This is a genomic window from Amycolatopsis pithecellobii (assembly GCF_009707865.1).
Lineage (GTDB): Bacteria > Actinomycetota > Actinomycetes > Mycobacteriales > Pseudonocardiaceae > Amycolatopsis_E > Amycolatopsis_E pithecellobii.
Genome location: NZ_WMBA01000022.1, coordinates 1 through 104,195, shown reverse-complemented (window position 1 = coordinate 104,195; position 104,195 = coordinate 1). Strand labels below are relative to the sequence as shown.

At 66.0% G+C, this 104,195-nt stretch carries 104 protein-coding genes and 5 pseudogenes; 73 read left to right on the top strand and 36 right to left on the bottom strand.

Annotated features, from left to right (window positions below):
• The 4 genes and pseudogenes from GKO32_RS38020 to GKO32_RS16215 form a co-directional block, all read left to right on the top strand.
• Positions 1-249, top strand: a pseudogene (locus GKO32_RS38020) (IS982 family transposase); the annotation flags it as partial.
• 57 nt (positions 250-306) lie between these two features.
• A complete protein-coding gene (locus tag GKO32_RS16225) occupies positions 307-471 on the top strand; it encodes a hypothetical protein (RefSeq protein ID WP_154757695.1) in 165 nt (54 codons plus the stop codon).
• Positions 472-670: 199 nt separating this feature from the next.
• Positions 671-838, top strand: a complete 168-nt coding sequence (locus GKO32_RS16220) for a hypothetical protein (protein WP_154757694.1) — start codon at positions 671-673, stop codon at positions 836-838.
• 71 nt (positions 839-909) lie between these two features.
• On the top strand, positions 910-1,902 hold the full coding sequence (locus GKO32_RS16215) for an IS481 family transposase (protein ID WP_312867995.1): 993 nt from the start codon (positions 910-912) through the stop codon (positions 1,900-1,902).
• A gap of 75 nt (positions 1,903-1,977) precedes the next feature.
• On the opposite strand, the gene GKO32_RS16210 is transcribed toward GKO32_RS16215, so the two are convergent.
• Complete coding sequence (locus tag GKO32_RS16210; RefSeq protein ID WP_312867993.1) at positions 1,978-2,508, bottom strand: Lrp/AsnC family transcriptional regulator; 531 nt, start codon at positions 2,506-2,508, stop codon at positions 1,978-1,980.
• A gap of 128 nt (positions 2,509-2,636) precedes the next feature.
• Between GKO32_RS16210 and GKO32_RS16205 the strand changes: the two genes are divergently transcribed.
• Positions 2,637-3,185, top strand: a complete 549-nt coding sequence (locus GKO32_RS16205; protein WP_154757693.1) for a hypothetical protein — start codon at positions 2,637-2,639, stop codon at positions 3,183-3,185.
• On the opposite strand, the gene GKO32_RS38420 is transcribed toward GKO32_RS16205, so the two are convergent.
• The 5 genes from GKO32_RS38420 to GKO32_RS16180 form a co-directional block, all read right to left on the bottom strand.
• Positions 3,182-3,349, bottom strand: a complete 168-nt coding sequence (locus GKO32_RS38420; protein ID WP_208024425.1) for a hypothetical protein — start codon at positions 3,347-3,349, stop codon at positions 3,182-3,184. The two genes, GKO32_RS16205 and GKO32_RS38420, sit on opposite strands and share 4 nt — an antisense overlap.
• A 420-nt stretch (positions 3,350-3,769) precedes the next feature.
• Positions 3,770-5,122, bottom strand: coding sequence for a cytochrome P450 (locus GKO32_RS16195; RefSeq protein WP_166459591.1), 1,353 nt, complete (start codon positions 5,120-5,122; stop codon positions 3,770-3,772).
• Positions 5,119-6,204: a terpene synthase family protein gene (locus GKO32_RS38015; RefSeq protein ID WP_166459590.1), complete on the bottom strand. Its 1,086-nt coding sequence runs from the start codon at positions 6,202-6,204 to the stop codon at positions 5,119-5,121. The genes GKO32_RS16195 and GKO32_RS38015 overlap by 4 nt, the downstream gene beginning before the upstream one ends.
• 781 nt (positions 6,205-6,985) lie before the next feature.
• Complete coding sequence (locus GKO32_RS16185) at positions 6,986-7,837, bottom strand: PaaX family transcriptional regulator (protein ID WP_166459589.1); 852 nt, start codon at positions 7,835-7,837, stop codon at positions 6,986-6,988.
• Between the two features lie 77 nt (positions 7,838-7,914).
• On the bottom strand, positions 7,915-9,606 hold the full coding sequence (locus GKO32_RS16180) for a class I adenylate-forming enzyme family protein (protein ID WP_154757690.1): 1,692 nt from the start codon (positions 9,604-9,606) through the stop codon (positions 7,915-7,917).
• Positions 9,607-9,826: 220 nt separating this feature from the next.
• Here GKO32_RS16180 and GKO32_RS16175 point away from each other — a divergent pair, with 220 nt between their 5' ends.
• The 10 genes from GKO32_RS16175 to GKO32_RS16130 all read left to right on the top strand — a co-directional run bounded on the left by GKO32_RS16175 (position 9,827) and on the right by GKO32_RS16130 (position 17,436).
• Complete coding sequence (locus GKO32_RS16175; protein ID WP_154757689.1) at positions 9,827-10,069, top strand: Rieske 2Fe-2S domain-containing protein; 243 nt, start codon at positions 9,827-9,829, stop codon at positions 10,067-10,069.
• On the top strand, positions 10,063-10,866 hold the full coding sequence (locus GKO32_RS16170; RefSeq protein ID WP_154757688.1) for an aromatic ring-hydroxylating oxygenase subunit alpha: 804 nt from the start codon (positions 10,063-10,065) through the stop codon (positions 10,864-10,866). Before GKO32_RS16175 ends, GKO32_RS16170 begins: the two co-directional genes overlap by 7 nt.
• A gap of 58 nt (positions 10,867-10,924) precedes the next feature.
• Positions 10,925-11,905: a DODA-type extradiol aromatic ring-opening family dioxygenase gene (locus tag GKO32_RS16165; RefSeq protein WP_154757687.1), complete on the top strand. Its 981-nt coding sequence runs from the start codon at positions 10,925-10,927 to the stop codon at positions 11,903-11,905.
• Positions 11,896-12,582: an RraA family protein gene (locus GKO32_RS16160; protein WP_154757686.1), complete on the top strand. Its 687-nt coding sequence runs from the start codon at positions 11,896-11,898 to the stop codon at positions 12,580-12,582. Before GKO32_RS16165 ends, GKO32_RS16160 begins: the two co-directional genes overlap by 10 nt.
• Positions 12,563-13,234, top strand: a complete 672-nt coding sequence (locus GKO32_RS16155; protein WP_154757685.1) for an RraA family protein — start codon at positions 12,563-12,565, stop codon at positions 13,232-13,234. Before GKO32_RS16160 ends, GKO32_RS16155 begins: the two co-directional genes overlap by 20 nt.
• Positions 13,231-13,830, top strand: a complete 600-nt coding sequence (locus tag GKO32_RS16150; protein WP_208024424.1) for an RraA family protein — start codon at positions 13,231-13,233, stop codon at positions 13,828-13,830. The genes GKO32_RS16155 and GKO32_RS16150 overlap by 4 nt, the downstream gene beginning before the upstream one ends.
• 154 nt (positions 13,831-13,984) lie before the next feature.
• Positions 13,985-14,278 (top strand): Rieske (2Fe-2S) protein, encoded by a 294-nt coding sequence (locus GKO32_RS16145; RefSeq protein ID WP_154757684.1) that lies wholly within the window; start codon positions 13,985-13,987, stop codon positions 14,276-14,278.
• Positions 14,279-14,281: 3 nt separating this feature from the next.
• Positions 14,282-15,271 (top strand): PDR/VanB family oxidoreductase, encoded by a 990-nt coding sequence (locus GKO32_RS16140; protein ID WP_154757683.1) that lies wholly within the window; start codon positions 14,282-14,284, stop codon positions 15,269-15,271.
• Positions 15,272-15,323: 52 nt separating this feature from the next.
• Positions 15,324-16,115 carry an IclR family transcriptional regulator gene (locus tag GKO32_RS16135; RefSeq protein ID WP_154757682.1) on the top strand — a complete coding sequence of 264 codons (792 nt, stop codon included), beginning with the start codon at positions 15,324-15,326 and terminating at the stop codon, positions 16,113-16,115.
• A 178-nt stretch (positions 16,116-16,293) separates the two neighbouring features.
• Positions 16,294-17,436, top strand: coding sequence for an alpha/beta hydrolase (locus tag GKO32_RS16130; protein WP_166459588.1), 1,143 nt, complete (start codon positions 16,294-16,296; stop codon positions 17,434-17,436).
• Between the two features lie 24 nt (positions 17,437-17,460).
• On the opposite strand, the gene GKO32_RS16125 is transcribed toward GKO32_RS16130, so the two are convergent.
• Positions 17,461-18,030: a hypothetical protein gene (locus tag GKO32_RS16125; protein WP_154757680.1), complete on the bottom strand. Its 570-nt coding sequence runs from the start codon at positions 18,028-18,030 to the stop codon at positions 17,461-17,463.
• A gap of 454 nt (positions 18,031-18,484) precedes the next feature.
• On the opposite strand from GKO32_RS16125, the gene GKO32_RS16120 reads away from it, so the two are divergent.
• The 9 genes from GKO32_RS16120 to GKO32_RS39835 all read left to right on the top strand — a co-directional run bounded on the left by GKO32_RS16120 (position 18,485) and on the right by GKO32_RS39835 (position 27,753).
• A complete protein-coding gene (locus GKO32_RS16120; protein WP_154757679.1) occupies positions 18,485-19,546 on the top strand; it encodes a Rieske 2Fe-2S domain-containing protein in 1,062 nt (353 codons plus the stop codon).
• 894 nt (positions 19,547-20,440) lie between these two features.
• Complete coding sequence (locus tag GKO32_RS16115) at positions 20,441-21,748, top strand: Rieske 2Fe-2S domain-containing protein (protein WP_166459587.1); 1,308 nt, start codon at positions 20,441-20,443, stop codon at positions 21,746-21,748.
• Positions 21,749-21,793: 45 nt separating this feature from the next.
• Positions 21,794-22,756 (top strand): PDR/VanB family oxidoreductase, encoded by a 963-nt coding sequence (locus GKO32_RS16110; RefSeq protein WP_246243856.1) that lies wholly within the window; start codon positions 21,794-21,796, stop codon positions 22,754-22,756.
• A gap of 40 nt (positions 22,757-22,796) precedes the next feature.
• Positions 22,797-23,828, top strand: coding sequence for an amidohydrolase family protein (locus GKO32_RS16105; protein WP_154757677.1), 1,032 nt, complete (start codon positions 22,797-22,799; stop codon positions 23,826-23,828).
• Between the two features lie 4 nt (positions 23,829-23,832).
• The gene (locus GKO32_RS16100) at positions 23,833-24,195 is read left to right on the top strand and encodes a hypothetical protein (protein WP_154757676.1); all 363 of its coding nucleotides are present in this window, start codon (positions 23,833-23,835) and stop codon (positions 24,193-24,195) included.
• Positions 24,189-25,436: a Gfo/Idh/MocA family protein gene (locus tag GKO32_RS16095; protein ID WP_154757675.1), complete on the top strand. Its 1,248-nt coding sequence runs from the start codon at positions 24,189-24,191 to the stop codon at positions 25,434-25,436. The genes GKO32_RS16100 and GKO32_RS16095 overlap by 7 nt, the downstream gene beginning before the upstream one ends.
• Positions 25,436-26,263: an SDR family NAD(P)-dependent oxidoreductase gene (locus GKO32_RS16090; protein ID WP_154757706.1), complete on the top strand. Its 828-nt coding sequence runs from the start codon at positions 25,436-25,438 to the stop codon at positions 26,261-26,263. The genes GKO32_RS16095 and GKO32_RS16090 overlap by 1 nt, the downstream gene beginning before the upstream one ends.
• A 120-nt stretch (positions 26,264-26,383) precedes the next feature.
• The gene (locus GKO32_RS39840; protein ID WP_208024422.1) at positions 26,384-26,872 is read left to right on the top strand and encodes an AMP-binding protein; all 489 of its coding nucleotides are present in this window, start codon (positions 26,384-26,386) and stop codon (positions 26,870-26,872) included.
• Positions 26,869-27,753, top strand: coding sequence for a class I adenylate-forming enzyme family protein (locus GKO32_RS39835; RefSeq protein WP_208024421.1), 885 nt, complete (start codon positions 26,869-26,871; stop codon positions 27,751-27,753). The genes GKO32_RS39840 and GKO32_RS39835 overlap by 4 nt, the downstream gene beginning before the upstream one ends.
• A gap of 294 nt (positions 27,754-28,047) precedes the next feature.
• Here the strand turns inward: GKO32_RS39835 and GKO32_RS39110 are convergent.
• A pseudogene (locus tag GKO32_RS39110) lies at positions 28,048-28,266 on the bottom strand (IS21 family transposase); the annotation flags it as partial.
• Positions 28,267-28,374: 108 nt separating this feature from the next.
• A complete protein-coding gene (locus tag GKO32_RS16075; RefSeq protein ID WP_154757673.1) occupies positions 28,375-29,121 on the bottom strand; it encodes an SDR family NAD(P)-dependent oxidoreductase in 747 nt (248 codons plus the stop codon).
• A gap of 245 nt (positions 29,122-29,366) precedes the next feature.
• On the opposite strand from GKO32_RS16075, the gene GKO32_RS16070 reads away from it, so the two are divergent.
• Entirely contained in the window at positions 29,367-30,644 is a 1,278-nt protein-coding gene (locus GKO32_RS16070; protein WP_154757672.1) for an acyl-CoA dehydrogenase family protein, read from the top strand.
• Positions 30,645-30,865: 221 nt separating this feature from the next.
• A pseudogene (locus GKO32_RS16065) lies at positions 30,866-31,894 on the top strand (ABC transporter substrate-binding protein); the annotation flags it as partial.
• A gap of 52 nt (positions 31,895-31,946) precedes the next feature.
• On the opposite strand, the gene GKO32_RS16060 reads toward GKO32_RS16065, so the two are convergent.
• Positions 31,947-32,393: a pyridoxamine 5'-phosphate oxidase family protein gene (locus tag GKO32_RS16060; RefSeq protein WP_154757670.1), complete on the bottom strand. Its 447-nt coding sequence runs from the start codon at positions 32,391-32,393 to the stop codon at positions 31,947-31,949.
• A 148-nt stretch (positions 32,394-32,541) separates the two neighbouring features.
• Here GKO32_RS16060 and GKO32_RS16055 point away from each other — a divergent pair, with 148 nt between their 5' ends.
• Positions 32,542-33,051, top strand: a complete 510-nt coding sequence (locus GKO32_RS16055; RefSeq protein ID WP_154757669.1) for a flavin reductase family protein — start codon at positions 32,542-32,544, stop codon at positions 33,049-33,051.
• Between the two features lie 17 nt (positions 33,052-33,068).
• Here the strand turns inward: GKO32_RS16055 and GKO32_RS16050 are convergent, their stop codons facing one another.
• From GKO32_RS16050 to GKO32_RS16035, 4 genes and pseudogenes are all read right to left on the bottom strand, one after another.
• On the bottom strand, positions 33,069-33,842 hold the full coding sequence (locus GKO32_RS16050) for a GntR family transcriptional regulator (protein WP_154757668.1): 774 nt from the start codon (positions 33,840-33,842) through the stop codon (positions 33,069-33,071).
• A 237-nt stretch (positions 33,843-34,079) separates the two neighbouring features.
• A complete protein-coding gene (locus GKO32_RS16045) occupies positions 34,080-34,364 on the bottom strand; it encodes an MmyB family transcriptional regulator (RefSeq protein WP_312867998.1) in 285 nt (94 codons plus the stop codon).
• Positions 34,365-34,486: 122 nt separating this feature from the next.
• Positions 34,487-34,828, bottom strand: a complete 342-nt coding sequence (locus tag GKO32_RS40180) for a transposase (RefSeq protein ID WP_208024420.1) — start codon at positions 34,826-34,828, stop codon at positions 34,487-34,489.
• Positions 34,829-34,867: 39 nt separating this feature from the next.
• Positions 34,868-35,359, bottom strand: a pseudogene (locus GKO32_RS16035) (NAD(P)-dependent oxidoreductase); the annotation flags it as partial.
• Between the two features lie 249 nt (positions 35,360-35,608).
• Here GKO32_RS16035 and GKO32_RS16030 point away from each other — a divergent pair.
• Positions 35,609-35,983: a winged helix-turn-helix transcriptional regulator gene (locus GKO32_RS16030; protein ID WP_154757666.1), complete on the top strand. Its 375-nt coding sequence runs from the start codon at positions 35,609-35,611 to the stop codon at positions 35,981-35,983.
• Positions 35,984-36,544: 561 nt separating this feature from the next.
• On the opposite strand, the gene GKO32_RS16025 is transcribed toward GKO32_RS16030, so the two are convergent.
• A complete protein-coding gene (locus GKO32_RS16025; protein WP_154757665.1) occupies positions 36,545-37,198 on the bottom strand; it encodes a TetR/AcrR family transcriptional regulator in 654 nt (217 codons plus the stop codon).
• A gap of 267 nt (positions 37,199-37,465) precedes the next feature.
• Here GKO32_RS16025 and GKO32_RS16020 point away from each other — a divergent pair, with 267 nt between their 5' ends.
• From GKO32_RS16020 to GKO32_RS15975, 10 genes are read left to right on the top strand one after another with little or no spacing between them, the layout of a single operon-like run.
• Positions 37,466-38,659 (top strand): thiolase family protein, encoded by a 1,194-nt coding sequence (locus GKO32_RS16020; RefSeq protein ID WP_154757664.1) that lies wholly within the window; start codon positions 37,466-37,468, stop codon positions 38,657-38,659.
• Positions 38,656-39,471, top strand: coding sequence for an enoyl-CoA hydratase/isomerase family protein (locus GKO32_RS16015; protein WP_154757663.1), 816 nt, complete (start codon positions 38,656-38,658; stop codon positions 39,469-39,471). The genes GKO32_RS16020 and GKO32_RS16015 overlap by 4 nt, the downstream gene beginning before the upstream one ends.
• Before the next feature lie 31 nt (positions 39,472-39,502).
• Positions 39,503-41,074 (top strand): AMP-binding protein, encoded by a 1,572-nt coding sequence (locus tag GKO32_RS16010; RefSeq protein ID WP_312867992.1) that lies wholly within the window; start codon positions 39,503-39,505, stop codon positions 41,072-41,074.
• Positions 41,075-41,105: 31 nt separating this feature from the next.
• Entirely contained in the window at positions 41,106-42,098 is a 993-nt protein-coding gene (locus tag GKO32_RS16005) for a TIGR03617 family F420-dependent LLM class oxidoreductase (protein WP_154757662.1), read from the top strand.
• 28 nt (positions 42,099-42,126) lie between these two features.
• A complete protein-coding gene (locus tag GKO32_RS16000) occupies positions 42,127-42,930 on the top strand; it encodes an SDR family NAD(P)-dependent oxidoreductase (protein WP_154757661.1) in 804 nt (267 codons plus the stop codon).
• Between the two features lie 55 nt (positions 42,931-42,985).
• Positions 42,986-45,097, top strand: coding sequence for a hydantoinase/oxoprolinase family protein (locus GKO32_RS15995; protein WP_312867991.1), 2,112 nt, complete (start codon positions 42,986-42,988; stop codon positions 45,095-45,097).
• Positions 45,098-45,099: 2 nt separating this feature from the next.
• Positions 45,100-47,097, top strand: a complete 1,998-nt coding sequence (locus GKO32_RS15990; RefSeq protein WP_154757660.1) for a hydantoinase B/oxoprolinase family protein — start codon at positions 45,100-45,102, stop codon at positions 47,095-47,097.
• A complete protein-coding gene (locus GKO32_RS39100) occupies positions 47,094-47,387 on the top strand; it encodes a hypothetical protein (protein ID WP_154757659.1) in 294 nt (97 codons plus the stop codon). The genes GKO32_RS15990 and GKO32_RS39100 overlap by 4 nt, the downstream gene beginning before the upstream one ends.
• A 31-nt stretch (positions 47,388-47,418) precedes the next feature.
• Positions 47,419-48,534, top strand: a complete 1,116-nt coding sequence (locus GKO32_RS15980; protein WP_312867990.1) for an NDMA-dependent alcohol dehydrogenase — start codon at positions 47,419-47,421, stop codon at positions 48,532-48,534.
• Between the two features lie 30 nt (positions 48,535-48,564).
• Positions 48,565-49,989: an aldehyde dehydrogenase family protein gene (locus GKO32_RS15975; protein ID WP_154757658.1), complete on the top strand. Its 1,425-nt coding sequence runs from the start codon at positions 48,565-48,567 to the stop codon at positions 49,987-49,989.
• A 12-nt stretch (positions 49,990-50,001) separates the two neighbouring features.
• Here the strand turns inward: GKO32_RS15975 and GKO32_RS39095 are convergent, their stop codons facing one another.
• On the bottom strand, positions 50,002-50,142 hold the full coding sequence (locus tag GKO32_RS39095; protein WP_246243854.1) for a hypothetical protein: 141 nt from the start codon (positions 50,140-50,142) through the stop codon (positions 50,002-50,004).
• 293 nt (positions 50,143-50,435) lie between these two features.
• On the opposite strand from GKO32_RS39095, the pseudogene GKO32_RS39085 reads away from it, so the two are divergent.
• Positions 50,436-51,017: pseudogene (locus GKO32_RS39085) on the top strand (SDR family NAD(P)-dependent oxidoreductase).
• A gap of 210 nt (positions 51,018-51,227) precedes the next feature.
• On the opposite strand, the gene GKO32_RS15955 reads toward GKO32_RS39085, so the two are convergent.
• The 3 genes from GKO32_RS15955 to GKO32_RS39830 form a co-directional block, all read right to left on the bottom strand.
• Positions 51,228-51,470, bottom strand: coding sequence for a hypothetical protein (locus tag GKO32_RS15955; RefSeq protein ID WP_154757656.1), 243 nt, complete (start codon positions 51,468-51,470; stop codon positions 51,228-51,230).
• Between the two features lie 16 nt (positions 51,471-51,486).
• Positions 51,487-53,100 carry an alpha/beta hydrolase gene (locus GKO32_RS15950; protein WP_154757655.1) on the bottom strand — a complete coding sequence of 538 codons (1,614 nt, stop codon included), beginning with the start codon at positions 53,098-53,100 and terminating at the stop codon, positions 51,487-51,489.
• Between the two features lie 148 nt (positions 53,101-53,248).
• Positions 53,249-53,377, bottom strand: coding sequence for a hypothetical protein (locus tag GKO32_RS39830; RefSeq protein WP_281353860.1), 129 nt, complete (start codon positions 53,375-53,377; stop codon positions 53,249-53,251).
• A gap of 701 nt (positions 53,378-54,078) precedes the next feature.
• Here GKO32_RS39830 and GKO32_RS15940 point away from each other — a divergent pair.
• Complete coding sequence (locus GKO32_RS15940) at positions 54,079-54,504, top strand: nitroreductase/quinone reductase family protein (protein WP_154757654.1); 426 nt, start codon at positions 54,079-54,081, stop codon at positions 54,502-54,504.
• A gap of 395 nt (positions 54,505-54,899) precedes the next feature.
• Entirely contained in the window at positions 54,900-56,375 is a 1,476-nt protein-coding gene (locus tag GKO32_RS15935) for an FAD-binding oxidoreductase (protein WP_154757653.1), read from the top strand.
• A gap of 109 nt (positions 56,376-56,484) precedes the next feature.
• On the opposite strand, the gene GKO32_RS15930 is transcribed toward GKO32_RS15935, so the two are convergent.
• Entirely contained in the window at positions 56,485-57,516 is a 1,032-nt protein-coding gene (locus GKO32_RS15930) for an IclR family transcriptional regulator (protein ID WP_246243852.1), read from the bottom strand.
• Between the two features lie 450 nt (positions 57,517-57,966).
• Here GKO32_RS15930 and GKO32_RS15925 point away from each other — a divergent pair, with 450 nt between their 5' ends.
• The 19 genes from GKO32_RS15925 to GKO32_RS15835 all read left to right on the top strand — a co-directional run bounded on the left by GKO32_RS15925 (position 57,967) and on the right by GKO32_RS15835 (position 75,845).
• Positions 57,967-59,130 carry an acyl-CoA dehydrogenase family protein gene (locus GKO32_RS15925; RefSeq protein WP_312867989.1) on the top strand — a complete coding sequence of 388 codons (1,164 nt, stop codon included), beginning with the start codon at positions 57,967-57,969 and terminating at the stop codon, positions 59,128-59,130.
• Positions 59,131-59,141: 11 nt separating this feature from the next.
• Positions 59,142-60,392, top strand: a complete 1,251-nt coding sequence (locus GKO32_RS15920; protein ID WP_166459584.1) for a CaiB/BaiF CoA transferase family protein — start codon at positions 59,142-59,144, stop codon at positions 60,390-60,392.
• Positions 60,393-61,589, top strand: a complete 1,197-nt coding sequence (locus GKO32_RS15915) for a CaiB/BaiF CoA transferase family protein (RefSeq protein WP_154757651.1) — start codon at positions 60,393-60,395, stop codon at positions 61,587-61,589.
• 11 nt (positions 61,590-61,600) lie between these two features.
• Positions 61,601-62,092 carry a MaoC family dehydratase gene (locus GKO32_RS15910; RefSeq protein ID WP_154757650.1) on the top strand — a complete coding sequence of 164 codons (492 nt, stop codon included), beginning with the start codon at positions 61,601-61,603 and terminating at the stop codon, positions 62,090-62,092.
• Positions 62,089-62,847: an enoyl-CoA hydratase/isomerase family protein gene (locus GKO32_RS15905; RefSeq protein WP_154757649.1), complete on the top strand. Its 759-nt coding sequence runs from the start codon at positions 62,089-62,091 to the stop codon at positions 62,845-62,847. The genes GKO32_RS15910 and GKO32_RS15905 overlap by 4 nt, the downstream gene beginning before the upstream one ends.
• Positions 62,848-62,874: 27 nt before the next feature.
• Positions 62,875-64,086: an ABC transporter substrate-binding protein gene (locus GKO32_RS15900; RefSeq protein ID WP_166459583.1), complete on the top strand. Its 1,212-nt coding sequence runs from the start codon at positions 62,875-62,877 to the stop codon at positions 64,084-64,086.
• A gap of 108 nt (positions 64,087-64,194) precedes the next feature.
• Positions 64,195-65,352 (top strand): alpha-hydroxy acid oxidase, encoded by a 1,158-nt coding sequence (locus GKO32_RS15895; protein WP_154757647.1) that lies wholly within the window; start codon positions 64,195-64,197, stop codon positions 65,350-65,352.
• A gap of 8 nt (positions 65,353-65,360) precedes the next feature.
• The gene (locus GKO32_RS15890; RefSeq protein WP_166459582.1) at positions 65,361-66,128 is read left to right on the top strand and encodes an ABC transporter ATP-binding protein; all 768 of its coding nucleotides are present in this window, start codon (positions 65,361-65,363) and stop codon (positions 66,126-66,128) included.
• Positions 66,128-67,000 (top strand): ABC transporter ATP-binding protein, encoded by an 873-nt coding sequence (locus tag GKO32_RS15885; RefSeq protein WP_154757645.1) that lies wholly within the window; start codon positions 66,128-66,130, stop codon positions 66,998-67,000. The genes GKO32_RS15890 and GKO32_RS15885 overlap by 1 nt, the downstream gene beginning before the upstream one ends.
• 5 nt (positions 67,001-67,005) lie before the next feature.
• Entirely contained in the window at positions 67,006-67,881 is an 876-nt protein-coding gene (locus GKO32_RS15880; RefSeq protein ID WP_154757644.1) for a branched-chain amino acid ABC transporter permease, read from the top strand.
• Entirely contained in the window at positions 67,878-69,020 is a 1,143-nt protein-coding gene (locus tag GKO32_RS15875) for a branched-chain amino acid ABC transporter permease (protein ID WP_154757643.1), read from the top strand. Before GKO32_RS15880 ends, GKO32_RS15875 begins: the two co-directional genes overlap by 4 nt.
• A gap of 76 nt (positions 69,021-69,096) precedes the next feature.
• Positions 69,097-69,579 carry a VOC family protein gene (locus GKO32_RS15870; RefSeq protein WP_166459581.1) on the top strand — a complete coding sequence of 161 codons (483 nt, stop codon included), beginning with the start codon at positions 69,097-69,099 and terminating at the stop codon, positions 69,577-69,579.
• Between the two features lie 4 nt (positions 69,580-69,583).
• A complete protein-coding gene (locus tag GKO32_RS15865) occupies positions 69,584-70,399 on the top strand; it encodes an enoyl-CoA hydratase/isomerase family protein (RefSeq protein ID WP_166459580.1) in 816 nt (271 codons plus the stop codon).
• On the top strand, positions 70,396-71,388 hold the full coding sequence (locus tag GKO32_RS15860) for an HpcH/HpaI aldolase/citrate lyase family protein (RefSeq protein WP_208024419.1): 993 nt from the start codon (positions 70,396-70,398) through the stop codon (positions 71,386-71,388). The genes GKO32_RS15865 and GKO32_RS15860 overlap by 4 nt, the downstream gene beginning before the upstream one ends.
• A gap of 25 nt (positions 71,389-71,413) precedes the next feature.
• Positions 71,414-71,962 carry a VOC family protein gene (locus GKO32_RS15855; protein WP_154757640.1) on the top strand — a complete coding sequence of 183 codons (549 nt, stop codon included), beginning with the start codon at positions 71,414-71,416 and terminating at the stop codon, positions 71,960-71,962.
• 74 nt (positions 71,963-72,036) lie between these two features.
• Complete coding sequence (locus tag GKO32_RS15850) at positions 72,037-73,689, top strand: FAD-dependent monooxygenase (protein ID WP_154757639.1); 1,653 nt, start codon at positions 72,037-72,039, stop codon at positions 73,687-73,689.
• An 88-nt stretch (positions 73,690-73,777) separates the two neighbouring features.
• Positions 73,778-74,608 carry a fumarylacetoacetate hydrolase family protein gene (locus GKO32_RS15845; RefSeq protein ID WP_154757638.1) on the top strand — a complete coding sequence of 277 codons (831 nt, stop codon included), beginning with the start codon at positions 73,778-73,780 and terminating at the stop codon, positions 74,606-74,608.
• Entirely contained in the window at positions 74,605-75,447 is an 843-nt protein-coding gene (locus GKO32_RS15840; protein WP_154757637.1) for an SDR family oxidoreductase, read from the top strand. The genes GKO32_RS15845 and GKO32_RS15840 overlap by 4 nt, the downstream gene beginning before the upstream one ends.
• 35 nt (positions 75,448-75,482) lie before the next feature.
• On the top strand, positions 75,483-75,845 hold the full coding sequence (locus GKO32_RS15835; protein WP_154757636.1) for a hypothetical protein: 363 nt from the start codon (positions 75,483-75,485) through the stop codon (positions 75,843-75,845).
• A gap of 457 nt (positions 75,846-76,302) precedes the next feature.
• Here the strand turns inward: GKO32_RS15835 and GKO32_RS38010 are convergent, their stop codons facing one another.
• The gene (locus GKO32_RS38010; RefSeq protein ID WP_166459578.1) at positions 76,303-76,482 is read right to left on the bottom strand and encodes a hypothetical protein; all 180 of its coding nucleotides are present in this window, start codon (positions 76,480-76,482) and stop codon (positions 76,303-76,305) included.
• Between the two features lie 47 nt (positions 76,483-76,529).
• Between GKO32_RS38010 and GKO32_RS15830 the strand changes: the two genes are divergently transcribed.
• Together GKO32_RS15830 and GKO32_RS15825 are read left to right on the top strand one after the other, a co-directional pair.
• A complete protein-coding gene (locus GKO32_RS15830) occupies positions 76,530-77,270 on the top strand; it encodes an SDR family NAD(P)-dependent oxidoreductase (protein WP_166459577.1) in 741 nt (246 codons plus the stop codon).
• 480 nt (positions 77,271-77,750) lie between these two features.
• A complete protein-coding gene (locus GKO32_RS15825; RefSeq protein ID WP_376765964.1) occupies positions 77,751-78,260 on the top strand; it encodes an aldo/keto reductase in 510 nt (169 codons plus the stop codon).
• Between the two features lie 90 nt (positions 78,261-78,350).
• Here the strand turns inward: GKO32_RS15825 and GKO32_RS39075 are convergent, their stop codons facing one another.
• The 8 genes from GKO32_RS39075 to GKO32_RS15790 all read right to left on the bottom strand — a co-directional run bounded on the left by GKO32_RS39075 (position 78,351) and on the right by GKO32_RS15790 (position 85,458).
• A complete protein-coding gene (locus tag GKO32_RS39075; RefSeq protein ID WP_246243850.1) occupies positions 78,351-78,560 on the bottom strand; it encodes a hypothetical protein in 210 nt (69 codons plus the stop codon).
• Positions 78,553-78,792: a hypothetical protein gene (locus tag GKO32_RS39070; protein ID WP_246243847.1), complete on the bottom strand. Its 240-nt coding sequence runs from the start codon at positions 78,790-78,792 to the stop codon at positions 78,553-78,555. Before GKO32_RS39070 ends, GKO32_RS39075 begins: the two co-directional genes overlap by 8 nt.
• A 227-nt stretch (positions 78,793-79,019) precedes the next feature.
• Positions 79,020-79,643: a hypothetical protein gene (locus GKO32_RS15815; RefSeq protein ID WP_154757634.1), complete on the bottom strand. Its 624-nt coding sequence runs from the start codon at positions 79,641-79,643 to the stop codon at positions 79,020-79,022.
• Positions 79,644-79,682: 39 nt separating this feature from the next.
• Positions 79,683-80,531 carry a polysaccharide deacetylase family protein gene (locus tag GKO32_RS15810; RefSeq protein WP_154757633.1) on the bottom strand — a complete coding sequence of 283 codons (849 nt, stop codon included), beginning with the start codon at positions 80,529-80,531 and terminating at the stop codon, positions 79,683-79,685.
• A gap of 72 nt (positions 80,532-80,603) precedes the next feature.
• Positions 80,604-81,644, bottom strand: a complete 1,041-nt coding sequence (locus GKO32_RS15805) for an aminotransferase class I/II-fold pyridoxal phosphate-dependent enzyme (protein ID WP_154757632.1) — start codon at positions 81,642-81,644, stop codon at positions 80,604-80,606.
• Between the two features lie 707 nt (positions 81,645-82,351).
• A complete protein-coding gene (locus GKO32_RS15800; protein ID WP_166459576.1) occupies positions 82,352-84,022 on the bottom strand; it encodes a CocE/NonD family hydrolase in 1,671 nt (556 codons plus the stop codon).
• 207 nt (positions 84,023-84,229) lie between these two features.
• On the bottom strand, positions 84,230-84,955 hold the full coding sequence (locus tag GKO32_RS15795) for an SDR family NAD(P)-dependent oxidoreductase (RefSeq protein ID WP_154757630.1): 726 nt from the start codon (positions 84,953-84,955) through the stop codon (positions 84,230-84,232).
• Between the two features lie 110 nt (positions 84,956-85,065).
• Complete coding sequence (locus GKO32_RS15790; RefSeq protein ID WP_154757629.1) at positions 85,066-85,458, bottom strand: DUF2255 family protein; 393 nt, start codon at positions 85,456-85,458, stop codon at positions 85,066-85,068.
• 91 nt (positions 85,459-85,549) lie between these two features.
• Here GKO32_RS15790 and GKO32_RS15785 point away from each other — a divergent pair, with 91 nt between their 5' ends.
• On the top strand, positions 85,550-86,383 hold the full coding sequence (locus GKO32_RS15785; protein ID WP_312867988.1) for a LysR family transcriptional regulator: 834 nt from the start codon (positions 85,550-85,552) through the stop codon (positions 86,381-86,383).
• A 22-nt stretch (positions 86,384-86,405) separates the two neighbouring features.
• On the opposite strand, the gene GKO32_RS15780 is transcribed toward GKO32_RS15785, so the two are convergent.
• Positions 86,406-87,722, bottom strand: a complete 1,317-nt coding sequence (locus GKO32_RS15780) for an MFS transporter (RefSeq protein ID WP_154757628.1) — start codon at positions 87,720-87,722, stop codon at positions 86,406-86,408.
• A 100-nt stretch (positions 87,723-87,822) separates the two neighbouring features.
• Entirely contained in the window at positions 87,823-88,662 is an 840-nt protein-coding gene (locus GKO32_RS15775; protein ID WP_154757627.1) for an IclR family transcriptional regulator, read from the bottom strand.
• Between the two features lie 229 nt (positions 88,663-88,891).
• On the opposite strand from GKO32_RS15775, the gene GKO32_RS15770 reads away from it, so the two are divergent.
• Both GKO32_RS15770 and GKO32_RS15765 read left to right on the top strand, forming a co-directional pair.
• On the top strand, positions 88,892-89,932 hold the full coding sequence (locus GKO32_RS15770; RefSeq protein WP_154757626.1) for a EutQ-related cupin domain-containing protein: 1,041 nt from the start codon (positions 88,892-88,894) through the stop codon (positions 89,930-89,932).
• The gene (locus GKO32_RS15765) at positions 89,929-90,762 is read left to right on the top strand and encodes a beta-keto acid cleavage family enzyme (RefSeq protein WP_312867987.1); all 834 of its coding nucleotides are present in this window, start codon (positions 89,929-89,931) and stop codon (positions 90,760-90,762) included. The genes GKO32_RS15770 and GKO32_RS15765 overlap by 4 nt, the downstream gene beginning before the upstream one ends.
• A 64-nt stretch (positions 90,763-90,826) precedes the next feature.
• Here the strand turns inward: GKO32_RS15765 and GKO32_RS15760 are convergent, their stop codons facing one another.
• The 3 genes from GKO32_RS15760 to GKO32_RS15750 all read right to left on the bottom strand — a co-directional run bounded on the left by GKO32_RS15760 (position 90,827) and on the right by GKO32_RS15750 (position 93,497).
• On the bottom strand, positions 90,827-91,801 hold the full coding sequence (locus tag GKO32_RS15760; protein WP_154757625.1) for an amidohydrolase family protein: 975 nt from the start codon (positions 91,799-91,801) through the stop codon (positions 90,827-90,829).
• Between the two features lie 10 nt (positions 91,802-91,811).
• On the bottom strand, positions 91,812-93,038 hold the full coding sequence (locus GKO32_RS15755; protein ID WP_312867986.1) for an amidohydrolase family protein: 1,227 nt from the start codon (positions 93,036-93,038) through the stop codon (positions 91,812-91,814).
• Positions 93,039-93,113: 75 nt separating this feature from the next.
• Entirely contained in the window at positions 93,114-93,497 is a 384-nt protein-coding gene (locus GKO32_RS15750; protein WP_154757624.1) for a nuclear transport factor 2 family protein, read from the bottom strand.
• Positions 93,498-93,692: 195 nt separating this feature from the next.
• Between GKO32_RS15750 and GKO32_RS15745 the strand changes: the two genes are divergently transcribed.
• The 5 genes from GKO32_RS15745 to GKO32_RS15725 all read left to right on the top strand — a co-directional run bounded on the left by GKO32_RS15745 (position 93,693) and on the right by GKO32_RS15725 (position 99,057).
• The gene (locus GKO32_RS15745) at positions 93,693-94,199 is read left to right on the top strand and encodes a 2Fe-2S iron-sulfur cluster-binding protein (protein WP_154757623.1); all 507 of its coding nucleotides are present in this window, start codon (positions 93,693-93,695) and stop codon (positions 94,197-94,199) included.
• Complete coding sequence (locus tag GKO32_RS15740; RefSeq protein WP_312867985.1) at positions 94,196-95,182, top strand: FAD binding domain-containing protein; 987 nt, start codon at positions 94,196-94,198, stop codon at positions 95,180-95,182. The genes GKO32_RS15745 and GKO32_RS15740 overlap by 4 nt, the downstream gene beginning before the upstream one ends.
• Positions 95,179-97,467, top strand: coding sequence for a xanthine dehydrogenase family protein molybdopterin-binding subunit (locus tag GKO32_RS15735; RefSeq protein ID WP_208024418.1), 2,289 nt, complete (start codon positions 95,179-95,181; stop codon positions 97,465-97,467). The genes GKO32_RS15740 and GKO32_RS15735 overlap by 4 nt, the downstream gene beginning before the upstream one ends.
• Positions 97,468-97,528: 61 nt before the next feature.
• On the top strand, positions 97,529-98,509 hold the full coding sequence (locus GKO32_RS15730) for a LysR family transcriptional regulator (protein WP_154757621.1): 981 nt from the start codon (positions 97,529-97,531) through the stop codon (positions 98,507-98,509).
• Between the two features lie 8 nt (positions 98,510-98,517).
• Positions 98,518-99,057 carry a MarR family winged helix-turn-helix transcriptional regulator gene (locus GKO32_RS15725; RefSeq protein WP_312867984.1) on the top strand — a complete coding sequence of 180 codons (540 nt, stop codon included), beginning with the start codon at positions 98,518-98,520 and terminating at the stop codon, positions 99,055-99,057.
• Here GKO32_RS15725 and GKO32_RS15720 read toward each other — a convergent pair.
• Together GKO32_RS15720 and GKO32_RS15715 are read right to left on the bottom strand one after the other, a co-directional pair.
• Positions 99,044-100,273, bottom strand: a complete 1,230-nt coding sequence (locus GKO32_RS15720; protein WP_154757620.1) for an NAD(P)/FAD-dependent oxidoreductase — start codon at positions 100,271-100,273, stop codon at positions 99,044-99,046. The two genes, GKO32_RS15725 and GKO32_RS15720, sit on opposite strands and share 14 nt — an antisense overlap.
• Positions 100,274-100,326: 53 nt before the next feature.
• On the bottom strand, positions 100,327-101,559 hold the full coding sequence (locus tag GKO32_RS15715; protein ID WP_154757619.1) for an FAD-dependent monooxygenase: 1,233 nt from the start codon (positions 101,557-101,559) through the stop codon (positions 100,327-100,329).
• Between the two features lie 517 nt (positions 101,560-102,076).
• On the opposite strand from GKO32_RS15715, the gene GKO32_RS15710 reads away from it, so the two are divergent.
• The 3 genes from GKO32_RS15710 to GKO32_RS40520 all read left to right on the top strand — a co-directional run.
• Entirely contained in the window at positions 102,077-102,658 is a 582-nt protein-coding gene (locus GKO32_RS15710) for an NADPH-dependent FMN reductase (protein ID WP_154757618.1), read from the top strand.
• Between the two features lie 62 nt (positions 102,659-102,720).
• Complete coding sequence (locus GKO32_RS15705) at positions 102,721-104,109, top strand: cytochrome P450 (RefSeq protein WP_154757617.1); 1,389 nt, start codon at positions 102,721-102,723, stop codon at positions 104,107-104,109.
• Positions 104,110-104,122: 13 nt separating this feature from the next.
• Positions 104,123-104,195: hypothetical protein (locus tag GKO32_RS40520; RefSeq protein WP_376765965.1), on the top strand; the 73-nt coding region annotated here is incomplete at its 3' end.

Sequence of the window (104,195 nt, the reverse complement as noted above, 5' to 3'; positions counted from 1 at the left end):
CGGCTGCTGCGCCCGGACCGCAAGGACGAGACCTACCGCAACGGCAACCTCGGCGGCGTGCGCCAGCGCATCGAATCGGTCAATCAGACCCTCAAGGGCCAGCTTGACCTGGAAGCCCACGGCAGCCGCACCCCTCCTGGCGTGTTCACCCGCGTCGCCCAACGCCTCCTCGCCATGGCCGCAAGCATCTGGCACAACTGGAACACCGGCCTGACCAGCAAACGATCACTCACCGCCTACGACCACTAACACCAACTTCACGGAATCAACCGTCTAGTGCTGAGCCCGACGACGAACGCGAACGGCATGACCACATTGATGCCGTACACGACGGCGACGGCGAAGACCGCCGCGCCGACGATCAGGCCTGCGACCGGCTCGGGTCCGTTTCTGCACAACGACCTCGGCCGCCGGCCACCGGAGGTCCACGGCGGCAACGCCGTCGTCGTTCGCGGCGGTGACGAGTCATGATCCGGAGAGTGGCCCGGCGAGCCGTGCCTCAGCCAGGTGCGCCGTGGATGGCGTGGCGCAGTTCGGACAGGGATGTCCGCATCAGGCCGGGGAAGTCTGCGGTGGTGTCGTCGTAGGCGACGGTGAAACGGCGACCGCGGCCTAGGCGGCGAAGGTGGCGATCCGGGCCGGCACGTCACGGCCGCGCAGGGTGTCCGCGATGGTGGCGGATCAGCTCGCGCCGGGCGTGGGCGAAGTCGCCGTACCGGGCGAGGTCGAGACCGGCGCGCGTCAGGGCGGCTGCGGCGGTGTCGATGGGGTCGAGGTGGTCGCCCGCCTAGGTGTTCTGTCCGGGGAGGTTGTGTACGGCGGGACACGTTGCGGATGATCTTGGAATGAGGGAGGACCTCCGGGTTTGGTGTGGATCACCACAATCTGCACCACGGCACGGAGGTCCTCGTGTCACACCGTAACGCCCCGTTGAGTCCGACTGGCAGACTTCGTTTGGCCCGTTGTGTCGTGGACGAGGAATGGCCGCTGTGCCGCGCCGCCGAGCGTTTCCAGGTCTCGGTGACGACGGCGAAGCGGTGGGCCGATCGCTACCGTGAGCTGGGTGTAGCTGGCATGGCCGACCGGTCCTCGCGCCCGCACCACAGTCCTCGGCGCATGCCCACCCGCACCGAACGCCGGATCATCAAGGTCCGCGTGCTGCGGCGGTGGGGGCCAGCCCGGATCGGGTTCTTCCTGCGCCTGGCGCCCTCCACGGTGCATCGCGTGCTGGCTCGCTACGGTTTGGCGCGGCTTGCGCATCTCGACCGGGCTACCGGCCAGCCGGTGCGCCGCTACGAACGCGCCACACCCGGCGAGCTGGTGCACGTGGACATCAAGAAGCTGGGCAACATCCCCGACGGAGGCGGGCATCGGGTCACCAGCCGCCGAGCGGGGCAGCGTCATCGCACCCGCACGCCGGGCAAGACCCTGGATGCAGGTGGCAACAGCCATGTCGGCTACAGCTACGTGCACAACGCGGTGGACGATCATTCCCGGCTGGCCTACAGCGAAATCCTGCCCGATGAACGCAAGGAGACCGCGGTCGCGTTCTGGCAGCGCGCTCAACTTTTCTTTGCTGCCAACGAGATCACTGTCCAGCGAGTGTTGACCGACAACGACTCGTGCTACAAGTCCCGTCTCTGGCGAGACACCCTCACCACGGCAAGCATCACACACAAACGCACCCGCCCCTACCGGCCACAAACCAACGGGAAAGTGGAACGGTTCAACCGGACCCTCCTCGACGAGTGGGCCTACGCCCGGCCCTACCACTCCGACAACGAGCGTCGCGAGGCCTTACCGCGATGGCTCCGCACCTACAATCACCACCGCGGCCACACCGCACTCGACGGGCACCCACCCACCAGCCGTGTTCCCAACCTCCCGGGACAGAACACCTAGCCCACCTGGGCGCAGCCTCTGAGCAGGGAGGCGTGAACACAGCAAGCCCGGCCTGGAAATCCGGCGAACCGGACACTAGTCCAGGTCGGCATTCTCGACCACGGCCTGCGGGCTGGCTGTACCAGTGCCGGCGCTTTCGCGTTGCAGTCCTTCGAGGAGCGGGTGAACACGCCGGAAGATTCGCTGGCGCAGCACCGTTTCGCTGCGCGTTCGTTGTACGCCCGGCACTGTCAGAATGCGCTGGACGACCTCTTCCAGGTTCTCCGGTCCCCGGGCGACGACGACACACAGCATGTCGCTGTCGCCGGCCGTGGAGTCGGCTTCGATGACTTCCGGAATCCTCCGCAGGCGCGCGGTCACCTCCTCGAGGACGCCCTGCGACAGGCTGAGCCGCACGTAGGCCTTGGTGGCGTAGCCCAGGGCCACCGTGTCGATGGTGGGACCCCATCCACTCAAGACGCCCAGGCGCCGCAACTTCTCGAGGCGCGCCTGAACCGTGCCGCGCGCCACCGGCAGTCGGCGGGAGTACTCGCGGACGCCCGCGCGTGGCTGCTCGACGGCCAGCAGCAGGATTTTCAGGTCCAGCGGATCGACGTCGTTCCGCACGGTCACTCCCTCCTCGGCTCGACTGAGCCAGCGGACTTTCCCGGCCCCAGATTGTCTGCGGCATTTTATGCTATTGGCTCAACTCTTACACAGTTTATTGCCAACTTGGCGTTATCGGATCTGTAATTTTGACCATCAATGCCTTCTATGGCGAAGGATGGTGGGCCAACGTGTCAGTGGGTTCGACGCAGTCGACCGTGTCCGGCGGCATGTCGCTGGGTGACCGCTATGTCCTTACCGCGGGAAGGATGCAGCTGACTGGCATCCAGGCGCTTGCCCGGTTACCGATCGATCAACACCGCAGGGACATCACGGCCGGGCACCGGACCGCGACGTTCATCTCGGGGTACGAGGGCTCACCCCTGGCCGGCTATGACCTCGAGCTGGGTCGTCTTCGCGAGCTTCTCGAAGTGAATGACGTGATCTTCAAGCCAGGGCTCAACGAGGAGGCGGCGGCAACCGCCGTCCAGGGCAGTCAGCTGGCGAACACACTGGAGGGTGCCAACCGCGACGGTGTTATAGGCATGTGGTATGGCAAGGCACCTGGACTCGAGCGCGCGTCGGACGCGAGCCACTCGCGGGCCGCTGCCCCCGACTCGAACGTTTTCCGCGGTCGGCGGCCTGGCAGTTCGAATCGAGCAACGCTGTCGTGGTCGCGAACATCGCGCCGGCCTTAATGCCCTGAACGATGGGAAAAGAACAGCACCGCGTCCTGCTGATGCTCCCAATTGCGGTCGCCGACGCCCACACATTTCAGCCGAGCGCGCTGAGGCTGGCCTGCGATCTCGTATCCGATTCCCTGATTCGCGCCCGTAACCAGCGCAATGGTCTGTTTGCTCATGACTCCGATCATGTCGACGGCTCGGCCAAGGACCAACACCCTCCGGGTAAGACACCGAGACACGGAGAGTATCGTTGACGACCTGATCGTGCACGCCGCCGATCACGACGAACGTTCTTGCTGGATAAAGAGAAGCCGTCATTCCGCTCTGTTGGGGGTTGAGTTGCAGTGTGGTCACCGGGGCAATAGCTATCACCACGGGACCGGCGCCACCACGGCCGTATGTGGTGCGGTAAGCGGCGTCGACCTTGGCGGCGACTGGGGTCGCCCAGTCGCCGATGGCCTCGATGGTGACATCGAATTCCATACCCGGAAGGCCGATATCGGCCCGGCATAAAAGCACGGTTGTCCCCGGGCACAGACCAGGGGCAACGCAACTTCGACCCCTTCGGGAAGCTGAACGAAAAGGGTGTTGCATGATCAGCGTGCTTCGAGAGCCATGGGCAGCGAAGTGAAGTGTGTGCTGGCCTGATGTACCCGCTTCGGCTTCGCGCCCGGAGCTACCGTCAGTCGCCATTTCGCGAGCACGGTGGTTGCCACCACCGTCAGTTCGGCCCACGCGAATGCGTTGCCGACGCAGATCCGGCCACCGGTCCCGAATGGAATGTAGGAACCCCTTGGCAGATCCCGCGCGGGCCGACGTATCCATCGATCAGGATCAAATTGGAGCGGGTCCGGATAGACGTCCGGATTTCGGTGCAGGGCGGGAATGCTGAAGATGAATTCGGAGCCCGCCGGCAGCCGAGTTTCCCCGATAACGACCTCCTCAGTAGCGCGGCGCATGAACATGTCCACGGGCATGTCCAGCCGCAACACCTCGCTCAGTGCGTTTAGCGTGTGCTTGAACTTCGTCAGGTCCTCGTATTGGACCTGCCTGCCACCGAGCACGCCGTCGATCTCTGCACTCACCCGGTCAGCGATCTCCGGGTGTTCGGCCAATCGGTAAAAGAAGGAGGCAAGCACGCTGCTGTTCGTCTCCGTGGCGGCAAGGACCAGCGAGACCACTTCATCGAGGACCTCCGCATCGGACATTCCTTCACCGGTCTCGTCGTCGCGGGCGGCGAGCAGCGCTGAAAGGATGTCCTCGTGGTCCGCCCCGTCGGCACGGTAGGTCCTGATGATTTCCCCGATGGCCGCGCGCAACCGTCGTTCCGCGTCGTTGAGCCGCTGGATGCCCGGGATGGGCAGCTTGAAGACCACGTCGGGCAGCAGCGTGCGAACGAGAAGCCCGCGCAGCACCACCGGGAGGCACTCTTTGACTGTTTCCTTGGCGGAGGTGCCGAGCTCGGTTTTGAACAGCGTCGCCACCCCGATACGGAGCGACAGGTCATCAGTCGCAGCCTGGATATCGACGACAGTGCCCTCCTGCCAGGACGCCACCAGCTCCCCGATCTCGCGTCTCATTACCTCGGTGTAAGTTGTGATGTTCTTCTGGCTGAACGCAGGCTGGATCAGGCGCCGCTGGCGCCGGTGAAACGCGCCGTTGGACGTGATCAGCCCATTCCCGAAGAATCCGCGCATCTTGTCGAAGATCCTGCCGTTCTCGAAATGGGCGGCCTCGGTCACCAGCAGCTGATACACAACCCGTGGACTGGTGACAGCGTAGGTCTGCACCGGCCCCAGATACACCTTCACCAGTTCGCCGATCGCCGACAATGAGGTCAGGAAATTTATGGGGTCCTTGCGAAACGCCAGTGCATGACCAAGCGCCGGTATCTTGCCAGGGGCTATGGGGATGGTATCCGGGCCTCCGAGGGGCGGCGTGGTCGTCATACCATCCTCGATTCCGTGTAATCGAATGCCGGATCGAGACGGTCCCACCACCATTCGATGGAAGCGATCGGCAGCGGGCTCGGGTCCAGGTCCACGGGTTCGGCGGCAAGGCGGTCCGGCAGATCGGCCCCGGCATCCCGGTAGCGCACGGTCCTCATGCCCCAGTCGAGATGTCCGCGGACCCACGAAGACAGCCCGGCGAGGTACTTTCGCCGCAATGGGCCGGAGTTGGCGTGGACCTGAGCGTGCAAGCGCAGGTACAGCCGCATCACGCGCTCCCGCATGTGCACCGACTCCCGAACTGCATCCTCGGCCGCGTAGCCCCTCGCGTTCGCCAGCACAGTGACCAGGTTGTGGTCGGCGCCACCGCGCACGACCTCTTTGTGGTAGGTCAGCAAGTCGTTGTCCCAGCCGACGAGCGTGCATACCATTTCGTTCAAGGCCTGCACATCCGTGTTCTCCAGCTCCGGGGTCGGTAGCTCATATCCGTCAGCCAGGTCCAGCAGTAACAAGCAGGGCTTCACCGCGCCGCTATGGATCCGTTGCGCGACATAGGTGTCCAGGTCCGGGATGGTACCGTTGGCTCGCTGGATCGCCGCGGCAGCATTCGCCATGAAGTACAGCTGCATCGCCGATGCCCAGCGCGCGACCTGCACCGTCGATGCGATGCGCACCAGTTGTGCGCGCAGATCGGCGAGTGAGGCGAGGAAAGGGTTGTCGACCCGACCTGACTGGGGTGCCTCCACGATCCTTGCCAAGCCGGACAGCTGAAGGATGTGGTCGTCGACCGATCGTCGATCCCCGACCTCATCGCATTCGAGGTCGTCATATGCCCAGAGCCAGAACAGCAGATTCGCCACCGTTTGCAGGGCGGGCATCAGCGGAGCACGCGGCATCACATAACCGGGAAGGTACCCGGGCTTCATCGCAGCATAGCGCTCCCATTCCGCGTTGTCGGTGAACTGGACAAACCGACAGATCCAGTCCAGCCCGTCCTTGTTGATCTGGTCGACGGCGTAGTGCAGAGCCGTTGGCAAGGGACAGGACAGGGGAGGGATTCGCACGGCTGGTGCCGCGGCCATGATGCTCTCCTCGTCAGTGGGGTGGCATTGATTGCGGACCTGCCCGGGCACGGTGTGTCGTGGTGCCGTAAGCCTGATACATCATTGGGCAACCTTGTCCAAAGATAAGCATGAAGACTGCGTGGCCGTTTACCAAGCGCCCGTAACCTACGCGGTCTGATCAGCCAATCATTGGGGCGCCGTCGGGCAATCGAGACGGCGGAAGCAAGTGGGAGCAGGCACTATTCGGCATAATGCCGACCCGCTTCCCTCCTATTTCCCTCCTATTTGCCTCCGATTGTACGCGCGAATATGTTATGCAGGCGATATCTGTGACGATGTCGAACGCGGCTTGAATGCGAATACGGGCGTGCCCCCAACAAGCCGGTGTACGAAGCTGCAGGGGACAACGTAGACAACCGGGCGGCCATCTTGTGCACGGCCGACTGCACCTGTTCGCCGGTGACGGCGCAGCCGATCTCCAGGTCGTCAGGGTTGGCCAGCCCGTCGGGCGTGGCCAGCACCGGATCGGTCGGGGAGAAGCCGGGATGTGATTTGGCCATGTTGAACTGCGGCAACCCTTGGCGGCGCCCGGGCGATCGAATACCTACGCGCGGTCTGCAGCGAACTTCAGCTCGCGCATGTCCGTCAGCAGGTCTCCTTCTCGGTTTTCACGGGCTGACGTCCGCGGCGAGCCCGGCCGGCTCGGCGGGCCTGACGTCGTTGTGCACCACCGGACGAGCATAACCGCGGAAAACCCTCGCCGACCGCCTCGTGGACCACCGGAGACAAGGGCCGTGGGCTACCGATTGATCTCGCGCCACCTGAGCTGAGCCCGCTCGAACCACCATTGCCAGCGGTCGTGGAAGGTCACCGCAGCCTGCCTGCCGATCCAGCCCGGCAGCAGTTCCTCAGGAAGCTGCGGGTCGATGAAGGGAAACCGGCGCCAGGCGCTGATGAGTTTTACCTGCGCGAACAGGACGGGGTCACCGTCAGCCGGCTCGAGGTTCGCGAACTGCGCGAGCAGTTCCTCATAGTGGTCGGCGACCTCGTGAAGTTCCCAGCCCTGCCGGACGATTTCCCGTTCGTTCAGCCCGACCGCGCCGGCCGGTCCGATGAACGACAGCGCCTGGCCGCGCAGGCCGAGCTCGTCCACGACGCGCTCGGCTTCAGCGGCCCGGTCGGTGTGTGGGCTGACCCATACGCCCGGCATCGGGTTGCCGAACCCGGCCCAGCGGAGCGCCGAATGCAGCTTGTCCCGGTGTTTTCGCCGCTCGTGCGGGACCGAGACGAACAGGACCAGCCAGTTCCTGTCCCATGGCGTTCGGGCTGCGTGTAAGGAAAAGACCCGCTCGGTGCCGGTCTCGATGTAGTCGCGCGCCGCTGGGGTCGGCAGCCAGCAGACCTGACGGCCGCGGCGCTGGCGGGTCAGCCAACCGCGTTCGGCGAAGCGGTTGAGGGCCTGGCGTGCCGCCGGGATCTCATAGCCCAGCCCGGTGAGGATGTACAGGAAGCTGGAGGTGCGTACCGGACCGTCGTTAGGCAGGACGAATTCGCCCAAGATCGTTACCAGCACCGAGCGGGCGCTGCCGGTCGGCGTGGCAGGGGAACTTGGTGCCAGCGCGGTCCGGATATCAGCTCGACTCGCACTCATTTCGTGACATCTCCGTCTGCTCATCTGCCCGGTCTCGACCAGTGTCACACAACATGGTCGGCGAACTCGCCCGACGATCACCCGCCGATCCGGCGTGACCGGGTGCTGAACAGCTGTGGCGCCCGCGTGATACCGGCTTTCGCGAGTTCTGCGGCGAGTTGGTCGCGCAGCACGCCCTTGCGGATCTTCGTTGCTGACATCGGCCACCCGGCAACGAACCGGACATAGCGAGGGACCTTGAAGGTGGCTATCCGGTCAACGCAGAATTCGATCAGCTCCTGCTCGGTGACGGTCGCTCCCGGGATGCGTTCGACGAACGCGGCGGGGACTTCGCCGTAGTGGGAGTCGGGCGCTCCGACGACGGCGACGGTGTTTACGGCGGGGTGCCGTGACAGGTAGGACTCGACCTCGAGCGCGGCGACATTCTCGCCGCCGACCTTGAGCATGTCCTTGAGCCTGCCGCGGAAGGTGAGACGGCCGTCGGTATCGAGGTCTCCGAGGTCGCCGGAGCGGAACCAGCCACCGGGGGCGATGGCGTCGGCGGTCGCCGGCTCGTCGCGGTAGTAGCCGAGGCAACGGGAGGTGCCGCGGAACTGAATCTCGCCGCGCTTCCCAGGGCCGAGAACATGACCGGTGCCGGGATCGACGATCCGGACTTGCATCTCGGGCAGTGGGAAACCACCGGTCGTGACCCGGACGCCGAGTGGATCGTCGATCATGGTCAGCGAAAGGTGCCCGGTCGCCTCGGTCATGCCGTAAGTGGCGACGTGCGCGGCCTGGGGGAGACGCTCCTGCAGACCGCGCAGCTCGTCCTCGTCGCCGGTCATCAACACCACGCGCAGCCGGGATAGGTCCATGGCGGGAAAGTCCCGGTGTTCCAGCACGCGCGACCAGATCGTGGAGAAGACCGGCACCGCATGGGTCACCTGCTCGTCCTGTAGCGCGTGTAGCGTCTGACCCGGCTCGAAGGCGCCCGCGTGCACGAAATTGGCCCCCGAGGCCAGACAAGCGGTGAGGGTGGCAAGGCCCGCGGAGTGGAACAACGGCAACGGGCACCAGACAGCGGAGCTCGCATCGAGCCGGTACCGATCGAACGCCAGGGACCTACCTTGCCGGATGCTGCCGGCGTGAGTGATCAGGCATGCCTTGGGCATGGCGGAGGTGCCGGACGTGTACATCAGATAGGCCAGCTCGCGTGGCTCAGCGCTCTCCACCGGTGGGCGGTCGAGTGTCACCGGCGGATAGGTCCCGACCGGGGGTAGCCCCAGCGCACGAGTGGACCGGAAAGCCGGATGGTCGAACTCGCCGAGCGTGATGATACGGCGTAGCCGCGGTGCATCGGCGAGCACGAGCTCGGCGTCGGTCGCGGAGTTCAGGCATGGCAGGGCCGCGTTCAGGTCCGCCGGCTCGCAGGTGGGCGAGATGAGCAGCGTGCCGAGATCGGCGTGTTCGAGTACATAGGCCAGTTCCGTCGCCCGAAAGCGATCGCTGACGGGCACCGCGACCGCGCCGGCCCGGAAGATGCCGAACAGGGCGGCAACTGTGTCGCAGACCGGCGACGCGCAGACCCCAACATGATCGCCCGGCCCGACCCCTGCCGCGTGCAGCAGCGCGGTGAACGCGTCGGCGCGACGATCCAGCTGTGCGAGAGTGCAGCGCTGTCCCGGAAAAACGAACTCGCTCGCCGGAAACCGCGCTGCGGCCGTACGTAGGAGCCCGCCGAGCGCGGTGCCGCCGGCAGCGGATGAGGACGCAGTCGATTCCGTCATGGCCGTGCCCTGCCTTTCGAGTACCTGCCGGCCTGGGAACTCCGAGTATGACTCGGCCGGCGTCGACATTCCGGCATCCGGAAATAGTCCCGGGTTCCTTGCCGGTCGCGCCGGGTCCGCCGTCTACTGGTCCGAAGTGGTGCCGGCCGGAAACCTTGGAAACGGCCCGGATATCCATTGGCACTCCGTGTAATGGTGACTCTCGAGGAGGAGGGGCGCGATGATCATTCGTGACTGCTGGTATGTCGTTGCGTGGAGCGATGACGTGACGGATCGTCCGCTGGCCAGGACCCTGGGCACCGAACCGATCGTTCTCTACCGCACCGCCGACGGAGCCGTCGCCTGCCTGCGCGACGAGTGCAGCCACCGCGCGGCACCGCTTTCCCTCGGCCGCACGCTGGGCAGTCACGTCCAATGTGCTTACCACGGCATCGAGTTCGATCGGACGGCCGGTGCGTGCTGATCCCGGGGCAGGAGCGAATCCCCCGGAAAGCGCACATCCAGGCCTACCCCGTGCACGAGGTCGACGACATGGTGTGGGTGTGGCTGGGCGATCCGGCCAAGGCCGACCCGTCCCGGATCGTCCGTTACCCCTGGCACGGCCAACCCGACGAGTGGCCGAACCGGCGGGCGCTGCTGCGGGTGCACGCCAACAGTCTGCTGCTGGTGGACAACCTCATGGATCTGACTCATCTGGCCTATCTGCACGCGAGCACGGTGGGCAGCGGCAACGCCGACGACCACGTGACTGCCGAAACCGAGCTCGACATTCGTGAGGATGGGCTGAAGTTCACCCGCTGGATGATGGGGTCGACACCCGCGAGCACTTACGGGAGTGTCTCGGAGTTCGCCGGGGCGGTCGACCGCTGGCAGGAGCTCGACCTGCGCACCCCGGGGTGCATCGTGCAGTACAGCGGGTCGAAGGACGCCGGCACCGGCGCCCGGGAAGGCCGGCGCGAGGGCGGCCTGGAGATCCGGATCATCCACGGGATCACCCCGGAGACCGAGGACAGCTGCCTCTACTTCTTCTCCATTTCCACGCGCTACAACCCGAGGAAGCCGGACGCGATCGAGTCCCTGTTCAAGGGTGTGTCCATCGCACTCGACGAGGACAAGGAAATGCTGGAAGGGCAGGCCGCGCGTCTCAAGCAGTTCGGCGACGACGACCACCTGGTGGCGATCACCTCGGACGCGGCACGACTCCAGGTCAAGAAGATCATGGAGCGCCTTGCGAACCGCGGTGGTCTCGTCGCGTCGTAACCGGCGCGGGTCCCGCACTTTTTTCGTCCCCCCATCGACCACATGAAGGATTCACCGCATGGCCGCACTCGTTTTCGGCGCCGGTACCTCCCACAGCCCGTTGCTCGTCGCGCCACCCCACCTGTGGGCCGAACGCGCCGAACACGATCGTCACAATCCGGAACTCTACGACGGGTCCGGTGCGCTGCGCAGTTTCGCCGATCTTGCCGCTGCGGCAGGAAATCGTTTCGACAGCGCCACGACGATCGATGTTTGGCAGGCCCAGTGGAAGCGTTGCCAGGAGTCACTGGACCGGCTGCGTGACGATCTCCGGCGGGCGGCCCCGGACGTGGTACTGGTGGTCGGAGACGATCAGCACGAACTGTTCGATTCCACCAACCAGCCCGCGATGTCGCTTTCCGCCGCCGACGAAATGGTGACCAGTCTCCTGGACGATCACGATTCCGAGTTTTTCAAGGAGGTGGCGGCCGGTTACCTGATGGACGAGGAATTCACGTTCCGGGGTGACGCCGCGCTGGCCCGCGAAATCGCCGTCGGCCTGATGGACGAACGGATCGACGTGGGCTGGATGTCGGCGACGCCGGCCGGGAAAGGGTTCGGGCACGCCTACGGTTTCCCGATCCACCGGCTCTTGCTTCCGGAAACCGTCCCCGTCATCCCGTTCATGCTCAACACCTACTACGCACCGAACCAGCCCAGCCCCCGGCGGTGCTACGAGCTGGGTCAGGCCCTGGCCCGGGTCCTCGCGAAATCGGAGTCCGACGCCAGGGTGGCACTCCTGGCCTCTGGCGGCCTGTCGCATTTCGTGGTGAACGAGGAACTCGATCGCTCGCTGCTGCGGGCCATCGTCGAGCATGACGCGGATACCTTGTGCCGCCTGCCAACCGACCTGCTCAACAGCGGTTCGTCGGAGATCCGGAACTGGGTGACCGTCGCCGGTGCGATGGAGGGGCACGAGGTCGATTGGCACGAATATGTGCCGATCGTGCGCTCGGCCGCCGGCACCGGCTGTGCGATGGGATTCCTGGCATGGCAGTGACACAGGCAGATCCGGACGTACAGATCCGCCGCTTGCAGGACCTGGACACCTGCGCCGTGTCCGACGCGCTGGATCGGCTCGGGTTGCGGGGAGCCATCCCTGGGCTCCGGCCACTGTCGGCCGACCGCGTCCTCACCGGCCGGGCCACGACCGTCGATCTCGGTCCGGCCCGTGGCCGCGTCCGGCCTGCCCGGCATCTGGGGACCGCCGCGGTGGACGCTTCGGGTCCGGGAGACGTGCTGGTGGTGGCTCATCATGGCCGGACCGACTGCGCAGGGTGGGGCGGGCTTCTCTCTCGGGCCGCCGCTGCGCGGGGCGTCGAAGGTGTCGTGGTCGACGGAGCGGCCCGCGACACCGACGAAGCCCGCGAGGCCGGGCTCCCCGTCTACGGGCTCGGCAGCACGTCGGTCAGCGCGCGTGGTCGCGCCGTCGAGGTGGCGTGGGGAGAACCGGTCGAATTCGGCGGGTTGTCCGTCGCCCCCGGTGACCTGGTGCGCGCCGATCACGGTGGCGTGGTCGTGATTCCCGCGGACCAGGCCGACGAGGTGCTGAGGGTGGCCGCGCACATCGCCGCCACCGAAGCCGCCATGGCCGGCTCCATTGCGGCCGGTACCCCTGTCACGACAGTGATGGGCACGAACTACGAGGAGCTCAGCCTTGACCCCGACGCACGCTGATCCGGTGCGACGTTGTCGCGCACTGTCCACTTCCGCAGTGTCCGACGCGCTGGACCGGCTCGGTATCGCCGGACAGGCGCTGGGCATCGCCCCGCTGGACCGCCGGTTCCGGCTCTGCGGCCGCGCGTGGACGCTGCGGTACGGGCCCGTGGGCGAGGACCGCGGCACCGTCGGGGACTACATAGACGATCTGGGCCCCGGCGATGTGGTCGTGCTCGACAACCAGTCCCGCCTCGACGCGACCGTGTGGGGCGACCTGCTTACCGTCACCGCCCATCGGCGTGGGGTCGAGGGCACGGTGATCGACGGGGTCTGCCGCGACGTGGACCGCAGCCTGGCGCTCGATTATCCCGTTTTCAGCCGCGGGAACTGGATGCGCACCGGAAAGGACCGAGTCCGCGTCGAGGCTACTCGGATCGCGGTGTCCATCGGGGGCATCCGCGTGGAACCCGGGGACCTGCTTCTCGGCGACGGCGACGGACTCGTCGTCCTCCCGCGCTTTCGTGAGGCCGACATCCTGGCCGCTGCGGAGGAGATCGAGTCAGCTGAAGGCCGGATCCGCGACCAGGTCACTGAGGGGGCGAGCCTGCGCGAAGCCAGGTCTGCCCACGGTTATCACGAACTACAGCATTGTACGGGAGCAGCACGGTGAGCAGCACCATGACGACCCTCAGCTCGGCCACCGTCCACGAGGCCGCCGGGCGCATCGGCGCCCTGCCATCCGCCATCAAACCGCTGGCTCCGAGCATGTGTGTGCAGGGACCAGCGTTTCCCGTGCAGATGCCTCCCGGTGACAACTTATGGCTCCACCGTGCCGTTTACGCCGCCAGCCCGGGTGAAGTCCTGGTCGTCGACTGTGGCGGCGGGTTCGACCACGGCTACTTTGGCGAAGTGCTTGCGGAGGCTGCGATAGCCCGCAGGCTCGGTGGACTCGTGATCTACGGCGGCATCCGTGACTCTCGCCGGCTACAGGAACTGGGCTGGCCCGTGTTCGCCGAGCGCGTCTGCATCCGCGGTACGGCCAAGGACCCGGCCGGCAACGGCGAGCTCGCTGAACCAACCACCATCGGCGACGTCGAAGTGCACCTCGGGGATCTGGTGGTCGGCGACGCCGACGGGGTGGTCTGCGTTCCGGCAGCAGAGGCCGATTCGATCTGCGCCCGCTCGGTGGCCCGCGACGGCCTCGAAGCGCACTACATCGAGCAACTGCGCCAGGGTGAGACAACCCTTGCCCTCTATGGATTCTGACCGAGGAGGAGGTCTCACCGTCCTCCACCTGATACAGAATCCGTGTTCATAACTTGCGGAATGTTGACTATCGACGTTTGGTGGGTCACGATGGACCGAGCATGCTTCGCACCGCCGTCGTGACCGGTGCTGTCTCAAGGGCGAGGGAGTATTCATGTTGATCAAGAACGCCTCGTACATCGAGGCTTGGGCGGGTGAGGTCCGTGACGCCCCACTGGCGCGAACGATCTGTGACCACCCCGTCGTTCTCCGCGGAGCGGACGGGACGGCGGTCGATCTCCAGTGGAGCGGAGCTCTCGAAACGGGCCGCGGAGCCTATCGGCATCGCGACCCGGAAGGCGGATTCAACGTGCGGCTCTTCCACGTGGTTCTGGAGGCCCAGCAGTCGATGCTCACCAGGACTCGGGCCGAAAGGCGGGAAACGGCGGCTGCGAAGGTCGGCGTCTGATCCATGACAGAGCTGGATTCCTTGCCGGGCCCAGGAAAACTGTCGGTCCGGGTGTCGGCGAAACTCATGGAGACGACCGGTGTCTGCAACCTGACGCTGGTCCCGCTGGAAGGCGAGCGGTTGCCTGCCTTCACGGCCGGTTCCCATATCGACCTTCATCTCAAGTCCGGGCTGGTGCGGCAGTATTCGCTGTGCAACGACCCCGCCGAGTCCGACCGCTATGAACTGGGCGTCCTGCGGGTCGAAAGATCCCGCGGGGGTTCGACGGCGGTCCACGACAACGTGCACGAGGGTGATGTCGTCACCATCAGCCACCCCCGTAACAATTTCCCTCTTGAGGAAAACGCGCCAGGCCGTAGTCACCTTGTCGCCGGGGGCATCGGCATCACTCCGCTGCTCAGCATGGCCGCGCAACTCACCCGGCATCAGAGCGACTTCGTGGTGCATTATTTCTGCCGGGGCGAGGAGCATGCGGCGTTCCGGCGCCGGCTGCTGGAGTCGTACCCGGGGAAGATCCGATTCCACTTCGACGACGAATCGGTGTCCGGTCGCCCGGACCTCGAAGCGGCCGTGACGCCGTATGTTCCGGGCGATCGACTCTACATCTGCGGGCCGCCGGGCTTCCTGGACGCTGTCGTCGCCCGTGCGTACGGCCATCGGTGGCCCTCCGATGCGGTCCGCTTCGAACGGTTCACCGCTGAGCCCGCGGCCGGCAGCGAAGGCGACGAGGCTTTCGAAATTCAGCTGGCGCGCTCGGATCGGACGCTCGTGGTCCAAGCTGACGAGACGGTCCTGGAAGCGCTTGAAAACGAGGGAATAGAAATCGACTATTCGTGTGAGTCAGGCGTCTGTGGTACCTGTGTGACGCCGGTCCTCGACGGTGTCCCCGATCATCGGGACTCCTTCCTCACGCCGGAGCAAAAAGAGCGCAACGACTGCTTCACGCCCTGCTGTTCCCGATCAGTCTCCGCCACCCTCGTGCTCGACCTGTGAAGGCGGACGACATGTGCCCCACGGATACGCATCGACCTCAAGGACGAGAACGATGAGTGGTGCGACACTGAGCTCAGCTCAGAAAGCATTGCGGGCTTTGAAGGCGCTCCAGCGGACGCCGTCGTTGTCGGTGACCGAGGTGGCGCATTTGCTGGATGTATCGCCGTCCTCCGCGCATCGCGTATTGGCGACACTCGTCGCCGAGGGCTTCGTGCGACAGCAGGACGACGGTCGTCGATACGAAGCCGGCCACGGCCTGATCGACATCGCACTCACCGCGGTGTCGCATGTCAAGCTGCGGAGGTTGGCGCACCGGCATCTGCAGGAGCTCAGCGATCATTTGCCGGCGCAGGTCTGGCTCATTCACCTCGATCTTCCACGCGCGCTGTCGTGGGACCTGTGCTGGAGCACGGCGGCCGTTCTCGCCACCCCGGACGTGGTCTCCAGTCGCCCACTGCATTCCCTGGCTTCGGGCAAGGTGTTGCTCTCGGCGCTGAGCCAGAAGGACCTTGACCGTCTCTATCCCGAGGACCACCTGCCGGTTTGCGCGAAAAGGACCATCGCGTCCAAGCATGGGCTGACCCGGGAACTCACGCTGGTGCGCCAGTTTGGTTACGCGGTGCAGGTCGACGAGAGTTTGGACGGCACCTCCGCCGTGGCCGTCCCGATCTACTCGGGCAATGGGGACGTCATCGCGGCGCTCGCCGTCACCGGGCCGACGAGCGACTACACGAGATCCGCTGCGCTGCAACGGGTCCGGCTGGCGCGTCGCACGGCCGACCGCATCTGCCTCGATCTCAGCGGCACGTCGCCGGACTCCGCGCCGGCGCCCGCCGAAGGCTGATGTGGCCCTCGTTCAGCCGCGATTCCGCTTAACGGAACTTTGGCTCAGTGGCTTGTTGTTCCCGTACGCCTGGGGTTTCCTCGTCACACGATCGGAGCTGTCGCGGGAAACCCGCCGTGGCTCCGGGTTTCAGTCGAACGCGGCGCTGAGTTCTCCGCGACGAAATGGAGATCACCCCATGTTGCACTCAACGATGAGCGCGCTACGAAGCAGGACGAAAATGATCGCGGCGGTCGGCTTGGCGCTGGTCGCGCTATCACCCGCCCCGGGAGCCGGGGCGCAGCCGGCCGGGGCGGCCAAGGAGTGCACCGACCACTGGGTGCCGGTGCAGATCCGGCCAGTCGGTGAACTCGCGACAGGACCACTCGACCCCGCCTACGAAGCGGCGCGCCAGGCCGCGAACAGCGCGCTGACCGGTTTCGGCACCTACCGGATCTACGGTCAGCTCTGCAAACCGGCGGGGGTCGACCCGAGTACGGTCCAGGTCCTCGTCCACGGTTTCACACTCGACCACACCTACTGGGATCCCGCGTACAAACCGGAGAGTTATTCTTATGTCGATGCCGCGGTGAAAGCCGGATACGCGACGTTCACCATCGACCGGCTGGGCGTGGGGCGCAGCGATTTCCCGCCGGCGGTCCTCGCGGGTGGCCCGAACCAGGTCGACACCGTCGGCCAGCTTGTCGACCAGGTCCGGGCGGGGAAAGTTGACGGAACCGTCTACCGGAAGGCCATCATCGTCGGCCACTCATACGGAAACTGGATCGCCCAGACGGTCGCCGAACAGTTCAAGAACGTCGACGGCGTCATCGCGAGTGGCTACCTGCACAATCTCGAGTTGACGAATGTGGCCCAATTCGTTCCTGGTTCGATGATCCCGGTCCAGCTCTACCCGCAGTTCGCCACAGCCCCTCTCGGCTACCTCACGCGCCGACCGGGCGTGGCGGGGCACCTGTTCTTCGGCCCATCCGCCGATCCTCAGGTGGTCCGCAATGCCGATGCCGACCCGCAGCCGGGTGATCCACTGGTGGGCGCGCTCTTCGTGAATCAGGCAGGGTTGCCACACAACATCACCGTGCCGATCCTGTTCACGGTGGGGTCGAAGGATTTCTTCCTGTGCGGGTCTGAGCCTGGGCTGGACTGCTCGAGCGATCGAGCGGTGGTGGACAGGGAGCGCCCGTACTACCCGCAGTCGCCCAGTATCGAGGGCTACAGTCAGGCGGATGCCGGTCACAACCAGTCCCAGGACGTCGGGGCCACCGATTTCTATCGGGCCGCCGTCGAGTGGGCGAACCGTCACGTCGGGGCCGGAGCTCAATAGCCACGGACGAGTTGCGGGCGACCCCTAGTCTTTGGTGGCAAGGTGGATGATCGTGGCGAGATAGGCAGCGAGAGAGTTCACGATCTCGTCAGCGGTTTTGTTCCAGGTGAAGGATTCGGGGTTCTGATTCCAGTTCTCGATCCACGGGGTGATGTCCTGCTCCAGCGCTCGCGCCGAAGTACGGACGCCGCGACGGACGAGTTCGTCCGTTGACAGGCTGAACCACCACTCAACCTGATTGATCCAACTTGATCCGGTCCGTGAGAAGTGCATGTGGAAACGGTGCATGTCCAGTTCAGTGGGCACCGCCTTGTCGATGGTGACAAGAAACTTCTCGAACTCCACCGCACGGTGCCGATGGTGCAGTTCGCCGATGATGGTGGCCCTCAGTGATGGTGAACGCGGTGAACAGGGTGGTGATGCAGTGGCGGATGTAGCCGTAGGTGCGCCGCTCGGGGGGTGCCCGACATCGTCGGGAACATCGCCTGGGATCGGTCCAGGGCTTGGCTTCGCACCTTCTCGTCGACGCAGCCCACCATTGCCTTTTCGCGCGGATTTGTAGTACAGGCCAACGACATCCACGACCTTGGCCATGAACTGGGATCCGGTGGAGAGCTTGAACGAGCTCGGCATGTGTGGCTTGAGGTCGAATGTCGTCCGGATCCGTCCGATGGTCAGCTCGGACAGCCCGATTCGTGAGCAATGGACGCTCGCGACCAGTGCGTGGCATTCTCCGGCGTGGACTCCAACGCCGCCACGACAACATCCTCCACCCGGTCGAGCAGGATCGAGGGTGGTCGCAACGGGCTGCGGTGGCCGAGCCGACTCGAATTCCGACATACGGAAAGGTGCCAATGACGCTTGCCGGTCTGCTGCCCGGGCAGTTAGCTTCGATGGTAATGTGAGTCACCTCACGGGAGCATGAAGAAGTATGCGGTGGCCCTGACTAAGAGGTCCTGTCCGAACAGGCTCTAGTGATCTTGACTCCTAATTGTCGCTTGAAGATGCACCAAGGCTGTCTTCATTTCCGAACTGATGAGGAGCCGTTTTGATCATTTACAATTGCTGGTACGTTGCGGCTTGGAGCGACGAGGTTGCGGAGACGCCTTTTGCCCGCCGAATCTGCGATACTCCGCTGGTTCTCTTTCGTCGTCCCGACGGTTCAATTGCCGCGCTTCGAGATGAGTGTAGCCACCGTGGAGCACCTCTTTCGCTCGGACGAGTCGCCAACGACGGCACCATCGAGTGCGGCTATCACGGCCTACGCTTCAACGAGTGTGGGACGTGCACTTTAGCTCCCGGTCAGCGGCGAGTCTCGCCAAAAGCTCACATCCAGTCCTACCCCGTTGCCGAGTTCGACGGACTGATCTGGGTATGGCCCGGCGAGCGAGACAAGGCCGATATCGCAAGCATTCCACGGTTTCCGTACGTCAACCAGCCCGAGCGTTACAAAACTCGGCGAGTACTCCTCCCGATGTGTAGTAATAGCACCCTACTGATCGACAATCTCATGGACCTCAGCCATGTGGCGTACCTCCATAAGAGCACGGTCGGCAGTGGTGATCCAATGGCTCATGTATCGGCCAAATTCGACGTCGAAGAACGAGCAAACGGGCTCAAGTTCACTAAATGGATATTCGACACCGAACCCCCTGCTGCCTTCGCCAACCTGCGGGACTACGCAGGCAAGATCGACCGGTGGTCGGAGCAAGACCTGTTCAGTCCGGGTAGTCTGTTCACGTGGATCGGAATGATGGAGGCGGGGGCCGGCGCTTACGAAAGCGAACAATTACGGGCAGAGAAAGGTCTGACACAGCGACTCTTCCATGGGATGACGCCAGAGACCGAGGACAGCTGCCACTACTTCTTTGTGTGGGCAAGCGATTTTCCTAACGACGACATGGCAGATTCGATTTGGGCTTCCTTTGAGATCCTTCTCGAAGAGGATCGCATGATGGTCGATGCCCAAGCTGAGAGGAATCGGGAGTTCGGGGAGGACCATCTCGTTCCGATAGCCTCGGATGACATCCGTATGCGAGTGAAGCGAATTATGACCCGCTTGAAGAGCGCCGAGGATCCGTCAAATGCGCAGCCGGTAGCCCAAGTGTAAGCGGATTGATCCTCCCCTCCCAGCGACCGAGCGGTGCCTAAGTGCAGCGCGTCCAAAGTCCTCTGGCGGTTTGCCACGTGAGGATCTGTTCGGCGGCCTTGGCCCAGACGAAGGGATGGGCCCGGTCGTCCAGCGGTCTATGAAGGCGCGGATGCTGGTGGTGGGGTCGCGGACGGTGCGGTAGCTGCCTCGGTGGGTGGCCTGGCGTTCGATGATCCTAGTCGCGGATCTCGATTTGTTTGTGTACCGCGTAGTTGTCCATCATCCGGGTGCAGCTCCCCGGCGGGGTAGGCGCGGGCGACCTGCCGCAGGAACCGCAGGAACTCCTGGTGCGGTGCCGGGGTGGCAGGTCGCGGTGACCTTGGCGGTGGCGATGTTCAATGCCGCGAAGAGTGCGGTGGCGCACGTGGTCGTGGGTGCACCGCGCGGGCTGCCAGGCTGCACCGGCAGCTTGGGCGCTGTTCGGTCCAAGGATGGAGCTGGGACTTCTCGTCACATCGCAGCACGATCGCGTTCTCGGGTTGGGCCAGGTGAGTCCGACGATGTCGGTGACTTTGGCGGCGGGCTCGCAGTGGCGTCGCCGATCCTGAGATGCCTGGCCAACAAGCGGCTCGACCAATGTCACGCGCGGCTTCTTCGGCGGCGGTGCAGTGTCGCGGCCACGATCTTGCCGTGATTTACCCGCCGGGCCCAACCGGCCGAGGCCGTCGAAGAACGCAACCGTTCCCGATCTCCATCCGGCAAAACCAGCGGTGCCGCACGCATACCTCAGTCTCGCATCGTCAAGTGCACGTTCCGCATATCGGAAGTTGCGTGCTGCCGCTTGTCCGGCGGCACGCGTTTTTGGTTCCGTACTGGTACCCGCATCGGCGGGGCATGATTGGAGCACAACGTATGCTTTCCCGTGAAGACAACGAGCTTCTGACCAAGGTCGGCCCCGGAACGCCGATGGGTGAGTTGTTCCGGCGGTTCTGGTTGCCCGCGCTCGTCAGCTCCGAGCTCGAGGCCGACGGTGCACCGGTCCGCACGCGGCTACTCGGCGAGGACCTGGTGGCATTTCGCGATTCGACCGGCCGCGCGGGCATCCTGGGTGCGCGCTGTCCGCACCGCCTGGCGCCGTTGTTCCTGGGGCGCAACGAGGAGTGCGGTCTGCGTTGTATCTATCACGGTTGGAAGTTCGATGTGGACGGTGCGTGTGTCGACATGCCCAACGAACCACCGTCCCGGCAGTTCAAAGACCGGATTCACCAGTTGTCCTATCCGACCGCCGAAGCCGGCGGGGTGGTGTGGATCTACATGGGACCGCCCGCGGAACGGCCCGCGTCGGTGCCACAGTTCGAGTGGGTTAAGGCCCCCGAAGGCCACACCTACGTCGCCCGCTGGCTGCAGGCTTCGAACTGGTGCCAGGGCATGGAAGGGGAGGTCGACACCAGCCACATCTCGTTCCTGCACTCTCAGGAAGAGGACTACAACCCGGACGCGCTGGTGGCGCAGAACCCGAGCCTGCTCGTCGATGCCGCTCTCGACGGCGCGCCGAAACTCACGCTGCTCGAGAAGCCCTACGGTTTCACCTACGGTGCGCGACGGACACTCAGCGACCAGTACTACTGGCGTGTCACCCGCTGGCTGTTTCCCTTCTACAGCTTGATCCCCGGGCCGGCCGACGGTGTCGCAGGCCGGGCCTGGGTGCCCATCGACGACCACCACACATGGACGTTCCATTACCAGTGCCGGGCGGATCGCCCCTTCACCACCGAAGAGGTCGCGCGCATCGAAGAGGGCGGGATCTTCCCGCCACGGACGGAATACGGTTCGTACCGGCTGCCCGACGGCTACCGCGTCGATGGACGGATCCCGACCGCGAACGACGGCAACGACTACCTCATTGACCGCGAGATGCAGAAGAACGTCAACTTCACCGGGATCTGGGGCATCAACGAGCAGGACCGGAGCGTCCAGGAGGGGATGGGCCCGATCGTGGATCGCAGCCAGGAACACCTCGGCACCGCCGATATCGCTGCGATCGCGGCCCGGCGGCTGTTGCTGAACCTGGCGAAGCGGCTCGCCGCGGGCGAGTCGCCATCCGTGCCGCATCAGCCGGAGCTGTACCACCTCCGCGCCATCGAAACACTTTCCCAGTCCGACGGCCTCGCCGAGTTGCTGAACCAGTACGAAGCAACTCTCGGAGCCGCCGTGATGTGACGCCCTCGTTTCCTGTCCCAACCTCCGTGCCATCGAGGAGCGCAAATGCCCGACATGTTGCCGCTGCGGATCGAGCAGATCCGTCGCGAAGCGACCGACATCATCTCGCTGGACCTGGTCCGGCCCGATGATGGCGTCCTGCCGGCCTGGGAACCCGGCGCCCACCTGGTACTCGTGCTGCCCTCGGGGACGGCCCGGCAGTACTCCCTCTGCGGGGCAAGGGCCGACCGGCACGTCTACCGCGTCGCGGTCCAGCTCGAGCACGAAGGGCGTGGCGGTTCGCTGGAAGTGCACCGCGACCTGAGAGTCGGCCAGCAGGTCCAGGTCCGCGAACCCCGCAACAATTTCGCGGTACCGGACGCGCCGGGTTACCTGTTCCTGGCCGGCGGGATCGGCATCACGCCGCTGCTGCCGATGATCGAGCGGGCCGTCACCTCCGGCCGCGGGGCACGGCTGGTTTACGGCGCCCGCAGTGCCGACCGGATGGCATTCGGCCGGGAGCTGTCGCGCCTGCTTCCCGCACCAGCACGGTGTTTCCTGCCGGAAGACGAGCACGGCCGGGTCAACTGCGCCGAGGCTGTTGCGGATCTGCCGGACGGCTGGCTGGTGTGCGGATGTGGCCCTGGTGGCATGCTGGCGGCTTTGACCGCGGCCTGCGCCGAGCGTGGCATTTCCGACCGGTTGTACCTCGAGAGTTTCGCCGGCGACGCGATGCCCCTGGCCGTGGGCGACCACAAAGCCGATCAACCGGTCGAAGTGGAGCTGCGCCGTTCCGGTCGCACCGTGATCGTCCCGGCGGGAACCACCGTTCTCGAGGGGATTCGGGAATTCTGCTCCGTTCTTTCGTCGTGCACCGAGGGATATTGCGGGACGTGTGAAGTGAACGTCCTCGATGGGGTGCCCGACCACCGCGACAGCGTCCTGACCGACGACGAACGTGCCACTAATCGCACCATGATGGTGTGCGTGAGCCGGGCCAACAGTTCCCGGCTCGTCCTCGACATCTGACATTCCTCGTTTCCTTTCCCCGATTCTTCGAAGAGGCCCCATGTTCGACGGGTACAAAGTCCTTGACATCCACTCGCACCTGTCCGCGCCCCCGGAGCACCATTCCTTTCTGGCCATGCTGCTCGGCAGCAACACGGCGATGCCCAGCCCGTACTCGCACACCCAGCTCGACACCATCGCCGGCCCGGGCGTGATCGACGAGGACCGCCTGGCCGCGTCGTTCGCCCGGCACATCGCCTATCTCGACGATCGCGACATCGACGTTCAGCTGCTCGGCCCGCGCCCGTTCACGGTGAACGGCTGGATGGCACCGCACCTGATCCCCACCTGGGCGCGGTACGTCAACGACCTCATTCACCTGCAGGTCCAGGCGTATCCGGGCCGCTTCGTGGGCGCGTGCCAGCTGCCGCAGGTCGCCGGCGCCCCCGACGCCGCGCATGTGCTGCCCGAGCTCGAACGCTGTGTCTCGAAGCTGGGCTTCGCCGCCGCCTACGCCAGCCCCGACCCCTCGGGAGACAGGCGGACTCCCGGTATGCACGAGCCGTGGTGGTTCCCGCTGTACGAGGCCTGTGAAGACCTCGACATCCCGATCATCGTGCACGGTACCGGCAGCAAGGACGCCCGGTTCGCCGTGGTGCCGCACAACTACCAGCTCGGTTTTCTGGTGGAGCAATATCTCGCGGTCCAGTTCCTGGAACACAGCGACGTGTTCACCCGGTTCCCGCGGTTGCGTATCGTGGTGTGCCACTGCGGCGGGGCGTTGAACCGGTTCGTGCCCACCGACCCCCACCGGGGCCAGACCGACCTGAGCGACAACCTGTTCTTCGACACCTGTGGCTACGACCCGGTTTTCCTCGAAGCCGCGATCAAACAGCGCGGGGCAGATCGCATGCTGTTCGGTACGGAGGCCCCTGGCTCGGGGCGCGCAGTCCGGCCGGAGACCGGTCGTACCAGCGACGATCTCGTCCCCGTCATCGGCCGGGAATTCGGCTGGCTCGACGCCGCCGAGCGCCGCGCGATCTTTCACGACAACCCCGCCCGGGTGTGCCCGGCGCTTGTGAAAGCCGCATAGCCCGATGAAGATCACCGGGCGAACCGACGAAGCGGTCGACAGCGTCGTGTGGGAGGACGACTACTTCGCCACCGCGAGCATCCAGCGGTTCCTGCGGAGGCTGGCCCAGACGGAACGCGACGAGCAATTCCTGTTCCGGGAGTCCGAATACGACTGCGCGTTCCGGCAGATCGACATCGAGCGGGAACGGCTCGCTCGCACCGGAGAGTCCCCGGCGGCGCTGGCCTTCGCCGAGCAGGTGCGCGACGAAGTATGGCGGGGCCACGACTGCGTCGGTGGCCATGACATCGACGGCGCCGCGAACGCCTGGCAGGTCATCCTGCGGCTGCTCGAGCACCGACCGCCCGCCTTCGGAGCCCCATGGTGAAAGGTCCGAACCATCACGTCGGCCTTGGTGTGCTGGGTCTCGGACTGGCCGGCCGCCTCGTCCTCGAGTCGTTGCACGACAATCCGCTCGTCACCGTCGTTGCCGGATCCGACCCGCGAGAAGAGGCCCGTCACAAGCTTACGGCGGACTACGGCGCCCGCGCATATGTGTCGCTGAGCGCTCTGTGCGACGACCCCGAGATCGACGCCGTCTGGGTGGCCACACCCACCGCGCTGCACCGGCAACACGCCGAACAGGTCCTTTCGAAGGGACTGGCGGCGGTCGTCGAGAAACCTCTCGCGGCGACGGTCGGCGACGCACAGGCACTCGTCGACCTCGCGGCCCGGACGGAAACTCCGCTGATCGCCGGGGGAGTGCGCAGTCTCGACCCGGCTTTCCGGCACGCACGCGAAATCATCGACTCCGGACGACTCGGCGCGGTGCGTGCGATCCAGGCCCACGCCGTGACCGACTGGATGGTGCGGCCACGGGAACCCGCGGAGCTGGCCCCCGAACGCGGGGGAGGTCTGATCCTCAACCAGGCGCCCCATCAGATCGACACCATCCGCCTGCTCGCGGATGGTGCGCCGGTCCGCCGGGTCTACGCCCGCACCGGGGAGTGGTCACCGCTTCGCGCCGGAGTTGGCTACTACTCGGCGCAGCTGGACTTCGGCGACGTGAGCGCCACCTTGACCTACGACGGGTACGGCTTCTGGTCAGCCGGCGAGCTGATGCCGTGGGCATCGCGCGAACGGTTACAGCAGACGCGAGCGGCCACCGGGCGCTACCGCAAGCTGCTCACCGCGGATCGGGGGACCGACGATCGCCCCCACCGCGATCGGCTTCGCCTCGGGACAGCGACCCCGGACTCCTGGCCCGCAGGAGCCTCCGGTGGCCACAGGCGAGCGGAGGACTGGCTGCCCACCGATGCCGGGGTAGTGATCGTGAACTGCGAACGTGGTGTGCTGCGCCAATCCGCCAGGGGATTGTTCGTGTACGACGAAAACGGTGACCTGGAAGAGGAAAACGTCCCACCGGGTGATGCCAACACCGAAGCCGCCGCTCAATTGCACGCGGCCTTGGTCCGCGGCAGGCCGCCGCGCCACGACGGGCAGTGGGGGCGCGACACCCTGGCCGCCGTGGTCGCACTCGCGAGCTCCGGCCGGACAGGACACATCGTCGAACTCGATACGCCGACCCACCGGGCGCCGGCCGCGGAGGACACAGGAGAAGAATCGTGATGAGCAAAGACCTTGCCGATACCACGGCCGTTGTCACCGGCGCCGGTTCGATCGGTACCGGTATCGGCAACGGCCGCGCGGCCGCCATCCGCCTGGCCGCCCGGGGTGCCCGGGTCGCGCTGCTCGACATCACCGACGCCGCTCTCGACACCAAGGCGCAGATCGATCATGACGGCGGGATCAGCGACGTTTTTTATTGCGACGTAACCGATCCCGTGGCCGTGGCTGCCACGATCGACGAGGTTGCCCGCCGGTGGGGTCCGGTCGGCGTGCTGGTCAACAACGTCGGCATCGCGGGACCACCCGGGACGGTGGTCGACGTGGATCTCGCCGCTTGGCACGCCTGCTTCACCGTCAACGTGACCTCGATGGTCGTGATGTCGCGTGCCGTGATCCCCGGAATGATCGCGTCGGGCGGTGGCGCCATCATCAACATCAGCTCGCTCGCCGGGCTGCGTGGCGGGCACGCGGGAATCGCCTATTCCGTCACGAAAGGGGCGGTCGTCAATCTGACGCAGGCGATGGCCGCCCACCACGGGGCCGAGGGTATCCGCGTCAACGCGATCGCACCGGGACTGGTGCACACCCCGATGGTCGCCGTCGGCGGGATCGACGAACGGATGCGTGAGCGGCGCGCCTCGTCCAATCCACTGAGGACCGAAGGCACCGCCTGGGACGTCGCGGATGCCGTGGCTTTCCTGGCGGGGCCCAGTGCCGGCTGGATCACCGGCGTCGTACTGCCCGTCGACGGCGGCGAGACCGCGGTATGCAGCTCACTGCAGGTCTCGGTCACCGGGGCCGGCGCGACCTGGGGGGCGGGGCGATGACCGCGGAGACGTTCACGGATCTGTGGACGGAGGCGGTCCAGACCTGTCCCGACCGCCCCTTCGTGATCTTCGAAGAGCTTGGCGGGGCGACCCGGGGCTGGGCCTACAAGCAGTTCGACGATGGCATCGCGCGGGGTTGCAAGCAGCCTCGCGGCTCTCGGCATCACCCGGGGCGACCCAGTCCATGTCTGCCTCGCCAACAGCCCGGCTTTCATCGCACTCTGGCTCGCGGTGAGCCGGCTCGGGGCATGGATGATCCCCGTCGATCCGGGCACCGGGCGTGCGATGACGGTGCTCGAGCTCACCGAAACCAGCGCCGATCTCGACCGTGGTTCGCCGCTGATCGCGGAGCCACCGCTATCGATGGACCAGTATCCAGAGCTCGATCCCCTGGAGCGGATGGCGGTGATGTTCACCTCGGGCACGACGGCCCGGCCCAAGGGCGTGGTGCTCACCCAGGCGAACTACGCGCACGTGGCCTCCGCGATGGCCACGGCCGCCACGCTGCGCCCGGACCACCGGTGGCTGGTGACGTTGCCCTTGTTCCACGCCAACGCCCAGTACTACTGCTTCGCCCGGCGATCGCCTCGGGCGCGAGTGTCGCCTTGACGGCCCGTTTTTCGGCGAGCCGCTGGCTGGCCCAGGCCGCGAAACTGGAGGCGACCCACGCGAGCCTGTTCGCCGCTCCGATCCGGATGATCCTGGCTCGCACCCCGCCCGACACTCCACCGATAGGTCTGGACCATGTGTGGTTCGCCCAGAGCCTGGGCGCCGAACATCATTCGGCTTTCGCCAGGCTCGTCGGAACACCACCGCGCCAGCTGTACGGCATGACCGAGACGATCGCCGCCGCCACCACCGACAAAAGCGAACCAGCGGCACCCGACCTGATCGGTACCCCGGTCGGCGACCGGAAAGTGGCGCTACTGGACCCGCAGGGCCGCGCTGTCCGGCCGGGCGGTGCCGGGGAGATCCACGTCGCCGGGACCCCAGGGCGGGACCTGTTCCTCGGCTACCTCGACGATCCGGCGGCCACCGCGCGAACTTTGATCACCAGGGGTGGCGAGACCTGGCTGCGTACCGGAGATCTCGCGGTGACCGCCGCCGGTGACAGCTGGAAATTCGTGGGCCGGGCCGACGACGTCATCAAGGTTTCCGGAGAGAACGTGAGCCTGACCGAAGTCGAGGCGATCGCCGCCCAGGCACCGGGCGTACTGGAGGTCGCGGTGGTCGCGCGACCGGACGACATCGCCGACCAGGTCCCGGTTGCCTTCTACATACCCCGTGACCCGCAGTCCCCGCCCGACGAGTCCAGTTTGGCGCGGTGGGTGCGCGACATGCTGCCCTCCCAGGCTTGGCCGCGCAGCTGGCATCCGGTGGAAGAGCTACCACGAACCAGCGTCGGGAAAGTCCGGCGGCATGAGCTTCGCGCCCGCGTCCAGAACTGGGTGATGAACGACTCGTCGACGGGTGTCCCCGGGCTGCCTTGAGGCAAGCGGATTTCGCGGGACGATCGCACAGTGTGGCCGCGGGTTTTTCAGTTCGCCCCGCTGACGGCCAAAAGGCTCCCCCAGCGCGACGGCTTCGGCCATGTTCGCCCGGATGCGGCGATCGCCGATCGCCGATCGCGGCGGCCTCGGCGGGCCCGGACTCGGCCCCGGCGGCGACGATCAGTTCGTCGTCGCAGAAGCGCCCAGACCCGGATGCCGACCGGGTCGTGCGGTACCGGGTAACGCACGACTTTGACGTAGACCGTAGCGTCCCAGTTCACCCGCCAGACGGGGCCACTGCCGGGCGACTTCGACCAGTTCGGAGTTGCGCACCGCGATCCCGGCGACGTGGTCGACCGAGACGGTTTGTTCGTTGTCGGTCAACGCATACGTGGGCACTCCGACGATCCGTCGCAGCGACGTGTCCAAACAGGACAAAATGGCGGGTGGTGCCTTGTCCCAGAATGGGGTCACGACCCAGAATCCGGACCAGGCCGGCCAGGCGCACCACAACTAGGTACGCCATGAACCACGGATTGGTCGTCGCCACCGGCACCCCCGCGGAAGTCCTCATACACACCCGGAAAGCGGTCGCGGGAGTGTCTACATCGGACTGGATTTTCAGAGCGCGCGAACCAACCCGCCGTCGACGTAAAGTGTTTGCCCGGTAATGAATGAGGCATCCTCGGAGGCCAGAAAGGCCAGCGTTCCCGCGAGATCTTGTGGCACACTGGATCGCTTGATCGACTGGGCTTGGGCGAGTGCCTGGAAGCCTTCTTCCGGCATGTCCGAGGTTCCCGGGGTGTGAACTGCCGAGGGGGCGATGGCGTTGGCGGTGATGCCGAACTGTCCGTACTCGGTCGCGATCCCTCGGGTCAGTCCGACAACGGCCAGTTTGGACGCGATGTAGTGAGTCTGCCCGGGAACCTGCAGCGCCACGGAATTGGAGGCCACGTTCACCACACGCCCCCACCCGTTCGTCTTCATCGCCGGCAGGAACGCATGCGCGGTATAGAACATCGCGTCGACGTTGACCGCGAACACTTTCCGCCAGTCGGCGGCGGTAAGGTCCTCGAATGAGACCACGGGGTAGATACCTGCATTGTTGACCAAGATGTCGACGCTTCCCAGTTCACTGGTGATGGTCTCCGCGAGCGCATCGACACTGGCCTTTTCCGTGATGTCGGTCAAATAGCTCGCGGCTTTGCCCCCGGACGCTTCGATCGCCTCGACTGTCTCGTCGGCGGCGGACAGATCGACAGCGGCCACAGCGGCACCTTCTTGGGCAAGCCGTTGCGCGAGGGCCGCGCCTATGCCACGTGCGGCGCCGGTTACGAGAGCAACTCGGCCCGTGAGTCGGTTGGACATCGTCGTCCCCTTTGGTCGTTCGAGGAGATTTTCCTCGTCCGGTAACTTGTCAAAGCAGGACCATACTGTATGCAGTTTGACGTGCCAACCGGGCGACGTCTCTTGACATGGTCACCAAACTGCATACAGTTAGGGGTCGTCAAGCTGTGAGCTAGATCGAGACTCAGTGCCATGCCAGCACGATCCAGTGTCCTCGCTCAGTGCGACGCGAGTGTCGGCGGATCGGCTAGGAAGGAGCTCCTACTATGCCCGAGGCGACATTGACGTCGACCGCCCCGCAGTCGGAACCGGCCATCCCCACCGACGAGGAATTGTTCGACCGGGCCAGGCAGATCGGGCCGACCTTGGTCAAGCGTCAGGCCGAAACCGAAACGCTGACCCGGTACGCGGAGGACACTCACCGTGCCTTCAGCGAAGCGGGCTTCTACCGCATGCTGATCCCGAAACGATTCGGTGGCTACGAATGCAACCTCGAGACTTACTTCAAGGTGGTTCGGGAGATCGCCCGCAACTGTCCTTCGACGGGCTGGATGCTCAGTCAGTCGATCAATCACACGGTCACGGTGGGCTCATTTTTCAGCGAGGAAGCGCAGGCGGCCATCTTCGCTGAGGGAAACGGCGAATTCCGCGCACCGCTCACCGCCAAGCCGGAGGGCACGGCAGAGCCGACGGAGGACGGTGGATGGAAGATCTACGGCACCTTCCACTACAACTCGGGTGCCCCGTACTCCACGCACATGATGTCCCACGTGATCCCGACCGAGATGCCGGACGGGTCCAAGCCGGAGCCGATGCTGTTCATCGCGCCGCGCCACACCTACGAGATCCTCGACGACTGGGGCGACGTGCTGGGGCTGAAAGGGTCCGGGTCGAACAGCATCAGGTTCGACGGTGGCTACATCCCCGGCAACTATGCGTTGCCCGGCCAGACCTTCCTGACTCTCGACCCGAAGCAGGCCATCGGCCGGAACCTGCATCAGAACCCCATGTACGCGGGAAGCACGCTGACGTTCTTCTTGCTCGGCGGTGCCAACGTGGCCACCGGTACCGCCATGGGAGCCGTTGACGGGTACGAGGACCTCTTGCGCACCAAGCAGATCCCCTCGCCGCCCTTCACACCTCGCACCCAGGACCAGGACTACCAGCGCTGGTTCGGCACCGCTTACGGCCAGATCGCCACCGCGCAGGCGGCACTGGACACCTACGCCCGCGAATGGATCGACCTTTCCGCACGCGGCGCGTGGACTCGCGAGCAAGACCTGCGGCTGGCCGGGATCTGCCGCGAAGTGGTCAACAATCTGTGCTGGAATGCCGTCCACACGGTGATCCGGACGGCTGGTTCCAGTTCCATCCGGAATGGTCAGCGAATGGAACGCGTATGGCGGGACTATTCGCAGCTCTACAGCCATGGCTGGGCATTCCTGCACGATGTCGCGGCACGTGATCTGACCCGCGAGCGGGTCGGCGCGGCGCTCGCCGCGGGCGAGTGGTCGCCCACCTTCAACGAAGGCGCGAAGGTCTGACCGTCACCTCGGTTTCTCACTCCGTACTGGAACAAAGGAGTTCAAGTGCGAAGGTCTGGTTGGCGCGCGTGTGCCGCCACGGTGGTCCTGTGCACCGCCGCGGCGGTGTGCGCGTGTAGTTCCTCTGGCGGGGAAACGAATATCGGTGCGGCGGGAGTTGTCAGCATTGCCAGTGTGGCGCCGCTGACTAGTCCCTTTACCAGGTTCCTGAATACAAGGCCGGCTTGGAAGCTGCGGTCGAGCCGATCAATGCGGCCGGCGGGGTAAAAGGGCGCCCATTGCGCCTGACCGTGTGCGACAGTCAATTCACCGTCAATGGGGAGATGGCCTGTACGCGCAAGCTCGTCGCGGCCAAGCCCAGCGCGATCGTGGCGCCGTTCTTGGCCGCGGATCAGTCTGGTGGCGTCTTCAAGATCCTCGAAACGGAAAAGCTTCCCGTTGTGGGCGGTCAGGGCGGTTCCCCCGCGGAGATGAACAGCCCGGTGTCTTATCCCTTGGGGAGCGCCTTCATGGGGCCTTATCAGGGGGCCGCACTGGGAATGGTCCGGGCGGGGGCAACGTCGGTTACCGTGCTCGCCGACAGCCCGAACCCGGCAGGGTCCTTCGCCACCGACCTGATCACCAACGCCTTGCACGTGCGCGGCATCACGAAAGTCAAGCGAGTCACCGCTTATCCGGCCGCGGACCCGACTTTCGCGACGGCGGCGGCACAAGCCGGTGGCGACGGAGTCGACGGGATCGTCCTGGACGCCACGTCGAACAGCAACGCAAAACTGGTGCGGGCCCTGCGATCCGGTGGATATACTGGTGCGATCACTGTTCCCGCGTTGCTGTTTCCCGCCTCATCGATCGGGGAACTCGGCTCCCTCGCCGAAGGGATCGTCCTCGACAGCAGCACGGCATTCCCGGCCGACACCGCCAATCCCGGCGTTGCGGCATTTCTGGGCGATATGCACCGCTATCGACCCGACGCGGCTGTCGACGACGCGTCGCTGCAGGCGTGGAGCGGGGTGCAACTGTTCGCGAAGGTCGCAGCACAGGCCAGTGTCGTCGAGCCCGCAACGCTGATCACTACGCTGGATCACCTCAACTCCCCGATAGACATCCAGACATCGGGGCCGTGGTCGGTGGCCGGCAAGCTGAATACCATCCCCGGTTTCTCGCGCATCGTCAACCCGATGGTCACCTTCGGCACCGTCCGCGGGGGAAAGGTCGTGCCACAGCAGGGCGGTTTCGAGAACCCCTTCTGAAATGGTTGAGCCTCCACCGGCTGACCGGTGGAGGCTCGACGACAACGTTGCGTCAGGCGGCGTCGCGCGACTGCGAGATCGGGCCGGTTTCCGGAGAGAACCCGTTGATCTCACCGACCTCGATGATGATGGCCACACCGTTCTTCTCCGGGTCGTGTTCGCGCTCACCGGGGATCATCGCGTTGTATACCTTGTCGTTCTGCGACGGGTCCACCTGTGCCTTGCCCTTGATGGACAGGAACATTCGCGGTCCGGCGTCGTTGCTGCCGAAGAACAACAGCGAGACATACGGCCGCTCCTCGATCGCCTTCGCGAGTCCGGTGGTGGTACTACGGGCCCAGACGGCGAGCTGCGTTTTGCCGTGGACCTGGGTACTGCCGCGCACGGACAGCGAGGCTCGCCCCCGATCGTCGGTGTAACCGACGACAACCGGATTCCCGCGGTCGTATGCGCCGTTGATCGCTACCGCGATATCACCGGACAAGTCTATTGTGGACACTCAGTGCTCCCAACGTGGAACGAATCGAACTGCATACAGTTTGATTGTAGCCAGACCCTTGACGCTGTCCGCGAAGTGCATACAGTTAAAGGGTGAACATCTTGTCGCCCCTCGACGGGCCAATTGCAACAGGGTCGGAGGTGGCCCCATGACCGAGGTGGACAGTGGGGACCTGACCGCCGAGGTGTTACGCCATGCCTACGGGATGTTTCCCAGCGGCGTGACAGCGCTGTGCGCGCGAGTCGATGGCAAACCGGTGGGGTTGGCGGCGAGCTCGTTCACCTCGGTTTCGCTCGACCCGCCGTTGGTTTCGGTTTGCGTGGCGCACACCTCGACCACGTGGCCGGTGTTGCGCGGTGCTCCACGAGTGGGAATCAGTGTGCTGGCCGAGGAACATACCGAAATCGCACGCGACCTGGCCGCCAAGGCGGGCGATCGGTTCGCTCGCGTCGAGTGGACGGCCGGCGTTGGAGACCCGGTCTTCATCCAGGGCGCGACGCTCTGGCTTGATTGCGTCGTCAATCGTGCGGTGGCTGCGGGCGATCACGATATCGTCCTGTTCGACGTGCACGAGGTGACCCCGAATCCCGACGTGCAGCCGATCGTGTTTCACGGCAGCCGGTTCCGGCAACTAGTGCCGACAGGTCTGGACCAGTGACTGCCGGTCTGTGGCGTTCAGGCACCGCGTGGCAGCCGCAAGTCCTGCGGCGGGCGACGGTCGAGCAGGGCAACGGCGTGAGGCACAGCCGTGGGCGTGTATTCCGGTGCGCAGTCCTTGAGTACGCGAAACGCGGTCCTGGCAAGGTGGCGGGCCATGCCGGTAACGGCGGCGCGCTCGTCACCGGCCATCACCGCATCGAGTATCTGCGTGTGCTCGGCCTGGCCCGCGGCTTGCCAGGTGTCGGGCTCGGACAGCTGGTAGATCCGGATGGGGCGGATGGCCCGGTCGGACAGCACCTGCAACTGCTTCCGGAAGCTATCCCCGGCCCGTGCCGTCAGCAATTTGTGGAAACGGCCGTGAGCGTCGAACCATGCGTTGATGTCACGGGTACGCGCCGCCCGCCGCATCGCTGTCAGCAGCTTCTTGCCTTCGCGGTGAGCCGATGAGCACCAGCCACCGAGGCTCATCGAGACGGCGAGTGTTTCCAGCATGATTCGGCTGGCGTAGATCTGATCGAGTTCCTCGGGGTCGAACTCGGCGATCCGGGTGCGCTGGTTCGGCTCGATGATCACCAGGCGTTCTTCCTGGAGCATCCGCAGCACCTCGCGCAGCGGTGTGCGGCTGACGCCGAGCTGCTCGGCCAGCGTGACCTGGGAGAGCTTCGTACCAGGGACGAGTGTGCCGTCCAGGATCAGTTCGCGCAGGTGGCTGTGGAGATAGGGGATCGCCTGCCGCGACTCGGGTATGTGGACTCGCTCGACTCCGGCAACAAAGGTCCGACGAGGCATGCTCGACAATCCTCCCTTCAGGTCCGTCACGACGCCGTCGCCGCCCTGGCTGCTGGATGGGGCCCAAACTGTACGCAGGATACACTGGTGTATGTGGGCGCTGTTCCACGACTACGTCACTCGACGACCCGTTACGGGCTTCCATAAGGACATACCTCTCAGCCATCAGGAACGATCCAGTCTTGGCGGTGCGGTCGATAATCCCTCCGAGCCGGTTGTGTTTTTGGCGCGGATGGGCTAACAGAACCGAAGTGGGCGTTGGGTTCTCACGTCGTGGCGGTTCCACAGTGCGCGGAAACGCGGGCTCGCGTGTGAGAGTTCTCCGATGAGCTCGTTGAAGCGATGGTCGTCGGTGTCGGTGCCCACGGATTGGCGGAGGCCGGCGCCGTAGTACGCCGTGGTCCCGTCCCAGTCGAGATGCAGGGATCGCTCTGCCGGGTCGAGGAAGACGTCGAGCAGTTGGTTATTTCCTACGAACAGGCTCGGTGACAGTGCGGTCGCCATGGGATTGGCGGCCAGGATGTCGAAGTAGCGCCACCGGAGGTGATGAACCGTATGGCGGTGCGGATCGCGTCCGGCAGTCCGGTCAGCCAGTCACAGCAGGCGATCAAGATGTCTTTCACGCCATGGTTGCGTAGGCCATGTCAACGTTTCGCCAGGACTTCATCCACACCGAGATACATTTCGCCCACAGAACGAGATTGCCAGAGCACGATTTCGACGGTCGCCACCTCGGTCACAGTGGAAATCAATTCCCGTGACGCGTTCACTCCATATACTTCGTACAGCTGGGATTCGCTATCGCGGGTGGTCATGCCGCGTGAATACAGCGACAGGATCGCCTCGTCGATATTGCCGTGGTGTGGCGGGCGGCGTTGGCCGGGACCCATGCCGATGAAGTGACATGCTCGGATGCTGAGTGCATGGTGCCGGACACGTTGCAAGCGATCGCGAGCCGGAGTGGCAGGGTGGACGCTCTCTGCCACATGTGCAGCATTTTTCGGTCGCCACTCGAGGCGGCCCGATCAGCCGACGAGTGGTAGCCGTTGCATTTGGCTTTCGTCGGTGAGCTGGTCGACGATGGCGTCGGCGAGGTCTGCCCGGCTGATCGACCGCACGCGATTGGTGCCGACGACGCCAACCGCGTAACTACCCCGAGGTGGGGTGTCGGTGAGCCGTGGGGCGCGAACGACGGTCCAGTCGCTCCTGCTTTCTCGGAGGACGAGCAGATGCCCGGCCGCATCGCGTAACACCGACCGGGCAATCGCTCGCAGAGCGCCGCCAAGCAGTCGGTCGGCGAGCAGGGGCCGGTCCTCCGGGGAAGGCAGGCCGGCCCCAGAGAGGGAGATGATGCGACGGACGCCGTGCGCGTGCATCGCCGTGACGATCCCGCGGGTGCCCTCGGTCTGCAAGTCCGGTGGTGAGCCGGCCACGTGACCGAAGACGCTGATCACCGCGTCGGAGCCGGTTACCGTGTCGTCGACGGCCGACTGGTCGAGGACATCGCCTCGGACGACCTCGACCCCGGTCCTGCAGACTCGGCTCCACGGAGCGCACGAGGGCCCGGATGGAGTGCCCTCGGCTCAGCGCCTCGGCGAGCACGAGTCGGCCGGTCCGGCCCGACCCGCCGAAGAGTGCGATGATCGACACTTCCCCTCCCAGCGATGATCGGCCGAGGCCCTTGGTCGGTGACATCCCAGGGGAGCCGACTGTACAATACTTACAAATAGACAGTTACTTGTAAAAGGTAAGTGTGAGGGGTTCGGATGTCAAGTTCGTCGGCGGCACGCCGTGACGCGGAGCTCGAGAACGGCGGCTTGGACGCGTGCGAGGCGTTGAGTGAACCGTTGTCGCGGGTGATGGTGCTGCTGGGACGCCGGTGGGCGGGCGTGGTGCTCAGCACGCTGTTGCACGGGCCGGCCTACTTCAATGAGCTCAAGCGACGGATCCCCGCCATCAGCGACCGTGTCCTCAACGACCGGCTCATCGAGTTCGCCGAGCTCGGCCTGGTGACTCGCACGATCGTCGACCAGGGCCGGGTGCGCGTCCAGTACGCCCTGACCGATCACGGCGCGGCCCTGCGGCCGGCTATCACGGAGCTGACCCGGTGGGCCGAGGAGCACCTGAGCCCGGACGAGTGACCCGCACCGGCTGACGCTGTCCGGCGGCGCCCGGTCAACGAGATGACCCGCCTGACCCGTGAGGCCGACAAAACTTTTCCCGTCGGGCGTGGCACCTCAACGTCGCAACCCAGTGCACACCCGCGAAGATGTCGAGCTGCTGGGGTTTTCGCAGAAACAGGGATCGGGACCTAATGAGAAACAGACAAGAGTGGCTGGCAAATAGAAGTTGAAACGAAAATGAATGACATGTATTGGGCGTTCAGCTCTTTGTGATGATCGTGACGATCCTCGGCGCGACGGTGCTTATCGTCGCTGCAACTGCTGGTGTTCCCGGCCGAGCCGTTACGCACCTGTGGTCCATGCTCGCAGGGAAGATCGTCGTAGCCAGCCTGGCCGGTAGTGACGTCCTGGGCTGGGGGCTACGCAGTTCGGGGTCGGGGTCGGCGGACTACAGACTCAGTGCCGACTGCGTGCTTGAGCCTTTCGGTTCGATGGTAGCCAGGACTTCGCCGAGGTCGAAGTTCGGTCGAAGGAACTCCGGTCAACGTCTACTACGTAGCGACGAAAAGCGCGGCCTGATCACGCTCCGGCGGCCGGTGCACGGTCGCCGGAGCGGAGGCCGCCCAGTACCAGATCGGTCCATGCGTCCGCTATCGCGGTGCCCGACATCGGCCCGCTGGGGCGGAACCACCTATTCGTCCAGTTGCACATACCGAAGATCGCGAGCGCCGTGGCGTGCACCGGCAGCGGGCGGAATTCGCCGTTTGCCACGCCCTTTTCGAGGATTCCCTCGACGAAACGGGTGTACTCGTCACTGCGGGCGTGTGCGCGCCGCCGGAATCGGGGCGGCAGTTCGCGGTAGTGATCGAAGAACGCCTGGACATACCCGGGGATCGACTCGTTCGCGACGACCATTTTGCGGATCGCCGCGCTCAGCATTTCGACCGCCGAGCCGCCCGCTTCCTCCACCGTCTTCGCGTGCTCGAGGAAATCGTCGGCCAGTACTTCGTGCATCGCGAAGAGGATCTCGTCCCGGCTGCGGAAGTAGTGGTACAGCGCTGATTTGCTGATCTTGTTGGCCGCGGCGATGTCTTCGAGCGAGGCGTTCGAGTAGCCGACCTTGCTGATCAGCTTCGCCGCATTGTCGAGGATCTCGCGCCGTCTGCGCTCGCCCTTGCCGCCCGGTGCGAACACCTTGACGTCTGCAGTGCCCGTGGAGCGCCTCTCAGCCATACCGAGAGCTTAGCAGCCTCGTCGAGATGCAGGCTTTCCGCATCGCGCGAACACGGGTGGGGTGCGCACGATGTCGCCTTTCTTGACATCGGTGCAGCTCAAAGGCTTGTTGACTGTGGTCAGGCTCACTGATACTGTCCGACTAGTCGGTCGGATTTCGTCCGACTAGTCGGTCGGATTCAGCGCTCGGCGACGGGTTCGGCGCGAGGCAGGTTTCCCGTCTCTCCGGTCCGTGCTGCGCGCGGGAGCTCACCAATGGAGTTGGTAATGCGCGATGTGAACATTGTTGGTGTCGGCATGACCCGGTTCGGGAAGTTTCCGGACGCCACGATGGCGGGACTGAGTCGCGCGGCGGTTACCGCGGCGCTGGCCGATGCGGATGTCGCACCCGCCGCGGTCGGGGTGATCGTGCACGGGAACTCCCTGGAAGGCGCGATGACCGGCCAGCATTCGATGCGTGGGCAGGTCGCGCTCGGCGGGCCGGATTTCGGGACCACTCCGGTGATCAATATCGAGAATGCGTGCGGTTCGTCTTCTTCGGCGTTTCACGTCGCGCTCGGGCTGATCCGGTCCGGCCAGTACGACACCGCGGTCGTCGCCGGTTCGGAGAAGCTCAGCGGCAGGTCCACCCGGGAAGTGCTGGACGCCATGCTTTCCGGGACCGATCTCACGCGGGTGCCGGAGATCGCGAAGGAGCTGACCGGTTCGGACGAGCCGCCGGAATCCTTCTACATGGCCATGTATTCCTGGGTGACGCGCCAGTACATGGCGCGGTCCGGGGCCACCAAAGAGGATTTCGCGGACGTCGCGGTAAAGAACTCGGCCGCCGGCGCGCTGAACCCTAATGCCCAGTACCGCAAGGCCCTAACCCGTGAGCAGATCCTCGAGGGCCGGGTGATCGCCGATCCACTGACGGTCACGATGTGCGCACCGATCGCCGACGGTGCTGCGGCGGTCGTGCTGCAGGCGGCGGACGTGTCGCCGGCCCGGCCGGACGCGGTCCGCGTTCGCGCCTCGGTACTGCGGTCCGGGGTTCCCGGCGGGGGCGACACGTCTCCGGAAGTCGAAGCCTCCCGCGCGGCCTACGAAATCGCCGGTGTCGGCCCCGAAGACCTGGATGTCGTCGAGGTCCACGACGCGGCGTCGTCGAAAGAGATGATCATGTACGAGAAGCTGGGGCTGTGCGGCCCCGGCGACGGCGCGAAGCTGCTCGCCTCCGGCACGGTCGCGCTGGGCGGCCGGGTGCCGGTCAACCCCAGCGGCGGGCTCGTCTCCCGCGGTCACCCGGTCGGCGCCACCGGGTGTGCGCAGCTGTTCGAGCTGGTCACGCAGTTGCGTGGCCGGGCGGGGGAGCGGCAGGTCGAGGGCGCCCGGATCGCGCTGGCGGAGAACTCGGGCGGTTACGTGCATCCGGACCCGGGTATCTGCGTCGTCACGATCCTCGGCAAGGACGCCGCATGAGCGGGGCGAACGAGACCGGCGACGCCGTCCTGATCGAACGTCGGGGGAGCGCGTTGTGGTTGCGGCTCAACCGGCCCGAGGCGCTCAACGGCATCTCGCCGGAAATCCTCGCCGGCCTCGATGCCGGGCTCGACCGCGCGGCGACCGAGCCCGGCATCCGGGCGGTCGTCCTCGCGGCGGTCGGTGAGGTGTTCTGCGCGGGAGCGGACCTCAAGTACGTCAAGGCGATCACCGCTCCGGCACCCGGCACGCGCACGAGCGGGCACCAGCAGTTCCTCCAGGCGGCCGGCGAGGTGCTGAGCCGGATCGAGGGGTTCGAGTTGCCGGTGATCGCCGCCGTCCAAGGGCTCGCCGTCGCGGGCGGGCTGGAGCTGGTGCTCTGCGCCGATCTGGTGGTGGCCGCCGAGTCCGCCCGGTTCGGCGACGCTCATGCGAACTACGGCCTGCTGCCCGGGGGTGGTGGCTCGATCCGGCTGCCGCGCCGGGTCGGCCCCGCTCGCGCGAAATACCTGCTGTTCACCGGGGAATCGCTGCCCGCACGGGATTTTCTGGGCACGGATCTGGTGAACGAGGTGGTGCCCGGCGACCGTCTCGATGAGACTGTCCACGAGCTGGTCGAGAAGATCGCTCGCAAGAGCGTCTACGGGCTGCGCCGGATGAAGGAGCTCGTCGCCGACGGGCTCGACGCGCCACTCGCGGAGGGCCTGCGGATGGAGCTACAGCACTCGGCGGCCCACGAGGAATCGGCCGACTTCGCCGAAGGACTCACAGCATTCTTCGAGAAGCGCCGCCCAGCCTTCTCCGAAAAGTAGGACACCGGTGTCCACACGAAAGGGGCGTTCCGTGTTGACGGATGCGAGTCGCGGGCCGACCTACTGCGAACTGATCGTCGACGCCCTGAGCCGCCACCCCAGGCGCGAGGCGTTCGTGCACGGCGCGCGGCGGCTGAGCTACGCACAGACGGCGGATCTGACGAGCCGGCTCCAGCAGGTGCTCGCCGAGCACCGGATCGAGCCCGGTGCCGGGGTGGCGACGCTGAGCGGGAACCTGCCCGAGACGTGGATGGTGCAGGCTGCCACCTACTTGCTCGGCGGGCGGTACAGCGGCCTGCACCCGCTCGGCTCCATCGATGATCACGTGCGGGTGTGTGCGGACGCCGAGATCCGCCTGCTCGTGGTGCACCCCGATTTCGCGGCGGTCGCCGCCGCGGTGGCCGAACGGTCGCCCGGGATCGAGCACGTGCTGACCCTCGGACCCAGCGAGCTCGGCGAGGACCTGCTTGCCCTGGCCGGAAAGCGGTCCCCCGCGCGGCTCATGCCTGGCGCGGCGACGCTCGAGGACGTCGCGTGGTTGCAGTTCACCGGCGGCACCACGGGCGAGCCGAAAGGCGTGCCCAACACCCAGCGGGCCTGCGCCGCGCAGGCACAGATCTGGCTGACTTCCTATGGCGTGCCGGAAAATCCGCGTTACCTGGCCTCGTCGCCCATCACCCACGCCGCGTTGCTGACGATCCTGCCGACGCTATTGCGCGGGGGAACCGTGGTGCTGCACTCCGGTTTCGATCCCGAGGCGTGGCTGGCCACCGTCGAGGCGGAGCGGATCAACATCGCGCTGATGGTGCCCACCATGGTTTCCGCGGTGCTGGACACGATGGGGTCCGGCCGCCACGACCTGTCGTCCATGCGGACCTTGCTCTACGGCGCCGCGCCGATGTCGCGCAGCCGGATCGCCGAAGCGTGGGAGCGGATGGGCCCGGTGCTGTGGCAGGGCTACGCGTGTTCCGAAGCGGGCGGCCCGATCGCCGTGCTCGAACCGTCCGATCACGACCCCGGCGGGCGCCGGCCGGAACTGCTGAATTCCTGCGGCCGCACCGCGATCGGGGTGCGAACGGCGATCCTCGACCCGGACGGAAACGAAGTGCCGCACGGGGAAATCGGCGAGATCTGCGTGCGGGCGCGCGGCGTGATGCGCGGCTACTGGCGCCGGCCCGAACTGACCGCGCAGGTACTCAAGCACGGCTGGCTCTACACCGGTGACCTCGGCTACCGCGATGACGAGGGATATCTGTACCTCGTCGACCGGTCCAAGGACATGATCATCTCCGGCGGGTTCAACGTCTATCCGCGTGAGGTCGAGGACGTCCTCATGGAACATCCGGCGCTGGCGGCGGCCGCGGTGATCGGCACCCCGGACGAGCGCTGGGGTGAGGCCGTCCGCGCGATCGTCACCGCGCGGGAAGGCGCCGCGGTGGACGTAGGCGAGCTGAAAGCGCTGGTGCGCAAGCGCAAAGGGCCGCACTACACACCCAAGGTGATCGAGGTCGTGGAGACCCTGCCGACCACGCCGGTCGGAAAGATCGACAAGAAGGCCCTGCGGGCCCCGTACTGGGCCGGCCTCGACCGGCAAGTCCACTAAGGACACCGGATAACACAGCCGAGGAGGTTGGATGCGGATCGACGTCCGGGTGCGCAACGCACTTGAGGTCATCGGCGAGGACGCTCACGTGGCCGAGGAGTTGGGCGCCGACGGGATCCTCAACGCCGAGATCGAGGAGGACCCGTTCCCCGGGCTCGCGCTGGCCGCCGCGCGGACGGACCGGGTTGGCCTGGGGCCTGCGGTGGCTGTGGCGTTCGCCCGTACCCCGATGACCGTGGCCTACCCGGCCTACCACTTGCAGCGGTTCTCGAAAGGACGGTTCATTCTCGGGCTGGGCAGCCAGATCCGGGCACACGTAGAGCGGCGATACGGGATGCCATGGGGTCATCCGGCGGCGCGGATGAAGGAGTTCGTGTCGGCGCTGCGGGCGATCTGGCACACCTGGGACACCGGTGAATCGCTCGATTTCCGGGGCGAGTTCTACCAGCACACCCTGATGGCGCCGATGATGTCGCCGACCCGGAACCCGTACGGGCCGCCGAAGGTGTTCCTCGCCGGGGTCGGGCCACGGATGCTGCAGGTCGCGGGGGAGGTGGCCGACGGGCTGTTCCCGCACGCCTTCACCACGGAGCGCTACCTGCGCGAGGTCGTGGTGCCGGCGGTGCGGGCCGGTCAGGAGGCGGCCGGCCGCCCCGCGGACGCGGTGGAGATCGCCGTGTCGACGCTCATCGCCACCGATGATGCGGAGTTCGAGGCATCGCGCGCCCAGATCGCTTTCTACGCCTCGACTCTGGCCTACCGCCCGGTGCTGGAACTGCACGGCTGGGGTGCGCTGCAGGACGAACTGCACCCACTGTCCAAACAGGGCCGTTGGGATGAGATGACCGCACTTGTGCCCGACGAGGTGGTGCGCACGATGAGCGTCGTTGGGTCCACAGCCGAAGTAGCCAAGGGCCTGCGGTCTCGGTTCGATGGGCTCGCCGACCGCCTGAACTTCTACATCCCGGGGGACGTGCCACCGCCCACCCGGTACGCCGACCTGATCGCCGAGCTGCACGCCTGAGCCGGCCCGACCTTCGAAGGAGCAGACTATGACAGCCTCTGCCACGGCCGACCTGCTGGACCTGACCAGCCGGACCGTCCTGGTCACCGGGGCCGGGCAGGGGGTGGGGCGCGAGATCGCCCGCCGCTGCGCCGAGTTCGGGGCCACGGTCGTCGTCAACGACTTCCACCTCGACCGGGCCGAATCCGTCGTCGGCGAGATCAAGGCCGACGGTGGCCGCGCCGTCGCCGAGCGCTGTGACGTCACCGAATTCGACGATGTACTGGCAATGATCGACCGCATCGACAGCGCGGTCGGCGGTGTGGACATCCTGGTCAACAACGCCGGCAACGCCGGACCCGTCGTCGACGGCACGGTCCCGGCCCCGCCCTTCTGGGAGACCGGGCCGAAGGAGTGGGAACCGTGGCTGGGCACCAACTTCTTCGGCGTGCTGAACGTGACCAGAGCCGCGCTGCCGGGCATGGTGTCCCGCGGCTGGGGCCGGGTCGTCACCACCATTTCCGACGCGGGCCGCGTCGGTGAGCCGAACCTCGCCGTGTACGGGGGCGCCAAGGCCGGCGCCGCCGGGTTCTCGCGGGGGCTGGCGAAAGCGGTCGGGCGCCACGGGATCACCGTCAACTGCGTCTCGCTCGGCTCGATCGACACCCCCGGCGTCGCGCCGCTCAACGCCGACCCGGCGCAGGTCGAGAAGAGCTTGCGCCGGTACGTGATCCGGCGGATCGGCCAACCACAGGACGTCGCGGGGCTGGTGCTCTTTCTCGTGTCCGACGCCGCCTCGTGGATCACGGGGCAGACCTATCCGGTCAACGGCGGCTACTCGTTCGCCGTCTGAGCCAACAGCGCCACCCACACCCGCGGTCCCACCGGGGCCGGAAAGGAGCTCAACGGTGAGCTACGTCATCGGAATCGATGTCGGCGGCACGTTCACGGATGCGTTCGCCACCGACGAGCACGGCCGCGTGCACTCGGCGAAGTCGCCCTCCACTCCGCCCGATTTCGAGCAGGGGGTGCTCAGCGCCGTCGACGAGCTGGCGGCAGCGGCCGGACTGGACACCGCGTCGCTGCTCGGGCAGACGTCGCATATTTGCCACGGCACCACGGCCACGCTCAACGCACTGGTCACCGGCGACGTCGCCGAGGTCGGTTTCCTGACCACGGCCGGGCACGCCGACTCGATCATGATTATGAACCTGGAAGGCCGTTACGCGGGGCGGGATTCCGACTACGTCAAGAACATGACGCGGCACACCAAACCGCAGCCGCTGGTGCCACGGCGCCGGATCCGCGAGATCACCGAGCGCGTCGACAGCGGCGGTCAGGTGGTGGTGCCGCTCGGCGAGGACCGGGCGCGGGCCGCGATCGCGGAACTGATCGCCGACGGCGCCGAGGCGTTCGCCGTGTCGCTCCTGTGGTCGTTTTCGAACCCCGCGCACGAGTTGCGGCTCCGCGAGCTGATCCACGAGCAGTCCCCCGGTGCCTACGTCGGGCTTTCCAGTGAACTCAGCCCGCGCATCCGGGAGTACCCGCGGAACGTCACCACCATCATGGGCACCCAGGTGGGTCCGCGGCTGCGGGACTATCTGGTGCCGCTGCGGGCGCGGCTCGACGAACGCGGATTCGCCGGTTCACTGCTGGTGATGCAGGGTTCCGGTGGCGCGGTGACCGCCGAGGAGGCGCCCGACCGGGCCATCACGACGATCGGCTCCGTGCTCACCGGTGGCCTCGTCGGCTGCCGGAACCTCGGCCGGCAGCTGGGACACGAGAACATCATTTCGACCGACATCGGCGGGACCACGTTCCTCGTCGGCATGGTGGTCGACGGCGAGCCGGTCAAGTCCACGACCACGATCCTCAACCAGTACACGATCAGCACGCCGACGGTGAAGGTCAGCACCATCGGCAGCGGAGGCGGCGCGATCGCGTGGCTCGACGGCGGCGGCAATCTCCGTGTGGGGCCGCGCAGCGCGGGTGCCCGTCCCGGACCGGCGTGCTACGGCGCCGGCGGCACCGAGCCCACCGTGACCGATGCCGATGTGGTACTCGGCATCGTCAACCCCGACAACTTCCTCGGTGGCCGCCGCCGGCTGGACCGTGCGCTCGCGGAGAAGGCGATCCGGGAAAGGATCGGCGAACCGCTGGGGCTCGACGTCGAGGACGCCGCCGCGGCGATCTACGCGATCCAGAACGCGCAAGCCGCCGACCTGGTGCGCAACGTCGTCGTGAACGCCGGCTACGACCCGCGCGATTTCGTGGTCTATTCCTTCGGCGGGGCGGGCCCGGTGCACTGCGTGAACTACTCGCGCGACCTCGGCGCGAAAGCGGTCGTCGTCCCGCTGGGCGCCACCGCCGCCACGTTCTCCGCCTACGGGCTCGCCAGCAGTGACGTCGTACTCTCCGGTGAGGTCTCCGACCCGGCGAACTTCCCGGTGCCGGCCGAGTCGGTGCAGCGCGCGTTCGACGGGCTGGAGAAAGAACTGAGGGATCGCATGGGCGGGCAGCGCCTTCCGTTCGAGACCGTGGAGATCAGCCGGGAAGTCGACGTGCGCTACAGCATGCAGCTTTCGGAGGTGGCGACACCGGTCGCCCCCGGGCCGGTCGACGACGCCGCCGTCACCGCGGTGACCGACCGGTTCGACACGCTCTACGCCCAGCTTTACGGGGCGGAGGCCGGATTCCGCGCCGCCGGCCACCAGCTGATCACCTACCGGTGCTATGCCACGGGCACCCTGCCGGTGCGCCCGGAACTGCCCGCAGCCCGGCGGGGCGACGGGAAACCGCGCCCGTACGGCCGCCGCCGGGCGTTCCTCGCGCACGAGGACGGCTGGCAGGACGTCGACGTCTACCGCTACACCGATCTTCGCGCGGGACAGGAGTTCTGCGGGCCGGCCGTGGTGGAGGCCGACACCACGACCCTCGCGGTGCCCGAACGGACCCGGGCGACCGTGGACCATCTCGGCAATCTCGTACTCAGCACCGCCTCTGTGTCCGGAAAGGACTGACCATGCCCGTCACTCCCGTTCCCGGGTCGGAGAAGTTCGCGTACCGGCCCACCCCCGCCGCCCGGCTCCGCGAAATCGCCGGCGAGCACGTCCGGCTGCACGACGTGGCCGAGGCGGACCTTGCCGTCGTCGATCCGCTCACCTACGAAGTCGTGCGGCACCGCCTGGAGTCGATCACCCACGAGATGGGGGAGGCGATCAAGCGGATGTCCGGTTCGGTCATCGTGACCGACTGCAACGACTTCAACTTCGTGATCATGGACGAGATCGGGGACGAGGTCGAGATAGGCCTGTACAACACGGCGCTGTGCGCCGCGATGGACATGGCGGTGAAATGGACGCTCGAGAACCGGGCCGCCAATCCCGGCATCGGTCCCGGCGACATGTTCCTGTGCAACGACCCGTGGGTCGGCGGCGGCTTGCACCAGAACGACACCGCGCTGTTCGCGCCTCTCTTCGTCGGCGACGAACTGTTCGCCTGGACCGGTGCGGTCGCGCACCAGGTCGACCTCGGTGGTGTGTCGCCCGGCAGCTGGTCGGTCAAGTCCACCGACGTCTTCTGGGAGTCGCTGCCGACCCCGCCGGTGAAGATCGTCGAGGGCGGCGTGCTGCGTAGCGACATCGAGGATGTGTGGCTGCGGCGTAGCCGGATACCCGCGCTCGTCGGGCTCGATCTGCGCGCCAAGATCGGGGCGAACCACATGGCGCAGGAGCGGTTGAACGAGCTGGTGGAGCGCTACGGCGCCACCACGGTCAAGGCCGTCATGCGGCGCATCCTCGACAACACAGAGCGGCGGGTGCGCGACAAGCTCGAGTCCATTCCGGACGGTGAGTGGTCCGCCGTCGCCTATCAGGACTCGGCCCGCGAAGGCGACGAAACCCTCTACCGCATCAGGCTGAAGCTGACCAAGCGCGGCGACCGCATGCATTTCGACTTCACCGGCACCGACCCACAGGCCGACGGCCTGATCAACTGCACGCACGCGGGCGTGCGCGGGGGCATGACCCCGGTCATCCTCACCGCGCTGTGCGGCGACATGGCCTGGGCCCCGGCCGGGGTGTTCCGGTGCATCGACATCACGAGCGAACCCGGTTCGATCAACGACTGCACCTTCCCGGCCGGCATCAGTAAGGGCTCGGTGGCCTCGGCCTGGGCGACCCTGAACGTCGTGGCCGAGTGTCTCGGCGGCATGCTCGACACTCGCGAGGAGAGCCGCGCCAACGTCACCGGGGTGTGCCTCGGCTCCTGGGATCTCGCCCTGCTCGCCGGGCTCGACCAACGCGGCGCGCCGTTCGTCAGCATGGTGGGCGACGCGATGGCCGGCGGCTTCGGCGCGCGGACCGACCAGGACGGCGTCGACACCGGCGGAATGGCCGCCGCTCCGATGGGGCGCATTCCCGATGTCGAGATGACCGAGTTCAGTTATCCGGTCCTGTACCTGTGGCGGCGGGAGGAGCCGGATTCGGGCGGGCCGGGGCGGTACCGTGGCGGCGTAGGTGGTTCATCGTGCTTCGTCATGCACCGCAGTGCCGCGCCGGCGTTGCACCTGGTCGTTTCCGGTGGTGGCAAAGCGGTTCCGCAGTCGTCCGGCATCTCCGGGGGCTACCCGGCGAACACCCAGCTGGACATGGCGATCCGTGCTTCGGACGTGCGGGACCGGTTCGCCGCCGGCCAGATGGCGACCAGTCTCGACGAGATCGCGGGGGAGCGGGAGCCGATGCCACCGCACCTGGAAACCTATCTGGGGCAGGATGATGCCTACTACATGGCGTGGCAGGGCGGTGGTGGATACGGCGACCCGCTGCACCGGGAGCCGGCGCTGGTCGAGGCCGATCTCCGGGCCGGGAAGGTCAGCGCCGTGGCCGCCTCCGCGGTGTACGGGGTGGTGACCTCGGACGACGGCCGGCTCGACGTGGAAGGCACGTTGGCGAAGCGGCAGGAAATCCGGGACGCGCGGCTCGCCGCCGCGTCGCCCCAGCCCGAAGGGAGCCGGCGGTGAATCGCTTCGACGACAACGTCGGCTACGACGCCGGCGGGACCTTCTCCTGCGTCCACTGCGCGACCGTGCTGGCCGCGCCGGGTGAGCCGCCGTTGCACCGGGCCGTGCTGCTTACCGGCGACGTCCCCCTCGCCGGACCGCACGTGCAGGTACCGGAACCGCCGGTGGTCGACGAAGACGTCGAGTTCCGGCAGCTGCTGTGTCCCTCCTGCGGTACGGCGCTGCGCACTGAGGTCGTCGCCAGGGCCGACGTGCTGACCCGGGCCGCCTCGCTGTCCGCGCAGGATTGATTCCCTTGTCACCGGCGAAAGTGGCGCTGCAGTGTTGACGAGAGGCGCGGTACTGCGCGAAGTCCCCGGCCGATTCGAAGTGGTGGAACTGGAGGTGGACGATCCGCGCCCCGGGGAACTCCGGGTGCGGATGGTGGCCTCCGGGCTATGCCATTCCGATGACCACCACGCGAAGGGCGACCAGAAGGTGGCGATCCTGCCGTTCGCCGGTGGGCACGAGGGGGCCGGGGTGGTGGACGCGGTCGGTCCCGGCACGGCGGGCTTCGCCGAGGGCGATCACGTGGTGTTCTCGTTCCTGCCCGTGTGCGGGCGGTGCCAGTGGTGCGCGCGCGGCATGCAGAACCTGTGCGAGCTCGGCGCGGCACTAGGCACCAACGCGCGCTGGGACGACCCGTCCTCGTTCCGGCTTTCCCTTGACGGGCAGCCGGTCGGGCAGATGTGCGGGCTGTCCACGTTCTGCGAGTACACCACCGTTTCGACGGCGTCGGCGGTCAAGATCGATCCCGCCATCCCGCTCGACATCGCGTGCCTGACCGGATGCGGGGTCGGCACCGGGTGGGGTGCCGCGGTGAACTCGGCGCAGGTCCGGCCCGGGCAGGTGGTGATCGTGATGGGCGTCGGCGGGATCGGCATCAACGCCGTGCAGGGGGCCGCGCAGGCCGGCGCGGCGGTAGTCATCGCGGTGGACCCGGTCGGGTTCAAACGCCAGGCGGCGCTCGAGTTCGGGGCCACGCACGCGGTCGCCGACATCGCCGAGGCCACCGAACTCGCCCGCTCCTTCACAGGCGGCCAGGGGGCGGATTCGGCGATCGTCGCGGTCGGCGTGACCCTGGGCTCGCATGTCGGCCAGGCGGTTCGGGCGATCCGCAAGGGCGGCACCTGCGTCGTGGTCGGTCTCGGGGACGTGCGGTCCCGCGAGGACGACATCCCGCTGATGGAACTGGTGCTCTACCAGAAGCGGCTGCAGGGCTCGCTTTTCGGAGCGTCGGCACCGACCGCCGATATCCCCGCCCAGCTGGAACTCTGGCGGCAAGGGCGGCTCAAGCTCGAGGAGCTGGTCACCACCCGCTACTCACTGGACCAGGTCGCCGAAGGCTTCGACGACCTGCACGCGGGGCGCAACCTGCGTGGCCTGATCGTGTACTGATCTGCGTTTCTCGCCGAGGAAAGGATGACGATGACCGCAGCCGGGCGGCTCGAGCTCACCCATTGGATCGGTGGCCGACGCGTCGCCGCCCACGACGGCACGATCGAGGTCGCCGACCCGGCGACCGGCCGGGTCGTGACCGCGGTACCCGCCGGAGACGCCGGGACCGTCGACGCGGCCGTCCGCGCGGCACAAGACGCGTTCCGCGAGTGGTCGGCCACGCCGCTGGCCGAACGGGTTGCCGCCGTGCGGCGGATATCCGCCGCGCTCAAGGAACGCGCGGACGACATCGCGACGTCGATCACGACGGAAATGGGCGCGCCGATCGTCTTTTCGCGGAAGGTACAGGCTCGGATGCCGGTCGCGTCGTCGCGCACGGTTGCCGAGCTCGCCGAGACGTTCCCGTGGGAGGAGGAGATCGGCAACTCGCTGGTGGTGAAGGAGCCGATCGGGGTGGTCGCCGCGATCACGCCGTGGAACTATCCGTTGCACCAGATCGTCGCGAAGGTCGCGCCCGCCGTGCTGGCCGGGAACACCGTGGTGCTGAAGCCGAGCGAAGTCGCGCCGCGCACGGCCGCGATCCTCGCGGAGGCGGTGGCCGAGGCCGGTGTCCCGGCCGGGGTATATAACGTCGTGTACGGTACGGGACCAGTCGTCGGTGAGGCACTCGCGGCACATCCCGGCGTGGACATGGTGTCGTTCACCGGTTCGACGCGCGCCGGGAAGCGGGTCTCGGTCGTCGCCGCCGAGACGGTGAAGCGGGTCGCGCTGGAACTCGGCGGCAAGTCGGCCAACGTCGTGCTCGAATCCGCCGATCTGGCCGTGGCGGTCGAGACCGGGCTCGGCGCCGCGTGGCAGAACGGCGGCCAGTCGTGCAACGCGTGGACCCGCATGCTTGTCCCGGCCGCGAAACAGGCGGAGATCGTGGAAATGCTGGTCGCCGCCGCCGCGACGTATGTCGTGGGCGATCCGGTGGACGAGAAGACGCAGATCGGCCCGATGTCTTCGGCGGCACAACGAGATCGCGTGGCGGGTTATCTGGAGCGCGGGATCGCGGACGGCGCGAAGCTGGTGTTCGGTGGCCCGGAAAGCCTCGAGGACCTGAAGCCGGGCGCCTACGTGAAGCCGTCGATCTTCACCGGGGTGGCGCCGGACTCCGAGCTCGCCCAGGAAGAGGTCTTCGGGCCGGTGCTGGCGGTGATCCCGTACACCTCCGAGGACGAGGCGGTCGAGGTCGCGAACAGCACGATCTACGGGCTGGCGGGCGCGGTGTTCGGCGAGGACGAGCACGCGCTGTCCGTCGCCCGCCGGCTGCGGACCGGCCAGGTCGACGTGAACGGGGCGAAGTTCAACATGCTGGCGCCCTTCGGCGGGTACCGGCAGTCCGGCAACGGCCGGGAGCTCGGCCGGTACGGGCTGGAGGAATTCCTCGAGACGAAGTCCATCCAGCGCTGACGGACCGGTGAGCTACGGCGTGGTGATCGCTTCGACGGCGGTCATCATGCCGGCCCGGAAATCCGCCGGCGGGGTGGCCGGATCGGCCCGGTCGTCGAGCGCGCGCAAGGACCACGAGGCGCTGGTCCAGTTGGTGACCAGCGCCAGGACCATGGCGAGCAGGCCGACGGGATCGTGGGACGCTCCTCGAGGATGTCGAACAGGGCGCCGGCGTACCGCCGGATCGCCGCCACGTCGAAGGGTGCGGCGTCGGCCAACTCCAGCAGGCTCCGGGCGACGACGAAGTCGAAGAGTTCTTCCTTGGTGCCGAAGTGCCCATAGAGGGCGCGCTTGTTGGCCTTCGCGTTCTCCGCCATCCGGTCGACTCGTGCGCCGGCCAGACCGTAACGGGCGAACTCCTCGCGGGCGGCGGCGAGGAGCTCGCCGACGAAACCCAGGGCGAGTCGCTGGGCGTCACGCTCGACGTCACCAGCGACACCGACTGGGCGGACGCCGTCACGCAGGCCGAGAACCGCTTCGGCGGCGTCGATGTGCTCATCAACAACGCCGCTTATCTCGTCGTGGGGACCACCGAGTCCATTCCGCTCGACGAATTCCAGAAGGTCATCGAGACCAATCTGACCGGTGCCCTCCTGGGGATCCGGGCCGTCCCCCCGTCGATGCGCAAGCGTGGCGGCGGTGGCATCGTCAACGTCAACTCCATCGCGGGCCCCGCCGCCGCGCCCGGCCTCGTCGCCTACAGCAGCAGCAAATGGGCCCTGCGCGGGCTCATGCGTGCGGCCGCGGGGGAGCTCGCCCGGGACAACATCCGCGTCAACTCCGTCCATCCCGGGATCGTCGACACGCCGCTGGCCAACGATCCCGAGGCCAACTAACTCGTTCCCGTCGACAGTTTCGCTATTCCCCGCCAGGCACAGCCCGACGAGATCGCCGAGTTCATCACCTTCATCGCCTCCGACCGGGTGCGTTTCGCCACCGGTTCGGAACTCGTCGCCGACGGCGGCTTCTCGCTGGGCCCCGTGCGGTAACTCGCGACCACACGGACTGCAGCCGGGGACCTCGCCCCCGGCCGCAGTCGGGCTACCTCCCCTGCGAGTCAGCCCTCGATACCGGGTTCAGCCCAGTCGGTACCGAAGCGGCCCGCCGTCAGATGCCACTCCACGTACGGGAAGTCCGAGTTCACGCACGGCAGCAGTGGGGGGCAGTTCTCGAGGTGCCGGTCATGTTTCGTCTGCACGTCACGCGCTGGGGTCGCCCAGTCCTTGGAAAGCCCCACGGTCGATCATGAAATCACCGAGCTGCCCACTGGGGTGCCGGTAGTGGACCCCGAGCACCAGGTCGGCGTCCTCACACCAGTCCACGCGGTAGGTGAAGAGTAAGCCCAGAACCCGAGCACGCTGTAGCCGTCCACCGACACCCACCGACACCCGCCCGATCCAGCATCCGGCCTGGGCGCTGGGATCCCCGGTGGTGGCCTGCACGTTCTGACGCCGTGGGTCAGGAACAGGTGAGGTCGCCAGCGGGCAGTTCACCGGTCATGAAGTACTTGTTCATCGCGCTGATCGCGCAGGAGTTCGGTTGCGGGTGCACGAGCACGCCGTGCCCGCCGGCGTCGACCTCGACCAGGACGGCATCGGACCCCATCGCCTTTTTCATGCCCTGGGCGGCGCGCAACGGGGTCGACGGATCGCGGCGGTTCTGCAGGATGAGCACGTTGCGCGTGCCGACCGACTGCACCTTCGGCTCCGCGTCACGCGGCTGGGTCGACCAGAATGAGCACGGTGCGACGTTTGCCGGCGCACCCGCCATCAGGGGGAAGCGGGCCCGGTCGGCCGCGGTGTTGTGCGCGTAGGTCCGCACGTCCCGCGGCCACGCCTTGTCCGCGCAGCTGATCGCCCAGCCCGTTGAGAGGAGGTTGTCGGGCGGCAGGCCCGGCAGGACGCCGGCGTTGATGAAGTCGTTGGCCACGGTCGTGAGGTAGTTCCGGTCCTCGTCGGTGGCCTTGTGCGCCGCGAGGTTGCTTCCGGCCCGCCACAGGGAGGCCAGCTGTGAGACCGGCGCCCCGGCCGTCGCGGTCAGGTTGTGGTCGTTGTAGGACAGCTGCCAGGTGAAGAGCCGGATGAAGTTGCCGTCGATACGCGCCTTCGTCCCGGGAAGGGTGACCGGGGTGCGGTCGAGCTCGGCGGTCATCGCCAGATAGTTCCGCCGGACGTCGGCTTCGGTGTCGCCCAGGTGCACAACGTCCTTCTGCGCGACCCCGAAGCGGGCCAGGTCGGGCCAGCGGTCTTCCATCGCGCCGCTGAAGAGGCGGAAGTCTTCGTAGCCGCGCTCGTTCGGGTCGACCGAGCTGTCGATCACCATGCGGTCGACGTTCTGCGGGAACAGCGCGCGGTAGATCGAGCCGAGGTAGGTGCCCCACGAAATGCCGTAGTAGGACACCGTGCGCTCACCCAGCGTCGCACGGATCCGGTCCATGTCGCGGGCGATGTTGGCGGTGGTCAGGTGCGGCAGCAGATCACCGGACAACGCCGCACACTGATCGGCCATCCGGTGCGAATACGCCACGTTGGCGTCGATCGAGCCGTCGGCTGTAGGGAAGGACAGCACCTCCAACTGCTCGTCGCGGATCATCTCGTCGGCCTGGCGGCCGCAGTCGATCGGCGTGCTGTGCCCGATACCGCGCGGGTCGAAGGCGACGAGGTCGTAGCTGTCGCGGATCTGCCGGGACAGCAGCCCGCCGAACATCGTGGGCACGTCGAGGCTGGCGCCCGGTCCTCCGCCATTGAGCATCAGTACGCCCTTGCGCCGCTCAGGTTTCGCCGCCGGGATACGGGAAACCTCGATCTTGATATTCCGGCTTTCCGGCGCCTGCGCCCGATAGTCGAGGGGCACCTCGAGCTCGGCGCACTGCTGGGGCGCCGGCGCCCCGGTCGGACATGGACCCCAGGCGAGCCCGGAAGTGCTCGGAGACTGCGGTGCCGTCTGTGCCGACGAGTTGGACACTGCGGCGAAAGCGACACTGCCGATCGCCGCCACGGAAACGATGCCGGCCACTTTCAGCGCGGTGCGGGCGCGGCGCCGCCTGGGCTGAGCGTCCTCTTGTGATTGCATGAGGTGAACCTAGGAGAACGTCGGGCCACCCGAAATCCCACTGGCTGGCCGGAAAACAGGGTAGCTGGCTGGAACGACACGCTGGCGGGCAACGGGTTATGGAGTGTCCGAGGTGGGTTCTCCAGCTCGGCGGCGCGGCCAGAAACCGCTACTTCCGGCGGTTGTCGTCCAGGTAGCGCAGCACCGCGGTGACCCGGCGGTCGGCGTTGTCGTCCGGTGCCCGCGCCAGTTTCGCTTGGGCGCTGCGGCCACTGACGCCGCACCAAGCCACCCTCATATTAGGGATAGGCGGTACCAACATCATAGTGAGTTTGCCCCATAAGTCACACACACCGTCGGGAAGCTTGACGAAGCAGACCACAGGGATAGATGCTTTACCAAGCAACTATTATCCGATCCCAGGAGAAGGCCGTGACGATGTCGCTCCCAGGTCCAGCTCGCCCTGTCGGAGTTCGCGCGCGAGTAGCCGGAGGCGAACGAGGTGTGGATTGTGCTGTCGGCGGCTAGGGTCCGGCAATCGAGCTGTTGTAGGGCTGTCCTCCGATATGAACCGACTGCCGGGCGGCAGTGCCACTCTTCTGTCCGAAGAGGACGATGCCGAGCTTCGACGCGGCGACAGAACACTGACCTGTCGGCTGTCGGCCTCGATGGACGGCAGTGCGCTCGGCCCTCGCTGGATGTGTAGGTAATCATCCGTAGCAGCACTCGTTCTGCACAGGTGCGGACAATTTGCTGATTCAAGCCTTTTCAGGCGTGCATCTCTTGATCAGGAACGTCTAGATGATTCTCCCTATCACAGGAGCTGTCGACTTCGTGCGCCCGCTGGCCTGTCCGACGCCAGGCCGGTGGTTCTCGGACCGGATCGACACATCGAGACGTCAGCAGATTCGCTGGGAGACATCAGATCCGGGCGAATCCGGTTAGTGCCTGACCAATTCGGTCACAACCAATCTCACACGAAGTCGAGAGGAAACAACGATGAGCGATATCGATTTGAACCAACAGGTCATTGCTGAGTTTCGCGCTAGCGGCGGCCGGGTCGGTGGGCATCTCGAAGGTGTGCCTGTGGTGATCCTGCATCATCGTGGCCGGTCCAGCGGCCGTGAGTACGTGCATCCGGTGGTGTGCCTGGTCGACGCCGACGACGCGAACACGGTCTATGTATTCGGTACCAACGGAGGCCAGCCGACCAGTCCGCAGTGGTACCGGAACCTGACCGCCGCCGGAACGGGCACCGTCGAGACAGCCTCGGCGACTTATCCGGTGTCGGTCCGGGAGTTGACCGGTGCCGAGCGAGAGCGGGTCTGGAAGAAGCAAACCGACCAGGCCCCGTTCTTCGCCGACTACGTCGACAAGTTGGCCGGAGTCCGAACGATTCCGGTGCTGGCACTTACCCGCGCCTGAACTCCAGCGTGAGCCATGAGTTACGCAGAAATAGCGGAACCGCATGGCGGAGTTCATCTTACCCGGGATGCGGTCGGGGGCCTGGGTGGCTGGCTTCCCCGTGCGCGAATCTGCGCGCGGGGAAGCCAGATACCGTCTTGGAGAACGAGTCGAACGTGCCCCGTGATCCGAGTGCAAAGCCGAGACCGATTCGGGGTTCGGTTTAAAAGGGTACGAGTGCGTGGTCGACGGAAATGTCCACAGCAGTGCCCGGCTATCGGTTATGGCACCGTGGAGCCCATGGTGGAGTTGCGTGATCATGTGAGCCGACTGGTCTTGGAGTAAGGCCAGTGCTTGAAAGTCGTGCGACTGAGCCTGGGACGTGAATCCACGCAGGGCCGCAGCGGCCGGCAAGTATGCAGGCGCTCGAAGGAAAACGACGGAATTGTCGTTTTATGAGATGGAGTCAGATCGTGAATAGGCGAGCAATCTCGCGGCTCGAAAGACTGCGTGGCGAGGTCCAAGGTGGTGTCTATATGGTCTCGGATAAGGGCTATGACCAGGCGCGGACCGGTTGGAATCTGAGCACTGAGCAGCGCCCGGCGCTCGTTGTGATGGCAGAGCGTGCAGCCGACATCGTGTCCGCGGTGGGCTTCGCCCGCGACGAAGATCTCACGGTCGGCGTGATGGCCACCGGCCATGGCATCACTGCTCCGGTCGATGAAGGCTCTGTCCTCGTGAACACTTCACGCATGCGAGACGTTCACGTCATGCCCGAGACTCGGACGGCGCGGGTGAGTGCGGGTGCGAAGTGGGCCGATTTGATCCCGAAGGCCGCAGCCCATGGCTTGGCGGGGCTGTGGGGCTCGACGTCGGACGTCGGCATCGTCGGTTACACGCTCGGCGGTGGCTTCGGCTGGCTCGGACGCAAGTACGGACTCGCCTGTGACTCGGTCAAGTCGGCCGAGGTGGTTACCTCGGCCGGTGAGCTGGTGACGGCCAGTGCCGAGCAAAACGCCGACCTGTTCTGGGGTCTGAAGGGCGGAGACGGGAACTTCGGGGTCGTGACATCTCTCGAGTTTTCCCTGTACCCGGTGAGCCAGGTCTATGGAGGCAACCTCTTCTACCCGATCGCGCGGGCCACGGAAGTCTTGGACCTGTACAGCTGTTGGTCGACGAGCGTGCCCGACGACGTTTCTTCGACCTTTGCGTTCACGAACCTCCCGCCCCTCCCGGAGGTTCCCGCCTCCATCCGTGGAAAGTCGTGGGCGGTGTTGAGGTTCTGCTACTCCGGTGACGATCTCGAACAGCGGGGAGAGGACAATCTTCGTCCCTGGCGGGAGGAACTCGAGAAGCCTGCCGTGGACACCATCGGTGTGATGCCCTACGGGAGCACAGACACACTCAGCATGGACCCGGTCGACCCGGTGGCGACTTACGATCACACGGAGATGTTGACCGATCTCTCGCCGGCGGCCTGCAGGACGCTCATCGAGCTGTGTGGCGAGACGTCCGGCTCACCCCTCATCGAGCTGCAGATTCGCCACCTCGGTGGCGCCGCCTCCCGGCCGTCGGAAAGCCTGAACCCCATGGGGCACAACGACGCCCGGTTCCTGCTGTACGGACTAGGGGGGAACTTCACTTCCGAAATGGGAGAGGCGGTCGGGAAGTACCTCGCTCGCGTCGCCGCCGATGTCGACCCACACACCGGCGGTACCCAGTGCATCAACTTCCTGGCCCTCGACGGCGCGACGCCGGAACGCGTGAGGGCCGCCTATACGGAACGGGACTGGGAGCGCTTGGTGGCGACCAAGGATCGCTGGGACCCGGCAAACCGGTTCCGGTTCAACCACAACATCCCACCCACGGGGTTCGAGCGTCTCCCTCGATAAGTGTGCGTAGCAGGGAGGACATGGCCTTTACCGTGTGCTGGGACAGCGGTGTCGCCGGACGCCGGAATTCAGGGAAACCTGCCGCAACCAGATTTCACGCCGCCGGCAGTCAGCCTGCGATCCGTTTACTCAATCTGTGAGCAGCCTCGAGCGCGAGCCTCCCCAAAGTTGCAACTCGACGTTGCGTGAATCGGTCCTCGACACCTGTCAGGCATAGTGCGTATGCAGGTGAGCCCAGGTTGTCGAATACTGCTGCCCCGACTCCGAAGCTGTTCGACGCAAGGAGGCCCGGGTTGAACGAGTATCCGTTTGCGCGCGTCTCGGCGATTCGCTTGCGAATTGCGGCCGCACTGTGAGCCGGCCCGTAGATTGTCTGCAGTTGCAGCGAGGACAGGTAAGTCTCCATCTCGGTCCTCGGAATGTGGGCCAGGACAGCCAGGCCACCCGATCCCACACCCAACGGGAACCGAGTACCTTCTACCACTTTGTGGGACCGTAGCGGAAAGCTGCCTTCCTCGGATGCCGTACAGACGACCTCGCTGCCGCGCCGGGCGTACAGCATAGCGTCCTCGCCAGTTTCCCGGGAAAGCTGATCGAGAATCTCCCGCGCCTTCCGTGTCACGTCGTGCCTCGAGGCCGACTGCACACCAAGCAGTTGCAGCTCCGGACCCAGAAGCCAACGAGCCGATGATTCGTCTCGCTCGAGCAGGCCCTCGTGGGCCAGCAGCATCAGGATGCGGTGAGCGGTCGGGCGAGGAATCCCCGCATGCCTCGCGGCCGTTGCGGTCGTCACACCACCAGCCCGCGTCCCGGCATTGGCGACGACGCGCATGAGTGTTGCGGCTTTCGCTATGACGTTGGAGCCGGCGCCGTCGTCGCTGCTCTTCTCGTTGCGGTGTTCATCCGCTTGAAGTCGTTCCATCAATGCGTAACCTTCCACCGGGGCCGTTTCCACGGCGGGCGAGAGGCCCGCGGGCGTGAAGTTGCTTGCTCGTGGTGGCAGTCGTGCGCTATCCCCGCTGCCACCGAGCTGAGGATGCATCCGGGAGCCCTCGATCTGAGAGCTGAGCTGCAGGGAGTTGGACGAGACAGCTCCGGTACGCAATTGTTCTGCGGCGAGCCGTTTCCACAGAAGCCCCATTGATCGCCGATCGCCGCATCGTTTTCCTTGTTGGGCGATCCGGCGCTGTTCGGTGCGTCCATGTCGCGAACTCCTACGGTGAAAATAGGGTCCACACGATAGCCGGTCGTGTGATGGACAACACATAGTTGACTGCTCGCCAGCACTTACGACAAGCGGTTGTGGCCGGCATTCCGCATGTCGGAAAGTCTGACGGTCCCACGCGGGTAACTGTCTGATGTCTGCGCGTCCACTATGCGATCGCCGGCCGAGGACCTGTTCATCATGCGGACGCTGTGGCCGTAGGCCGGTCGGTGCGCTTGTGGCGCGTTGTCTCGTCGAGTTTTGCTGAGCGGGCCCTGAGGGGCTGGCTCCTGACGCCGAACGACGAGCAGCTCGAATCGATGCGCTGCTGTGGTCGATCAGGCGCCGACGGTCGGTGAGAGCCAAGGCAGGTAATCAAGGAGAACCGTGTTCGAAGAGTTCACCGAGGTCCAGCGAGACGTCATCGAACAGTCTCGGAAGCTTGCGGCCCGGTTTCCGCTAGACTACTGGTCGCATTGCGACAGTAGCCACGAGTACCCGTGGGAGTTCATCAACGCTTTCGCCGACGCGGGCTGGATGGGCATCGTCGTACCCGAGGAATACGGCGGTCTCGGGCTCGGCATCAAGGAAGCGGCACTCCTGATGAAGGAGATCGCGGCGTCCGGGGCCGGCACGAGTGGCGCCGCGGCCATGCATTTCTACGTCTTCCCACCGTCTCCGATCCTCCGGCACGGATCCGCGGAGATGCGTAGCCGGTACATGCCGACGATCGCGCGGGGCGAGATGGTCATGGCGTTCGGCATCACCGAGCCGAACGCCGGTTCGGACACCTCTCGTACTGCGACGCGGGCGGTGCGCTCAGCCGACAAGTGGATCATCAACGGCCAAAAGGTGTGGACCACCAACGCGCAGAACGCGACTCACATGATCCTCCTCGCGCGCACCTCTCCCAGGGATGAGGAGCGCCCGTTCGACGGGCTGACGCTTTTCTTCCTGGAGATCGACCGGTCCCGAGTGGACATCCGAGTCATCGAGAAGCTGGGGCGGTCAGCCGTCGACTCGAACGAGGTCTTCATCAAGGACCTCGTCGCGACGGACGACGACGTTATCGGCGAGGTGGGCAAGGGGTTCCGCTACCTCCTGGATGGGCTGAACCCCGAGCGGATCGTCATCGCGATGGAGGCGATCGGCATGGGCCACGCCGCCCTCCGACTCGGGGTCGACTACAGCAAGTCCCGAACGGTCTTCGATCGTCCCATCGCGGCGAACCAGGCGATCGCGCACCCGATGGCGGAGAACTGGGCGCGGCTGACCGCTGCGGAGACCGTTGCGCTGAAAGCGGCCGACTACTACGACAACGGCTTGCCGTGCGGGCCCTTGGCGAACACCGCGAAGTTCCTGGGCGCAGACGCCGGCTTCTCGGCCTGTGACGCCGTGCTCCAGGTGCACGGAGGCTTCGGCTATGCGAAGGAGTACCACATCGAGCGACTCTGGCGTGAGTCGCGGCTGTACCGGATCGCGCCCATCTCCCAGGAGATGGTGCTCAACTACCTTTCCGAGCACGTCCTGACGCTGCCGAAGTCGTACTGAGGATGGGTGCCGTGACACGGGATTTCCGGACCAGGCCGCTGGAAGGACTGCGGGTGCTGGACATGACATCGGCGCTGGCAGGGCCTTTCTGCACCCTGCTGCTCGGCAGCCTGGGCGCAGAAGTGATCAAGATCGAGCGCCCCGGCGGCGGTGATCTCGCCCGCAGCAACCCGCCCTATGTCGGGCCGAACGGAATTCACCTGCACGCCGAGAGCCCGGATGATCACTCGGTCTCCCTGCTCAACCGGTCCCGGAACAAGCGGAGCCTGACGCTCGACGCCTCGACCCCGCAGGGCCGCGACGTGTTGCACGACCTGGTCCGGCGAAGCGATGTGTTCGTGCAGAGCCTGAGTTCGGGCACGGTGCAGAAGCTGGGCGCGGACTACGAGACGCTGCACAAGATCAACCCACGCCTCGTCTACTGCTCGATCGACGGCGTCTCTCCGGACAGCACGTTCGCCTCCACCAAGATCATGGACATCATCATCCAGGCCCTGAGCGGAGTCATGGACGTCACGGGCGAGCCCGGAACACCTCCGATGCGTGTCGGCGTCCCGATCGGTGACCTGGTTGCCCCGATGTTCGCCGTGAGCGGCATCCTCGCCGCACTTCGGGTCGTGGACCGAGAAGGGGTCGGGCAGAACGTCACCGTCGGGCTGGTCGAGTCCCTCGCGCTGCTGGTGGCACTGGAGCATTTCGATGCGTCCGCTGCCGTCGGTCTGCCGAAGCGAAGCGGCAACTCCCACTCTCGCCTCGCGCCGTTCGGAGTCTACGAGTGCAAGGACGGCCACATGGCGATCGCCGCGTTGCTCGATCCCTGGTTCCGGGCGCTGACGAAAGCGATGGACCATCCCGAGCTCGTGAGAGACGAGCGTTTCAGCAGCCGGGGCCGACGGGTCAAGTTCAGCAGCGAGTTGGACCAGATCATCCAGGGCTGGACGTTGCTGAGGTCCAAGGCAGAGGTCTGGGAGGTGCTGAGCGAGCAGCACGGCGTCCCGTGCGCACCGGTGCGCACCGTCGAGGAGGTCCTCGACGATGCGAGCCTGCACGCACGGAACATCCTGGTCGATCTCCCGCACCCGGATCCCGAGGTGTCGACGGCGCTCGTCGGCTCGGGTGTGCCGTGGCAGTTCTCCCGCTCCGAGGTGAGCCTCAAGCAGCCGGCGCCGAGGCTCGGCCAGGACACCGCCGCGCTCCTGCACGACGTTCTGGGCCTGGGCGAGGACGAGGTCGCGGCGCTACGTACGGCGGGGGTCATCTAGATGGACGAGGTAGCGACCGTGCACTCCGGCGAACCGGGCGCCGCCCGGTCGGCCGGGCCGCTCACGGGGATCAGAGTGCTCGAGTTCGCGGGCATGGGCCCAGCACCCTTCGCGGCCATGATGCTCGCCGACCTGGGGGCCGAGGTGATTCGGCTGGACAGGCTGTCCCAGCTGGGCCGCCCCGCACGCGATCTCGTCGTGCGGGGGCGTCGTTCGGTCGCCGTCGACCTGAAGCATCCCGAGGGGCGTGACGTGGCGCTCGCACTCACGGCCCGGTCGGACGTCCTCATCGAGGGCTATCGGCCGGGTGTCATGGAACGTCTCGGTCTCTCGCCCAAGACGTGCCTCGCGGTGAACCCACAGCTCGTGTATGGCCGGATGACGGGGTGGGGGCAGACCGGGCCATATGCCCAGCGCGCCGGCCACGACATCAACTACATCGCGATGAGCGGCGCCCTGGCGATGATCGGGCGGCGCGACCAGCCGCCCACGCCGCCGCTCAATCTGCTCGGCGACCTCGGTGGCGGCGGCTGCTTCCTGGCGTTCGGCGTGCTGTGCGCTCTGCTGGCCCGGAATCGAAGCGGAAAGGGTCAGGTGGTCGACGCTGCGATGGTCGACGGATCGGCACTCCTGACAACGATGTTCCATGGGGCGCCCTGGACAGTGGGTCGTGGCCCGCGGGGGACCAACATGCTGGACTCGGGCGCGCCGTTTTACGACGTCTACGAGACGGAGGACCACCAGTGGATCTCCGTCGGCGCGATTGAGGCCGCCTTCTACGCGGAGCTCGTCGACGGGCTGGGTCTCGACCACACGGACATGTATCCGCAGCTGGACCGGGCCGGCTGGCCACGTCGCAAGGAGCTGGTAGCCGGCCGGTTCCGGTCGAAGACGCTCAGCGAGTGGCTGACGATCTTCGGCGACCGGGACGCCTGTGTCGCGCCGGTTCTGGATCCGCTGGAGGCATCCCGCCACGAGCACCACGTCGAGCGCAACTCCTATGTGGACATCGCTGGCGTCCGGCAGCCGGCCCCGGTTCCCCGGTTCTCGGAGTCCGAGCCTGCCGTACCGGAGGCGGCACCGCGGGTCGGCGCCCACAGCGTTGCGACGCTGCGGGAATTGGGCCACACCAGTTCTGCGATCGACAGGCTGATCGCACGAGGCGTCTTCGGTCAAGCCACCGGCTCGACCGTCTGAGGAGGTTTTCCATGGCAGGTCTGTGGTTCGAAGAGCTCAGCCAGGGGCTGAAAATCGAGCACTCGGTGACGCGCACCGTTTCCGAGGCCGACAACACGCTGTTCAGCGTCATGACGATGAATCCGCAACCGCTGCATCTGGATGCCGAGTTCTCGAGCCGGACGGAGTTCGGGCAGCGCCTTGTGAACAGCCTCTTCACACTCGGGCTCGTCGTGGGGATATCGGTGAGCGAGACGACTCTCGGCACGACCGTGGCCAATCTCGGCTTCGGAAAGATCGAGTTCCCGGCACCCGTCTTCCACGGGGACACCATACGAGTGGAAACCGTGGTGAAGGCCCGCAGGGAGTCGAAGTCCCGCTCGTCCGCCGGAGTGGTGACGTTCGAGCACACAGGCTACAACCAGCACGGCACCGCGGTCGCCCGCTGTGAACGGAGCGCCCTGATGCTGCGGTGCCCGGCCGAGTCCGCGGAAGTCTCGGCCGGTGCGGGGGCGGGACGATGAGTGTGGCCGCCTATCGGAGCGAGTTCGACGCATTCACGTTCTCCAACCCGCGTGAGGGCGTGCTCCAGGTCGACCTCACCGCGCCGAACGGGAACGAGATCAATTCCGCCTTCCACAAGCAGCTGACACGGCTGTGGCCGGCGATCAGCCAAGACGACGACGTTGAGGTGGTCCTGATCGCGGGGAGCGGCGACACGTTCTCCAGGGGCGCCAGCGCCGACCTCATCGAGGCGATGGTCGACGACCCGCAGGTCCGCACGCGCACGATGATCGAAGCGCGGGACATCGTGATGAACGTGCTGAACTTCGACAAGCCGCTGGTCAGCGTGATTCAGGGGATGGCGAGCGGTCCAGCGCTCGCGGTGGCGCTGCTCGCCGACATCTCGGTCGCCTCCGATACCGCGACGCTGCGCGACGGGCACAATGCGCACGGCGTGGCCGCCGGCGACCACGCCGCGATCTGCTGGCCGTTGCTGTGCGGAATGGCGAGAGCCAAGTACTACCTCTTGACGAGTGAACCCGTGACCGGACCCAAGGCCGAGCAGATCGGGCTCGTCTCCGTGTGCGCGCCGGACGGCGAGGCCCTGACACGCGGCGTCGACCTCGCCGGTCGGCTGGTGAGCAAGACACCGAACTCAATTCGGTGGACGAAACACACCCTCAACCATTGGTACCGGGGGATGTACCCCGTTTTTGACGCGTCCCTGGTCTACGAGATCTACGGCTTCGTTCAAAAGTCCGAGCCCCACGCGTAGGCCCTCGAATCACAAAGGATGATCCAGATGGCAACGTTGCACTGGAGAAAAACCGGCGCCGGCCCGTCGCGGGCGGTTGCCGTTGGTCTTGTGGCCCTGACGGCGCTGACCCTTGCCGGATGCGCGGACGGTGGGTCCGGCTCCGGGAGCGGGGACCTCAAGATCGCGGTGATCGCCGACCTCACCGGGCCCCAGACGGCCCTGGGACTGGGCTCCCCGGGCGTGCTGGCCGCGGTCGACGAGATCAACCAGGATGGCGGGATCAACGGGCGTAAGGTCACGGTCGTCGGTCCCTTCGATGCCCAGTCGACCGCCGACGGCGGTGGGACCGCCGCGCAGCAGGCGCTCTCCGAGACCCCGGATGTGGTGATCGAGTCGACCTCGAGCGCCGGCGTCGCGGCGAGCCTGCCGGTCTTCGCGAACTCGAGCATTCCCGTGATCGACCTGAGCGGGCCCCAGGAGGCGGTGACGCCACCCATTCCGCTGCACTACAGCCTGAATCTCGAGGCGGGGCAGGTCTCGCGGACACTGCTCTCGGGATCGCGTGTCGTCAGCGGTGTGCCGCAGACCGACCGGATGAAGGTCGCGGTGGTTGGCCTCGCGACTCCTGCCATCGACAGCTACCTCAAGAAGATCCAGGCGGACGCCGCCGGGGCGAACGTCGACCTCACCTCGGTGGTGCGGACGGAGATCACCCAGACCTCGTTCAGCAGCCAGGCGGCCGCCCTCGTCAAGGACGCCCCCGACACCGTCCTGCTGATCGACTCCGTGGCGGGGACCGTCCTGGAGGCGAAGGCCCTGAACACCGCGGGCTTCAAGGGGCAGATCATCGCCACCCACGGGGTGGCACAGGAGTCCTCGTTCGCCAAGGTCGCGGCGGCGAACTACTCGGCCGTCCGGCTCGGCGCCGTCGCCACGGCCGGTTCCCCGCTCGCGGACGCTGCCAAGGCCAAGGGAGTTCAGGCCCAGGCTCAGGACACCAGCTACTTCGCCCAGGGGTGGGCTGCGGCGTACACGGCAGCTGCGATCCTGCAGAAATGCGGCGCGTCCTGCAGCCCCGAGGGCTTCCAGGCGGCGGCAGAGGGCGCAGGGCCGATCAATGTCCCCGCTGACGCCATGTACGGCCCGATCACCTTCACCCCGGACAAGCACTACGGCCTGACGGCAGTGCAGCTCTACCGGTGGGACTCCCAGAGCCAGAAGCCGGTCGCGGTCGGAACACCGACCCAGGTGGGCTGACCGGCGCGAGGCCCCGAGTTCCGGGAGCAACCCGCCGAGGACGCCGGGCGCGGAGTGCGGTCGCACGAGAGGTACCCCACAGACCACGGACACGAAGAGAGTCTCGACATGTTGCGCAACAACGTCATCCAGCGCATGAACAGCGTGGCGGACGCGGAGCAGCTGGCCCGGAGAGCGGTCCCGCGATTCCTGTTCCAGCGATTCCAGGGCGGGGCGGGGAAAGGGATCTCTCTCGAGGCCAACGTCGCCGCCTTCGAGCGGACCGGGTTGAAGGCACGCCACGCCACCTTCACCCCGGTGCGCGACCTCCGCACGACCTTCCTCGGCCACGAGCTGTCCATGCCCGTGATCGCGGCACCTGTCGGCCTTCTCGGCCTCGGACGCCGTGGGGGTGAGATCGCGGTCGCCCGGGCAGCGGACTCGGCGGGGACCGTTCAGATCGTCAGCGGGCTCACTACGACTCCCATCGAGGAGGTCGCGGCGGCGACACCCGCGCCGACGTTCTTCCAGCTCTACTACCTCGGTGGACGAGATGTTGCCGAGCAGGCCATCCAACGGGCGCGGGACAGCAAGTGTGCGGGCCTCGTGCTGACCATTGACACGCAGGCCCCCGCCTCCTACGAGCGACCGTTGCGGGAGCGTGCTTTCGCTCCCACGTCACTGCGGTACGGCCAGTTGACGCGGGTCGCGCCTCAGGTTGCCGCGAGGCCCGGGTGGGCGCTGGAGTTCGCCAGGAGTCGCGGGCGGCTCAACGTCCCGATGGGTGGGGCCAAAGACGGCCGACCGATGACGATGTTCGAGGTGGGATCAGCGATCTACCGCCGGACCCCGGCCTGGACCGACTTCGAGTGGATCCGGGAGGCCTGGCAGGGCCCCCTCATCGTGAAGGGGGTGATGTCCGCCGAGGATGCGCTGAAGGCGGTCGACCACGGGGCGGCGGCGGTGATCGTCTCGAACCACGGTGGCAATGTGCTGGACGGCCAGCCGGCCACGCTCAGTGTGCTGCCCGAGGTCCTCGACGCGGTCGACGGTCGAGCCGAGGTCCTGGTTGACGGTGGTATCCGGCGCGGCTCCGACGTCGTGAAGGCGATCGCGATGGGCGCCAAGGCGGTCCTCGTCGGCCGCGCTTACCTCTACGGCCTGCTCGCTGCTGGCGAACCGGGCGTCGCCCGGGTGCTCCAGCTGCTGCGACAGGGCATCGACGACACCCTTGCCGGTCTGGGCTGCGACTCCGTCACGGCGCTCGATGGGTCGTACCTCCGGTGAACGGCGGCGTGCGTGCTCCCGAACCGGACGTCGAGACGGTCGACCGGCCGGTCGTGGCCGAGCTGTCCGAGGTGGCCGTCCGCTACTCCAACGGCGCCCTCGGTGTCGAGCGCATCTCGTTCGAGGTCCGGGCCGGTCAGATCGTGGCGCTGTTCGGACCCAACGGTGCCGGCAAGACGACCTCCGTGCGCGCGCTGTGCGGCTTCCTGCGGTCCGAGCAAACGCGGATCGAGCGGGGCCGGGTCACGCTGCTCGACCGCGACGTCACCGGGCTGGAAGCACACAAGATCGCGCGGATGGGCGTCAGCTTCGTGCCGGAGCGCGACAAGGTGTTCGCCAACCTCACCGTCGCGGACAATCTACGGGCGGCCGGTGACCTTCCCCGACAGCGCCAGGCCCTACATGACCGGCTCGACCAGGTCTTCGAGCTGTTCCCGGCGCTCGCCGATCTATCACGCCAGGCGGCGGGACAGCTGAGCGGCGGACAGCAACAGATGCTGGCGCTCGGCCGGGCGGTCCTTCGCCATCCCCGTCTGCTCGTGGTGGACGAGCTCACCCTGGGGCTCCATCACAGCCTTCATGAGCCGTTGTTCGACGCGTTGCAGCGGATCACGAGGAACGGCACGGCCGTGATCGTCGTCGATGAGAGCGCCGGCTTCTCCCTCGACGTGGCGCATCACTGTTATCTGCTCGTCGGGGGCGTGGTGCGTGACTCCGGTCCCCCCGAGAAGTTCCGGGGCAGCGAACTACTGGCTGCCGGATATGTGGAGGCGTGATGAACGGATATTCGCCGACCCGGACATCGACTTCTCGCCCGTCGCCCGTTCGTCCCGAGAGCGCCCCGACGCTGCACATCGACAACCTGACCGCGCGCTTCGGGGGCGTCACGGCGCTGAACGGCTTGACCGCCACCGTCCAGGCCGGCGAGGCGATCGGCGTGGTGGGGCCGAACGGGGCGGGCAAGACAACTTTCCTGAACGCCATCAGCGGCCTCCTCGGCAGGGCTGTGAGCGGCGAGATCGAGCTGTTCGGCCGCTCCATTGTCCGGGAGAGCCCCGTGCGTATCGCCAAACGGGGTGTCGCACGCTCGTTCCAACATCCGCCGCTTCTCGATACGGCCACCGTCCTCGAGAACGTCGTGGTCGGGTCCCACCACGCCGAGGGATTCGCTGCGGCCAGGCAAATTTTCACGCCGTGGCGGGTCAGACAGACGGAGCGTGCGGAGCACGTCAGGGCTCGAGCTCTGCTCGCGCGAGCAGGCCTGAGCAGTCTGCAGCACCGTGAGGCCGGCAGCCTCCCGTACGGAGCACGAAAGCAGGTCGACATCCTCCGCGCCATCTTCCATAGGCCGGCGCTGCTCCTGCTCGACGAGCCGACCTCCGGGCTGGACATCGGAGAGCAGCGCAAGGTCGTGGACATCATCCAGGACCTAAGGGCGGACCCATCGGTCAGCATCCTGCTGGTCGAGCACCACATGGATGTCGTGCGGCAGTGCGCCTCCCGCGTGCTCGGGGTCCAAGCCGGCCGGGTTATCGCGACCGGGACTCCGGACGAGGTATTCGAGTCGCCGGAGTACCGGGAAGCCGTGGTCGGCAGGTCCCACCAACGTTCCGGCGCCCAGGTCGGTCCGCTAGAGAGGAGGGACTGACCACGATGAGTCAGTTCACCGTTTCCCTTCTGGGAGGAATCGCGAACGGAGCGATCATCGCGCTCATTGCGCTCGGTATGGTCCTCGTCTTTCGCGCCACCTCGACGTTCAACTTCGCACACGGCCAGCTGATGGTCATCCCGGCCTTCTTCACCGGTCTGTGGACATCGAGCGGACGATTCGGCATGTCGGTCAGTGTCGTCCTCTCGCTTCTCATCGTTGGCGCCGTCGGCGGAGTGTTCTATCAATTCGTCCTCCGACGTCTGGCGGGGGACGCGCACCTGAACGGCCTGATCGCCTCTCTGGGTCTCGCGGCAATCCTCGACGGATTCATCTCACTGTACTTCGGCAACGTCAATTATTCTTTCAACCTGGCAGTCCTGCCCGGCGGTACCAGTGAAATCGCCGGTGCCCGCTTCTCGAACGGGGCCCTCACCCTCACCGTGTTCAGCCTCGTCGTCACGATCGGGGTCGCCTGCCTGCTCCGATTCACGCGGATCGGGATCAGTGTCCGTGCAGCCGGCCAGAACGCGCTTCTGGCGAGCCAGAGCGGTATCAATGTCAGACGCGTATTCCTCGGATCCTGGATCACCGCGGCCGGACTGGCCGGACTCGCGGGCATCGTCTACGGCAGCACCAACGTCGTGACGCCCAGCCTCTCGGAGACCGCGTTCGCCGCGTTTCCCGCCATCATCCTCGGCGGCCTCGACAGCATCGAAGGCGCGATCATCGGGGGAGTCGCGATCGGGGTCATCAACGGCTTCACCGCCCAGTACTGGGGTGGCGACTTCGTGCCCATCATCACCTACACCTTCCTTCTCGTGGTGCTGTTGGTGAAGCCGGCAGGACTGTTCGGAACCGCGGCGGTGACAAGACTATGACTCAGACAGAAATCGTGAATGCGACTCCGATCTCTCAATCGCGTTCATTCCTCAGAGAAATCGAGCTCCGGGTCTTCTCGTCCTGGGTGGGGATTCCACTCCTTCTGTTGATCACCGGACTCGCGGTACTCATTCTTCCGAACTACACTCTGTACGTTTTCAACCTGTGTCTGCTTGCCTCCATGGGCGCTGTCGCACTCAATCTGCAAATGGGCACTACCGGGCAGGTGTCCCTGGGGAACTCCGCATTCCTTGCACTCGGTGCGTTCACCGCGGCCGGAGTCGTTCGCAGTGGGTTCGGCTTCCCGGGCGACGTCATCGTTGCGGTCGTCGTGGCAGGGGTCATAGGTCTTCTCATCGGATTCCCGGCAGTGCGCCTCAAGGGCCTATATTTCGCATTGGCGACGGTCTCGGCCTACTTCATCGTTTATTTTTTCTGCTCCGAGTTCCAGCGAGCGACGGTGGGCGAGGCCGGATTCCGACTGCCCACGGCGATGTTGCGTGGCGAATTCCCGAGGGACACCACAATGCGCTGGTCGTGGCTGCTCACGGGGGTAGTGTGCGTCGTAGTTCTGCTGTGCTCGGTGCTGAGCCGCGGGAAGTCCGGACGTGCTCTGCGCATGGTGCGTGACCACGAGCGGGCCGCCCCGACCTTCGGCATCAGCGCCATGCGCTCGAAGCTGCTGGTGTTCGGCGTGGGATTCGGCATCATCGGCCTGCAAGGCGCGCTCGCCGCCCATTACGCCCAGTTCGCGACGGTGAGCAGCTACACCTTGCTCCTGACGGTGCAGTACGTTGCGATGGTCGTCATCGGGGGACCGGACTCCATCGCGGGTACCATCGTCGGCGCCTTCTTCGTCACGTGTTTGCCCGTCCTCGCCACCGCCGTACTGCGCGGGAGCATCGGATCAAGCGCCACGACCCTCGGCCCGCAGATCGCCCTCATTCTGTACGGCGTGCTGGTGATCCTTGTCGTCACACGAATGCCGGGTGGAATCGCGGCCGGGTTGAGAAGGGCCTACCGGATCGCACGCCACCATGTGACCGAGAACGCCGACCGGTCTCGACACCACGACGACGTGTACCCGGTCTCCGCAGCTGAGACGCAGCATAGAGGCACGGGATCGAACGATGAATGAATCGCGGGGCGCGGACGTCGGGGTACGGCGTCGAGAGGGGGCTGCTCGCATGACGGAGCCACACCTCGAGCAGTTCATGCTTTTCCACACCGGGATGATCGTGCCCGATCTGGACGCAGCGATGAAGACGATGGCCGCGGGTTTCGGCTTTGCGTGGGCCGATCCCATCACTACGACCGGACAGATGCGGAACCCGACGTCGGTTGGCCAACGGACGACACGGCTGACCTTCTCAACGAATGGTCCGCACCGGGTTGAGCTACTCGAACACATCGACGGCGAGATGTGGCGCACTGCGGAGCATCCCGTCCATCATCTCGGTTTTGCGGTACCGGACCTCGAGGACGCGTGCCGCCACCTGGAAGCAAAGGACTATGTCCCGGCCTTTGAGCTGCACGGCCCCGACGACGGCGCTCCGATCGCTTACTATTTCCGCAGTCCCGTCGGTGGCTTGTGGATCGAGACCGTCTCTTACGCCGTTTATCAGGACCTGATGAAATGGGTGGATTCGGGTCTGGCTCCGGATGTGGCGAAACCGGGAGCGGGCAATGTCAGGTGATTCAGTGCGCCAGCACGTTCATGAGAAGAAACGCGATATGATGTCTTCTTGCGTCGAGCGGCCGGAGTACGCCGACGACTTCAACTTCGTGTACTTGAGCCGTCAAGCCGGCGTGCTCGAGGTTCGGTTGCATACCGGCAACGGGGACGTGCGGTGGAACCTCGAGTTTCAGGCCGAATTGGTCTCGCTGTGGGAGCGTGTCGCGCGCGATGAAGATAATCGCGTCGTCATCGTTACCGGGACGGGCGACACTTTCATTCATCTCGGAGGAGTCGTGGCGGAAGGTGAAAATCGTTTCACGCCACGCCGCTGGAAGACCATTCACGGTATCGCGCGCCGCCTGGTGCTGGGGCATTTGGACATTGAGGTTCCGATGATTGCCGCGGTCAACGGACCTGCCACGATTCATTGTGAGCAGGCGTTGTTGTGCGATATTGTCATCGCGGCCGACACGGCCTTCTTCGCCGATCGCGTCCATTTCACCCGGGGGATCGTTCCGGGTGACGGCATCCACACCGTCCTGTCAACCGTCTTCGGGCTCAACCGGGCTCGCTACATGGCTCTCACCGGCAAGCAGTACTCGGCTGAGGAGGCACTGAGGATGGGCGTGGTGAACGAGGTCCTGGACAAGCCCGACCTCCTCCCACGGGCCCATCAGATCGCGCGGGAGCTCGTGGCCAAGCCGGATGTGGCATTGCGCTCGACGAGAATGGTGCTCACCCGAGAACTAAGGCGATCGATGAGCGACGCAATCGATGTAGGAGTCATGGCCGAAGGCGTGGGGGCCATGGAGTACTGGCCCGGCGGTGACCGCGAATGACCACTGTCGCCAACGCACATCAGAGCGGCGCTGCCTCGCACGGGATGAAACCGTACCGGTCGATGCTGTTCGTGCCCGGTCACAAGGAGTCCTGGGCGGACAAAGGCGTAGCGGCAGGCGCGGACGCGCTGATCCTCGATCTGGAGGACGCAGTCCCAGCCGATCTCAAAGCGGAAGCTCGGCAGACGGTGTCGCGCACCTCTCGGAGGCTGGCGGCCGGTGGTCGGCCTTACGGCGTCTGGGTTCGGCCGAACTCGTGGGATTCAGGTCTGGTCTGGCACGATCTCGCCGAGGTCGTCTGCAGTGGGATCGACGGCTTAGTCCTGCCAAAGGTCGAGACATCGGCGGAGATCCACTACTTCGACGGCGTGGTGACCTCGCTCGAGGCCTTGGGCGGGGTGGAGCAGGGGCGGACCAAGTTCCTGCTCACGCTCGAGACGGCGAAGGCGATCGCCGGAGCGGCCGAGCTGGCGACGGCGAGTCCACGTGTGGTGAGCATGCTCGGCGGCACCGGTCCGCACGGTGACATCGCACGGGCGCTGGGCTACATCTTCACGGCCGAGGGCCTCGAGACTCTGTACGCGCGAAGCAAGATCCTCCTGGCCTGTCGGACCGCCGGTCTGGACCACCCGGTCTGCGGGCTGTGGCAGGACGTCCGCGATGTTGTCGGGCTACGCGATTTCCTCGGCTCGAACCGGCAGCTCGGCTACCGGGGAGCGATGGTGATCCACCCCAGTCACGTCCACATCGCCAATGAGGTCTTCACGCCCTCGGCCACCGAGTTCGCGTTCTACGAGGAGGTCGTGGCTCAGTTCGACGCCGCGGTCGTCCGCGGTGACGCCGCGCTCGTCGTGGGCGGCCAGCACGTCGACCTCGCCCACGCCAAGACCGCGAGGCAGTGGCTCGAGCACTGGGGCTGGCTTCGCGAGGGTCAGCGAACCGAGCCTGCCTCGACCACGGGCTCGGAGCGGAGCACGAAGTTCAGCTAGCCAATAATTCTGATGGGAGAATCAGATGGGCGGACGTAGCAAAGAGGAGATCGTAGAGCTCGGCCACACAGGTCTTTTTACGAATGATCTGGACAACCAGGTCGCGTTCTACCGGGATGTGCTCGGCCTGCAGATCACGGACGAGGCGCCCGAGAACGGAATCGTGTTCATGAGCTCGCGCCCGGACGCCGAGCATCACGAGCTGCTGCTGGCTTCGGGACGCGATGTCGAGCGAGACGTCCACCTCGTCCAGCAAATCGCCTGGCGGTGCGGTTCCCTGGCCGGGCTGAAAGCCCTTTACGGCCGAATCGTGGACGCGCAGGCACCGATCGACATGGTCGTGTCGCACGGTAACGCCATCGGCGTGTACTTCCGGGATCCCGAAGGCAACCGGCTCGAGGTGTACTGGCAGACCGGGCTCGAGGCCCGTCAGCCGTTTCTGTACGGCATCGACCTCACCCTGCCTGAGGAGACCCTCCTCGCGGAGGTGCGGGAGCGCGTCGCGAAGTTCGGCCAGACCGGCTACATCGACGAGGCGATGCTCGCCGAGCAGGAGGTCGGGCAGACGCACTAGGGCGTCTCCGGCCTCAGTACAACGCACCGGGCCCCCGGGCCAAGAACGCAGACCAGCCACTCAGGTAGGACGGGATGAGCGAGACCTCGGACAACAATTCCCACTTCCCGGTCGGAATCATCGGTGCTGGGCCGGTGGGCATGATGTTGGCACTCAAGTTGCAGCAGTTGGGCGTCGACAGCGTCGTCATAGAACGATCAGGTTCGGCGCGCATGCACCCGAAGGGCAACACCCATAACGCCCGGACCATGGAGCACTATCGGAGTCTCGGCCTCGCCGGCCGAGTTCGTGCTACCGGCTTGCCGCTGGATCATCCGACCGACGTCGCCTATTTCACGAGCCTCGCCGGCCGGGAGATCCAGCGACTCGAGATGCACTCGTGCCGCGAGGTGCTCGCGAAAGTCGCCCGCAAGCAGAGGGGCGATCCGACTCCGGAGCCCGTTCATCGGAGCAACCAGATGTACGTGGAAGCCATCCTGCTCTCCGAGGTGCTCCAAGCGCCACGGATCACTTGCCTGATGAGCACGGAGTGCATCGACTTCGCGGAGCGGGACGAGCACGTCGAGCTGAAACTCGAGAGGCCAACCGGACACGAGACCGTCACGGTTGACTACCTCATCGGGTGCGACGGGCCACGCAGCATGGTGCGCCGGCGGCTCGGTGCCAAGTACGTCGGGGAGGACGGCCGCGAGCAGGGATTCATGAACGGGCTGCAGCACTCGACCTACATCCGCGTCCGGGGTCTGTCTCGCCTGCTCAAGGACAGACGTTGCTGGCAGTACTGGGTGATCCGGCCAGAGGGGATCTTCGACTTCGTCAGTCTGGACGGCGAGGACGAGTTCATCTTCCATGCCGTCCAGGAGGACGATCTTGATGAGGAGGCCATTCGCAAGCGAGTGGCCAAGGGTGCAGGCGCGGACCTCGAGACCGAGGTGTTGGGGACCGAGGACTGGGTGGCGGGGCGGGCGCTCGTCGCCGACTCCTACGGGGCCGGTCGGGTTTTCCTCTGCGGAGACTCCGCGCATCTGTTCACCCCCACCGGTGGCTTCGGGATGAACACCGGGGTCGACGACGCGGTCAATCTCGCCTGGAAGTTGGCGGGAGCGGTGCAGGGGTGGGGCGGCTCGACGCTGATGGCCAGCTACGAACTCGAGCGCAGGCCGATCGCCATCCGGAACACGAACGCGGCTCTGGCACTCTCGAAGAGCCTGCGGGACATTCCACTCGGCGCCGTGACCGACGACGCGGATACCGAGGACCCAACGGCGGTAGCCGAGCTCGCCGAGCTCCTGAAGGGGTTCAAGGACGAATTCGCCTCGCTGGGAATCCAGCTGGGCGCCTCCTACGCCGGATCCCCCATCGTCGTGGACGACGGCACGCCGGCTCCGCCCGATCGGCCCGATGTCTACGTGCCTACCGCAAGGCCGGGGGCACGGGCCCCCCACTGGTGGCTTTCGACGGGGGCGGCTCTCTTCGACGAGTTCGGCCCAGGATTCACGTTGCTGTGTCTCGAGGGTGGGGAGACGGCGGCGCAGCTGGAGCGCGAGGCGATCGAGAGGAGCATCCCGCTCACGGTGCTCGGGCTCGTCGAGCCCGGGCTCGACGAGCTCTACCGCGCCACCACGGTCCTTGTCCGGCCCGACGGCCACGTCGCCTGGCGTGGGTCCGGAACCGCCGATGTGACCGGCGTATGGGACTGCGTGACCGGCCATGAGGCAGCCCGATAACGACGAACCGAAGGTTCACGGCTCCGTTCTGCAGAGCCACTCCAGCACCAGCAATCGCGGACCACGACTGGGAAAGAAGGACTGCCTTATGAGGCTTATCGGTTATGTAGTGGACGGCGAGCGACACATCGGCGCCGTCCAGGGAAACCAGGTGACTCCCCTCGGCACGATGGCCGGGTTCTACTCGGCTGCCCCCGAGAATCGGGGCCGCCCGGCCGGCGAGGCATTCGATATCGAGGACGTCACGCAGATTCCGCCGGTGCCAGAGGCGGCAAGGGTCTTCTGCGTCGGCGTGAACTACCACAGCCACGCGGAGGAAGCCAAGACGCTCGTCGACTTCGAACGACCCGCATATCCGACCGTCTTCGGCCGCTGGGCCCAGTCGCTGGTCGTCGACGGCACGCCGATCTCAATTCCGCCGAACGAGGACGGTCTCGACTGGGAGGTCGAGCTCGCAGTCGTCATCGGCAGCAGCGGGTGGAACGTGGCCGAGGCCGACGCAGAGGAAATCATCCTCGGCTACACCGCGTTCAACGACGTCACCGCACGGCGGAAACAAATGGAAACTCCGCAGTGGACCGTCGGGAAGAACGCGGACGGCAGCGGGCCCATCGGGCCGGTACTCGTCACGCGCGACGAACTGCCCGACGTCAACTCGCTGCGCGTCACCACTCGCGTCAACGGCGAGATCGTCCAGGACGCGAACACCAAGGACCTCGTGCACAAGATTTCGGAGATCATCAGCTACATCAGCGACACGATCACCCTGCTTCCCGGTGATGTCATCGCCACCGGGACACCGTCCGGCGTGGGTATCGCGCGCACACCTCAGTGGCTCATGCAGGACGGTGACGAGGTCGTCGTCGAGGTGGAGGGCATTGGTGAGGTCAGGAACCCGATCGTGAGCCGGAAGCCATGACCGGCAGTGCCGGGCCCCTCCGGGGGCCGAGCATCTCGATGTCGTTCCGATACACCGGTGAGTTCGACGGGAGGACCGTACTTGTCACGGGTGGAGGGTCCGGGATCGGCGCAGCCGTCGCGGGCGAATTCGCGTCGGCGGGCGCTTGTGTCGCCGTTGCGGACATCGATGCGGAAGCGGCGGCAAGAATCTCCGCGGAACTTCCGGGCGAGTCCACCTCTCACTGTGTGGATGTCGCGAACTCACAACAGGTGTTCCGGCTCTTCAAGGAGATCTGCCGTTTGAGGGACAGCGTGGACGTGGTCGTGCACTGCGCAGGAGTGGACGACCCGGACACGAAGACATTGATCGCAGCTCAGCAGGAACGCGGTGAGCGTGCCGATATCACGGCTCAGCTGAGCGACGAACAGTGGCAGCGCATGATCGACATCAATCTCAGTGGCGCGTTCTACGTCGTACGATCATCGTTGCAACACATGCTCCCGCAAGGCCGTGGGTCGATCGTCGTCATCGGTTCGCAGGCGGGCGTTACGGGCGTGAGCGCCTACCCTCACTATTCGGCATCCAAGGGTGGCGTGCATGCCTTGTGCCGCGCGGTCGCGGCCGAGGTTGCCGGCCGGGGCATCCGAGTGAACTCGATCGCTCCCGGGGAGATCGACACCCCGATGCTGGCACGTACACCGCCGGCAATGACCGGAACGCTCGAAGTCCGGATTCCAGCCTTACGGCGAGGGAGGCCGGAAGAGGTCGCCAGGGTGGCTCTCTTCCTCGCCAGCGAGATGGCGGGCTACGTGGTCGGGGAGACCGTCATGGTCAACGGCGGCCTGAGCACAGTCTGAAAGCGCTAGACCGAGCTCAACCCGAGGAGAACGAGATGTCAGACATCACGCCAGGAATGATGATCGTTGCCGTGGACTTCGATCGGGAGCACGACGAGGAGCTGAACAGCTGGTACGACGAGGAGCACGTGCCGGAGCGCGCCGCGATCGACGGCGTCACCGGGGTGCGGCGCTTCGTCCGGACGGAGGGCGGCTTCGCGACCCCGCCCGGCATGGACATCGTCACGCTGCCGAAGTACCTCCAGGTCTACGACCTGTCGGACATCAATATCCCCGCCGGCAAGGAGTGGTCGGCACTGAGCGAACCGGCAGCCGTCTCCGAGCGCTCGCTCCGCAACTTCCCGTTCGTGCGCAACGTGTCCCGCGGGATGTACGTGGAGATGCGCCGATTCAAGTAGACGGCGATTCGCTACGGCCCTGAACGGGCTGGTGGTCAGTGATGCGCGCCGGTAACGGGGCATGACCGGCAGGATTGGTGCGGTGCGGTCGATCGCCGGCATCCGGCTCTTCTCGTCCACCGCCACCAGCCCGTTCGCCGGTGGGGCCAGGTAGAGGCCCACCGTATCGCGGGCCTTGTCCACGAACTGCGGATCCATTGACAGGGCCGGGTTTCGACCGCGTGTGGTCTGAGGCGGAATGCCCGCCAGATCCGGGAGATCGCCGACTGCGGCATCCCCGTCACCGAGGCCATGCACTTGACGATCACTTCGTTCACCTGCCGTCCGTGCTGAGACGCTCGCGGCCCGGGCACGGCTCGTCGGTAATCCCTCCAGCCGGTCGGAACCGAACCGCGACCGCCATTTCGACAGGGGGAGTGCATGCAAGAGAACTTTTCTCGCACAGGTGTGACCCGATTCAACGAGTGGCGACAGACATCATCGCGCGCCCTTGTGCTGGCCGGACGGCGGGCCGCTGATGCACCGAAATGTCTATCGCGTCGCGGTACAGCTCGCGCGTTCCGGGTGCCGCCGGCCCGCAGGCGATGTTTCGCACCGCGATCACGGCGACGCCGTCGTCGAGGTCGCCACGTGGCACGTGAAGCTCCTGATCCGTCCGTAGGAGATACCAGAAAGGGGTCGGCGATGAGTGGCACTGGGCAGAGAGTGGTGGTCACCGGCGGAGCGGGCGGCATCGGGGCGGCCGTGGTCGCCCGCTTCGTCGCGGCGGGGGCCCGGGTCATGGTCTGCGATGTCGACGCGAGTCGCGCTGCGGCTCTGGCCGAATCGCTCGGGCAGCCGGATCAAGTCGGTGCGTGCGAGTTGAATGCCACGGGCGTCGAATCGGTCCGGAACATGGTGTCCACTGTTGCGGAGGCATGGGGTGGTGCCGACGTCCTCGTGAACTGCGTCGGAATCATGGGGGAACGGCCGGCACCTGTGAGCCTGATCGACGATGCGGATTGGGGCCGGATCATCGACACCAACCTGACGGGTCCGTTCTACTGTATGAAGTACTGCTACGACCTGCTGAAGGTCTCGCACTCGCCGGTGATCGTCAACATCGCGTCCCGCATGGGCCTGAAGGCCTCGCCGACGATGCCGGCCTACGTCGCGAGCAAGCACGGGCTGATCGGGTTGACGAAGGCGGCGGCACTGGACCTGGCGCCCGAAGGGTTCCGGGTGAACGCGGTGTGTCCCGGTCCGATCGCGACGCTGATGCTGGAGTCCTCGCCCGGCCTCGCCGCGAAAATCAGCACCTCCGTGCCGATGGAGCGGATCGGTACTCCCGAGGAGGTGGCGGAGGCGGTGTTCTGGCTCGCCGCGCCGGAATCGGCATTCGTCACGGGCACGGCTCTGTCGATCGACGGCGGCCTTTCCGCGTAGCAGCTGCCATAGGATCGCGGTGATCACCCGACGGTGGTCTCGCCAGCGGAGGCCGTTCCCCGCCACCTCGCGAAGCAATGGCTCGAAAGAGCCACGCTCTGTCTCGTCAGTTCATCATGACCGACCACCGACCAGCCAGCCGCGTTTCTGATCTGCCGGGTCCGTACGGCCCGTTCACGCCCCGGCTATCACGAATCTTCACGAAAGTGGCAGCGATCAGTGCGACCGGATACGCGCATTCACGCGGCCACGACTGGCATTCACTCATCTCCTCGACCACCTTCACTGATCGCGACGGTCTTGACTCCGCCCACGCACAACCTCGCCATTACCTTTCAGGACGTGTTCCGGAGCACACCCGGCCTTCGCTGGACCAGCGCGGAACATCTGGGCTGGCGTACACGTCGAACTTACGTGACTCACCTTCGCGCCCTCGGATCGTCCAATCTCTTCGTTTCCCCTCTCTGCCTGGGTGGCAACGTGTTCGGCTGGACCGCCGACAAAGCACAGTCGTTTGAGGCGCTCGATGCCTACCTCGCCGCAGGCGGCAACTTCATCGACACCTCCGACTCGTACATGAACTACTTTCCCGAACAGGGCAACGAGCCGGGCCAGTCCGAGACCATCATCGGTAACTGGCTCGCCGCTCGCGGCAACCGCGAGGATGTGATCGGTCGCAACCAAGGTCGGCGACCACCCGCAGTACATGGGCGTTGCGGCCGCCACCATCAAAGCCATCTGCCCGGCCTTGGTGGCGGCTACGCGGACACCGAACGTGGTGTGAAGGTGCTCGACGCGTTGGAGCAGGTCGCGACGGCGCGGTGTGTGGAGATGGCCATAGTGGCGCTGGCTTGGCTTGCGCAGCAGCCAACTGTGACCGCACCGATCGCCTCCGCACGCATCGTCGAGCAGTTGCCGGCGCTGCTCGCTGCGCACGACCTGCAGCGGTCCGACGCCGAGCTGCAAACCCTGACGGCCGCCTCGTCCTGACCGGGACTGGACGCATCCAGTATCAGATATCCGCGGAGCCGCCGGGTCATCCGTGTCATTGAAGATCTTTCGGTCTTTGAGTGATGTTGGTCAGTGGGAAAGGCCGGTATGGTCGAGGAAGCTGAAGCACAGCTGGTAGCTGGTGTCGATGCGTTCCAGGCCGGCCTGTGCGGCGTTGTGGGCCTCGTCGATGGTGTTGGGGCAGAGGTTGGCCAGCTCGTGTGCTTTGACGTTGCCCCAGACCTGTTCCATGGGGTTGAGGTCATAGGCGAGCCGGGCAGGGGTTCGACGGTCAGTCAATGGCATTGCGTGGCGAGCCAGGCCTTTGTGGCTTTTCGCGCGATGGGGGTAGGCCGTCCCAGATCAGAGTGACGGGATCTCGGTCAAGGTCGTCGTGCAGCTCGGTAAGGAAGGCGATCAGTGATTCGGTGTTGTAGCTGCCTTCTTCAGCACCGGAGTCTGGCCGCGTGGCGCCCACATGGCCTCGCATGTTGATTACCGTCGACGTCGCCAACTGCTCCGTCGTGGACACATATTTCCTAGATCATGGCTAATTTCCCGTTGCTGTCATACCGTGGCTCCGGTCGGCGGTTTCGCGTCTGTAAAGGAACGGTGGTCGCCGTAGCCGACGAAGGGGACCGACAATACACGGCCATGGTTTCGGCGTTTGCAACTTGATAATCCTGACGACGAAAGCGTGGTCGGATAGAATGTCGGTACAACCCGGAACGCAGAAGGGTCCGGAAAATAGGGCCGAGCTCAGTCTTCAGACTTGCCAGAGCGCTTGCTCGCCTGCGGCCGCCAGATCGGATACAGTGACGGGCCGCCTTCCAAGGTGATCGTTTTGCCCAAGCGAACCTGTCCTAGGCGCTCATACAGGGCCAGGTTGCGCAGGCAGCTGGCTTCGCCGTACACGCCGGCGTCCGTGTCGTCGGCGAGGGCGAACTGGGCCTTCTTGAGCCTGGTGCCGAGGCCTTTACCTTGCCGCCCGGGAACGGCCGAAAGGAAAGTGCCGTAGAGGTGTGGTGGCAGGTTCCGAGGATGATTGTCGTAGAGCAGATTCATAAAGGCCACCGCTCGCTCAGCTTGTTCGTCCAGCTTGTTTTCCAGTTGCGTCAGGACATCGGCATGGGCCTGTGCAGTGGGGAGAACAGAGGGTGGATAGAATAACGAGGTGGCGCTGAAATCTTCGATTTGAATTGCAAGGCCGCCGCCTGCGAACGTCGATTCCACGATCACAGTGAAGAAGCGCCGGTTGGCTTCGGCCCGGCGTTCCGGTTCTGGGAAGATCCAGGAAAAGACGGGGTCGTCGAAGAAGGCGCGAGTGTAGACAGCGACCAGAGATTCTGCCTGGTCTTCGTGAACTTCGCTGATGGTGGGCACAGTGATCCTCTCGGTTCGTGATAAACGTCTGGACAGTAATCATTTTGCGGGCAGCGTCCGGCGTGCGGCCGCGTGTTGCGCGACCTCGGCGTGAGTCGTGAACCACACGCCGGAGTGGGACGTGATATGCGTCAGCAGTTCGTCCAGCAACTTGATTCGCGAACGGTGTCCGATAATGTGAGGGTGGAGCGCGAGTGTGAACAGACCGCCCTCGGAGTAGGCCGCATCGAACTCATCCTGCCAGATTCGCAAGACTTCGTGTGGTGCCAATACCTGCTTCCCTAAGGCGTCGTCGGGAAAGTATGGAGCGTCGTCCCGGATCCATGACACCGGAACCTCAGTCACCCCGGTCGCCTCACCTCGGTGCAGAAGCTCGTATGGCTGGTCGTCAGCCATAAGCGATGAGTCATATTCGAGGCCCAGCTCTCTGATGATCGGCAGCGTGTGCACGGTGAAGTCCCAATATGCGGTACGCAAACCGACCGGACGGACACCGGCGGCAACCTCAAGCGCCTCCGCACTGCGCAGCGCCAGCTCACGTTCCTGTTCTGCCGTCAGATCTCCGCATTTTTCGTGAATCCAGCCGTGCAGGCCGATCTCGTGTCCGTCTGCGTTCACTGCGGCAAAGCCTGCGGGATCGAGCTTGGCGGACACCACGGGGTAAAAGAAGGTCGCGGGGACGGAATGTCGGCGAAGCGTGTCGAGGACTCGGGGTAGGCCGACACGCGCACCATACTGGCCTTGAGAAAGAAGGCCGGGGCCGCTCATACCACGGGAGAGGGCAAGTGTCTCGTTGTCGGCGTCGACCGAAATCGCGACGGCCGCAATTGCGTTCTGTGGCCAGTGTCCCAGGGGTAGCTGGTTCCATGCGCTCGCCTCGTCCACCATGGATCGCCACTGCGTTTCTGACCACTCCCAGGGGGAGGATTTCGGGTTCGAGATGGTTCCAGCCTTTCTTGCTCAGGTGGCCAAGGCGTCGATAAGCTTAGGCAGGTCGTCATCTGCCGGAGCGGTGATGCGCAGCCCCGGGGCGCGCCCGGGTTGATTGACGCCGAAGGCGCGGACCACCACGCCTGATTGCACAAGCTCTTCGTGATCGCGCTCGGGGTATTCGGACGCGACGAACCGGTAGTGCACCGGTGTGCCCTTCACCACGCCGTCGAATCGGCGATCCAGCAGGTCCTCCAGGATGTTGGCGTTAGCCAGCAGCCGAGCCCGGGTCCGCTCGACCCAGGACGAGTCCTGCAGTGCGGCGATCGCCACCGTGGAGTCGAGAAACGACAGTGGCCAGTTCAACCTTTCGCCAGCGACCGCATGCCGAAGGCGGGGGTCACGCGTCCACATTGCGCCAGTACGGATACCGGCGATGCCGAGCACTTTGTTAGGCGAGGTGAGTACGACGACATTGGACAATTCCGTCGATGTCATCGACTGCCGTTCACCGCCGAGAAAGTCGACGTAGGCTTCGTCGACTACAAGGGTCGACTGCGGGTGCATTCGGCACACTTCGGCCAGTTCCGACACCGGGATATGCAATCCAAGTGGATTGTTCGGATTTGACAGGATGACGTAGTCGTAGCGAGCCATTCCTGCGGCGATCCGCTCGAGCCGCGCTGCAACCGTGTCGATCTCGCCTCGGGGTGGAGGTAAGTGATTGACGACGTGGCGAATGCTGTCAGTGTAGTCCGGTGTCGCGACCGCGATCCTGTCACGCGGCAGTAGCCGAGTCAGGATGTGAATAAACTCGGTGATTCCCCGCCCGGGGACCAAAAGTGCTGCATCCACCGCGAGATACTCAGCGTAACTCGCCCGGAACAACGGTTCTGCCTCGTAGGGATGCGGGCGAAGCCTCTGCACGTCGAGTTCTCGTAGCACTTCCTGCACCGCAGGTGGAGGACCGAAAAGATTGACGCAGGTGCTCAGGTCCAGATAAATTTCACCGGCAAGTCCGCGGAGGTCTCCTCCCTGTCGGTACGTGGCTCCGCGGGAAAGATTGTTCATCAACACCTACTCGGTTGGTGGCTTGGAGGGGGCTGATGTGCTCGAGGCAGCCTCAATGCTGCGCGAGCGCACGCGAAGAGTCCTGTCCCGAAAGCGCTCGGGCGAGCGTGTGAAACAGTTCCCATGAGGTTGTGTTCCTGCTTCGACACAAGACGGTCCTGGTTTTCGATCGTGTGTTCACTGCTTCTTGGTGCGGCGACCTGCATCGATCTTCGCCGCCTTCTTCGTGACTTTCCTAGCTAAACAGGAGCTCGGCTGAATGGCCGCCGCCGACGGCACGAAACCTTCGATGATTCTGCGATATCCATCAGTTCTCCGATCGCCCCCATTGGTTACGCCCTATCTGTCTTACCGTGGTGGATGGCGAGATGTCTGTCCGCCAATGGGTGCACTGATCGAAAACGTCGCATCACGATGCGTGACACGCCCCGGTTTTGCTCGCTCGGACGACGCAAGCCGATCAAGATCGTGGTCGTCCGTGGGTGTTCGAGCGGGGTTGCGGTTCCGGGTGATCCCCAAACTTGCGGAAATCCGCAGGTACAGCCTATGTCGTGCGGAATGGATGTTGGTTGTACCGCCTCGGGGCACGAACTCACGCAGTTCCGAGTCAGGGGCGCGAACATGCACATTGAAGGTGCTGAAGTGCATCCATTGGCTCAACCCGTACAGGCCGTGGCGGGGGCTGGATCAGGTCCGATATGCCACAACTACCGCCGCTCATGCGCTTCATCTGGGATGATCGGGAGAAGTAGATGGCTGTCGTAGCGGCCACCAGTGTGGATCCGGTGCTGCCCGCGGTTGACGGAGTGCTCATGCGCCTGTGCCGGCCCGATGTCGTAGTGGTGGATGTCGCGTCCCTGGACGATGAGCCGCAGCGCCTCACCCGCCTCGAATAACGTGGAGGACGGCCAGATTTCGATCTCGACCGCCTCGGGTTCGCCTGGGCGAAGCGGTATTTGCCGTTCGTGGCGCAGTCGAGGCTGCCAGGGCGTGGAACGCTCTTCGTCGAGCTCGCGGTGGCTCGCGCGCAGCCACCCCAGCGCGACCTGGCCGTCGTTCATCATCGACCAGTACGGGAAGTGGACCTGCTGACCGGCACGATCGAGCTTCTGCAGCGCCACAAACAGGTCCATATCGTCACTGTCGTCGGTTTCAACGAAGAGACGCAGCTTTGCGTGGCCGGTGACCTCTGTGCGGGTGTCGAACCGGAGGTCGAACACAGCACGTCCGTCGTCGGCGCCCGAGTCGTAGGCGATCGACGACTCGCTCGCGGGCGGCTCGGCTTTCAGGAGACCGTCGCTGGCGTCCAGCGCGTAGGGGCGATAGTCGGTGCGGGCAAGAGGCCACTCGCGCTCTGCACGCTCGACGCCCTCGTAGTAGCGCTCTCGGACCTCTACGCGCACCGGCGGCCAGCTGTCCACCTCATCATCGATGTCCTTGAGAAACCGGTCGAAGAACGCCTTCTGGCGACGCAGGCTCTCGGTCCGGTAGTAGTACTGCCACTTCTTGCGCCCATGGACTTCAAGCCATTTGTGCTCGGAGCTCAGTTCGCGCCACGCTTCGATCGTCCCACGCGTGTGCAGACCGTGGTCGCCCCAATCGGTGACGCAGTAAGCGGGCACGGCGATCGTCGAGAGATCCGCGACCGATTTGCTGCGGTTGTAGTCGTCGAGCATGAGGTGGGCGTCGTGCATCGCCGGCAGGTTCTCGACGCGGCCAGTCCCACACCGGCAGGACCACTGCGTGAACCTGACGAACCTCGTCTCGGGTATACCGCCATGAAAAAAGTACTCGCGATAACAGTCGCTCCAGCCTTCCCACGGGTTGATGGCCGCGAGATGTGGCGGTCGTGTCGCGGCGACGCGCCACTGGATGACCGCCAGATAGGAGACGCCAGTCATGCCGACCCTGCCGTTGCACCAGGGCAGGGTCGCCGCCCACTCGACGAGGTCGTGGCCGTCCTCGCCCTCTTGCTCGCTGAGGACGACCAGGTCCCCCTCGGACATCCAAGAGCCTCGGGAGTCGGCGTTGATGACGGCGTATCCCTGTTCGGCCCACCACATCGGGTCTGGCCCTTCCCACACCGTATGCCGGGAAATCGCCTCGGGGGGCACGTCGGCGCCCGGGAACAGGTGAAAGCCCTTCGGTGCATGCTTGCCATAAGGGTTGAGCGTCAGGATCGCCGGGATATCGGTCGCGGTGGGTGGACGGAATATGTCGACGTAGACGGTCACACCATCGCGTAGCGCCACTGGGACATCGCGCTCGATGAGCACGCCGTTTTCCTCGACGACAACCCCCGTTCGGAGGCCCGGATACCCACCCTCGGCAGGATCAAGCGCGTCCATCCAGATCATGTCCTGCAGGAGCCGGTCCACCGGGCGGGGGCTTTGCGAGAGACTCATGCTGTGGGCACTCCAGATGTGGCGGGGGTGACAGGTCCGTTCACGACGATCTCCGGACCCGGATAGGCGGAAGCGACTGCTTCATTTCGTCGACGCTAGATTTGGCCTCGTCTGATGGGCAAATAGGTCTTTTCTCGAGAGCCATCGCCCAGCGGCGATCAGTCGCCCGGGCACGAGTCGTTACCAGGGCACGACTCCCTCGTCGTCGAACAGCTGACCGGTCGGACCGTCATCCGGCAGGGTGGCGAGCTTGATGGCGATCGCGGCGCCCTGTTGGGGAGTGCGAAACCCCTGATAGTCGGTGAGCTCCGTGGCGACGTACCCGGGGCACGCGTTGTTGATGAGAATGTGGGAGTCGGCAAGCTCCTTGACGTACTGGATCGTGACGGCGTTCAGGTAGGTCTTGGTCGGTGCGTAAGCCCCGCTGAGCTCACCGAGTTCGACACCGGGGGTGGTCTGCAGGGTCAGGGAGCCGACGTGGCTGGATTGGTTGACGATCCGTGGGTGCGCCGAGCGGCGTAGTAGCGGCAACATCGCGTTGATCACCCGGATCATGCCGAATACGTTCGTCTCCACCGCCGCCCGGGCACTGTCCAGGTCCAGCGTCGTCGGCAGCTGCGGCCAGGCGCCGGTGGCTCCGGCGTTGTTCACCAGCACGTCCAGCCGGCCGGCGTGTTCTTCCAGCTGGCGAGCGGCGGCCGCCACGCTCGCGTCGTCGGTCACGTCAATGGCCACCGCGAACGCGTCGACGCCGGCAGCGCGTAGTTTGGCTACCGCGTCCTGCTGTCGCTCCCGATTGTGGTCGCCGACGCCCACATTCCAGCCGAGCGCGCCGAGGCCGGCCGCGATCTCGTATCCGATTCCCTGATTCGCGCCCGTCACCAGCGCAATGGTCTGTTCACTCATGACTCCGATGATGTTGGCGGCCCGGCCACGAACCAACACCCTCTGGGTAGGGCACCGATAGCCAACGAGTATTGCCGGCGACCTGGCCAGGTGCGCCGCGAACCACGGCTTCAGTCCTTTGGCGCCCGGCCGGGGTCGAGTCGCAGCGTGGTCGCCGTGGCCGCGGCTGTCACCATGGAACCGGCGCCACCACGGCCATACTTGGTGCGGTAGGCGGCGTCGACATCATCGGTGATGTCGGTCCACGTGTCGCCGATGTCCTGGATGGCGACATCGGCTTCCAGACCGGGCACCCTGATACGGGCATTGCGGGAACGCAGGGCGTGACCGAACCAGCCGGTGTCCCGCCGGAACCAGGTTCGCACATACACCTGCCCGCCGACGCACACAACCCATATCGGTATCCAGGGTCGCAAGCCACCATCGGAGCGTTTGACCGCGATCTCCAGTTCCCCGGCCTTGTCGATGAGACGCAGGTCGTCCGGAGACCAGGAAAGACTCATAATGGAGGGCCTCCTCGGCAGTCGTTCTTCCACGCCGTTTGCTCGCTCATATCGGTGATCGTGACCGCCGATCGGAGGTTAGTGTAATGGAGTGGAAATCAGGGAGTTGCGGCATTTCATCACCGTTGCCGAGGAATTGCATTTCGGCCGTGCCGCCGAGCGGCTCGGGATTGCCCAGCCGCCGTTGTCGCGCACCATCACCCAACTCGAACGGCGGCTCGGGGTGGCGCTGCTGGAACGCACCAGTCGCAAGGTGACCCTGACCGAGGCCGGATCCGTGCTCCTCGCCGAGGGCCGGGCGATCCTCAGCGCCGTCGCGGCGGCCGAGCGGCGCACTCGGCAGGCCGCGGCGGACAATCCGATACTCGTCCTCGGCGCCAAGGCGGGCGCGTCCGGCGAGCTGCTGGCGAAGCTGCTCGACGCCTATGCGGCCGAACCAGGCGCGGTCCCTGTCGAGGTGCTGCTGTGCGAATCCCAGCCACACCTGTTGCTGCGGGACGGGCGAGCCGACGTCGCGCTCCTGCACGAGCCCTATGACTCGACAGCGGGGTTCGACACGGAGGTACTCCACTCCGAGGACCAGATCGCCATCCTGCCGGCCGCTCATCCGCTGGCCGGCCATTCCCAGGTGCGCACTGCGGACGTCAACGCGCTGCCCGACCTTCCGATGGCTCGCTGGCCCGGACCCGACGGCTATCCCGATGGTCCCGGCGTGGAGGTACGCAACCTGACTCAGCTGTATGAGCTTATCGCCTTGAGGCGGGCCTCGGCGATTCTGCCCACATCGTGCAAGACCGACCTCCGCAAGGATCTCGTCGCCGTGCCGGTGGTGGATGCTCACGCTGTCACCACGGTGATCGCCTGGCCACCACATAGCCGTTCTCGGGCAGTTGCCGATCTGATCCGCGTGGCAACGCATCTCTGACCGCCGCGCTCTCTTCGTTCTTTCAGGTACGGGCGGTGATTCCTTCGACCTGTGCCGGCTCGTCGAGGTCCGACTTGGCGGTCTCGCGCAAGGCGAGGACACAGCCGATCGTCAGTACGCACCCGGCCCCGATGACAATCGAGATCGGCAAGGTGTTCCCGCCTCCTGCCAACATCGAGGCGAAGACGACCGGCGCGACGCCGCCCCCGATACCGGCGATCTGGTAGCCGAGCGAGGCGCCCGTGTAGCGGACCCGGGTGGGGAACAGTTCGGGGAACAGCGCGGCGAGCGGCCCTGACATGCAGGCACACACAATGCCCAGCCCGACGACGACTGCGACGGTCAGCTGGAACGTCGACTTGCTGTCGATCAACGGGAAGAGCAGGAAGGCCCAGATCAACATGCCGACCGAGCCCGCGAGGACCAGGGGACGGCGTCCGTATCGGTCCGACAGCGCGGAGAAGCCGATGATGCCGAACACCGCGACGACCGAGGCGACCGTGAGCGCGTTGAGTACGGTCTGGCGGGGGAATCCGACGTGGACGGCGTAGGAGATGACATAGGTCGTCAGCGTTGTCTGCCCGACGTATGTGCCGAGTGCGATGCCGATCGCGAGGAGCAGGCGACGGGGATGGTTGCGCACGACGTCGAGGAGTGGCGACCCCGTACGTTTCGACTTGGCGGCCTCGATGAACACCGGCGTTTCGGTGACTCGCGATCGGACGACGAGTCCGATCGCGAGTAGCACGACGCTGGCCAGGAACGGGATCCGCCAGCCCCAGCTCAGGAATGCCGTCTCGCCGGTAGCGCCGGCGGAGACGGCCATGACCAGGGTGGCCACGACCAAACCGCTTGGCGCGCCCGCATTCGTGAAGCTCGCCCACAGGCCACGCCGCGACCTGGCGTGCTCGGTGGACATGAGTACCGCACCACCCCACTCACCGCCGACGGCCACGCCCTGGATTACGCGCATTACGATGAGGAGAACCGGTGCCCAGGTCCCGATCTGCGCCGACGTTGGCAGGACACCGATGATCGTGCTGCTCAGTCCCATCATCGTCATGCTCAGGACCAGCATTCGTTTGCGGCCGAGCCGGTCACCGAAATGCCCGAACACGATGCCGCCCACCGGACGTGCGACGTATCCGGTGGCGAATGTGCCCAGACTGGCGACGGTGCCGGCTACGGGATCGAGGCTGCTGAAGAACACCTTGTTGAATACGACCGCCGCGGCAGCGGCGTAGAGCGTGAAGTCGTAGTATTCGATCAAGCTGCCGAGAAAGCTCGACAGCACGGCGCGGCCCAGTTGGCCGCGCGCAGGCGAGTTCGGGTGCGTCATTGCATAGCCCTATCTGCTGAGTGATCGTCCGGGGAAGCCGAGCGTGTCGAGGCCGTGGACCGGTGCCGGCCGGCGCATCCTCTACGAAGTGGCGTAGACGCTAGAATCCTGTCGCCGTCTGGTCAATCAGCCTGTCTCGACTCTCAGGACATCCTTTCGCGGTCCGCTCGAGTTCGTGCGTTATCGCGGTGGCTGCGCGGCACACGGCGGTGGCGAGGTTTTTCAGCTCGCCCTTCCGTACCCGTGCGGCGAGTGCCGCGACGCTGATGGCCGCGCAGACCGCGCCGGTCACATCGCGGATCGGAGCGGACACACCAAGGATGTGTTCGTCCAGTTCGCCTCGGGTGATGGCGACTCCGCGATTGCGGATCTGCGTGAACCGAGCCCGAAGGGTATCGGGAGCGGCCAGGGTCCTGCTGGTGAACCGCGCCAACGGCCCACTGTCGAGGAGCATGGAGATCTCATGGGGGTCTGCCCACGCGAGGAGCACCTCGGCGGCGGCGCCCGCATTGATCGGCAGGGCGAGCCCGCGGTCATACGACAAACGCACCGCAGGCCGCGCCTCGATCAACTCCACGCAGACAACCGATCGGCCGGATCGCCGGGTCAGCAGCACCGTCCCGTCGAGCTGCGCGGCCAGTTTTCGCATGGCGGGTAACGAGACCTCCGAAAGCCCGCATTCGGTGCGGGCAGACCGCGCCAGGTCGAAAATCCGTGGCCCGATGCGGAATCCGCCTTCGGTCTCCTCGATCAACCCGGTACCGATCAAGCTCTGCAGGTATCGGTATGCGGTCGACCGTGCCACGCCCAACCGTGCGGCGATGTCGCTCCCGGTCCACACCGGCTTGTCCGCCGTGTAGAGCAGGAGAATATCGAGTGTGCGATCGGCCGTGCTGTTGCGGCCGCGATAGGTACCGGACGTGGCGTCACGGTTCGTCATAAAACTCAGCATACGGCGGAATTCCGCAATTCAGAACCGATCGCTTTTCGCTCATGACATCATCGCCGAATGGCGATGATGCGCCGACGTCTTACATCGGTGGTCACCGATCACATGGCGGCCGATTCGTATTTGTCCGGGTCGAGTTTCGTGGGCTATAACTGGAAATGAGGTGGGCGCGGACAACCGGAAATGGTGAAGCGCGAAGTTCGAACGAAGTGAGGACAGGATGGGCGACACCGTCTACCCGCATAACTGGAGCAGAGAGGGTTTCCTCGGTGACTTCGTCGTCACCCTCCGGCCGCACCCCATCAATGAGTACACCGATGTGAACGGCCCACATGCCCCTCACCGCATCGACCTCACGGCGATCAAGGCGGTCGATGCGGCAGATCCGGGTGAGCTTCCGACCGTGTTCGCGCGGTCACGTAACGAACTGACGCTCTCGGTGTCGGCCCGGTCTGAGCCGGCACCATTCGTGTGGCGCAATGCCGAGTACGACGAGGTGCATTTCGTCCAGGAGGGCGAGCTCGATTATGTAACCGACTGGGGCACCCTCTCGGTGCAGCCGGGTGACTTCGTGTTCTTGCCGCGCGCGGCGTCGTACCGGGTCGTCCCGACGACGGAGTCCACGCTTCGGGCGATTGTCGAGACGCCCGAGACGATTTCCATGAACCCGCAGGCTCAGCCGGGGATGATCAACGCGGCACGTGCGGTTCACCGCCCCGATCCGACGCGCACGTCCCAGGCGAGCGGTGAGACGACGCTGCTCATCAGGACGGCCGACGGCGTCACGCGGTTCACCATGCCGCGCGACCCACTGGCGATGACCGAGGTCGTCTATGGTCAGGTGCCCGTTTGGAAGGTCAACCTGGGCGACATCCAGCCGGTGGCTTATCTGCCGGCCGGCGGCCCGCCGTCACATTTCGCGGAAACGCCCACCAAGGATCTCCTCCTTTACACGTTGAGTTCCCGGCCGGGTGGCCGCCCGCCGCAGCACCACAACGCCGATTACGACGAGCTGGTCTTCTACTTCCGCGGGCCCGCTCCCTACGGCGGACTCTCCCAGCCCGGTAGCGGGATCTGGATCCCGAAGGCCGTTGCCCACTGGGGTCCCAGGGAGGATCCCGAGGGCGGATATCTGGCCTGGCTCATCGAGAGCGGCGGAACCATCAGGCTGACTTCCGAGGGACTCGCGGCTGCGGAGTTGATGGAGACCAGCCTCTTCCACCCGCTCCGATCCGGCGAGACGCCCGGCGGTCACGCGTGAGCGCGGTCATCACCGTCGCCCCGACAGGGCCGCTCGCGATGAAGAGCGATAACCCGAGTCTGCCGACTCAGCCGCACGAGATCGCGGATGCGGTGGCCAGCGCCTACCGGGCCGGCGCTGCCGTCGCACATCTTCACCTGCGTGACGAGCACGATCGGCCGACCGCCGATCTGGGGATCGCACAGCGGACGATCGACCTGATTGCGGAGCGATGCCCGATCCTCGTGCAGCTTTCCACCGGCGTCGGCCTTGATGTTCCTTTTCAGGAGCGGGAACGGCTGGTCGAGCTGCGACCGCGCATGGCGACTCTCAATCCGTGCAGCATGAGTTTCGGTGCGGGGGAGTTCCGCAATCCGCCCCAGGATGTGCGTCGCCTCGCGGCCCGCATGCGGGAACTCGGTGTCAAGCCGGAGCTCGAAATCTACGACACCGGGCATCTGGACGCTTGCCTGCGGTTGCGCGACGAGGGGCTGCTGGACGAGCCCTTGCAGTTCAGCATCGTGCTGGGAGTGCGTGGCGGTATGGCGGCCACGGCCGACAACCTGTTCAGCGTGGTGCGCCGGCTTCCTGAGGGGAGCGTGTGGCAGGTCATTGCGATTGGCCGGGCAAATCTTCAGCTGACGGCGATCGGACTCGCGCTGGGAGGTAACGCCCGAGCGGGGCTCGAAGACACGCTGCACATCGCCAAGGGTGAGCTCGCGGCCGGGAACCAGCCGCTCGTGGAACGTGCGGTCGCCTTGGTGAGCAGTGTGGGCCGGACAGTGGCCGACGTGGCGCAGGCGGAACACGACCTGCGGCTGCCCCGGCAGCCTGTGGGCCAGGGCGCCTGACCCGGCTACCGATACGAAAGGCTCGCTCCCGCGGGAGCGAGCCATTCGTATCCGGTCGGACATCTTACGATTTCGCGGTGAGCCTTTCCCAGTTCGCGTAGGCGATCTTGTGCTGCTCCTCCTCGCAGAGAAGGGACGACTTCTCCAGGAAGGCGCGCGAAGCGCCGCCGCCGATGGTCGGGATATACGGATAGTCGGTCGAGAACAGGATCCGGTCGACGCCCACCAGATCGATCGTCCACGCGAGGTACCGCGGCGAATACATCCCGCTTGGCGTGTAGGACACGTTCTCACGCAGGTATTCGGAAAGCGATCGATCGAGCGGGGGACGCATCGACCGGTCGAGCAGTTGCACGCGCTCGGCGTAGAAGAGCACGACTTCCCCCCAGTGCCCCACGATGACCTGCAGGTCCGGGTGTCGATCGAAGACGCGGCCGTAGATCAGCCGCAGCAGCTGGATGCCGGTTTCGTAGTGCCAGCCGATGGCGCCCGCGGAGAAGAGGAAGTCGGCGTCGGAGTTCCCGAGTCCGGAGTAGTAGGCGTCCTTGACGGCGCGAGGGGGCTCGGCCGGATGCAGGTAGATGGGGGTGCGCAACTCCGCAGCGGTGGCCCACAGCTCGTCGAAGTCGGGATGGTCGATGGTGCGCTCGCCGACCCGGCCGAACATGAAGCCTGCACGGAAACCCAGGTCTTCGACGCCGCGGCGCAGTTCCGCCGCCGCACCCGCCGGGTCCGGCGTGGGCAGGTTGACGAAGCCCTGCAGCCGGTCGGGATGGGCGGCGATCGCGTCGGCGATGCGGTCGTTCGCATCGCGTGCGAGCGCGACGGCCTCCGCCGCGGGCAGCGCCTCAAGTCCGGGCGCCGACAGCGAGAGCACTTGCACATCGACGCCCGCGTCGTCCATATCGGCCAGCCGGCCCTCCGACAGGTCCGCAAGTTTGCCGGCGATCGGGCCCCCGCCGAACCGCAGGGAGCGCGCCGTCCAAGCGTCGACCAGCGGCGGCGTGGAGACGTGCTCTTCGAGGCAGATGATCTTCATGAATGAGCCCTCATACTGTGCCGTTTCGTTGTTCGGCGGGTGTGCCGTGGCGCCAGGTGGTGCGCGTGTTCAGGGTGTCGGTGATGTCCGTGGTGGGGTTTCCGTCGACGAGGAGCAGATCGGCGCGGGCTCCGGGACGGATGACACCGCGGTCGTGCAGTCCGAAGTGCCGTGCGGGCACGGAGGTCGCCGAGCGCAGGGCTTCGATGGGGGTGAGGCCGGCTCGGACGAGCAGTTGTAGCTCGTGGTGCAGGCTGGCTCCCTGGGCCAGGCCGCCGTATTCCTCGTCGGGGGCGGCGGTGTCGGTCCCGGCCAGAATGGGCACGCCGGCGCGGTGGAGCGCGGCGACGGTCTGCAGTGACGAGTCGAAGTCGCCGGCAGGCCAGGTGCCGAAGGACCGGCGGAGCGCGCGGAGCCACGTGTCGTCCAGGCGTGCTGAGACGCGCGGGTCGGCGGCCAGGTCCTCGCCCGTCGTTCCGGTGATCGACCGGTTCAGGACCAGGCACGGGATGACGAACATGCCGGCCTCGACGATGGCGTTCACGATCTCTTCGGTGGGTGGCCGGTCGAGGAAGATGTGGGCGAAGCCATCGGCTCCGGTGCGCGCCATCCGCAGTGCTGCGTCGTAGGTGAGGGCGTGGGCGACCACGAGCTTGTTGTGCCCGTGTGCCTCGCGAACCGCGGCGGCGAACACGTTCTCGCTCAGCTCGGGGAGCCCGGGTGCGGCCAGCACGGTGCCTTCCTCGGCGAGCAGCTTGATGAAGTCCACGCCCGCGCGTACCTGCCCGGCGATGAACTCCGGAAGGTCCGCGGGATCGGTCAGGCCGGGAATCGGCGCCGCCTCGGGACGGCAGCCACCGTCGGGCCAGAACAGCTCGTCCCGGCTGACCAGCAGCTCGTTCGGGTGCCCGCACACCGCGGTCAGCGGAAGCCCGGCCGAGAAAAGGTCGGCCAGCTGATCGTCGGCGGCGATCCGTGCCCGGTCCTCCCGGCTGCGCGGCGCCCCGCCCATCTCGAACACCGTGGTGACCCCGAATGACACCGCCTGCCGCAGCCCCTGCTCGGTCGGATGCACATGCGCGTCGATCAAGCCCGGGAGCAGTGTCCCACCATCACCATCGACCACCTCGACACCCGCTGGCGGCGCTTGCCCCATGGCGGTGATCACGCCGCCGGAACACGTCACGGTGTTCGCATCCACCACCGCCTCACCGTCGAAGACCCGCACATTCGTCACCGAAAAACCACTCACACTCGTGCCCCCAGGACCCCGCACACGATCACTCGAACCTCCCGCTTGGTCGTCCCGTCGTCAGACGCCGGCCGTGGCCGCGAACACGGGTGCCATGTCAACGTAAATACGTTGCTCGAGGAAGCGCTCACCGTCGACACGGCAGACCGCGGCACCGGGAACGCTGACGTGCTGCCCGTCGTGGCGGTCGAACGCCACGTCCATCTCGAAGGCGACGAGACCGCCCGTGAGTTCCCAGAGGTTGAGCAGTGTATGCGTCTCCTTGACCCAGCTGTTGACGAGTTCGCTCAACGTCGAGTGGATCAGCTCGCGCCCGACGAGGGGATCGAAGTTCGCGAACCGGAGCACTCCTTCGGGCGCCCAGAATTCCATGGCGCGGTCGATGTCCTTCGCGCCGCAGAGCTCGTAGTAGCGTCCGATCCAGGTCTCTGGTGTGGCCGTCATGTCGCCTCCTCCATCTTCGCCGATGCCGGCGCAACTTCGGTGAAAGGTAAGCCGCGCTCGTCACGTCGGGAAGTAGGAATCTCCCGCGGGGTCATCGGTGTCGGGCGATGGCCCGAGTGCGATCGCCACAGCCCGATGACCGGCGCGCGAATACGTATTTGAGCCACCCGGCGTCGTCGGCCTACCGTCGGGCGCATGCCGATCATCGTCAACGGTCTCGAAACGGCGGTTCCGGCCGACACGCGTGTTTCGTTGCTCGACTTCGTGCGCGAGCAGCTCGGGCTTCACGGCTCGAAAAAGGGATGTGCTCAGGGCGCGTGCGGTGCCTGCACGATGCTGGTCGATGGCGAGCGGATCCTTTCCTGCCTGGCACTGGCCGTGCAGTACGAGGGGCGCGAGGTGACCACGATCGAAGGCCTGGCCGGCGACGGCGCCCTGCACCCGCTCCAGCAAGCGTTCATCGACCACGACGGGTTCCAGTGCGGCTACTGCACCCCCGGCCAGATCTGCTCGGCAGTCGGCATGGCCGCGGAGGTGGCGCGCGGGGTCCCCAGCCACGTGACCGAGGACGTCACGGCCGCCGAGATCGAGCTCAACCACGATGAACTGCGCGAGCGGATGAGCGGGAACCTCTGCCGCTGCGGCGCCCACAACGGGATCGTCGACGCGATCGTCGAGGTCTACACCGGGCGGGCCGGGTGATCGAGTTCCGGTATTCCCGCGCCGCCGACGCCGCCGACGCGATCCGCCTCGCCGACGGGGGAGCGCGCTACCTCGGTGGCGGCACGAACCTCGTCGACCTGATGCGCGAGAACGTCGAGACGCCGTCGGCGCTCGTCGACGTGACCGGCCTGTCGACCGATATCCAGGGAACCGCCGACGGCGGCCTGATGATCGGGGCAGCCACGCGCAACACCGCGGTGGCCGAGCACTCCGCGGTCCGCACTGGCTACCCGATGCTCGCCCGCGCGATCGTCGCCGGCGCCTCGGGACAGATCCGCAACATGGCGACGGTGGGCGGCAATCTGTTGCAGCGCACCCGGTGCGCGTACTTCTACGACACCGAGGGTGCGCGGTGCAACAAGCGTTCCCCAGGCCATGGCTGCGACGCGATCGAAGGCGTCAACCGCGGCCACGCGATCCTCGGTGCTTCCCCGTCATGCGTGGCCACCCACCCGTCGGATATGGGTGTCGCGCTGGCCGCGCTGGACGCCGTCGTGCACCTGCAAAGCTCGTCGGGTGTGCGTACGGTCGCTCTGTGCGACCTGCACCGGCTGCCTGGTGATCGTCCGGATGTCGAGACGGTGCTCGAGCCCGGCGAGCTGATCACCGCCGTGGAGCTGCCTGCGCCCGAGCTCGCCACGCGTTCGACCTACCGCAAGGTACGCGACCGTTCCAGTTATGCGTTCGCGCTTGTTTCCGTCGCCGCCGCACTCGTGCTCGAAGGCGAAACGATCGCCGTTGTGCGCCTCGCCCTCGGTGGGGTCGCCCCCAAGCCGTGGCGGGCGTGGCGCGCCGAGGAGGTGTTGCGAGGACGCGCGGCGACCATGGAGACCTTCGCTCGGGCGGCCGACGCCGAGTTGGCCGGGGCCCGCCCCCTCGCGGGCAACGCCTTCAAGGTCGACCTCGCCCGTCGCACGATCATCGCCGTCTTGCGGCAGCTGACCGAGGGAGGTCGCTCGTGAGCGACGCGCAATCCCAGCCCGCAGTGCCGGTCGCTCACGAGGGCTGGACGCCGGCTACTGGACCCGACCCGGTGTTGCGTGCCCGGCGCGGGCTCATCGGCGCGCCCGTATCGCGCCTGGACGGGCGGCTCAAGGTCCTGGGCGAGGCGCGTTTCGCCGCCGAGTACGTGTTCGAGGGCATGGTCTATGCCGCGCTGCGCTACGCCACCATCGCTCGCGGACGTATCTCCACATTGGACACCCGTGCCGCTGAGGCCGCGGCCGGGGTCGTGCTCGTCATGACCTACCGCAACGCCCCGCGAATCCGGCCGGCCCCGGCGTTTCTGACCGGGCCGAAGGCCTTCGGCGGGAGCACTTTGCCGATCATGCAGGACGACAGTATCCACTGGAACGGTGAGCCGGTCGCCGTCGTGCTGGCCGCGACGCAGGAGCAGGCCGATCATGCGGCGTCGCTGATCGAGGTCGCCTACTCGTCCTCGGCACCGCGGACGTTCGGGGACGCCGAGAGCGACCCACGCAGGCCGGATCACGTTCTGTTCCGGCCGACCACCGTCGCCGTGGGAGACGCCGAGGCCGCACTCGCCGGTGCGCCCCACTCTGTCGACGTCGTCTACCGCACGCCGCGCCACAACCACAACGCAATCGAGCCCCATGCGGTGACGGTGGCCTGGACCGAAGGCGACCTCGTCGTCCATGACTCGAGCCAGGCCGTGAAACCTCACGCCTGGACCTTGGCGCAGGTCTTCGGGATCGATGAGGACCAGGTGCACGTCAGCTCGCCCCACGTCGGCGGTGGGTTCGGCGGCAAGACGGTGTGGTCGCACCATGTGCTCGCCGCCGCCGCGGCGAAGCTCGCCGGGCGTGCGGTGCGGCTGACGCTTTCGCGCGAGGGCGTCTACCGGCTGGTCGGCGGTCGCACCAACACCGAGCAGCGGGTCGCGATCGGCGCCGAAGACGACGGGTGCTTCACCGCGCTGATCCATACGGGCGTCTCGGCGATCACTCCTTACAACGTGCTCGCGGAGCCGTTCACGCTGCCCGCCCGGATCATGTATGCGACCGGGACGCTGAAGGCGGATCAGCTCGTGGCGGACGTGGATATGCTCTCCAACTCGTTCATGCGGGCGCCGGGGGAGGCGGTCGGTACCTTCGCGCTCGAATCGGCGATCGACGAGCTCGCCGTCGAGCTCGGCCTGGATCCGATCGAGCTGAGAATCCGCAATGAGCCTGAGAAAGATCCAAGTACCGGGTTGCCGTTCTCGTCCCGTCAGCTGGTCGCGGCGTGGCGTGCCGGCGCCGCACGGTTCGGCTGGGCGCGGCGGAAGCGGCCGGGTGAGAGCAGGGAGGGCGAATGGCTGATCGGGATGGGGTGCGCGAGCGCGACGTATCCGCACCAGCGCTTTCCCGGTGCCCGCGCGGGGATCACCCTGGACCGCACCGGCCATGCGACGGTGCGGGTGGCGGCCGGCGACATGGGGATGGGCACCTCGACGACACAGACGATCATCACCGCGGAGCGCCTCGGGCTGCCGCTGGATCAGGTGACCGTCGCCTACGGTGACTCGTCGTTCCCCGGCACTTTCCAGGCCGGGGCCTCCGCGCAGACGGTGACGATCGCCGCCGCGGTGATTGCCGCACAGCGCGAACTCGTGGCACAGCTACTCAAACTCGCGGGTGAAGAGTCGCTTCTTGCCGGATTGACCGCCGACGAAATCGGTTGCCGCGACGAGGGACTCTGCGAACTCGCCGACCCGAGCCGCTGGGAGAGCTACGTGCGGATCCTGGAACGCGCCGGGCACGACGAGGTGTCCGTCGTCGCCTCCGCCGCCGACCCGGACGAGATGAAAGCCCACTCGATGCATTCCTTCGGCGCCGTCTTCTGCGAGGTCCGGGTCAACGAAGTCACCGGCGAGACCCGCGTCGACCGCGTCGTCGGTTCCTACGATTGCGGCCGCATCCTCAACCCGAAGACCGCCGCAAGCCAGCTCCGCGGCGGGATCATCATGGGGATCGGCCTCGCGCTCATGGAGGAGACCGCGTTCGACGAGCGGACCGGCCGGATCATGAACCCGAGCCTGACCGAATACCACCTGCCGGTCCACTTGGACGTGCCGAGGATCGAGGTCAGCTGGACCGACGTTCCCGATCCTCTCGCTCCCGCCGGCGCGCGTGGAGTCGGCGAGATCGGGATCACCGGCGTGGCCGCGGCGATCGCCAACGCGATCCACAACGCAACCGGCCGCCGCGTCCGCAACCTGCCGATCACGCTGGACAAGGTGCTCTGAGGGTCCATCATAATCATTGAGCGTCTTAACAATTGACCCCCTCATCAGCTAGCCTGGCGGGATGACTGCGGTAACTGATGAGCTGGCCGGGAGCAGTGTCGATCCCGAGTCGCCGGCGCGGGTCTCGTCCCGCTACGACAACCGCATCACTTTGCAGAAACTGGAGGTGTTCTGCTCGGTCATCGAGCTGGGCGGTGTCTCTCGTGCGGCGGATCATCTCTGGGTCGCCCAGTCGGTGGTATCCGGTCACCTGCGGTCGTTGCAGGAGCGGCTCGGTGTCCAGGTGCTCTACCGCGACGGTCAGCGCATGAAGCTGACGAAGGCGGGGGAGCAGGTTTACCAGTGGGCGAAAGAAATGCTTGCCGGCACGCGCGATCTCATGCGCAGGCTTGACGACCTCGATGACGCGAACAGCGGCACCCTTGCGCTTGCCGCGAGCCTGACCGTGGGCAGCTACCTGCTGCCGCCGATACTCGCCGGGTTCCGGCGTGCGCTGCCGCGCGCGATCATCACGATGCAGGTGTCTGATCCGGAGAGGGCGTTCGCCGCGGTGGGGTCGGGTGAGTGCGATCTCGGGATCGTCATCGCCGGCCCGGGGCACGAGCACCCACACGTGCGCTCGGAGGAAATCGGCCGTGAGGAGATCGTGCTCGTAGCGGCGCCCGACAGGCTCGCCGGGATCGACGAGCTCCAGCTGGCCGATCTCGCCAAGTTGGCCCTCGTGGCCCCCTTCGCCGGAAGTGTCGCGCGAGATGTCGTCGACCGCCGGCTCATGGAACGCGGCGTCCCCCCGCAGACCGCCGTGATGGAGCTCGGGCACCCGGAGGCGATGAAGCGTGTGATTCGCCATGGTGTCGACGCATGCCTGCTTTTTCGCAGCTGCGTCGAGGACGAGCTTCGCCAGGGGACCTTGCGGGAGATCCCGTTCGCTGACGCGGATCTGTCGATGCCGGTGTTCAGTCTCGTGCATTCCGAGCGGCCGCCGCTGCCCATCCAGATGGAGCTGGTGGAGCAGACCCGGGCACGCCTGGCTGCGAGGTAGCGGGCGTGGTGAGCGATTCCCGGAATGTCCCGACAGCACAAGGGGGAGCGCGTGATCGGGCAGGCCGACCGGCCGCCCTGGAGCGTGGCAACGTCCGCCCGCCGACGCTGCTGGCCATGCCGGCGTATTTGGCCGGCAATGTGGGCCGTGTCGGGGCTCGGTTGCTGCTTCGTGTCCTTGAGCAAGAAGGCCTGAGCATCAACGATCACGCGGTACTCGTCGCCCTACGCGATTTCGGGCCGCTGGCCCAGCACGAGCTCGCGGACCGGCTCGACGTCGACCGCAGCCAGGTCGTCGGCTTCGTCGACCGCCTGGAGCGTGAAGGCTGTGTCACCCGTTCACGAGACCCGAGTGACCGGCGGCGGGTGCTGGTTTCCCTCACCACCGAAGGGCGCACGACCGAGCGCCGGATGACCGCCGCGGCGCACCGGTCCCAGGCCACCATGCTGAGCGCCTTGTCACCCTCCGAGCAGGCGGAGCTGGTGGCCCTGCTCCAGCGAGTGCTGGACGCCCATGACGAGACGCGACTCGACCTCACCGCGCCTTAGCGGACCGCTCGAGCATCTGCTCGAGACTTTCGCGGATCGACACGACGGAGCCGCCGACATCGAGATGGCGCCGGCATTTCACGAGCGCAGAGGGCCAGTTCACGGTGACGGCGCGGGCGAGGCATCCTGAGCCGTCCGCATAGAGCGCAGCGCCTTTGGGCTTTTCGCCGGAAAGGTCGCCGACGAGTTCGGACTTGCCGTCGCTTGCGAAGCCGGCAACTTGGATCTTCCAGTCGTACTGGTGGCTCCAGACGTAGGGCACCGACTCCAGCACGGCCGGAGAACCGGGATGGAGGATGTTGTGGGCGACTCGCACCCCGTCCTCGGCCGCGGCCGACCAGTGCTCGGATCGATGGTGGCGGCCGAGGCCGGAATGCCACCGATTCGCGACGTCACCGACCGCGTAGATATCCGGAAAGCCTTCCGCGCGGCCGAACTCGTCGGTGCGAACTCCGCCGTCGAGCGCCAGTCCGGAGCCCCGTAGCCAGGAGTCATTGGGGACGGAACCGATCCCGACCACGACGGCGGCGGCCTTGATCGTTGCCCCATCGGCGAGGTCGACGCTGAGATCGCCCATGCACCCGGAGATGCCGCGAACCTCGGTGCCCAGGTGGGTGGTCACTCCGTGCCGGTGATGTAGCGCAAGGAAACGGGCAGCGAGATCGGGGCCGACGACGCGCTCCATCGGAGCGGTGAGCGTGTCGACGAGCGTGACGGCATGGCCCAGCATCCGCAGGGTCGCGGCTACCTCGCACCCCACCACTCCGGCGCCGATGACGGCCACGTCTCCGCCGCCGCGCAGGTCTGCGGTCAGTGCTTCGATATCGGCGACCGAGCGGATCCGGTGAAGTCCCGAGTGGGGATTCCACGGTGAGGGACGGGCTGAGGCGCCGGTGGCGACGACAAGCCGGTCGTAGGGCACAACCCTTCCGTCGGACAGTTCCACCAACGACGCGGAGGGGGCCAGCCCGACGGCTGCGGCTCCCAGCCGCAGGTCGATGCGGGCGGCATCGGCGGCGTGCTCGTCCAGCAAGGTGAACCGCCCGAGGTTCCATTGACCCGACAAGAACTGCTTCGAAAGCGGCGGCTTGTCGTAGGGCAGCTGGGATTCGTCACCGACGAGGACGAGCTCTCCCTCGAATCCCTGTCCGCGCAATGCCAGTGCCGTTCGTACCCCGGCTATGGAAGCCCCCACAACCACAATCCGCTCCGACATCCTCGACCTCGCCCTCAGTAGATATGGATCCGCCGCCACCCGGGAACTCCCGTTCACCCCCGCACGGACCCGGCCCGCGGCATCTGGAAAGCCGCGGCGGCGCCGGGTGGCGCGGCGGCGTAGAGCCAGTCGAGTTCGCTGTAGTCGTCGGGAGCACGCATCGCCAGGAACCTGTTCCGCAGTCCGACTGTGAGCGGATCATCGGTATGCCACATATCGCCCCACGGCCGGGCCCGGGTCTGGCATTGCGCCGTGCGCGGCAGGCGCACCGTCTCGAAATCGCGGTAAGCGGTATCAATGTCGCTACCGTTGTGCGCTAACCGATAGCCGAGTTCGACGGCATCTTCCAGCGCCTGACACGCGCCTTGGCCGAGGTACTGGAGCATCGGGTGTGCCGCGTCGCCGGTGAGCAGGAGCCGCCCGTTGATCCAGGTGTCCGTCGGTATGCGGTCGTACATGGGCCAGTGCCGCTCGCGTCCGATCCGCGACACCGCCGCTCGCACCGCTCCACAAGCGTCGGCGAAAGCGTCGTCGAGCTCGTCCGGGGTACCCCACTCGCCCGGCTCGGTATGTCCATTGTGGAATCGCTTGCTACGGAACACGACAACTTGGTTGTACAGCTCGCCGCCACGCACCGGGTACTGAATGGCGTGGATGCCGGGCCCGACCCACAATGTGACTTCATCGGCCGCGACGGCGCCGTCCATGTGGTCCATCGGCACGGTGCCGCGGTAAGCGGCATAGCCGCTGCACACCGCTTCGTCACCGATGACCTTGCCGCGCAACGTGGAATGCAGACCGTCGGCCGCGACCAATGCATCGGTGTGGTAAGTCGCGCCGTCCGAGCAGACGACGGTGGCGCCGTCGGCGCGAACCTCGGCGTCGACTACGGTCCGCCTGGTCTCCAGGGTGATCAGCTCGCACGCACGACACTTGGCCAGCAATGCTTCGAGCAGGTCGCGGCGATGCAGGACGAGGTAGGGGTAGCCATAACGGCTTTCAAACCCCGTGCCGAAATCGAGCGTCGTCAAGACATTTCCGTCGACCGCGTCCTTCATCACCGCCCGACGCGGCGCGACCGCGAGCGGGCGGATGTCGTCGTAGACACCGAGAGCAGCAAGTGCCCGGCTCGCGTTCGGTCCGAACTGCAGGCCGGCACCGATCTCCGCGAACTCGGCGGCGCGCTCCAGGACGTGGACCCGCCGACCGTGCCGCGCGATCGACAGCGCAGTGGCCAAGCCGCCGATACCTCCGCCCACGACGAGGAGCGGGACCGTGGTTGTCATGCCGTCGCTCCTATCGCGGAGGTGGCCTCGAACCGCCGTGTCGCCATGATGCTCCGATCAAGTTCGGCGAAAGTGGATTTGGCCGGACGCTGGTGGGCTCGGTGGCCTCAGGCCCGGCGATGGGAGAACCCTGATAATAGAGCGTATACGTATCAATTCGAGCATGCAAGGTGTAAAACCTTGTTACCACTAGGAGATACCTGCCGTGTTGGGACCAGGTCGGAGGCTATCCATCCGTATACATACTATCGGCGCCTGAAAGGTCGTCGCCGCAAAGTCGGGTGTGAGCCGGGATATCGCCATCCACCGATCGCCTCGCGGCCGATTCGTATTTGTCCGGGTCGAGATGTGCGGCTTTCATGGCACTGGAAAGGGGCATCGTCATGTTCGAGCAGGAAGTACCGTCCGATCGCCACAAAGTGTGCATTGTGGACGGTCGTGCAGCCTCCAGGGGTTCGCGCCCACCCGGTCCGGCGCTGGATCCTGAACCACACGACCACTCTGACGGGATGGCTGAATGTCCAAACTCCTGATCGTGATCGGCAGCACCCGGCCAGGCCGCGTCGGGCTCCCGGTGGCCGAATGGTTCGCGGCGCACGCGGTCGCCGACGGCCGCTTCGAGGTGGAACTGGCTGATCTCGCCGAACTCGAGCTACCGCTGTTCGACGAACCCCATGCGCCTTACTTGCGCCAGTACACGAAGGCGCACTCGCTCGCGTGGAGCGCCACGGTCGATGCCGCGGACGCGATCGTCATCGTGACCGCCGAGTACAACCACGGATACCCGGCCCCGCTGAAGAACGCGCTCGACTACCTTTGCCACGAATGGCGGCACAAACCACTGGGATTCGTGTCCTATGGCGGTATAGCGGCGGGGACCCGGGCCGTCCAGCAGCTCCAGCAGGTGGTGGTGGCGCTGCAAATGGTGCCCGCGCCGACCGCGGTCAAGCTCCCCAACGTGTTTGCGATGTTCGACGAGCAGTCGAATTTCGTCGCCAACGACTCGGCAGAGCAGGCCGCGAGCGCGATGCTCGCTGAGCTCGAGACACTCAACCGGGTGTTGGCGCCGCTGCGCGCACCCCAGGCGGCCGGCAGCTGAGGGGAACCGCCCGCCGCATTTCGGACTTTGTAGACCGCACAACGCTTGCAAAGGAGCAACCGATGGCCGATTCACCCTTCGATCCCTTCAGCCAGTCCCACCACGCCGCCGCCGAGCAGGCGCTGGCCGACGCACGCGCAAGGGTGACCTGCCCGTATCCGGGAATGGCGGTCGTGGCCGACAATGCCACGGTTCGCGAAGTGCTCGGCGATGTCGACAGATTCTCCAACGAATACAATTTCGATCTCGAGCGTGGACCCGCGCCAGCCGAACGCGATCCGATGAACACCGTCATCGCGAGGTCCGACCCGCCTTTCCACACCGAGATCCGCCGATTTCTCCGCCGCTGGTTCGAGCCTGCGCGGCTGCGGAAACTGGAACCACGTGTCCGTGAGCTTGTCAAGGAAGCCGTCGCCGAAATCCCCGACCATGGTCGGGCCGACCTCGTCCACCATTTAGGTCGAGTCATTCCCGGTCGCACCGTCTATACGATCATCGGCGTCCCGACCGAAGACTGGGACCGAATGCAGGCGCTGTCAGACGAGTTGAACGCGAATCTCCCGGCGGCGAGCCCAGGGCTGATCGGCCAGATCATGGACATCTTCGTCCGTGTGCTCAAGCAGCGGCGCGAGTCGGGCGAACGACGTGACGACGTGATCGACGGTCTCGTTCACCCGGGCGAAGGCCTCTCCTTCGACGATGTGGTCGCGGCCCGGCACCTCCTGCAACTGTTCGTCGCGGGAGCTGACACCACCACCAGCTTGATCGGCAATGTGCTGTACCGCCTCTTGGAAGAGCCGTCTCGGTGGGACCGTGTCGTCGCCGACCCGTCACTTGCGGCCGCGGCGGTCGAGGAGTCGCTCCGGCGTGACTCACCTCTGCAATACACCCTGCGCACCACGGTCACCGGCACCCAACTCGCCGGCTGCCCGGTCACGCCGAAGGACCGGGTCGTGTTGAGCCTGCAGTCCGCCAACTGGGACGAGCATGCCTGGGGGGACTCCGCGCTCGAATTCGACCTCGACCGCGTGGGAGTCGCGGCGCATCTCGCCTTCGGTTCCGGGATTCACACTTGCCTCGGAGCGCCGATCGCGCGCATCGAAGCACGCGTGATCATCGAGGCGCTCGCTGAACGTTTTCCTCGCATGCGGCTCAGCGACGGTTTCACAATCGAATATGTGCCGGCCCCCCAAATGCGCTTACCCCGGAGCCTGCTCGTCGACGTGAATCCGTCAATGGCCGATGAACCGACGTCGCGGCCAACGCAGCTCGAGGTGGACCGCGATCGCTGCGAAGGCCATGGCCTATGCGAAAACGCAGCACCGGATCTGGTGCACCTCGACGACGACGGCATGCTGGTGATCGACCAGTCCGACGTACCCGCCCACCTCTCGGGGGCCGCCGCTCAGGCTGTTCAAGTGTGCCCGGTGGCTGCCCTCAGGCTCCGCTGAATCGGCGAAACAGGTGTGCGCCGCCTGCCCGGTCACCGACCCGTGCCGGGGGTACGCGCGGGCGGGGTTCGAACGGTGGGGCGTGT

Coding starts and splice junctions, on each gene's coding strand:
- GKO32_RS16225 (WP_154757695.1), top strand. CDS start 307: ATGACCACATTGATGCCGTACACGACGGCGACGGCGAAGACCGCCGCG.
- GKO32_RS16220 (WP_154757694.1), top strand. CDS start 671: ATGGTGGCGGATCAGCTCGCGCCGGGCGTGGGCGAAGTCGCCGTACCG.
- GKO32_RS38420 (WP_208024425.1), bottom strand. CDS start 3,349: ATGAGCAAACAGACCATTGCGCTGGTTACGGGCGCGAATCAGGGAATC.
- GKO32_RS16195 (WP_166459591.1), bottom strand. CDS start 5,122: ATGACGACCACGCCGCCCCTCGGAGGCCCGGATACCATCCCCATAGCC.
- GKO32_RS38015 (WP_166459590.1), bottom strand. CDS start 6,204: ATGGCCGCGGCACCAGCCGTGCGAATCCCTCCCCTGTCCTGTCCCTTG.
- GKO32_RS16185 (WP_166459589.1), bottom strand. CDS start 7,837: ATGAGTGCGAGTCGAGCTGATATCCGGACCGCGCTGGCACCAAGTTCC.
- GKO32_RS16180 (WP_154757690.1), bottom strand. CDS start 9,606: ATGACGGAATCGACTGCGTCCTCATCCGCTGCCGGCGGCACCGCGCTC.
- GKO32_RS16175 (WP_154757689.1), top strand. CDS start 9,827: ATGATCATTCGTGACTGCTGGTATGTCGTTGCGTGGAGCGATGACGTG.
- GKO32_RS16165 (WP_154757687.1), top strand. CDS start 10,925: ATGGCCGCACTCGTTTTCGGCGCCGGTACCTCCCACAGCCCGTTGCTC.
- GKO32_RS16160 (WP_154757686.1), top strand. CDS start 11,896: ATGGCAGTGACACAGGCAGATCCGGACGTACAGATCCGCCGCTTGCAG.
- GKO32_RS16145 (WP_154757684.1), top strand. CDS start 13,985: ATGTTGATCAAGAACGCCTCGTACATCGAGGCTTGGGCGGGTGAGGTC.
- GKO32_RS16140 (WP_154757683.1), top strand. CDS start 14,282: ATGACAGAGCTGGATTCCTTGCCGGGCCCAGGAAAACTGTCGGTCCGG.
- GKO32_RS16135 (WP_154757682.1), top strand. CDS start 15,324: ATGAGTGGTGCGACACTGAGCTCAGCTCAGAAAGCATTGCGGGCTTTG.
- GKO32_RS16130 (WP_166459588.1), top strand. CDS start 16,294: ATGTTGCACTCAACGATGAGCGCGCTACGAAGCAGGACGAAAATGATC.
- GKO32_RS16125 (WP_154757680.1), bottom strand. CDS start 18,030: ATGGCCAAGGTCGTGGATGTCGTTGGCCTGTACTACAAATCCGCGCGA.
- GKO32_RS16115 (WP_166459587.1), top strand. CDS start 20,441: ATGCTTTCCCGTGAAGACAACGAGCTTCTGACCAAGGTCGGCCCCGGA.
- GKO32_RS16110 (WP_246243856.1), top strand. CDS start 21,794: ATGCCCGACATGTTGCCGCTGCGGATCGAGCAGATCCGTCGCGAAGCG.
- GKO32_RS16105 (WP_154757677.1), top strand. CDS start 22,797: ATGTTCGACGGGTACAAAGTCCTTGACATCCACTCGCACCTGTCCGCG.
- GKO32_RS16100 (WP_154757676.1), top strand. CDS start 23,833: ATGAAGATCACCGGGCGAACCGACGAAGCGGTCGACAGCGTCGTGTGG.
- GKO32_RS16095 (WP_154757675.1), top strand. CDS start 24,189: ATGGTGAAAGGTCCGAACCATCACGTCGGCCTTGGTGTGCTGGGTCTC.
- GKO32_RS16090 (WP_154757706.1), top strand. CDS start 25,436: ATGAGCAAAGACCTTGCCGATACCACGGCCGTTGTCACCGGCGCCGGT.
- GKO32_RS39840 (WP_208024422.1), top strand. CDS start 26,384: ATGGCATCGCGCGGGGTTGCAAGCAGCCTCGCGGCTCTCGGCATCACC.
- GKO32_RS16075 (WP_154757673.1), bottom strand. CDS start 29,121: ATGTCCAACCGACTCACGGGCCGAGTTGCTCTCGTAACCGGCGCCGCA.
- GKO32_RS16070 (WP_154757672.1), top strand. CDS start 29,367: ATGCCCGAGGCGACATTGACGTCGACCGCCCCGCAGTCGGAACCGGCC.
- GKO32_RS16055 (WP_154757669.1), top strand. CDS start 32,542: ATGACCGAGGTGGACAGTGGGGACCTGACCGCCGAGGTGTTACGCCAT.
- GKO32_RS16050 (WP_154757668.1), bottom strand. CDS start 33,842: ATGCCTCGTCGGACCTTTGTTGCCGGAGTCGAGCGAGTCCACATACCC.
- GKO32_RS16030 (WP_154757666.1), top strand. CDS start 35,609: ATGTCAAGTTCGTCGGCGGCACGCCGTGACGCGGAGCTCGAGAACGGC.
- GKO32_RS16025 (WP_154757665.1), bottom strand. CDS start 37,198: ATGGCTGAGAGGCGCTCCACGGGCACTGCAGACGTCAAGGTGTTCGCA.
- GKO32_RS16020 (WP_154757664.1), top strand. CDS start 37,466: ATGCGCGATGTGAACATTGTTGGTGTCGGCATGACCCGGTTCGGGAAG.
- GKO32_RS16015 (WP_154757663.1), top strand. CDS start 38,656: ATGAGCGGGGCGAACGAGACCGGCGACGCCGTCCTGATCGAACGTCGG.
- GKO32_RS16005 (WP_154757662.1), top strand. CDS start 41,106: ATGCGGATCGACGTCCGGGTGCGCAACGCACTTGAGGTCATCGGCGAG.
- GKO32_RS16000 (WP_154757661.1), top strand. CDS start 42,127: ATGACAGCCTCTGCCACGGCCGACCTGCTGGACCTGACCAGCCGGACC.
- GKO32_RS15990 (WP_154757660.1), top strand. CDS start 45,100: ATGCCCGTCACTCCCGTTCCCGGGTCGGAGAAGTTCGCGTACCGGCCC.
- GKO32_RS15975 (WP_154757658.1), top strand. CDS start 48,565: ATGACCGCAGCCGGGCGGCTCGAGCTCACCCATTGGATCGGTGGCCGA.
- GKO32_RS39095 (WP_246243854.1), bottom strand. CDS start 50,142: ATGGTCCTGGCGCTGGTCACCAACTGGACCAGCGCCTCGTGGTCCTTG.
- GKO32_RS15950 (WP_154757655.1), bottom strand. CDS start 53,100: ATGCAATCACAAGAGGACGCTCAGCCCAGGCGGCGCCGCGCCCGCACC.
- GKO32_RS39830 (WP_281353860.1), bottom strand. CDS start 53,377: ATGAGGGTGGCTTGGTGCGGCGTCAGTGGCCGCAGCGCCCAAGCGAAA.
- GKO32_RS15940 (WP_154757654.1), top strand. CDS start 54,079: ATGAGCGATATCGATTTGAACCAACAGGTCATTGCTGAGTTTCGCGCT.
- GKO32_RS15935 (WP_154757653.1), top strand. CDS start 54,900: ATGCAGGCGCTCGAAGGAAAACGACGGAATTGTCGTTTTATGAGATGG.
- GKO32_RS15930 (WP_246243852.1), bottom strand. CDS start 57,516: ATGGGGCTTCTGTGGAAACGGCTCGCCGCAGAACAATTGCGTACCGGA.
- GKO32_RS15915 (WP_154757651.1), top strand. CDS start 60,393: ATGGACGAGGTAGCGACCGTGCACTCCGGCGAACCGGGCGCCGCCCGG.
- GKO32_RS15910 (WP_154757650.1), top strand. CDS start 61,601: ATGGCAGGTCTGTGGTTCGAAGAGCTCAGCCAGGGGCTGAAAATCGAG.
- GKO32_RS15905 (WP_154757649.1), top strand. CDS start 62,089: ATGAGTGTGGCCGCCTATCGGAGCGAGTTCGACGCATTCACGTTCTCC.
- GKO32_RS15900 (WP_166459583.1), top strand. CDS start 62,875: ATGGCAACGTTGCACTGGAGAAAAACCGGCGCCGGCCCGTCGCGGGCG.
- GKO32_RS15895 (WP_154757647.1), top strand. CDS start 64,195: ATGTTGCGCAACAACGTCATCCAGCGCATGAACAGCGTGGCGGACGCG.
- GKO32_RS15885 (WP_154757645.1), top strand. CDS start 66,128: ATGAACGGATATTCGCCGACCCGGACATCGACTTCTCGCCCGTCGCCC.
- GKO32_RS15880 (WP_154757644.1), top strand. CDS start 67,006: ATGAGTCAGTTCACCGTTTCCCTTCTGGGAGGAATCGCGAACGGAGCG.
- GKO32_RS15875 (WP_154757643.1), top strand. CDS start 67,878: ATGACTCAGACAGAAATCGTGAATGCGACTCCGATCTCTCAATCGCGT.
- GKO32_RS15870 (WP_166459581.1), top strand. CDS start 69,097: ATGCTTTTCCACACCGGGATGATCGTGCCCGATCTGGACGCAGCGATG.
- GKO32_RS15860 (WP_208024419.1), top strand. CDS start 70,396: ATGACCACTGTCGCCAACGCACATCAGAGCGGCGCTGCCTCGCACGGG.
- GKO32_RS15855 (WP_154757640.1), top strand. CDS start 71,414: ATGGGCGGACGTAGCAAAGAGGAGATCGTAGAGCTCGGCCACACAGGT.
- GKO32_RS15850 (WP_154757639.1), top strand. CDS start 72,037: ATGAGCGAGACCTCGGACAACAATTCCCACTTCCCGGTCGGAATCATC.
- GKO32_RS15845 (WP_154757638.1), top strand. CDS start 73,778: ATGAGGCTTATCGGTTATGTAGTGGACGGCGAGCGACACATCGGCGCC.
- GKO32_RS15840 (WP_154757637.1), top strand. CDS start 74,605: ATGACCGGCAGTGCCGGGCCCCTCCGGGGGCCGAGCATCTCGATGTCG.
- GKO32_RS15835 (WP_154757636.1), top strand. CDS start 75,483: ATGTCAGACATCACGCCAGGAATGATGATCGTTGCCGTGGACTTCGAT.
- GKO32_RS15830 (WP_166459577.1), top strand. CDS start 76,530: ATGAGTGGCACTGGGCAGAGAGTGGTGGTCACCGGCGGAGCGGGCGGC.
- GKO32_RS15810 (WP_154757633.1), bottom strand. CDS start 80,531: ATGGTGGACGAGGCGAGCGCATGGAACCAGCTACCCCTGGGACACTGG.
- GKO32_RS15805 (WP_154757632.1), bottom strand. CDS start 81,644: ATGAACAATCTTTCCCGCGGAGCCACGTACCGACAGGGAGGAGACCTC.
- GKO32_RS15795 (WP_154757630.1), bottom strand. CDS start 84,955: ATGAGTGAACAGACCATTGCGCTGGTGACGGGCGCGAATCAGGGAATC.
- GKO32_RS15790 (WP_154757629.1), bottom strand. CDS start 85,458: ATGAGTCTTTCCTGGTCTCCGGACGACCTGCGTCTCATCGACAAGGCC.
- GKO32_RS15780 (WP_154757628.1), bottom strand. CDS start 87,722: ATGACGCACCCGAACTCGCCTGCGCGCGGCCAACTGGGCCGCGCCGTG.
- GKO32_RS15775 (WP_154757627.1), bottom strand. CDS start 88,662: ATGACGAACCGTGACGCCACGTCCGGTACCTATCGCGGCCGCAACAGC.
- GKO32_RS15770 (WP_154757626.1), top strand. CDS start 88,892: ATGGGCGACACCGTCTACCCGCATAACTGGAGCAGAGAGGGTTTCCTC.
- GKO32_RS15760 (WP_154757625.1), bottom strand. CDS start 91,801: ATGAAGATCATCTGCCTCGAAGAGCACGTCTCCACGCCGCCGCTGGTC.
- GKO32_RS15750 (WP_154757624.1), bottom strand. CDS start 93,497: ATGACGGCCACACCAGAGACCTGGATCGGACGCTACTACGAGCTCTGC.
- GKO32_RS15745 (WP_154757623.1), top strand. CDS start 93,693: ATGCCGATCATCGTCAACGGTCTCGAAACGGCGGTTCCGGCCGACACG.
- GKO32_RS15730 (WP_154757621.1), top strand. CDS start 97,529: ATGACTGCGGTAACTGATGAGCTGGCCGGGAGCAGTGTCGATCCCGAG.
- GKO32_RS15720 (WP_154757620.1), bottom strand. CDS start 100,273: ATGTCGGAGCGGATTGTGGTTGTGGGGGCTTCCATAGCCGGGGTACGA.
- GKO32_RS15715 (WP_154757619.1), bottom strand. CDS start 101,559: ATGACAACCACGGTCCCGCTCCTCGTCGTGGGCGGAGGTATCGGCGGC.
- GKO32_RS15710 (WP_154757618.1), top strand. CDS start 102,077: ATGTCCAAACTCCTGATCGTGATCGGCAGCACCCGGCCAGGCCGCGTC.
- GKO32_RS15705 (WP_154757617.1), top strand. CDS start 102,721: ATGGCCGATTCACCCTTCGATCCCTTCAGCCAGTCCCACCACGCCGCC.